General features: G+C 64.1%; 90 protein-coding genes and 5 pseudogenes. 59 read left to right on the top strand and 36 right to left on the bottom strand.

What is annotated here, in order from left to right; genetic code table 11:
- Positions 1–134 (top strand): annotated as a pseudogene (locus AC50YA_RS15745) (triosephosphate isomerase); the annotation flags it as partial.
- Between the two features lie 25 nt (positions 135–159).
- Here the strand turns inward: AC50YA_RS15745 and AC50YA_RS15740 are convergent.
- Positions 160–1,422: a PrsW family intramembrane metalloprotease gene (locus tag AC50YA_RS15740; RefSeq protein WP_494983185.1), complete on the bottom strand. Its 1,263-nt coding sequence runs from the start codon at positions 1,420–1,422 to the stop codon at positions 160–162.
- A gap of 99 nt (positions 1,423–1,521) precedes the next feature.
- Here AC50YA_RS15740 and pyrR point away from each other — a divergent pair, with 99 nt between their 5' ends.
- The 13 genes from pyrR to AC50YA_RS15675 all read left to right on the top strand — a co-directional run bounded on the left by pyrR (position 1,522) and on the right by AC50YA_RS15675 (position 16,576).
- A complete protein-coding gene (gene pyrR, locus AC50YA_RS15735) occupies positions 1,522–2,109 on the top strand; it encodes a bifunctional pyr operon transcriptional regulator/uracil phosphoribosyltransferase PyrR (RefSeq protein WP_459308566.1) in 588 nt (195 codons plus the stop codon).
- Positions 2,106–3,149: an aspartate carbamoyltransferase catalytic subunit gene (locus AC50YA_RS15730; protein ID WP_494983184.1), complete on the top strand. Its 1,044-nt coding sequence runs from the start codon at positions 2,106–2,108 to the stop codon at positions 3,147–3,149. Before pyrR ends, AC50YA_RS15730 begins: the two co-directional genes overlap by 4 nt.
- A complete protein-coding gene (locus AC50YA_RS15725) occupies positions 3,149–4,495 on the top strand; it encodes a dihydroorotase (protein WP_494983183.1) in 1,347 nt (448 codons plus the stop codon). The genes AC50YA_RS15730 and AC50YA_RS15725 overlap by 1 nt, the downstream gene beginning before the upstream one ends.
- On the top strand, positions 4,495–5,016 hold the full coding sequence (locus tag AC50YA_RS15720; protein ID WP_494983182.1) for a PH-like domain-containing protein: 522 nt from the start codon (positions 4,495–4,497) through the stop codon (positions 5,014–5,016). Before AC50YA_RS15725 ends, AC50YA_RS15720 begins: the two co-directional genes overlap by 1 nt.
- A complete protein-coding gene (carA, locus tag AC50YA_RS15715) occupies positions 4,997–6,268 on the top strand; it encodes a glutamine-hydrolyzing carbamoyl-phosphate synthase small subunit (protein WP_494983187.1) in 1,272 nt (423 codons plus the stop codon). Before AC50YA_RS15720 ends, carA begins: the two co-directional genes overlap by 20 nt.
- A complete protein-coding gene (gene carB / locus AC50YA_RS15710) occupies positions 6,268–9,612 on the top strand; it encodes a carbamoyl-phosphate synthase large subunit (protein ID WP_494983181.1) in 3,345 nt (1,114 codons plus the stop codon). The genes carA and carB overlap by 1 nt, the downstream gene beginning before the upstream one ends.
- A complete protein-coding gene (gene pyrF / locus AC50YA_RS15705) occupies positions 9,605–10,477 on the top strand; it encodes an orotidine-5'-phosphate decarboxylase (RefSeq protein ID WP_494983180.1) in 873 nt (290 codons plus the stop codon). The genes carB and pyrF overlap by 8 nt, the downstream gene beginning before the upstream one ends.
- 109 nt (positions 10,478–10,586) lie before the next feature.
- Positions 10,587–10,904: an integration host factor, actinobacterial type gene (gene mihF, locus AC50YA_RS15700; RefSeq protein ID WP_494983179.1), complete on the top strand. Its 318-nt coding sequence runs from the start codon at positions 10,587–10,589 to the stop codon at positions 10,902–10,904.
- A 47-nt stretch (positions 10,905–10,951) separates the two neighbouring features.
- Positions 10,952–11,524, top strand: a complete 573-nt coding sequence (gene gmk / locus AC50YA_RS15695) for a guanylate kinase (RefSeq protein ID WP_494983178.1) — start codon at positions 10,952–10,954, stop codon at positions 11,522–11,524.
- 39 nt (positions 11,525–11,563) lie between these two features.
- Positions 11,564–11,824, top strand: a complete 261-nt coding sequence (gene rpoZ / locus AC50YA_RS15690; protein WP_185260634.1) for a DNA-directed RNA polymerase subunit omega — start codon at positions 11,564–11,566, stop codon at positions 11,822–11,824.
- Between the two features lie 28 nt (positions 11,825–11,852).
- Positions 11,853–13,103: a bifunctional phosphopantothenoylcysteine decarboxylase/phosphopantothenate--cysteine ligase CoaBC gene (gene coaBC, locus AC50YA_RS15685; protein ID WP_494983177.1), complete on the top strand. Its 1,251-nt coding sequence runs from the start codon at positions 11,853–11,855 to the stop codon at positions 13,101–13,103.
- A 78-nt stretch (positions 13,104–13,181) separates the two neighbouring features.
- Positions 13,182–14,417, top strand: a complete 1,236-nt coding sequence (gene metK / locus AC50YA_RS15680) for a methionine adenosyltransferase (RefSeq protein WP_494983176.1) — start codon at positions 13,182–13,184, stop codon at positions 14,415–14,417.
- Positions 14,418–14,428: 11 nt separating this feature from the next.
- Positions 14,429–16,576, top strand: coding sequence for a primosomal protein N' (locus tag AC50YA_RS15675; protein WP_494983175.1), 2,148 nt, complete (start codon positions 14,429–14,431; stop codon positions 16,574–16,576).
- Positions 16,577–16,595: 19 nt separating this feature from the next.
- Here AC50YA_RS15675 and AC50YA_RS15670 read toward each other — a convergent pair whose 3' ends face one another.
- From AC50YA_RS15670 to AC50YA_RS15655, 4 genes are read right to left on the bottom strand one after another with little or no spacing between them, the layout of a single operon-like run.
- A complete protein-coding gene (locus AC50YA_RS15670) occupies positions 16,596–17,672 on the bottom strand; it encodes a glycosyltransferase family 4 protein (RefSeq protein ID WP_494983174.1) in 1,077 nt (358 codons plus the stop codon).
- Positions 17,669–18,598 (bottom strand): alpha/beta fold hydrolase, encoded by a 930-nt coding sequence (locus AC50YA_RS15665; protein WP_494983173.1) that lies wholly within the window; start codon positions 18,596–18,598, stop codon positions 17,669–17,671. The genes AC50YA_RS15670 and AC50YA_RS15665 overlap by 4 nt, the downstream gene beginning before the upstream one ends.
- Positions 18,599–18,609: 11 nt before the next feature.
- Positions 18,610–19,479, bottom strand: coding sequence for an aldo/keto reductase (locus AC50YA_RS15660; RefSeq protein WP_494983172.1), 870 nt, complete (start codon positions 19,477–19,479; stop codon positions 18,610–18,612).
- Between the two features lie 10 nt (positions 19,480–19,489).
- Positions 19,490–20,464 carry a sugar-binding transcriptional regulator gene (locus AC50YA_RS15655; RefSeq protein WP_494983171.1) on the bottom strand — a complete coding sequence of 325 codons (975 nt, stop codon included), beginning with the start codon at positions 20,462–20,464 and terminating at the stop codon, positions 19,490–19,492.
- 124 nt (positions 20,465–20,588) lie between these two features.
- Between AC50YA_RS15655 and AC50YA_RS15650 the strand changes: the two genes are divergently transcribed.
- The 8 genes from AC50YA_RS15650 to holA all read left to right on the top strand — a co-directional run bounded on the left by AC50YA_RS15650 (position 20,589) and on the right by holA (position 32,648).
- Positions 20,589–22,400 carry a glycerol-3-phosphate dehydrogenase/oxidase gene (locus AC50YA_RS15650; RefSeq protein WP_494983170.1) on the top strand — a complete coding sequence of 604 codons (1,812 nt, stop codon included), beginning with the start codon at positions 20,589–20,591 and terminating at the stop codon, positions 22,398–22,400.
- Between the two features lie 93 nt (positions 22,401–22,493).
- Complete coding sequence (locus tag AC50YA_RS15645; protein ID WP_494983169.1) at positions 22,494–23,246, top strand: MIP/aquaporin family protein; 753 nt, start codon at positions 22,494–22,496, stop codon at positions 23,244–23,246.
- 47 nt (positions 23,247–23,293) lie between these two features.
- Positions 23,294–24,808 carry a glycerol kinase GlpK gene (glpK, locus tag AC50YA_RS15640; protein ID WP_494983168.1) on the top strand — a complete coding sequence of 505 codons (1,515 nt, stop codon included), beginning with the start codon at positions 23,294–23,296 and terminating at the stop codon, positions 24,806–24,808.
- A 337-nt stretch (positions 24,809–25,145) separates the two neighbouring features.
- Positions 25,146–27,677: a leucine--tRNA ligase gene (leuS, locus tag AC50YA_RS15635; protein WP_494983167.1), complete on the top strand. Its 2,532-nt coding sequence runs from the start codon at positions 25,146–25,148 to the stop codon at positions 27,675–27,677.
- A 57-nt stretch (positions 27,678–27,734) separates the two neighbouring features.
- Complete coding sequence (locus AC50YA_RS15630; protein WP_494983166.1) at positions 27,735–28,760, top strand: DegV family protein; 1,026 nt, start codon at positions 27,735–27,737, stop codon at positions 28,758–28,760.
- 63 nt (positions 28,761–28,823) lie between these two features.
- Positions 28,824–29,714 (top strand): ComEA family DNA-binding protein, encoded by an 891-nt coding sequence (locus tag AC50YA_RS15625; RefSeq protein WP_494983165.1) that lies wholly within the window; start codon positions 28,824–28,826, stop codon positions 29,712–29,714.
- 1 nt (position 29,715) lies between these two features.
- On the top strand, positions 29,716–31,698 hold the full coding sequence (locus AC50YA_RS15620; protein ID WP_494983164.1) for a ComEC/Rec2 family competence protein: 1,983 nt from the start codon (positions 29,716–29,718) through the stop codon (positions 31,696–31,698).
- Positions 31,632–32,648 carry a DNA polymerase III subunit delta gene (holA, locus tag AC50YA_RS15615; protein WP_494983163.1) on the top strand — a complete coding sequence of 339 codons (1,017 nt, stop codon included), beginning with the start codon at positions 31,632–31,634 and terminating at the stop codon, positions 32,646–32,648. The genes AC50YA_RS15620 and holA overlap by 67 nt, the downstream gene beginning before the upstream one ends.
- Before the next feature lie 120 nt (positions 32,649–32,768).
- Here holA and rpsT read toward each other — a convergent pair whose 3' ends face one another.
- Both rpsT and AC50YA_RS15605 read right to left on the bottom strand, forming a co-directional pair.
- On the bottom strand, positions 32,769–33,029 hold the full coding sequence (gene rpsT / locus AC50YA_RS15610; protein ID WP_160671111.1) for a 30S ribosomal protein S20: 261 nt from the start codon (positions 33,027–33,029) through the stop codon (positions 32,769–32,771).
- A 168-nt stretch (positions 33,030–33,197) separates the two neighbouring features.
- Positions 33,198–33,746 (bottom strand): type II toxin-antitoxin system PemK/MazF family toxin, encoded by a 549-nt coding sequence (locus tag AC50YA_RS15605; RefSeq protein WP_494983162.1) that lies wholly within the window; start codon positions 33,744–33,746, stop codon positions 33,198–33,200.
- A gap of 161 nt (positions 33,747–33,907) precedes the next feature.
- Between AC50YA_RS15605 and lepA the strand changes: the two genes are divergently transcribed.
- The gene (gene lepA, locus AC50YA_RS15600) at positions 33,908–35,764 is read left to right on the top strand and encodes a translation elongation factor 4 (protein ID WP_494983161.1); all 1,857 of its coding nucleotides are present in this window, start codon (positions 33,908–33,910) and stop codon (positions 35,762–35,764) included.
- A 33-nt stretch (positions 35,765–35,797) separates the two neighbouring features.
- Positions 35,798–37,027: a radical SAM family heme chaperone HemW gene (hemW, locus tag AC50YA_RS15595; RefSeq protein WP_494983160.1), complete on the top strand. Its 1,230-nt coding sequence runs from the start codon at positions 35,798–35,800 to the stop codon at positions 37,025–37,027.
- Between the two features lie 131 nt (positions 37,028–37,158).
- Here the strand turns inward: hemW and AC50YA_RS15590 are convergent, their stop codons facing one another.
- Both AC50YA_RS15590 and AC50YA_RS15585 read right to left on the bottom strand, forming a co-directional pair.
- On the bottom strand, positions 37,159–37,578 hold the full coding sequence (locus tag AC50YA_RS15590; RefSeq protein ID WP_160671105.1) for a DUF4870 domain-containing protein: 420 nt from the start codon (positions 37,576–37,578) through the stop codon (positions 37,159–37,161).
- 128 nt (positions 37,579–37,706) lie between these two features.
- Positions 37,707–38,555, bottom strand: coding sequence for a DUF3097 domain-containing protein (locus tag AC50YA_RS15585; protein ID WP_494983159.1), 849 nt, complete (start codon positions 38,553–38,555; stop codon positions 37,707–37,709).
- Between the two features lie 147 nt (positions 38,556–38,702).
- Between AC50YA_RS15585 and hrcA the strand changes: the two genes are divergently transcribed.
- The 3 genes from hrcA to AC50YA_RS15570 all read left to right on the top strand — a co-directional run bounded on the left by hrcA (position 38,703) and on the right by AC50YA_RS15570 (position 41,706).
- Positions 38,703–39,716: a heat-inducible transcriptional repressor HrcA gene (hrcA, locus tag AC50YA_RS15580; protein WP_494983158.1), complete on the top strand. Its 1,014-nt coding sequence runs from the start codon at positions 38,703–38,705 to the stop codon at positions 39,714–39,716.
- 77 nt (positions 39,717–39,793) lie between these two features.
- Positions 39,794–40,921, top strand: a complete 1,128-nt coding sequence (dnaJ, locus tag AC50YA_RS15575; protein ID WP_494983157.1) for a molecular chaperone DnaJ — start codon at positions 39,794–39,796, stop codon at positions 40,919–40,921.
- 2 nt (positions 40,922–40,923) lie between these two features.
- Positions 40,924–41,706 carry a 16S rRNA (uracil(1498)-N(3))-methyltransferase gene (locus AC50YA_RS15570; RefSeq protein WP_494983156.1) on the top strand — a complete coding sequence of 261 codons (783 nt, stop codon included), beginning with the start codon at positions 40,924–40,926 and terminating at the stop codon, positions 41,704–41,706.
- Between the two features lie 9 nt (positions 41,707–41,715).
- On the opposite strand, the gene AC50YA_RS15565 is transcribed toward AC50YA_RS15570, so the two are convergent.
- Positions 41,716–42,672 carry a GerMN domain-containing protein gene (locus tag AC50YA_RS15565; RefSeq protein WP_494983155.1) on the bottom strand — a complete coding sequence of 319 codons (957 nt, stop codon included), beginning with the start codon at positions 42,670–42,672 and terminating at the stop codon, positions 41,716–41,718.
- A gap of 375 nt (positions 42,673–43,047) precedes the next feature.
- Here AC50YA_RS15565 and AC50YA_RS15560 point away from each other — a divergent pair, with 375 nt between their 5' ends.
- The 5 genes from AC50YA_RS15560 to AC50YA_RS15540 all read left to right on the top strand — a co-directional run bounded on the left by AC50YA_RS15560 (position 43,048) and on the right by AC50YA_RS15540 (position 48,563).
- Complete coding sequence (locus AC50YA_RS15560) at positions 43,048–44,133, top strand: PhoH family protein (protein ID WP_485836534.1); 1,086 nt, start codon at positions 43,048–43,050, stop codon at positions 44,131–44,133.
- Entirely contained in the window at positions 44,130–44,603 is a 474-nt protein-coding gene (gene ybeY, locus AC50YA_RS15555) for an rRNA maturation RNase YbeY (protein ID WP_494983154.1), read from the top strand. Before AC50YA_RS15560 ends, ybeY begins: the two co-directional genes overlap by 4 nt.
- Positions 44,600–45,931, top strand: coding sequence for a hemolysin family protein (locus AC50YA_RS15550; RefSeq protein WP_494983153.1), 1,332 nt, complete (start codon positions 44,600–44,602; stop codon positions 45,929–45,931). The genes ybeY and AC50YA_RS15550 overlap by 4 nt, the downstream gene beginning before the upstream one ends.
- The gene (gene era / locus AC50YA_RS15545; protein WP_494983152.1) at positions 45,915–46,889 is read left to right on the top strand and encodes a GTPase Era; all 975 of its coding nucleotides are present in this window, start codon (positions 45,915–45,917) and stop codon (positions 46,887–46,889) included. The genes AC50YA_RS15550 and era overlap by 17 nt, the downstream gene beginning before the upstream one ends.
- A gap of 102 nt (positions 46,890–46,991) precedes the next feature.
- Positions 46,992–48,563, top strand: coding sequence for an LCP family protein (locus tag AC50YA_RS15540; RefSeq protein ID WP_494983151.1), 1,572 nt, complete (start codon positions 46,992–46,994; stop codon positions 48,561–48,563).
- Between the two features lie 87 nt (positions 48,564–48,650).
- Here AC50YA_RS15540 and AC50YA_RS15535 read toward each other — a convergent pair whose 3' ends face one another.
- On the bottom strand, positions 48,651–50,603 hold the full coding sequence (locus AC50YA_RS15535; RefSeq protein ID WP_494983150.1) for a M13 family metallopeptidase: 1,953 nt from the start codon (positions 50,601–50,603) through the stop codon (positions 48,651–48,653).
- A 255-nt stretch (positions 50,604–50,858) separates the two neighbouring features.
- On the opposite strand from AC50YA_RS15535, the gene leuA reads away from it, so the two are divergent.
- The 3 genes from leuA to AC50YA_RS15520 all read left to right on the top strand — a co-directional run bounded on the left by leuA (position 50,859) and on the right by AC50YA_RS15520 (position 54,268).
- The gene (gene leuA, locus AC50YA_RS15530; RefSeq protein ID WP_494983149.1) at positions 50,859–52,598 is read left to right on the top strand and encodes a 2-isopropylmalate synthase; all 1,740 of its coding nucleotides are present in this window, start codon (positions 50,859–50,861) and stop codon (positions 52,596–52,598) included.
- 84 nt (positions 52,599–52,682) lie between these two features.
- Positions 52,683–53,435, top strand: coding sequence for a DNA repair protein RecO (recO, locus tag AC50YA_RS15525; RefSeq protein WP_494983148.1), 753 nt, complete (start codon positions 52,683–52,685; stop codon positions 53,433–53,435).
- A gap of 2 nt (positions 53,436–53,437) precedes the next feature.
- Positions 53,438–54,268 carry an isoprenyl transferase gene (locus tag AC50YA_RS15520; RefSeq protein WP_494983147.1) on the top strand — a complete coding sequence of 277 codons (831 nt, stop codon included), beginning with the start codon at positions 53,438–53,440 and terminating at the stop codon, positions 54,266–54,268.
- Here AC50YA_RS15520 and AC50YA_RS15515 read toward each other — a convergent pair.
- A complete protein-coding gene (locus AC50YA_RS15515) occupies positions 54,223–55,233 on the bottom strand; it encodes an alpha/beta hydrolase (RefSeq protein ID WP_494983146.1) in 1,011 nt (336 codons plus the stop codon). The two genes, AC50YA_RS15520 and AC50YA_RS15515, sit on opposite strands and share 46 nt — an antisense overlap.
- Positions 55,234–55,308: 75 nt before the next feature.
- Between AC50YA_RS15515 and AC50YA_RS15510 the strand changes: the two genes are divergently transcribed.
- Entirely contained in the window at positions 55,309–56,382 is a 1,074-nt protein-coding gene (locus AC50YA_RS15510; protein WP_494983145.1) for a quinone-dependent dihydroorotate dehydrogenase, read from the top strand.
- A gap of 88 nt (positions 56,383–56,470) precedes the next feature.
- Here the strand turns inward: AC50YA_RS15510 and AC50YA_RS15505 are convergent, their stop codons facing one another.
- Entirely contained in the window at positions 56,471–57,073 is a 603-nt protein-coding gene (locus tag AC50YA_RS15505; RefSeq protein WP_160671063.1) for a DUF3043 domain-containing protein, read from the bottom strand.
- A gap of 54 nt (positions 57,074–57,127) precedes the next feature.
- Here AC50YA_RS15505 and AC50YA_RS15500 point away from each other — a divergent pair, with 54 nt between their 5' ends.
- The 5 genes from AC50YA_RS15500 (at position 57,128) to AC50YA_RS15480 (ending at position 62,343) form a co-directional block, all read left to right on the top strand.
- Positions 57,128–58,573, top strand: a complete 1,446-nt coding sequence (locus tag AC50YA_RS15500; protein WP_494983144.1) for a dipeptidase — start codon at positions 57,128–57,130, stop codon at positions 58,571–58,573.
- 184 nt (positions 58,574–58,757) lie between these two features.
- Complete coding sequence (locus tag AC50YA_RS15495; RefSeq protein WP_494983143.1) at positions 58,758–59,147, top strand: HesB/IscA family protein; 390 nt, start codon at positions 58,758–58,760, stop codon at positions 59,145–59,147.
- A gap of 187 nt (positions 59,148–59,334) precedes the next feature.
- Complete coding sequence (gene ctaC, locus AC50YA_RS15490) at positions 59,335–60,207, top strand: aa3-type cytochrome oxidase subunit II (protein ID WP_494983142.1); 873 nt, start codon at positions 59,335–59,337, stop codon at positions 60,205–60,207.
- 10 nt (positions 60,208–60,217) lie between these two features.
- Positions 60,218–61,945, top strand: a complete 1,728-nt coding sequence (ctaD, locus tag AC50YA_RS15485; RefSeq protein WP_494983141.1) for an aa3-type cytochrome oxidase subunit I — start codon at positions 60,218–60,220, stop codon at positions 61,943–61,945.
- Complete coding sequence (locus AC50YA_RS15480) at positions 61,942–62,343, top strand: cytochrome c oxidase subunit 4 (protein WP_494983140.1); 402 nt, start codon at positions 61,942–61,944, stop codon at positions 62,341–62,343. Before ctaD ends, AC50YA_RS15480 begins: the two co-directional genes overlap by 4 nt.
- Before the next feature lie 129 nt (positions 62,344–62,472).
- Here the strand turns inward: AC50YA_RS15480 and AC50YA_RS15475 are convergent, their stop codons facing one another.
- Positions 62,473–62,766, bottom strand: a complete 294-nt coding sequence (locus AC50YA_RS15475; RefSeq protein WP_494983139.1) for an HPr family phosphocarrier protein — start codon at positions 62,764–62,766, stop codon at positions 62,473–62,475.
- A gap of 186 nt (positions 62,767–62,952) precedes the next feature.
- Between AC50YA_RS15475 and AC50YA_RS15470 the strand changes: the two genes are divergently transcribed.
- Positions 62,953–63,744, top strand: a complete 792-nt coding sequence (locus AC50YA_RS15470) for a GntR family transcriptional regulator (RefSeq protein WP_141140648.1) — start codon at positions 62,953–62,955, stop codon at positions 63,742–63,744.
- Between the two features lie 99 nt (positions 63,745–63,843).
- Here AC50YA_RS15470 and qcrB read toward each other — a convergent pair whose 3' ends face one another.
- From qcrB to ctaE, 4 genes are all read right to left on the bottom strand, one after another.
- Complete coding sequence (qcrB, locus tag AC50YA_RS15465; RefSeq protein ID WP_494983138.1) at positions 63,844–65,520, bottom strand: cytochrome bc1 complex cytochrome b subunit; 1,677 nt, start codon at positions 65,518–65,520, stop codon at positions 63,844–63,846.
- Positions 65,498–66,568 carry a cytochrome bc1 complex Rieske iron-sulfur subunit gene (gene qcrA, locus AC50YA_RS15460; protein WP_494983137.1) on the bottom strand — a complete coding sequence of 357 codons (1,071 nt, stop codon included), beginning with the start codon at positions 66,566–66,568 and terminating at the stop codon, positions 65,498–65,500. The genes qcrB and qcrA overlap by 23 nt, the downstream gene beginning before the upstream one ends.
- Positions 66,569–66,667: 99 nt before the next feature.
- Positions 66,668–67,456 (bottom strand): cytochrome bc1 complex diheme cytochrome c subunit, encoded by a 789-nt coding sequence (gene qcrC, locus AC50YA_RS15455; protein WP_494983136.1) that lies wholly within the window; start codon positions 67,454–67,456, stop codon positions 66,668–66,670.
- An 87-nt stretch (positions 67,457–67,543) separates the two neighbouring features.
- Positions 67,544–68,182: an aa3-type cytochrome oxidase subunit III gene (gene ctaE, locus AC50YA_RS15450; protein WP_494983135.1), complete on the bottom strand. Its 639-nt coding sequence runs from the start codon at positions 68,180–68,182 to the stop codon at positions 67,544–67,546.
- A 147-nt stretch (positions 68,183–68,329) separates the two neighbouring features.
- Between ctaE and trpD the strand changes: the two genes are divergently transcribed.
- A complete protein-coding gene (gene trpD / locus AC50YA_RS15445) occupies positions 68,330–69,388 on the top strand; it encodes an anthranilate phosphoribosyltransferase (RefSeq protein WP_494983134.1) in 1,059 nt (352 codons plus the stop codon).
- A 68-nt stretch (positions 69,389–69,456) separates the two neighbouring features.
- On the opposite strand, the gene AC50YA_RS15440 is transcribed toward trpD, so the two are convergent.
- On the bottom strand, positions 69,457–69,738 hold the full coding sequence (locus tag AC50YA_RS15440) for an Lrp/AsnC family transcriptional regulator (protein ID WP_056340053.1): 282 nt from the start codon (positions 69,736–69,738) through the stop codon (positions 69,457–69,459).
- A gap of 120 nt (positions 69,739–69,858) precedes the next feature.
- The gene (locus AC50YA_RS15435) at positions 69,859–70,254 is read right to left on the bottom strand and encodes a DUF3054 domain-containing protein (RefSeq protein WP_494983133.1); all 396 of its coding nucleotides are present in this window, start codon (positions 70,252–70,254) and stop codon (positions 69,859–69,861) included.
- Between the two features lie 113 nt (positions 70,255–70,367).
- On the opposite strand from AC50YA_RS15435, the gene AC50YA_RS15430 reads away from it, so the two are divergent.
- Together AC50YA_RS15430 and AC50YA_RS15425 are read left to right on the top strand one after the other, a co-directional pair.
- Positions 70,368–70,763: a VOC family protein gene (locus AC50YA_RS15430; protein WP_494983132.1), complete on the top strand. Its 396-nt coding sequence runs from the start codon at positions 70,368–70,370 to the stop codon at positions 70,761–70,763.
- Positions 70,764–70,850: 87 nt separating this feature from the next.
- Positions 70,851–71,209: pseudogene (locus tag AC50YA_RS15425) on the top strand (VOC family protein).
- 134 nt (positions 71,210–71,343) lie between these two features.
- Here the strand turns inward: AC50YA_RS15425 and AC50YA_RS15420 are convergent.
- Positions 71,344–71,841, bottom strand: coding sequence for a ferritin-like domain-containing protein (locus AC50YA_RS15420; protein WP_494983131.1), 498 nt, complete (start codon positions 71,839–71,841; stop codon positions 71,344–71,346).
- Between the two features lie 516 nt (positions 71,842–72,357).
- Here AC50YA_RS15420 and AC50YA_RS15415 point away from each other — a divergent pair.
- The 4 genes and pseudogenes from AC50YA_RS15415 to AC50YA_RS15400 all read left to right on the top strand — a co-directional run bounded on the left by AC50YA_RS15415 (position 72,358) and on the right by AC50YA_RS15400 (position 75,486).
- On the top strand, positions 72,358–72,819 hold the full coding sequence (locus tag AC50YA_RS15415) for a DUF4383 domain-containing protein (RefSeq protein ID WP_494983186.1): 462 nt from the start codon (positions 72,358–72,360) through the stop codon (positions 72,817–72,819).
- A gap of 474 nt (positions 72,820–73,293) precedes the next feature.
- The gene (locus tag AC50YA_RS15410; protein WP_494983130.1) at positions 73,294–73,884 is read left to right on the top strand and encodes a sigma-70 family RNA polymerase sigma factor; all 591 of its coding nucleotides are present in this window, start codon (positions 73,294–73,296) and stop codon (positions 73,882–73,884) included.
- 140 nt (positions 73,885–74,024) lie between these two features.
- Positions 74,025–74,585, top strand: a pseudogene (locus AC50YA_RS15405) (LysR substrate-binding domain-containing protein); the annotation flags it as partial.
- Between the two features lie 706 nt (positions 74,586–75,291).
- A complete protein-coding gene (locus tag AC50YA_RS15400; protein WP_494983129.1) occupies positions 75,292–75,486 on the top strand; it encodes a hypothetical protein in 195 nt (64 codons plus the stop codon).
- A 234-nt stretch (positions 75,487–75,720) separates the two neighbouring features.
- Here AC50YA_RS15400 and AC50YA_RS15395 read toward each other — a convergent pair whose 3' ends face one another.
- The 6 genes from AC50YA_RS15395 to AC50YA_RS15370 form a co-directional block, all read right to left on the bottom strand.
- Positions 75,721–76,170, bottom strand: coding sequence for a cupredoxin domain-containing protein (locus tag AC50YA_RS15395; RefSeq protein ID WP_494983128.1), 450 nt, complete (start codon positions 76,168–76,170; stop codon positions 75,721–75,723).
- 271 nt (positions 76,171–76,441) lie between these two features.
- Positions 76,442–77,086 (bottom strand): hypothetical protein, encoded by a 645-nt coding sequence (locus tag AC50YA_RS15390; protein ID WP_494983127.1) that lies wholly within the window; start codon positions 77,084–77,086, stop codon positions 76,442–76,444.
- A 59-nt stretch (positions 77,087–77,145) separates the two neighbouring features.
- Positions 77,146–77,847: a sortase domain-containing protein gene (locus AC50YA_RS15385; protein ID WP_494983126.1), complete on the bottom strand. Its 702-nt coding sequence runs from the start codon at positions 77,845–77,847 to the stop codon at positions 77,146–77,148.
- Positions 77,848–77,871: 24 nt separating this feature from the next.
- Entirely contained in the window at positions 77,872–78,642 is a 771-nt protein-coding gene (locus tag AC50YA_RS15380; protein WP_494983125.1) for a hypothetical protein, read from the bottom strand.
- A gap of 180 nt (positions 78,643–78,822) precedes the next feature.
- The gene (locus AC50YA_RS15375; RefSeq protein WP_494983124.1) at positions 78,823–79,296 is read right to left on the bottom strand and encodes a hypothetical protein; all 474 of its coding nucleotides are present in this window, start codon (positions 79,294–79,296) and stop codon (positions 78,823–78,825) included.
- An 8-nt stretch (positions 79,297–79,304) separates the two neighbouring features.
- Positions 79,305–79,700, bottom strand: coding sequence for a cupredoxin domain-containing protein (locus AC50YA_RS15370; protein ID WP_494983123.1), 396 nt, complete (start codon positions 79,698–79,700; stop codon positions 79,305–79,307).
- Positions 79,701–79,867: 167 nt separating this feature from the next.
- On the opposite strand from AC50YA_RS15370, the gene AC50YA_RS15365 reads away from it, so the two are divergent.
- Both AC50YA_RS15365 and AC50YA_RS15360 read left to right on the top strand, forming a co-directional pair.
- Positions 79,868–80,482 (top strand): SDR family NAD(P)-dependent oxidoreductase, encoded by a 615-nt coding sequence (locus tag AC50YA_RS15365; protein ID WP_494983122.1) that lies wholly within the window; start codon positions 79,868–79,870, stop codon positions 80,480–80,482.
- A gap of 201 nt (positions 80,483–80,683) precedes the next feature.
- The gene (locus AC50YA_RS15360; protein ID WP_494983121.1) at positions 80,684–81,520 is read left to right on the top strand and encodes an alpha/beta fold hydrolase; all 837 of its coding nucleotides are present in this window, start codon (positions 80,684–80,686) and stop codon (positions 81,518–81,520) included.
- 429 nt (positions 81,521–81,949) lie between these two features.
- Here AC50YA_RS15360 and AC50YA_RS15355 read toward each other — a convergent pair whose 3' ends face one another.
- Positions 81,950–82,888, bottom strand: coding sequence for a ferritin-like domain-containing protein (locus AC50YA_RS15355; protein WP_494983120.1), 939 nt, complete (start codon positions 82,886–82,888; stop codon positions 81,950–81,952).
- 515 nt (positions 82,889–83,403) lie between these two features.
- On the opposite strand from AC50YA_RS15355, the pseudogene AC50YA_RS15350 reads away from it, so the two are divergent.
- Positions 83,404–84,770: pseudogene (locus tag AC50YA_RS15350) on the top strand (DUF4158 domain-containing protein).
- A pseudogene (locus tag AC50YA_RS15345) lies at positions 84,704–84,979 on the top strand (Tn3 family transposase); the annotation flags it as partial. The pseudogenes AC50YA_RS15350 and AC50YA_RS15345, both read left to right, overlap by 67 nt.
- A 438-nt stretch (positions 84,980–85,417) precedes the next feature.
- Here AC50YA_RS15345 and AC50YA_RS15340 read toward each other — a convergent pair.
- Positions 85,418–86,344: a LysR family transcriptional regulator gene (locus AC50YA_RS15340; RefSeq protein ID WP_494983119.1), complete on the bottom strand. Its 927-nt coding sequence runs from the start codon at positions 86,342–86,344 to the stop codon at positions 85,418–85,420.
- 248 nt (positions 86,345–86,592) lie between these two features.
- On the opposite strand from AC50YA_RS15340, the gene hisD reads away from it, so the two are divergent.
- From hisD to AC50YA_RS15320, 4 genes are all read left to right on the top strand, one after another.
- Positions 86,593–87,912, top strand: coding sequence for a histidinol dehydrogenase (gene hisD / locus AC50YA_RS15335; RefSeq protein ID WP_494983118.1), 1,320 nt, complete (start codon positions 86,593–86,595; stop codon positions 87,910–87,912).
- A 25-nt stretch (positions 87,913–87,937) separates the two neighbouring features.
- Positions 87,938–88,753 carry an ABC transporter substrate-binding protein gene (locus tag AC50YA_RS15330; RefSeq protein WP_494983117.1) on the top strand — a complete coding sequence of 272 codons (816 nt, stop codon included), beginning with the start codon at positions 87,938–87,940 and terminating at the stop codon, positions 88,751–88,753.
- 87 nt (positions 88,754–88,840) lie between these two features.
- A complete protein-coding gene (locus AC50YA_RS15325; RefSeq protein WP_494983116.1) occupies positions 88,841–89,494 on the top strand; it encodes an amino acid ABC transporter permease in 654 nt (217 codons plus the stop codon).
- Positions 89,487–90,329, top strand: coding sequence for an amino acid ABC transporter ATP-binding protein (locus AC50YA_RS15320; protein ID WP_494983115.1), 843 nt, complete (start codon positions 89,487–89,489; stop codon positions 90,327–90,329). The genes AC50YA_RS15325 and AC50YA_RS15320 overlap by 8 nt, the downstream gene beginning before the upstream one ends.
- A gap of 568 nt (positions 90,330–90,897) precedes the next feature.
- Here the strand turns inward: AC50YA_RS15320 and AC50YA_RS15315 are convergent.
- The 6 genes from AC50YA_RS15315 to AC50YA_RS15290 all read right to left on the bottom strand — a co-directional run bounded on the left by AC50YA_RS15315 (position 90,898) and on the right by AC50YA_RS15290 (position 97,665).
- Complete coding sequence (locus AC50YA_RS15315) at positions 90,898–92,376, bottom strand: mannitol dehydrogenase family protein (protein ID WP_494983114.1); 1,479 nt, start codon at positions 92,374–92,376, stop codon at positions 90,898–90,900.
- Between the two features lie 228 nt (positions 92,377–92,604).
- Complete coding sequence (locus AC50YA_RS15310; protein ID WP_494983113.1) at positions 92,605–93,270, bottom strand: nucleoside/nucleotide kinase family protein; 666 nt, start codon at positions 93,268–93,270, stop codon at positions 92,605–92,607.
- Entirely contained in the window at positions 93,270–94,331 is a 1,062-nt protein-coding gene (locus AC50YA_RS15305) for an NAD(P)-dependent alcohol dehydrogenase (protein ID WP_494983112.1), read from the bottom strand. Before AC50YA_RS15305 ends, AC50YA_RS15310 begins: the two co-directional genes overlap by 1 nt.
- Positions 94,332–94,370: 39 nt before the next feature.
- Positions 94,371–95,288: a carbohydrate ABC transporter permease gene (locus AC50YA_RS15300; protein ID WP_252599424.1), complete on the bottom strand. Its 918-nt coding sequence runs from the start codon at positions 95,286–95,288 to the stop codon at positions 94,371–94,373.
- Positions 95,285–96,253: a carbohydrate ABC transporter permease gene (locus AC50YA_RS15295; RefSeq protein ID WP_494983111.1), complete on the bottom strand. Its 969-nt coding sequence runs from the start codon at positions 96,251–96,253 to the stop codon at positions 95,285–95,287. The genes AC50YA_RS15300 and AC50YA_RS15295 overlap by 4 nt, the downstream gene beginning before the upstream one ends.
- A 62-nt stretch (positions 96,254–96,315) precedes the next feature.
- On the bottom strand, positions 96,316–97,665 hold the full coding sequence (locus AC50YA_RS15290; RefSeq protein WP_494983110.1) for an ABC transporter substrate-binding protein: 1,350 nt from the start codon (positions 97,663–97,665) through the stop codon (positions 96,316–96,318).
- 227 nt (positions 97,666–97,892) lie between these two features.
- Here AC50YA_RS15290 and AC50YA_RS15285 point away from each other — a divergent pair, with 227 nt between their 5' ends.
- A complete protein-coding gene (locus AC50YA_RS15285; RefSeq protein WP_494983109.1) occupies positions 97,893–98,843 on the top strand; it encodes a sugar-binding transcriptional regulator in 951 nt (316 codons plus the stop codon).
- Positions 98,840–100,240 (top strand): xylulokinase, encoded by a 1,401-nt coding sequence (xylB, locus tag AC50YA_RS15280; protein ID WP_494983108.1) that lies wholly within the window; start codon positions 98,840–98,842, stop codon positions 100,238–100,240. Before AC50YA_RS15285 ends, xylB begins: the two co-directional genes overlap by 4 nt.
- Positions 100,241–100,297: 57 nt before the next feature.
- Here the strand turns inward: xylB and AC50YA_RS15275 are convergent, their stop codons facing one another.
- Positions 100,298–100,696 (bottom strand): recombinase family protein, encoded by a 399-nt coding sequence (locus tag AC50YA_RS15275; protein ID WP_494983107.1) that lies wholly within the window; start codon positions 100,694–100,696, stop codon positions 100,298–100,300.
- Positions 100,697–100,815: the final 119 nt, after the last annotated feature.

Raw genomic sequence — 100,815 nt, 5'->3', positions numbered from 1 at the left:
GGTCCGCCAAGCCAGGGCTGCTGCCCGCGCTCGACGGCGTCTCCGGACTCTTTTTGGGCCGGTTCGCCCACGATGCGGCGAACTTCGGCAAAGTCCTCGACGAGGCACTGCCGAAAGCCCTCCAAGGAACGTAGCCGGAGGAACCGCGTAGCGCCAAGGTCAGCCCGCGACGGCGCCGCGCAGGGACAGAATCCGCTGCAGCTGCTGCTGTTCCTCCATCTGGTGAAGCCGGACATCGCGGCCACTCAGGATACGCTGCCGGATGAAGGCGAGCTGGGTGGCGGAGTGCAGGAACGCCTTCATCTGCGGCCGGCGGTTGTAGCCGGCAGCCCACTGCAGGGCAGTCCGCCTGCCGCGCGGTGTGGCCAACAGCTCCACCTCGGCGGGGCTGAACCAGCCGGCCGCGGAGTACTCCATCAGCCGTTGGCGCGTCAGCCGGTTTTCAGCGACGCGGAGCAGGATGATCCCCACAACGGCCAGCACAAAGATGGGCACCTGGATCAGGATGTACTCCGCCAGGAACCCCGCGCCCATGCTGTTCCACCGGTTGTGTAGCAGCATGGCCGGGATCAGTCCGATGACAAAGGCCAGCACCGAGGCCCCGGAGTGCCAGCGGCGGGCGGCGAAACCCATGATGAGTCCGGTGGTTCCAGTAAAGATGGCATGCGCGAACGGCGACATCACGCCGCGGAGCAGGAAGACCTGGGCCAGATCCGTACCCGGGCTGGCGGATTCGGCGATGGCCCGCCCAAAGTAGAGGATGTTTTCGGTGAACGCGAAACCGCCGGCGATGGTGAAGGCAAACACCACGCCGTCCACCGGCCCGTCGAAATGTTTGCGCGCCAGCAGCAGGATCAGCAGCAGGCCCAGGGACTTTGCGAACTCCTCCACCACGGGCGCCTGGACGGTGGCCATAAACGTCTGGAAGTCAGCCACGTCGCTGAACTGGAAGGTCAGGGCAAAGAACGGCTGGATCAGCAGCGTGACGGCGATGGACACGGCCGCGCCCCAAGTAAAAGCGAAAAACAGGAGCCGTTTGGGTTCCGGTTCCCACCTATCGATCAGGTAGACAGCCAGGAGCACTGCGGACAGCGGAATCAGTGACAGCACAAAACCCGCCAGGAACCCTCCCACGCCGGTGTTGGCCAGCAGGAACGGGACCACCAGGAACAGGCTCAGGAAGACGAGGGCGGCGCCTCCCACCGTGAGCGCCAGGAGGCCGGTGGACCGCCTGCCCGCGAGACTTGCCGGCGGAGGCCCCAGGGGCGGCAGGGGAGCTGCGTTGGTTCCGGGCGCCGGGCGGTAGTACTCCGGTTCAATCCGGCCCATCCAACTGGGGTTGGCCTGCCTGGGGAAGCGATCCGGTGGGCCGGCTGGCCCACCGGCCTGGCCGGAACCCGGCTGATGAGGGTGCATGGACATACTGGAAGCCTATGATGCCCCTGCCGATGTGGTAATTTTGAAACGCAAATGATCCTTTTTAATTCCGTCCCGTGAGGCGGGGAAAGGGGAGACGAGAGTTTGACTTCTGTCACAAACGCACCGGTTCCAGCCAGGGTTGTCCTCAACCAGGCGGACATCGACCGTGCACTCACTCGAATCGCCCACGAGATCCTTGAGGCCAACAAAGGGTCCCAGGACCTGGTCCTTCTGGGCATCCCGCGCCGCGGCTATCCGCTGGCCGTCCGCCTCGCACACAAGATTGCAGCCGCAGACCCCACCGTGGACGCCACCGCCATTGTCGGGCAGCTGGACGTCACCATGTTCCGCGATGACCTTTCCCACCAGCCCACCAGGCCGCCGTACCCCACCCAGCTCCCGCGCACGGGAATCGATAACAAGGTTGTGGTGCTCATTGATGATGTCCTGTACTCCGGGCGCACCATCCGTGCCGCCCTTGACGCCATCATCGACCTCGGCCGTCCGCGGATCGTCCGGCTCGCTGTGCTGATCGACCGCGGCCACCGTGAGCTGCCCATCAGGGCCGACCACGTGGGCAAGAACCTGCCTACTTCGTCCGCCGAGAAGGTCCGGGTCCGCCTCGAGGAAACCGACACTGCCGCCGACGGTTCCGTAGTCAACGAAGTGGTTATCGAGGGCGGCGCGTGAAACACCTCCTCTCCACTGAAGACCTCAGCCTGGCCAACGCCATCCGCATCCTCGACACCGCCGAAGAAATGGCTGCCGTTGGGGACCGCGAAGTCAAGAAGCTCCCGGCCCTCCGCGGCCGCACCGTGGTGAACCTCTTCTTCGAAGACTCAACCCGCACGCGGATCTCCTTCGAAGCGGCCGCCAAGAGGCTGTCCGCCGATGTCATTAACTTCGCCGCGAAAGGCTCATCCGTCTCCAAGGGCGAATCCCTGAAGGACACAGCCCAGACGCTGGCAGCCATGGGCGCGGACGCCGTCGTGATCCGCCACTGGGCCTCGGGCGCGCCGCACCGGCTCGCCGCGACGGACTGGATCGACGCCGCCGTCATCAATGCCGGCGACGGCACCCACGAACACCCCACGCAGGCCCTCCTGGACGCCTTCACCATGCGCCGGCACTGGTCACAGCTGGCGGGCTCCGCGTCCATCGGGGCAGACCTCAAAGGCATGCGCGTAGCCATCGCCGGGGACGTCCTGCACTCCCGCGTGGCCCGCTCCAACGTCTGGCTGCTCCGCACGCTCGGCGCCGAAGTCACCCTCGTGGCGCCACCCACCCTGCTGCCCATCGGCGTCGAACACTGGCCGTGCAAGGTCAGCTACAACATGGATGACACCCTGGCACAGGGTGTGGACGCCGTGATGATGCTGCGCGTGCAGGGCGAGCGGATGAACGCCTCGTTCTTCCCCTCCACCCGCGAATACTCGCGCCGCTGGGGCTTTGATGACAACCGGCTCCGGGCCCTGGACAGTCTGGGACTGAAGGACACCATCATCATGCATCCCGGACCCATGAACCGTGGCCTGGAGATTTCTTCGGCCGCCGCCGACTCGCCCCGTTCCACCGTGCTTGCACAGGTGCGCAATGGCGTCTCGGTCCGGATGGCCACCCTCTATCTGCTGCTCTCCGGGGATACCCGCGAACCAGCCGCCACAGCGGGCGCAGCCCACACCAATGCAGCGCGTTCAAACGCCGCCCATTCCACCAAGGAGAGCAACTGATGGCAGAGAACAACGGAACCTACCTGATCCGCGGTGCATCGATCCTGGGCACCGGGGCCGAGGACCTGCTCATCAGTGACGGCGTCATCGCCGCCCGGGGCGCAGCCGCTGCCACCCACAAAGACGCGAACGGCGCCACCGTGATCGAAGCCGCCGGCCTGGTGGCACTGCCCGGCATGGTGGACGTGCACACGCACCTGCGCGAACCCGGGCGCGAAGATGCCGAAACCGTAGAGACCGGCACCCGCGCCGCCGCCCTGGGCGGCTTCACTGCGGTCCACGCCATGGCCAACAGCAACCCGGTGGCGGATACCGCCGGTGTGGTGGAGCAGGTCCACAGCCTGGGCCGCGCGGCCGGCTGGGTGGACGTCCGCCCCGTCGGCGCCGTGACCGTCGGCCTTGCCGGAGAACAGCTCGCCGAGCTCGGCGCCATGGCCGATTCCCGCGCCCAGGTGCGCATGTTCTCCGACGACGGCCTCTGCGTCCACGATCCCGTGCTGATGCGCCGCGCCCTGGAGTACGTCAAAGCGTTCGACGGCGTGGTGGCCCAGCACGCGCAGGAACCCCGCCTTACCGCCGGGGCCCAGATGAACGAGGGCGCCGTCTCCGCCGTCCTGGGACTCACCGGCTGGCCGGCGGTCGCCGAGGAGAGCATCATCGCCCGTGACGTCCTGCTGGCGCAGCACGTGAACTCCCGCCTGCATGTATGCCATGTCTCCACCGCCGGCTCCGTGGAGATCATCCGCTGGGCCAAGGAACGCGGCATCAACGTCACCGCCGAAGTCACCCCGCACCACCTTCTGCTCACTGACGACCTGGTCCGCAGCTACAACCCCGTCTACAAGGTCAACCCGCCGCTGCGGACGGATGCAGATGTACAGGCACTGCGCGCCGGCCTGGCGGACGGCACCATCGACGTGGTGGGAACCGACCACGCCCCACACCCAAGCGAGCACAAGGAATGCGAGTGGGCGCAGGCTGCGATGGGCATGACCGGGCTGGAAACCGCTCTGTCCGTGGTCCAGCACAGCATGATCGAAACCGGCCTCATGACCTGGGCCGATTTCGCCCGCGTGACCTCCACCGCGGCGGCGCAGATCGGCCGAATGACGGACCAAGGCCGTCCCCTGGACGCCGGCGAACCCGCCAACATTGTTTTGGTGGACCCGGCTGCCCGTTGGACCGTTGACCCCGCCAAGATGGCAACCATGGGCCGCAACTCGCCCTTCGCCGGCCTGGAGCTGCCGGGCAAGGTGGTGGCCACCTTCTACAAGGGCCACCCCACCGTCCTGGACGGCAAACTCAACACGCCGTACCGGGAACCGTCCGCGGCAGGCGCCTCCTGATGGACACCAAACTACTCACCGGCCTCATCACGACGCTGCTCATCGCCGTCGTCCTGCTGATGATCTGGGCAGGCTGGCGTAACCGCCTCAGGCGGCAGGCCGACGTCGGCCGCTTGCCCGACGTACCCGAGGCGCCCGGGGTGCCGCTCGCCGGCGCCGACGGCCAGTACGTTGCGTCCACCACCGCCGGAGACTGGCTGGACCGGATCGCGGTACACAGCCTCGGCATCCGGACCAATGCCGTTCTCAGCGTGTACCCGCACGGCGTCCTGTTCGACAGAACCGGTGCGCCGGCGCTCTACATCCCGGCCGGAAGCCTCTCCGCCGTCCGGCAGGAAAGCGGAATGGCCGGCAAGTTCGTGGAAAAGGAGGGCCTCCTGGTCCTCACCTGGGACCTCGGAACGCACGAACTCGACACGGGCTTCCGGACCCGCCGGGCCGCCGACAAAGACACCCTCTATGACTCCCTTCAGAAATTGATCGCCGCAGCCCCCCAGGCAGATCCCCAGAGTGGAAAGTAAGACAGTGACAGAAACAGCGACAGCAAAAGCAGAGGCTGCGGCACCAGCAGCCCTTTCCACCACAGTTCCCACACCGGCGGTGCTGGTCCTCGAGGACGGCCGCACGTTCCGCGGCACCAGCTACGGCGCGCAGGGCACCGCCCTGGGCGAGGCCGTGTTCGCCACCGGCATGACCGGCTACCAGGAAACCATCACCGACCCCTCCTACGCCCGCCAGCTGGTGGTGCAGACGGCGCCGCACATCGGCAACACGGGAGTGAACAGCGAGGACGCCGAGTCCCGCCGCATCTGGGTGGCCGGCTACATCGTCCGCGACGCCGCCCGCCGCCCCTCCAACTGGCGCTCCGAACGCTCCCTGGACGAGGAACTCATCGAGCAGGGGATCGTTGGAATCCAGGGTGTGGACACCCGCGCCATCACCCGCCACCTGCGCGAGCACAAGACCATGCGCGCCGGGATCTTCTCGGGTGAGGCCGCCAAGGCCACGGACAAGGAACTCCTTGACTCGGTCCTGGCCAGCGCCCCGATGGAAGGCGCCCGCCTGGCCGAGGAAGTCAGCGTCAGCGAGGCTTACGTGGTGGACCCCCAGGACCACGGCTGGGATGGCGAGCCGCGCTTCAGCATCGCCGCGATCGACCTCGGCATCAAGGCCATGACCCCCATCCGGTTCGCCGAGCGCGGCGTCCGGGTCCATGTCCTGCCGGCAACCTCCACCCTCGAGGACGTCAAGGCCGTCAACCCGGACGGCTTCTTTATGTCCAACGGTCCCGGCGACCCCGCCACAGCCGACGCCCAGGTCAAGCTGCTGCGCTCCGTCCTGGACGAGAAGCTGCCGTACTTCGGCATCTGCTTCGGCAACCAGATCCTGGGACGCGCCCTGGGCTTCGGCACCTACAAGCTCCGCTACGGCCACCGCGGCATCAACCAGCCCGTCCTGGACCGCCGCACCGGCAAGGTGGAGATCACCTCGCAGAACCACGGCTTCGCCGTTGACGCACCGCTCGACGGCGCCACGCAGGCTCCCGAGGAGCGCTACGGCCGTGTCGAGGTCAGCCACATCAGCCTCAACGACGACGTCGTCGAAGGCCTCGCGTGCCTGGACATCCCCGCCTTCTCGGTGCAGTACCACCCGGAAGCCGCAGCCGGACCGCACGACGCCGCGTACCTGTTCGACCGTTTCATCGATCTGATGGCCGTCACCAAAACCGGCACCAAGAACACCACCGATTCCAAGACTGAGGACAAGAAGTAATGCCCAAGAGAACTGACCTTAAGAGCGTCCTGGTCATCGGTTCCGGCCCGATCGTCATCGGCCAGGCCGCGGAGTTCGACTACTCCGGCACCCAGGCACTGCGTGTCCTCAAGGAGGAGGGCCTCCGGGTCATCCTGGTGAACTCGAACCCGGCTACCATCATGACGGACCCCGAGTTCGCCGATGCCACCTACATCGAGCCCATCACCCCCGAGGTGGTGGAGAAGATCATCGCCAAGGAGCGCCCGGACGCGATCCTGCCCACCCTTGGCGGCCAGACCGCGCTGAACACGGCCATCGCGCTGGACAAGAACGGTGTGCTGGCAAAGTACAACGTGGAGCTCATCGGTGCGAACATCGCCGCCATCGAGCTGGGCGAGGACCGTGAAAAGTTCAAGGGCGTGGTGGAACGCTGCGGCGCCGAATCGGCCCGCAGCCACATCATCCACACCATTGACGAGGCCCTGACCGCGGCCGAGGACCTGGGCTACCCGATGGTGGTCCGGCCCTCCTTCACCATGGGTGGCCTCGGCTCCGGCCTGGCGTACAACGAAAATGACCTGCGCCGCATCGTCGGCCAGGGCCTGCAGTACAGCCCCACCAGCGAGGTGCTGCTCGAAGAGAGCATCCTCGGCTGGAAGGAATACGAGCTTGAGATGATGCGCGACAAAAACGACAACGTCGTGGTGGTCTGCTCCATCGAGAACTTCGACCCCGTGGGCGTGCACACCGGCGACTCCATCACCGTGGCACCGGCGCTGACCCTGACCGACCGCGAATACCAGCGCCTGCGCGACATCTCCATCGCCGTCATCCGTGAAGTGGGCGTGGACACCGGCGGCTGCAACATCCAGTTCGCCATCGAGCCGGACACCGGCCGGGTAGTGGTCATCGAGATGAACCCGCGCGTGTCCCGGTCCTCCGCCCTGGCGTCCAAGGCTACGGGCTTCGCCATCGCCAAGATCGCCACCAAGCTTTCCCTCGGCTACACGCTGGACGAGATCCCGAACGACATCACGCAGAAGACCCCGGCGTCCTTCGAACCCACCCTGGACTACGTGGTGGTCAAGGTTCCGCGCTTCGCCTTTGAGAAGTTCCCGGCTGCAGATGACACCCTCACCACCACCATGAAGTCCGTGGGCGAAGCGATGGCCATGGGCCGCAACTTCACTGAAGCGCTGCAGAAGGCCCTCCGCTCCCTGGAGCAGAAGGGCTCGCAGCTGGACTTCACCTCCGTCCCCGAATGGGAAGTCCCGGAGCTGATCGAGAAGGCCAAGCGGCCCACCACGGAACGCCTGCACCAGGTCCAGCGCGCCCTGCTCGGCGGCGCGACCGTGGAACAGCTGTTCGAAGCCACCAAGATCGACCCCTGGTACCTGGACCAGCTCCAGTTGCTCAACGAGATCTCCCACGAGATCCGCAAAGCCGGATCCCTGACCGTGGAGATGCTCAAGCGCGCCAAGCGCCACGGCTTCTCGGACGAGCAGATCGGTTCCCTTACGCACAACTCTGAAGCTGTGGTCCGCGGTGTCCGGCAGGCCCTCGGGATCCGCCCGGTCTACAAGACGGTGGATACCTGCGCCGCCGAGTTCGCCGCCTACACCCCGTACCACTACTCGTCATACGACGAGGAGGACGAGATTGCGCTGCACTCCAAGCCGTCCATCCTCATCCTCGGCTCCGGGCCCAACCGCATCGGCCAGGGCATCGAGTTCGACTACTCCTGCGTCCACGCCTCCATGGCGCTGCGCAAGGCCGGCTACGAGACCGTGATGGTCAACTGCAACCCGGAGACCGTCTCCACCGACTACGACGTCTCCACGCGCCTGTACTTCGAGCCGCTGACCCTTGAGGACGTCCTCGAGGTCATCGCTGCCGAGGAACGTACCGGCGGCGTGATGGGCGTCTTTGTGCAGCTCGGTGGCCAGACCCCGCTGAAGCTGGCACAGCAGCTGGCCGACGCCGGCGTCCCCATCCTGGGCACGTCCCCCGAAGCGATCGACCTCGCTGAGCACCGCGGCGAGTTCTCCCGCGTGCTCGACAACGCCGGGCTGATCGCCCCGAAGAACGGCACCGCGGTGTCCTTCGACGATGCCAAGAAGATCGCCGACGAGATCGGCTACCCCGTCCTGGTCCGCCCGTCCTACGTGCTCGGCGGACGCGGCATGGAAATCGTCTATGACGAGCCGAACCTCTCCCGGTACATCGCCAACGCCACGGAAATCACCCCGGACCACCCGGTGCTGATCGACCGCTTCCTGGAGGACGCCGTCGAAATCGACGTCGACGCGCTCTTCGACGGCACCGACATGTACCTGGGCGGCATTATGGAACACATCGAGGAGGCCGGCATCCACTCCGGCGACTCCGCGTGTGTCCTGCCTCCCATCACCCTGGGCAACAACGTGATCGAACGTGTCCGCACGGCAACCCGCGCCATCGCCGAGGGCGTGGGCGTCCGCGGCCTCATCAACATCCAGTTCGCGCTGGCCTCGGACGTTCTCTACGTGCTCGAAGCGAACCCGCGTGCATCCCGCACCGTGCCGTTCGTCTCCAAGGCCACGGGCGTCCAGATGGCCAAGGCCGCCGCGCTGATCGGCACGGGTGTGACCATCCACCAGCTCCGGACCGCCTACAAGATGCTGCCGGAAACCGGCGACGGCTCCACGCTGCCGCTCGACGCTCCCGTTTCGGTCAAGGAAGCCGTGCTTCCGTTCAGCCGCTTCCGTACCCCCGAAGGCAAGGTCGTGGACTCGCTGCTCGGCCCGGAGATGCGGTCCACCGGCGAAGTCATGGGCATCGACAAGCACTTCGACACCGCCTTCGCCAAGAGCCAGGCAGCCGCCAACAACGCCCTGCCCACTGAAGGCAAGATCTTCGTCTCCGTGGCCAACCGGGACAAGCGTGCGGTCATCATGGCCGTCAAGCGCCTCTCGGACCTCGGCTTTGAGATCGTCTCCACCGGTGGCACCGCCGACGTCCTGCGCCGCAACGGCATCCAGGCCAGCACGGTCCGCAAGGTCGCCGAGGGCAGCAGCGCCGAAGGTGAGGGCACCATCGCAGACCTCGTCATCGCCGGCGAGATCGACATGGTCTTCAACACCCCCTCCGGCGGGGAAGCCCGCAGCGACGGCTACGCCCTGCGTGCCGCCGCGACCTCCATCGGCATCCCCTGCATCACCACGGTGGCAGAGTTCAACGCCGCGGTGCAGGCCATCGAGGCCATGCGCACCTACGAGTGGTCAGTGACCAGCCTGCAGGAGCACGCAGCGGCCCTGGTGGCGTCCCAGAAGGCAGCCGCGGAGAACGCGGCAGCCGAGTCTGCGGTTTCACAGAATGCCTGAGGCCGGTTCAGCCTCTTCAGGCCCCGCCGGCCGGGAGTCTTTCGGCTCCCGGCTCGGGGCGGCCATGGCGTCCCGCGGGCCGCTGTGCGTGGGCATTGACCCGCACCCGGCACTCCTGAAGGAGTGGGGACTGGCCGACGACGCCGCTGGGCTGAGGCGGTTCTCGCTGACTGTCCTGGAGGCTGTCGGTTCCCTCGCTGCCGCGGTGAAGCCGCAGGTGGCGCTTTACGAGCGGCACGGCTCGGCCGGGATGGCAGTCCTTGAAGAGGTCCTGGCAGCGGCAGCGCAGGCACAGGTCCTCACCATTGCCGACGCCAAGCGGGGGGACATCGGCTCCACGATGGCTGCCTACGCGGACGCCTGGCTGCGGGACGGGTCGTCCCTGGCAGCCGACTCCGTGACCCTCAGCCCGTACCTGGGGTTTGAGTCGCTCCGCCCGGCCCTTGACCTGGCGGCGGACAACGGCCGTGGTGTATTTGTCCTGGCGCTGACCTCCAATCCGGAGGGGGCTTCCGTGCAGCATGTGGGCGGAGCCGACTCCGTGGCCCGGCGGATCGTCGAGGCGGCAGCGGCAGAGAACAGCCGTTATGCCGGCAGCCTGGGGTCCGTGGGACTCGTCGTCGGCGCCACCGTGGGGTCAGCGTTGACTGACCTGCACCTGGACCTGCCGGCGGTGCACGGACCGATCCTCGCCCCGGGACTGGGCGCCCAGGGGGCCACCCCTGCGGACCTCCGCAGGACCTTCGGGGCCGCGTACCCGCAGGTCCTGGGGACGTCCAGCCGGGATATCCTGGCTGCCGGTCCAGGGGTTCAGGGCCTCCGTAATGCTGCGTTGCGGACGCTTGTTGGGCTCCTCGGCGAATAGGTGCCTAATGGTGGCATCCATTGATTCACCGCCCGCCAAGGGGTAGGTTTCAGGACAAGTCCAATGGCGGTCGCCTTGGACTCAGCCGATGAATCCGGGGGTGTCCTCCATGAGCCTGCGACCCTTATCCGCTTCGGAACGCGCGGCCGCCCTGAACAAGGCGGCCGCCGCCCGGGCCGCCCGGGCGGCCGCGAAAGATCGCCTCAAGAACGGCAAGACGTCGGCCGCGGACCTCATTGACGCCGCCGCCGCGGACGACGCCTTGGCCCGGATGCGGGTGGTGGAGCTGTTGGAGGCCCTGCCTGGCATTGGAAAAGTCAGGGCTGCCGCCATTATGGAACAGCTGGGCATCGCTGCGTCCCGCCGGATCCGCGGCCTGGGCATTCACCAGCGCCAGGCGCTGGTAGATTTTATAGACGAGAAATAGGGCGTTCCTAGAGGCGCCCGAACCCAAACTCCGCCGCAAAGGAATACGTGAGCAAGAAACCGGGACTGACAGTCCTCGCTGGTCCGACGGCTGTTGGCAAAGGCACCGTGTCCACCTACATCCGGGATAACTACCCCGAAGTCTGGCTTTCCGTATCGGCCACCACCCGCGCTCCGCGGCCCGGTGAGCAGGATGGCGTCCACTACTTCTTCAAGTCCAAGGAAGAGTTCGAGTCGCTCATTGCGGCCGGCGAGTTCCTGGAGTGGGCAGTAGTCCACGGCCAAAACACCTACGGCACGCTGCGGAGTTCCGTGGACCAGGCCATCGCCGCTGGCAGGTCCGTCCTCCTGGAGATCGATCTCCAGGGTGCACGACAGGTCAAAGAGGCCGTTCCGGACGCCCAGTTTGTGTTCCTGGCACCGCCCACCTGGGAAGAAATGGTCCGCCGGCTGGTGGGTCGCGGCACGGAAACAGCGCAGGAACAGCAGCGCCGTCTGGAAACCGCTAAACTGGAACTTGCCGCTGAGCCGGAGTTCGACCACACCGTCATCAATGATGACGTTCGACGCGCAGCGGACGAGCTTGTTTCACTCATGGGGCTGACCCCGCACCCGCACTAGACGCAGGGTCGGATCGGCCCGTTAGAATTTGGAGAATTCGTGTCCACGAACCTTGAAGGCATCATCAACCCTCCGATCGACGAGCTGCTGAAGGCAGCTGATTCCAAGTACGGCCTGGTGATCTTCGGTGCCAAGCGTGCACGTCAGATCAACGCTTACTACGCCCAGCTGCACGAGGGCCTGTTCGAGTATGTCGGCCCGCTGGTCGACACCAAGCTGAACGAGAAGTCGCTGTCGATCGCCCTGCGCGAAATCAACGAAGGCAAGCTCGTTTCCACGCCGATCGTAGCCGCAGAGTAACTTCAGACTGCCTGTTGACGGAGGTCACGTGCGCATAGTCCTCGGAGTCGGGGGAGGGATTGCGGCCTACAAGGTCGCATCGCTCCTCCGGCTTTTTACTGAAGCCGGCCACAATGTCACGGTGATTCCCACCGAAGCGGCTACCCGCTTTGTGGGTGTCGCCACGTGGGAGGCCCTGTCCGGGAACCCGGTCAGCAACAGCGTCTTCGACGACGTGTACCAGGTCAACCACGTCAGGCTCGGCCATGAGGCGGACCTGATCGTGGTGGCACCTGCGACGGCGGACCTGCTGGCGCGCGCTGCCACCGGACAAGCCAATGACCTCCTCACCAACACGCTGCTGATGGCCAGCGGCCCGGTGCTTTTCGCCCCCGCCATGCACACAGAAATGTGGCAGCACGCCGCCACCCGCGCCAACGTTGAAACGCTGCGAAGCAGGGGAGTGGCGGTCCTTGAACCGGCCAGCGGCCGGCTCACCGGCACGGACTCCGGTCCCGGCCGCCTGCCTGAGCCCGAAGCCATCTTCGACGCCGCCATGGCGCTTGCCCAAGGTCAGTCCGATTACCAGCTTCCGCTGGCCGGCCGGACCGTCACCGTCAGCGCCGGCGGAACCCGGGAACCGCTGGACCCTGTCCGTTTCCTGGGCAACCGGTCCTCCGGAAAGCAAGGCGTGGCGCTGGCTGTTGCTGCCCGCAATGCCGGAGCAACGGTGCGGCTGGTCGCCGCCCATATGGAGGTCCCGACGCCGGCCGGCGTCGACGTGGTGACCGTTGAGACTGCCCTGGAGTTGCGCGAGGCGATGCTGGCAGCCGCGGCGGATTCCGACGTCGTGATTATGGCGGCGGCCGTGGCGGACTTCCGCCCCGCGGAGATCTCCGGCACCAAGATCAAAAAACGTGATGACACCGCTGACCCCGTCATTTCCCTGGTCCGGAACCCGGACATCCTGCAGGAACTGGTTGAGCTCCGGGACCATGCCACTGAAAAACAGGCCACCCGCCGCAGCCAGCTGATTGTGGGCTTCGCGGCCGAAACCGGTGACGGCCAAGGCGATGTCCTCTCCTACGCGGAGGCAAAGCTCAAGCGCAAGGGCTGCGATCTCCTGGTGGTCAATCATGTGGGAGCGGACAAGGTCTTTGGCCAGGACAGCAACTCGGTAGTCATCCTTGCCCGCTCGGGCGCCGAACCACAACTGGCTGCCGGATCCAAAACAGAGGTTTCGGTCGCCGTCATTACGCGGGTCGGCTATGAGCTGAACCACGTTTCGCCACGCGCCTGACCGAAAGCCAAGCAGCGTTTCCTTAGCACGGGGACACATGCCGCCGGACGTCCGATTCCCAACCAGTAAGGTAGTTGAGTGACTTTACCGCTGCACATTCCCCACACCCACGGGGCCACGCCCTCCGCCCTCCGGCTCTTCACGTCCGAGTCGGTCACTGAAGGCCACCCGGACAAGATCTGCGACCAGATCAGTGACGCCATCCTGGATGCACTGCTCGCCGCGGATCCCGAGTCCCGCGTCGCCGTCGAGACCATGGCCACCACCGGCCTGGTCCATGTTGCCGGTGAGGTCACCACCGACGCCTACGTCGAAATCCCGCAGATCGTCCGGGAAACCATCCTCGGCATCGGCTACGACTCCTCAGCCAACGGCTTTGACGGCGCCCGCTGCGGCGTGTCCGTCTCCATCGGCCAGCAGTCCAACGACATCGCCGGCGGTGTGTTCAACTCCCTCGAAGCCCGCGAGGGACGCCAGGAGGACGACTACGATCTCCAGGGCGCCGGCGACCAGGGCCTCATGTTCGGCTACGCCAGCGACGAGACCCCCTCATACATGCCGGTCCCGATCTGGATCGCGCACCGCCTGTCCGAACGCCTCACCGAAGTGCGCAAATCCGGCGAGCTCTCCTACCTCCGCCCCGACGGCAAGACCCAGGTCACCATCGGCTACGACAAGGACGTGCCGGTTTCGGTGGAAACCGTGGTCATCTCCAGCCAGCACGCCGAAGGAACCAGCCTGGACCGTCTGCGCGCGGACCTCGCCTCCTTTGTGATTGAGCCCGTGTTGGCTGCAGCCAACCTGGACATCTCCCGGGCTGCCAACATCCTGAACCCGGCCGGCGAGTTTGTCATCGGCGGGCCAGTCGGTGACGCCGGCCTGACCGGACGCAAGATCATTGTGGACACCTACGGCGGCATGGCCCGCCACGGCGGCGGCGCTTTCTCGGGCAAGGACCCCTCCAAGGTGGACCGTTCCGCTGCCTACGCGATGCGCTGGGTTGCCAAGAACGTCGTGGCGGCCGGCCTGGCAAAGCGTGCCGAGATCCAGATTGCCTACGCCATCGGCCAGGCCCGTCCGGTGGGCACGTACGTGGAAACCTTCGGCACGGAGACGGTGGATCCGGCACGGATCAGCGCAGCTATCGCGGAGATCTTTGACCTCCGCCCGCGTGCCATCATCGATGCCCTGGACCTCAAGCGTCCCATCTATGCAAAGACCGCCGCGCACGGACACTTCGGCCGTGACGATCCCGACTTCACCTGGGAGCGCCTGGACCGTGTGGAGGACCTGAAGGCCTTCTTCAACGCGTAGGCCACTCCGCCATGGCCTCTGATGAGTCTGTCCCTCCCGGCACTGTCCAGTTGTCGCTGCTGCAGGGCTTCCCGGCGAAGGCCAGGCCGTCCGGCCCCCCGCTGGCCGCGCACCTTCCGGTGGCCAGGGTCCTCGTGGAGACGCCGCTGCCGCATCTGGACCGGCCCTTCGACTACAGCGTGCCGGCCGAACTGGACGAGGCCGCACAGGCCGGCGTCCGGGTCAAGGTCAGCTTCAACGGCCAGGACCTGTCCGGGTTCATCATTGAGCGGACCGCAGAATCCGACGCCGGCCACACCCTGGTGCCCCTGCAGAAAGTGATCTCTCCGGTCGTTGTCCTGACGCCGCCTGTCCGGGATTTGGTGTCCGCCGTCGCGGCCCGGTATGCGGGCACGGTCAGTGACGTCCTTCGCGTCGCGGTGCCTCCGCGTATGGCGAGGCTCGAGAAGGAGTTCCTCACGGCCCGCGCAGCGGAGCCTGCACCTCCGGATCCGCTCGCCGACGTTCACGCCGACGTCGCGGCCGTTACTGGCCCGGACGTCACTACCGGGACGGAGACCGACTGGGCCGGGTACCGTAACGGCCCGGCATTTGTCCGCCACCTGCGGGACGGCGGATCTCCACGGGCGGTCTTCAATCCACTCCAGGGATTCGGCCCGGCAGCATGGCCGCACCTGCTGGCAACGGCCGTGGCAGCAGTCCGTGCCTCCGGCCGCGGCGCCGTGGTTGTGCTGCCGGACTACCGGGACCTGGACCAGCTGGAAAAGGCGCTCCTGGCGGTGCTGCCCGCCCATGATATCGCCCGGCTGACGGCCGATGACGGGCCCACCCCCCGCTACCGGAATTTCCTGCGCCTCCTGGCCGGGTCCGCACGCGTAGCCATCGGCACGCGTTCTGCAGCATTTGCTCCGGTTCGGGATCTGGGTCTTGTTGCCTGCTGGGATGACGGCGATGACCTCCACATCGAACAGCGTGCCCCGTACGCCCATAGCCGCGACGTGCTGTTGCTGCGAGCGGACCAGGAAGGCACCGCCTGCCTGATGGCGGGTCATTCCAGGAGCACGGAACTCCAGCGGCTGGTGGAGGCCGGCTGGGCCATGCCCGTTGAAGCCGATCGGGCGTTCGCACGACGGACTGTGCCCCGGGTGCTCAACACGGCGGACAGCTTCGAACAGGAACGCGACCCCCTCGCCCTGGTTGCACGGCTTCCCGGTGCCGCGTGGCGCGCCGCCAAGGACGGACTGGAACGTGGGCCCGTCCTAGTGCAGGTGGCCCGCGCTGGCTACGCCCCGTCGCTCGTCTGTGAGACCTGCCGCGAACCTGCCCGGTGCCAGGCCTGCCAGGGCCCCCTTGCCCTGGCGGGAACCAGCGGCAACTCTGCGGTCCCGCAGTGCCGCTGGTGTTCCACGCCGGCACCCGAGTGGCAGTGTGCCCACTGCGCGGGGCATAAGCTCCGCAAGGGCGCCACCGGAGTCCTGCGGACAGCCGAAGAGCTGGGCCGGGCATTCCCCGGAAAAGCTGTCATTACGTCTTCGGGCGGCAACATCAAAGCCGGCGTTGGCAGCGCCAAAGCCCTGGTGGTGGCCACCGTCGGGGCCGAGCCCGTAGCGGAGGGCGGTTACGCTGCGGCCCTGCTCCTAGACGGCGACTCCCTGCTGCGCCGGGAGAACCTCCGCGCCGGGGAAGACACTGTACGCCGCTGGTTCAACGCCGCAGCTTTGGTGCGCCCGGCGTCCGACGGCGGACTGGTGGTCATCACCGCGACGGAAAGCGTAGCTGTTGGCGCGTTGCTGCGGTGGGACCCGGCCGGGTACGCCCGGCGTGAGCTCGAACTCCGGATGGAACTTCAGCTCCCGCCGGCGGTCAGGATTGCCTCGATCACCGGCCCCCGGGCCGCCGTCGTACATTTTTCCGGGACCGTCGAGAAGGAGCTGGCCACCTCCGGCGTGGCGCTGCGGACTGCAGGTCCGGCCCCGCTGGTACTCACCGGTCCCGCAGCCGCCGCGGGGGCCGGGGACGACGCCCGCACCCTGCTGTTCTTTGCGTACGGGCAGGCAGCCACGGTCACCCGCGTGCTGCGTGCAACAAAGGCTGCGGCCGCCGCCAAGAGGAGCACGGAACGGGTCCAGGTCAGGCTGGACGGAGTGGACGTCCTTTAGCGGACTCTCGCGGCGTCAGCTACCGGCCGCGCCGCGCCATGATGTCGTGGGCCACGTCCACCAATTGCTGGGCGGATTCGTCCCAGCTGAACTCCTGGGCACGCGCCACGGAACGGCGGGACACCTGCTGCCAGTGGGCGTCGTCGCGGAGTTTCTGCACTGCCGCGGCGAAGTCTGCCGGGGAGGCGGGATCAACGTAGGTTGCCGCGTCGCCGCCCACCTCGCGGAAAATCGGGATGTCGCTGGCAATGACCGGCGTGCCAAGGGCCATGGCCTCCACCAGCGGAAGGCCGTATCCTTCGGCGCGGGAGAGGCTCACCAGTGCGGTGGCGCGCTTGAGCAGGAGGGCATATTCGTCATCAGTGACACCGTTGTGGAAGACCACTTTGGCACCCGGCGGCACCATGATCTCCAGCTCGGCCCGGCGTTCCGCGGTGATCCTGCTCAGCAGGTGCAGCGTGAAATCAGGCAGCTCAGACATTCCGGCCACCATCGTTTCGACATTTTTGTAGGGCATAAACGAGCCCATGTACACCAGCGAATGGTCCGCCCCGGCGGCAGGATCGCGCGGTTCCTGCGCGGGCTGCGGGGCGTTGCTGATGATCCGCACCGGCCTATGGGTGAGCCGGTACTTGGCCATCAGCGCTTCCGTGGTCCGGCTGATCGTGGCCACGGTGTCCGCGCGGTTGAGGAGGACGCGCTGCGGCCAGAACGCCTTGTGGTAGAGGCGCCACAGGACACGGACCGGTGCCGGCAGGAATCCCGGGGGAGCGGGGTGCTCGTAGTAAATAAGGTCGTGCAGGGTCAGGACCAGGCCGTACTTGCGCCCCCAGCTGCCCATGGTCTGCATGGGGCACACCACAACGTCGGCCCCCAGCGGGTTGATCCTGCGGGCCACGAACAGCTCCAACAGGGACAGCGGACTGTTGATTAACGTGTACGGAACATCCGGGAGCAGCGCCAGTTGACGCGTGTCGCTGATGAGCATGGAAACGTCGGCAACCTTCGCGGTGGCGGCGATGAGGCTGGCCCCGTAACGGCTGATGCCGTCGTGGTGGTCGGTCCGGGTGAATCGTGCATCGATGACAATCTTCACGCGGGGTGGTCCTTAAGGAAGCTGCGGATGAAGCGGGCGGCTAGGCCGGGCGTTTCGTAGTGGATCAGGTGGCCGACGCCGGGAATGACTTTGAGGACACCGTCGGGGAGGAGCGCGGCCAGGCGGTGCTGGTCGGGCAGGGTGGCAATCTCGTCCTTTTCGCCGGCGACCAGCAGCACGGGCAGGTCCAGCTTCCCGGCAACCTCTGCCACATGGCCGCTGACCGACGCCGTGAACGATTCGAGGAGACTCTCCCGGTTCGCGAACGCACTGAAGTAGGCATGGTGCTGGCCGTGGATGAAACGGCGCAGCTCTTTGTTAGACGTCTTGGCCATGGCCTCGCTCATGACCCTGACAATCAGCGGACTGCGCAGCAGTGCCAGTCCCAGCGGGCGGGGGAGCCGGGCCGCCAGCCGGTAGTAGAGAACGGCCAGCTTGGTCATGATCCCCTTGGGGCCTTCCAGCGCGGGCGCGGCTATGGGATTGATCAGGATCAGCGGTGTGACGGTGCCCGGGTGGGTCGCGACAAAATGGGAGGCGACGATCGAGCCGAAGGAGTGCCCCAGCAGCACAGTGTCCGGACCAAGGCCCAGCGCCGCCATAAACGCGGCGACAAATGTGCCGTACTGTTCCACTGAATGTTTCCCGGAGGCGAACGCGGCGGAGCTGCCGAACCCTGGCAGGTCCGGCATGATGATGCGCATTTCCGGCAACTGGTCTGCCACCCGGAGCAGGCCGTGGTGATCACCGCGGAAGCCGTGGATGACCAGGATGGTGCGGGTATCAGGTGTCGCCTGGACGGGTTCGTAGGTCCAGTACGCCACGGCCCTGCCGTTGATTACTATGTCGGCGACCCTGGTGCGGGCCGCCAGCCCGGCGCTGAAGAAGGAGGGCACGGGGGATGGCTGTTGATCGGCGGTTTTCATGACCCTCGGTCCTAGTTGACGTTGTCGGGGTGGGAACCGGTGCGCTGCCCGCGGTCAAGCTCAGCCAAGGCTGCCATGTCGCGGTCTGAAAGTTCAAAGCCGAAGACGTCCAGGTTTTCCCTGATCCGGGACTCGGAGCTTGCCTTCGGGATGGCGATGTTCCGCAGCTGGATATGCCACCGAAGAATGATCTGGGCCGCTGTCCGGCCGTGTTCGGCCGCCAGGGCCAGGACCACGGGATCCGACAGCACGTGTCCGCGCCCCAGGGGGCTCCAGGCTTCGGTCCGGATGCCCAGGGTGTGGTGCTTCTCCCTGAGCTCCGCCTGCTGAAGCCACGGGTGCAGCTCAATCTGGTTCACGGCGGGCACCACTTCGGCACTCTCGAGCAGGCGGTCCAGGTGCGCCGGCTGGAAGTTGCAGACACCGATGGCCCGGACCTTCCCTTCGCGGTACAGCGTTTCGAGGGCGCGGTACGTGTCGGTGAACAGATCCCGCTTGGCGCAGGGCCAGTGGATCAGGTACAGGTCCACGTAGTCCAGGCCGAGGTTGACCATGGAGGTATCGAAGGCGCGCAGGGTCGGGTCGTACCCCTGGTCATCGTTCCACACCTTCGTGGTGACAAATACGTCCTCGCGCCGCAGGCCAGGCGAGGATTCCCCGGAGCCGCCGCTTCTGCCTTCGGAATCCATGGCGGGGCCGAGTCCGCGCGCCACGCCGGTTTCGTTGCCGTACATGGCTGCCGTATCAAAGTGGCGGTATCCGGTGCCCAGGGCCGTGGCCACCAGGCCGGAGGCTTCTGCTGCCGGAACTTTGTACAGCCCGAATCCCAACTGGTCGATCAGCACACCGTTGTTGAGGCTGAGCCGGGGTGAGGTTTTCATAGCATTGACTTTACCCATTGGGCCAGGCGACACCGCCAAACCCCACCAGTCGGCGCGCGGTGGCTTCATCCACGATCAGGTCGGTGGCGAGGCCGGCGGACAGGGCGCCCCGCAGGCCATTGATCTTCGATGCCCCGGAGACCACGCAGATCCGGCGCCGGACCTGGCGCAGTTGGGAAAGCGCCGGACCCGTGGAGCGTTCGTTCAGGACGATGCCGTCAGAGGATCCGTCACGCCGGAAAAAGACCGTGGCGACGTCACCCACAACATCAGAATGGGCAAGCACCTTGAGGTCGCTTTCGTCGAGGTAGCCACCCGCGTAGACGTGGCTGGGGTAGTCGGCGTGCACGGATCCAACGCCGAAGATGGCGATGCTCATCCGGGCCTGCAGGTCCAGGATGCGTTGCACGCTGCGCTCATTCCACATGGCGGTTTTGGTGGCTGCATGGTCAAAGAATGCGGGAACAGGGAACTGCTCCACGCGGGCGCCGTAGGCACTTCCGAAGCGGCGCATGATGTCACTCGCGTACGTGATGCCGGTGGTGTGCATGTTGCCGGCACCGTTCAGCTGGACCACCACGGTATCGTGCGTGATCTTGCGGGTGAGGTGCCTGCTGACGGCGCTGAGCGTTGATCCCCACGCGACGCCGATAATCGCATTGGAATCCACCAGGGGGCCGATGGTGCGTGCCGCCTGAATGGCCACCCGGTCCAGGGTTTCCGCTTCGTTCAGGGACTCCACTACCGGAACCACGTGCACGTCAACGCTGTACTCGCGCCGGATCATGCTTTCGAGTTCGGGGCCGGTATCCAGCGGGTTGCGGATCTGGATCTGGACCAGACCCGTGTCCCTGGCGGCCGAAAGAAGCCTGGAAACGGTGGACCGGGACGTCCGCAGTTCCCGGGCTATCGCGTCCATGGTCAGGTCCTGAAGGTAATACATCTGTGCAGCCCTGAGCGCATCTGAGTTCCGGGAGGGCGTCATTCGGACTCCATTCTGCACGTTTGTGCATAGTGCTTGACTCCATTTTCCATTACTCCAAACAATAGTTGAAGAACGACGGAGCGTCCGGCGGATGCCCGCACGCCAACAAACCCAAGGAGCAGTTTTGGGACTCAAAGATTCATTCAGCCACAGCGGAGCCACGCCCGCCCACAGCCCGGTGCCGCGCGCGTCGGTGCAGGGTCTGCGGAATCGTCCGCACGCCAAGGTATTGATCATCGGCGGTGGCATCAACGGCGTGGGAACTTTCCGGGACCTCGCCCTGCAGGGAGTGGACGTGGCCCTGGTGGAGCGTGGCGACTACTGCCAGGGTGCCAGCGGTGCGTCCTCGCACATGATTCATGGCGGTATCCGTTACCTGGAAAATGGGGAATTCCGCCTCGTCCGGGAATCCGTGGTGGAACGCAACCGCCTCCTGCGGATCGCACCGCACTATGTGAAGCCACTCCAGACCACCATCCCGATTTTCAGCACCTTTTCCGGGGTCATGTCCGCACCCTTGCGGTTCCTCACGCACAAGCAGCAGGGCAAGCCCAAGGAACGAGGCGCCTTCCTGATCAAACTGGGACTGAGCATGTATGACTCGTTTTCCCGCGACGGCGGCGCCGTGCCGCGCCACCAGTTCCGCGGACGGAAGCGGGCCCTCGCCGAGCTGCCGCAGCTGCACCCCGGCATCAAATACGCTGCCACTTACTTCGACGCCTCTGTACATAACCCCGAGCGGCTCACGCTCGATGTGCTCCAGGACGGCGAAAAGGCAGGCAAGGGCACCGGCGGACCGGAAAGCTCAACAGCCCGGGCGAGCAACTACCTCGCACTTCATTCTCTCGGCGGGGCTGCCACACAGTCCGGCACCACGGTCCAGCTCCGCGACGAACTGACTGGCGAGCTGTTCGATTTCACTGCCGACGTCATCGTCAACACCACCGGCGCCTGGGTGGACCTGACCAACGAAGCCATGGGGGCGGCGTCGGCCTTTATGGGCGGCACAAAGGGATCGCACATTGTGCTGGACCACCCGGTCCTGCTCGAGGCCTGCAAAGGCCGGGAGATCTTCTTTGAACACACGGACGGCCGGATCGTCCTCATCTATCCCATGGGCGACCGGGTCCTGGTGGGAACCACTGATATCAACGCGGACATGACGCAGGACGCGGTGTGCACGGATGAGGAGATCGAGTACTTCTTCAACCTGATCGGCCACGTCTTCCCGGACATCAGCGTGCAGCGTGACCAGATCGTCTACACGTTCTCCGGCGTTCGCCCGCTGCCACGCCACGACGCCACGCAGCCCGGGTTTGTCTCGCGCGACTACCGGATTGAACGGCGCACCCCGGCTGCCGGGGCACCCGGCGCAGGAACCGCCGTCGTACTCAGCCTGGTGGGCGGCAAGTGGACCACTTTCCGGGCATTGGCCGAGCACATGGCAAATGATGTGCTTGCCGAGCTGGGAATGGAACGGAAGGTCTCGACGGCGAAGCTCGCCATCGGAGGCGGGGCCGGCTTCCCCGAGGATGAGGCCGGAATCCAGAAATGGATCAAGGCACACATGGGCACCGGCCGGGACGCTGACCGCTCCGCCGTCCTGCTGACGCGCTACGGCACGAGGGCTGACGACGTGATCAGCTACCTTGATGCCGGCCCGGACAGGCTGCTTCGTTCCACCCGCGAACTCAGCGTCCGTGAGCTGGAGTTCATGGCCCGGAATGAGCAGATCGGGCACCTCATCGATGTCCTGGTCCGGCGTACGTCGCTTGCCTTCCGGGGGCTGGTGACCGGTGAACTCCTCGTCGAGGTGGCCGATGTCCTTTCCGGTCCGCTCGGCTGGGATGCGGCAGCCAAGGTTGACGAGATCCATCGAGCGCGGGAGGTGCTGGAACGCTTCCACGGCGTGCAGATCCACAGTCTGGTGGCCTAGGCAGGCCAGGCTGCAGCCGGGGCGTCAAAGCGCTCCGGTTCAACGGTCCTTCAACCCGCGAAGGACCGAAAACAGAAAATAGAGGAGTCAATGATGTCTCTTGGAATTGTTTTTCTTTCCGAAGTCTTCGGAACGGCGATGCTCACCCTGCTGGGTTGCGGTGTCGTGGCCAACGTTGCCCTGAAGAGCACAAAAGGCAACAGCGGCGGGTTCCTGATGGTGACCTGGGGGTGGGGGATCGCCGTCTTCGCGGGTGTTTTTGTTGCCGCCAAATCCGGCGCCCACCTCAATCCCGCCGTCACGCTGGGCCTACTGGTTAAGGGCGGCAAGGAGTATGCTCCGGACGTCCCGGTAGATGTCGCGTCCACGTTCACCTACTTCGGTGGCGAACTGCTTGGCGCTTTCCTGGGCGCGGTCATTTGCTGGGCCGCGTACAAACAGCACTACGATGCCGAGCCCGTGGCAGCCAACAAGCTCGCAACCTTCTCCACCGGTCCGGCCATCCGCTCCACGACCTGGAACCTCGTCACGGAGATCATCGGCACATTCGTCCTGGTCTTCGTCATCCTGACATTTGGCGGGACGCCCTCAGGCCTGGGGCCGCTGGCGGTCGCCCTGCTCGTGGTGGGCATCGGTGTATCACTGGGCGGACCGACGGGCTATGCCATCAATCCGGCCCGTGACCTTGGGCCGCGCATCGCACACGCACTCCTGCCCATCAAGGGCAAGGGTTCAAGTGACTGGGCTTACTCCTGGATCCCCGTGGTGGGGCCGCTGGTTGGCGGGACGCTTGCCGGTCTGGTCGCCCTCTGGGTTCCCATGATCATGCCTGCCCTCGCCGGCTAGTAACTGCTTCAAAAACACACACAAAAAATACAGACAAGGACGTCACCATGAACCAATACGTAATCGCCATCGATCAGGGCACCACCAGCTCCCGCGCCATCATTTTTGACCACAGCGGCAGTATCGTGTCCTCGGGCCAGATGGAGCACGAGCAGATCTTCCCGCAGGCGGGCTGGGTAGAGCACAACCCTGCAGAGATCTGGAACAACACCCGCGAGGTGATCGCTTCCGCACTCTCCAAGGCGAACCTGACCCGGCACGATATCGCCGCCGTCGGAATTACCAATCAGCGCGAGACCGCCGTCGTCTGGGACAAAACCACGGGCGAGGCCGTCTATAACGCGATTGTCTGGCAGGACACCCGGACCCAGGACATCGTGGATGAGCTGGCCAAGGACGGCGGGCCGGAGCGGTTCAAGCAGAAGGTGGGCCTGCCCCTGGCCACGTATTTCTCCGGGACAAAGATCAAGTGGATCCTGGACAACGTCGACGGCGCCCGGGCCAAGGCGGACGCCGGTGACCTGGTCTTCGGAAACACCGATTCCTGGGTCCTCTGGAACCTGACTGGCGGAGTTGACGGCGGCGTGCACGCCACGGACGTCACCAACGCCTCCCGCACCCTGTTCATGGACCTCGAAACGCTGAGCTGGGATGAGGAGATCCTGGGCATCTTCGGTGTACCGCTGAGCATGATGCCGGCCATTAAGTCCTCCTCGGAGGTCTACGGCAGCGTGCACACCTCCCAGTTGCTGCGCGAAGTTCCTGTTGCCGGCATCCTCGGTGACCAGCAGGCGGCCACGTTCGGCCAGGCGGCATTCGAGGCCGGTGAAGCCAAAAACACATACGGCACCGGGTGCTTCCTGATCTTCAACACCGGCGAGGAGATCATTCACTCCAAGAACGGACTGCTCACCACCGTCGGGTACAAGCTCGGCGACGCCCCAACGCACTATGCCCTGGAAGGCTCCATCGCCGTCACCGGTTCCCTGATCCAGTGGCTCCGGGACAATCTCGGCTTGATCAGCAGCGCGCCGGAAGTCGAAACGCTGGCGGCGGCCGTGCCGGACAACGGCGGCGTCTACATTGTTCCGGCGTTCTCGGGACTCTTTGCCCCGTACTGGCGTTCGGATGCCCGCGGCGCCATTGTCGGCCTGACCCGGTTCGTCAACAAGAACCACATCGCCCGGGCGGCGCTGGAGGCCACAGCCTTCCAGACCCGCGAGGTACTGGACGCAGTCAACGCTGACTCCGGCGTTCCGCTCACTGAGCTGAAGGTCGACGGCGGCATGGTCGCCAACGACGCGCTGATGCAGTTCCAGGCGGACATCCTGGGCGTTCCGGTGATCCGGCCGAAGGTAGTGGAAACCACCGCACTGGGCGCCGCCTACGCAGCCGGCCTCGCCGTCGGCTTCTGGAAGGACCTTGGCGAGCTCTCGTCCAACTGGTCCGAAGACAAGCGGTGGGAACCCAAGCTGGACAAGGCGGAGCAGGACCGGCAGATGCGCCTCTGGAAGAAGGCGGTCACGAAGTCCATGGATTGGGTCGACGAGGACGTGAAATAGCCTGAGTCCGTCGTTGACGGAAGCCGCACCTGCCCCGCCCGCTTCGCGGTGCCCACCACACCCGGGCGAGGTGCGGCTTCCGTCAACGTCATCTACTGTGAGCCGCTCGTGGCGACTTACGTTTAGTGGGTGGTACGCGTGCGCTAAAGTAGTCCTATGCGTGCGATCCTTCTGCTTAGCTAGCCGCCCGGTGTCCGGAAACAACCGGAATGCCGCGCGGCTGCCCCTCCATGGAGAGGGGCTTTTGTGTGTCCGGGCAAGTTTGCCGGGCCGGCAGCAGAAGGGATCAGACCGTTGGGGCAGCACCGATGCCACAACAGAACAGAAGAGGGCAGTAGTGAGCGTTCAGCCGGAGACAGAGACCGGAACAGCAGCAGTGGCGGCGGAAACACCCGAAGAGGGTGCCTACAGCTTCGCGGCAATGGAGGCCAAGTGGCCGCAGGTGTGGGAAGACCTTAAGGTTTTCACCCCGGTGGATGATGGTTCCCGCGAGCGCCGCTACGTGCTGGACATGTTCCCGTACCCCTCGGGTGACCTGCACATGGGCCACGCCGAGGCCTTTGCCATGGGCGATGTTGTTGCCCGGTACCTGCGGCAAAAGGGCTTCGACGTCCTGCACCCCATCGGCTGGGACTCCTTCGGCTTGCCAGCGGAAAACGCCGCCATCAAGCGCAATGCCCACCCGAGCGAGTGGACTTACGCCAACATCGACACCCAGGCGGCGTCGTTCAAGCGTTACGCGATCTCGGCGGACTGGTCCCGGCGGGTGCACACCTCGGACCCCGAGTACTACCGCTGGACCCAGTGGCTGTTCAAGCGCTTCTACGAGCGGGGCCTGGCGTACCGCAAGGACTCCCCGGTCAACTGGTGCCCCAAGGACCAGACCGTCCTGGCCAATGAACAGGTGGTCAACGGTGCCTGCGAACGCTGCGGCACTCCGGTCACCAAGAAGTCCCTGAACCAGTGGTACTTCAAGATCACCGAGTACGCTGACCGGCTGCTCGATGACATGGACGAACTGCGCGGCCACTGGCCTGAGCGTGTGCTGGCGATGCAGAAGAACTGGATCGGCCGCTCCGAAGGTGCGCACGTCAACTTTGTGATCGAAGCCGACGGCGGCAAGCCCGCCAAGGACGTCACCGTCTTCACCACCCGCCCGGACACCCTGTACGGCGCCACGTTCTTTGTTGTCGCAGCCGACGCGCCGATCGCCGTCGAACTCGTCACGGAAGAGCACGCCGCCGCCCTGGACGCCTACCGCGAACAGGTCAAGGCACTGACGGAAATCGAACGCCAGTCCACCGAGCGCGAAAAAACGGGCGTCTTCACCGGCCGCTATGCCGTCAACCCGCTGAACGGCGAAAAACTGCCGGTCTGGGCGGCTGACTACGTCCTGGCCGACTACGGCACCGGCGCCATCATGGCCGTCCCGGCGCACGACCAGCGCGACCTCGACTTTGCCAAGACGTTCGACCTGCCCGTCCGAGCAGTGCTGGATACCGGTGAAGAGGACCCCACTGTGTCCGGCAAGGCCACCTCGGGCGCGGGCACCCTGATCAACTCAGGCAGCCTCGATGGGTTGCCGAAGGCAGAGGCCATCCCGGCTGCCATTGACATCCTCGAAAAGCAGGGCACCGGCGAGAAGTTCGTCAACTTCCGCCTGCGTGATTGGCTGCTGAGCCGCCAGCGGTTCTGGGGGACGCCCATCCCGATCATCCACTGCCCTGCCTGCGGCGAGGTTCCTGTTCCCGACGAGCAGTTGCCTGTCAGGCTGCCGGCGGACCTGCGCGGCGAGGACCTGTCCCCGAAGGGCACGTCACCGCTGGCTGCCGCCGAAGCATGGGTAAACGTTGACTGCCCCAACTGCCACGGGCCGGCCAGGCGCGATACCGACACCATGGACACCTTTGTGGACTCGTCCTGGTACTTCCTGCGGTTCGTCTCGCCGCAGTACACCGAGGGCCCGTTCGATCCGGCGAAGATCAACGAGTGGATGCCCGTGGGGCAGTATGTGGGCGGCGTGGAGCACGCCATCCTGCACCTGCTGTACGCCCGGTTCTTTACCAAGGTCATCCACGACCTCGGCATGATCGACGCCGACGAACCGTTCAGTGCGCTGCTGAACCAGGGCCAGGTCCTCAACGGGGGCAAAGCCATGAGCAAGTCGCTGGGCAACGGCGTTGACCTCAGTGAGCAGCTGGACAAGTACGGCGTGGACGCCGTGCGCCTGACCATGATCTTCGCCTCCCCGCCGGAGGACGACGTCGACTGGGCGGACGTTTCGCCGTCGGGCTCCGCAAAGTTCCTGGCCCGCGCCTGGCGCCTGGCGCAGGACGTCACGAGTGAGCCTGGTGCCGATGTGACCGCCGGTGACCGGGCCCTGCGCTCCGTCACGCACCGCACCATCGCCGACGCCGCCGCGCTGCTGGACACCAACAAGTTCAACGTGGTGGTGGCCAAGCTGATGGAGCTGGTCAACGCAACACGCAAAACTATAGATGCAGCCACCGGCGCCGGCGGGGCGGATCCCGCCGTCCGGGAGGCGGCGGAAGCCGTTGCCGTCATCCTGAGCCTGTTCGCGCCGTACACCGCGGAGGACATGTGGAACGTCCTGGGTCACCCGGCGTCCGTGGCGAACGCCGGCTGGCCGGTGCACGACGACGCGCTGCTGGTCCAGGAGACCGTCACCGCCGTAGTCCAGGTCCAGGGCAAGGTCCGTGACCGCCTCGAAGTCTCGCCCGGGATCGGCGAAGACGAACTGCGCGAAGTGGCGCTGGCCAGCGAAAACGTCCAGCGCGCGCTTGACGGCCGCGGCATCCGCACGGTGATCGTGCGAGCGCCTAAACTGGTCAACATCGTCCCGGCCTAGCCCGGGGCACCGGCCGCCGGGCCCAACCGGCGGCCGGCCCTAAACCAGGAGGCGCTCTTGCCCGACCGTGACGCCGCCGCATGGCTCTGGCTTCGGGAGCGTCTGGCTGCCCTCCGTCCCGCGCCGCGCCAGGGCAGGCCACCGTCGCCAGTCCCGGCGGCGCCCGCCGTCGTCGTCCGTACCGCAGTGGTGACCGACTCTGCCTCCGCACTGCCGGCCGACTGGGTGCATTCGTGTGCCTGTGACGGACGCCTGACTGTCATCCCGATGCCCGTTATGGTGGGCGCGGAAATCTACGGCGAGGGCGAAGACGACATCACCGAAACCATTGCGCTGGCACTCGCCAGCGGCACATCGGTTAAGACGTCCCGGCCGTCACCCGGACAGTTTGAACAGGTCTTCCTGGCCGCCGAACGCCTGGGCTACGAAAGCGTGGTCTCCATCCACATTTCCGGTGGCTTGTCCGGGACCGCGGATGCGGCCCGGCTGGCGGCCAGCCGGGTGACCATCCCTGTGGAAATCCTCGACTCCGGCACTGTGGGCATGGCCCTGGGCATGGGTGTGCAGGCCGCGGTGGCAGCAGCCGCGGCAGGGCGTGACGCCACAGCAGTAGCCGCCGCGGCGGCGGAGCACTTCGCGCGAACCAAGGTCTACTTCTACGTGCCCAGCCTGGAACAGCTCCGTCGGGGCGGGCGGATCGGCGCGGCCGCGTCGCTGCTGGGGACCATGTTCGCCATCAAACCCATCCTTGCCGTCGACGACGGAAAGATCGTGCCGCTGGAAAAGGTCAGATCAGCGGCCAAGGCTATCGCCCGGCTCGAGGAGCTAGCCGCCGCCGACGCCGCGTCGCGCCCTCACGGCCAGGCCCGCCTCGCCGTCCACCACTTCGGGAATCCGGCCGAGGCAGAAGCTTTGGCAGCCAGGCTGTCCGCAGCCCTTCCAGGCTGTCCGCCAGCCCAGATCAGCTCCCTGCCTGCCGTCCTGGCAGCCCACGCCGGACTTGGCGTACTCGCGGTGATCGTGGGGGAGAACGGCCCAACTGTGCGGAGCCCGGAGCCGGAGCTCCCCGCAGTTTCCACGTAGCCGTTTCCACATAGGTATAGCCGGGACTGTCACCGGCGGCCATGCGTCCCTAGGGTTGGGGGCATGTCACGCCGGGACGCTGGAGCAGCAGCACGCCAGGGGGCCCGGCATGCCCGGGACCGGCTGCGGTCCACGCTGGGAGCCGGCCCAGGGCTTCTGCTGACCGACGGCGAAAAGGTCTTTGAGTACGACGGCGGTGCTCACGTTCCCGCTGACGCCTCCGCTTCGGGGGCTGCTGATGGGTCCCCTCCCGGTACGGGTAGGACGGGACCGGCCCTGAGGTGGCGGGTGGGCCTGCGGGTCGCCCTGCTCATCGCCGCACTTGCGGTGCTGGGCGGCGCCTGGTTCTGGTCACAGGTTGCTGCCGGTCAGCCCGAAGTCGTACCACTGGGTGACATGGCCGCGCAGGGCAGCCTGCCCGCGGGGGAAGGAAGCCAAGGCAAGGAGCCCCGCGGGGCAGGGCCTCCTGAACCGCCATCGGAAAGTCCACAGGCCGGCACGGTCATTGTCCATGTGGCCGGGGCAATCGCTGTGCCCGGGATTGTGCAGTTGCCCGCCGGCAGCCGGGTTCACGAAGCAGTCGCCGCGGCGGGCGGAGGCACGCCCACAGCAGACCTGAACCGCCTCAACCTTGCTGCCGTGCTGACCGACGGACAAAAGCTCTACGTTCCCCAGTCCGGCGAGGAAGTCCCCGCCGGTTCGTCCGGCTCACCCGGGGAAGCGGGGGAGAGGACTGGCGGCGGCGGGACCGCGTCAGCAGGAGGAAAGGTCAACCTCAACACAGCAGGCGTGGAAGAACTCGACGCCCTGCCGAAGGTTGGACCGGTGCTGGCGCAGCGGATCCTGGACTGGCGCAAGGAACACGGCCCCTTCAAGTCGGTCGAGGAGCTCGACGCCGTGGACGGCGTGGGTCCCAAGATGCTCGAAACACTCCTTCCCCTGGTGGGCGTCTGAGATGGCCAGGCGCAGCCCGTGGAGCCGCTTTGTTGACTCGGCCGTGCAGGGCCAGGGGGTTCCCGCGGCTCCGCCGGCTCCCGTGGACAAGCCCGCCGGGGTCCGGGCCCGTGGGCTGACGGTCCGCAGGCTGGGTGAACGCGTCGGAGCGAAACTCCGGGGCCAGGAGCCAGCGACCTCGCCAACGGATGCGCCGCGCCGGCGCACTGACGTCAGGCTGGCAGTGCCCGCCTGCCTCGTCTGGGGTGCAGTCGTGGCCGGCGTCTGGCTTACACCTATGGCGCTGGTGGGGCTGTGCTGCGCTTTGGTGCTGGTGGCTGCGCTCCTGCTAGACAGGGCCATCCGCGGCACGGGGCTGGTCGCAGGCCGGCGGAGCTTTCTCTTGACCACCGCTGTTGCTTTGACGCTGGCCGCAACCGCCGCTGCCCACTCGGCCGTCGCCTCGTCGCAACGCCACGATGGGCCGTTCGCCGAAGCCGTCACTGCGGGCAACTCCGTGGTCGCCATCCTGGAAGTCACCGGATCCCCGCGTGCCATGACCCTCCCGGGAAGCGCGGGGCCGCCCGCGCGGTGGTCGGTAACGGCACAGACGGAGGAGGTCACCGTCAGCGGCCGGGTCATCCGTACCCGTGCCCCGGTGGTGGTCATGGGCGGCAAAGGCTGGGGAGACCTGGTGCCCGGCCAGATGATTAGGACCGCCGGCAAGCTGAAGCCACCGGACGCAGGCCAGCAGGAAGCCGCTGTCCTGTCGGCCTCCTTGCCACCCCGTGCCGGCTCCGGAACCGGCAGCGGTGCCGGAGTGGATGATGCCGACGCCCCGGGCTGGCAGCTCGTAGCGAAGGACCTGCGCGTCCGGTACGTTTCCGCTGCGTCCTTCCTTGCCGCCGATCCGGCCGGTCTCCTACCGGGTATGGTCACCGGAGATACCAGCGCCCTGGACGAAGGGCTCAATGCGGCGATGAAAACGGTGGGCATGACCCACCTGACCGCGGTCAGCGGAGCCAACTGCAGCCTGGTCCTGGGCGCACTGCTGATCGCCGCCCGCAGCCTTCGCCTGCCGCGGCTCCCCGCGGCGGGACTGGCGCTGACCGGCCTGGCAATGTTTGTGGTGCTGGTGGGCCCGGATGCCAGTGTCCTGCGCGCTGCGCTGATGGGTTCCATAGCAGTCGCATCGCTGGCAGGGGGGCGGACGGGCCGTGGCCTCAGTTTCTTCTGCCTCGCAGTGATGGGCCTGCTCCTGATGGACCCCGGCCTCGGTACCAGCTTTGGCTTCCTGTTGTCAGTACTCGCAACCCTGGGCATCATCGTCCTGGGCCGCCGGATGATGGACTGGACCCCAGCAGTTATTCCACGCTGGGCAGCCGCGGCCTGGGCCGTCCCGCTCTCCGCACAGTTGCTGTGCGGCCCGGTGATTGTGCTCCTGCAGCCCCAGTTCTCGACGTACTCGCTGCTCGCTAACCTGATGGCAGCCCCGCTGGTAGCACCCGTGACGTTGCTGGGTACGGCAGCGGTCCCGCTGGTGGTCTCCGCACCGTGGCTGGCCACCGTCCTGATCGCAGTGGCAGGCACTTTCAGCGCCGGAGTGGCAGTAACCGCACGGATCACGGCCGGATTGCCGGGGGCTGCACTGCCCTGGCCCGAGGGCCCGTTCGGCCTCCTGACCATGGTGCTGCTCTCCATCCTGACCTTTGCCGGTGTTTGGCTGGCCGTCCGGCCGCGTCAGGTGTTCCGGTGGGTCCTGACACTGCACGCCCGGACGGAATCGGTGTTGGAACTCGCGGAACGGCACCTGCGGACCGCGTTGGCGCGGTCCGGGCCGGACCAACGCGGCCCGGACCGACGTCGCCCCGGCTTGGTGGCGGCCGCGCACCGTGGCAGGCTTAGACACTGCACCAGAATTTCCGGGAGGAATCCACCATGGCCGCAGCGCAGACCACACGAACCAGGACTCCGGCGTCCAACACGGCCACCTGGCGGGACGTGACGCCTGCCGAAATCGTCCTGGTGGGCGGACCGGAGGAATACCTCGGCATCCGTGCCATGGACCATATCCGCGCCCAGGCGCGAGCGGCGTTCCCCGACGTCGAAGTCAGCCGCCTCACGGGCGGGACCTATGAAGCCGGGACCCTGGCCATGAACGTCAGCCCCTCACTTTTCGGTGAGCGCAAACTGATCGAGGTCGAAGGCGTTGAAGGCATGAACGATGCCTTCCTGGCTGACGCACTCACCTACCTGGCCCACCCGGAACCGGACGCTGTGCTCGTCCTGCGCCACGCCGGGGGAGTCCGCGGAAAGAAGCTCCTCGATGCCGTCAAGAACGGCGGTTGGCCCGTGGTGGACTGCCAGCCCCTGAAGAAGGACGCGGACAAGGCCGCCTTCGTGGCAACTGAATTCAGGGCCGCCGGACGGAAGATCAGCTCGGACGCCGTGCTGACACTGATCAATGCCGTCGGCGCCAACCTTTCGGAACTCGCTGCAGCGTGCAACCAACTGATCGCTGATGCCACGGGAACAGTGACCCCGGAGCTGGTGGACCGCTACTACGGCGGCCGGATCGAAGCCACGGCCTTCAAGGTCGCGGACGCCGCCATGGCCGGAAACGGGCCATTGGCACTCTCCACCCTTCGCCACGCGCTGGCCACCGGAGCCGATCCCGTTCCGCTGGTGGCGGCGCTGGCAGCCAAGCTGCGGACGGTGGCCAAAGTTGCCGGCGCCCAGGGGTCCCCGGCGCAGATCGCCCGGGATCTGGGCATGCAGCCCTGGCTTGTGGAGCAGGCCCAGCGCGATGTGCGCCGTTGGACCCCGGAGGGCCTGGTCCGCTCCATCCAGGCCACCGCCGAGGCCGATGCCCAGGTCAAGGGCCTTTCGCGTGATCCCGTCTATGCCGTTGAACACGCGGTGACCGTCATTGCAACCTCTGTGCGCGGGCACTGACTCCAGCTGGCTCCGGCTGTGGTTGGTGGCTGTGACGGAGAGGCCCTGACGGCTTAAAGATGTGTGGCCGGCACCCCTCGGGTGCCGGCCACAATCATCAGTTCAAGTGAACTGGAAACCTTACAGCGCGTTGACCTTCTTGGAGATGGCCGACTTGCGGTTTGCTGCGTTGTTCTTGTGCAGAACACCCTTGCTGACAGCCTTGTCCAGCTTGCGGCCGGCAACAAGCAGGGCAGCGGAAGCTGCATCCTTGTCGGTGGACTCAACGGCGGTGTTGACGGCGCGGATGGCCGTCTTCAGCTCAGACTTGACTGCGTTGTTGCGCAGGCGGGCCTTCTCGTTGGTAAGGATGCGCTTCTTCTGGGACTTGATATTAGCCACGTGTGAACTCTCTTTTTAATGCGGAAATGGTCTAGAGGGCTTTCAGATTGGCCATTGACTGAGCGGCGTGGGGATACCTATGGCGGCCAACCATCAGTGGCCGTCGACCTGCACGGACACACAGCTATATAGAATAGCAGACCCCCCGGAAGCTGGCCATTTGGCCGGCTATTTCCAGCCGTGTCGCCGCCGGATACCTGCAGCCACCAGATCGAAGCGTTTCCGGTCCAGAACAGCACCTTCGCGCCGGATGGCGTCCGGGCTGATCTGCAGGATCCGCCCGAGGTTCGCCTCGCTGGGCCGCCGCTGGCGGTCCCAACTTCCGGTCCCGATGTCCATGTAGTCTCCAGACCCGTTGCCGGCCTGGTCATGGTCCTTGCTGGTGAGCATCACCCCCAGCAGGTACCTCCCGTTCTTGCCCACCAGCAGAACAGGACGGTCTTTGCCCCGGCTGTGGTCCTCTTCATATGGAACCCACGCCCACACAATCTCGCCGGGGTCGGGACTGCCGTCGGGCTGCGGGGCGTACCGGATGGCTGTTGTGCCGTTGAAGTCGCCAGGATAGGCGCCGGGCGTGGCCGGCCTGGGAGGCGGTGCGTGGCGGGCCGGCGTGGGCGTGGCCGGTCTGGCAGATCCGATTGGGCCTGAACGGAACTTCTGCAGGAACCTGACGGATATCCTGACGGTGTTGGCCAAGGAGCGGAGGTTGATAGGCATGGGGCAAGACTATCGCCGGGCCCTAGTACCGGTTTGACCTGAATGCAATACGATGCGCCCGGACGTGGGAGACTGGAAGTTCCAAATGTGCGGTCCAGCCGCAGGGTGCCTTCGGTGCGTCCTGGCGGTGGCCGCGTGAATGCCAACAGTAAGGACCCTGCGTGTCTCCCATGGCCCGCACCGCCCCGGTGCCCGCCGCGACAGATCCGGCCATCATTCGGAATTTCTGCATCATCGCGCACATTGACCACGGCAAGTCCACCTTGGCCGACCGCATGCTGCAGTACACCGGGGTGGTTAAGTCCCGCGATATGAAGGCCCAGTACTTGGATCGCATGGACATTGAGCGCGAACGCGGCATCACGATTAAGTCCCAGGCGGTCCGTATGCCCTGGGAGCTCGACGGCACCAGCTACGCGCTGAACATGATCGACACGCCCGGCCACGTGGACTTCACCTACGAGGTGTCCCGTTCGCTGGCCGCCTGCGAAGGTGCAGTGCTGCTCGTTGACGCGGCGCAGGGCATCGAGGCCCAGACCCTCGCGAACCTGTACCTGGCGATGGAAAACAACCTCACCATCATCCCGGTACTGAACAAGATCGACCTCCCGGCAGCCCAGCCTGAGAAGTATGCAGCCGAACTCGCCAGCCTGATCGGCGGCGACCCCGACGACGTGCTCCGCGTCTCCGGCAAGACCGGCATGGGCGTCGAGGTCCTGCTGGACAAAATCGTCCGTGACCTGCCGGCCCCCGTGGGTGACCCGAATGCCCCCGCGCGCGCCATGATCTTCGACTCGGTCTACGACACGTACCGCGGTGTGGTCACCTACGTCCGCGTCGTTGACGGCATGCTCCACCCCCGTGAACGCATCCAGATGATGTCCACCCGCGCCACCCACGAACTTCTCGAGATCGGGGTGAGCTCCCCGGAGCCCACCCCTTCTAAAGGCCTCGGCGTGGGCGAAGTGGGCTACCTCATCACCGGTGTGAAGGACGTCCGTCTGTCCAAGGTTGGCGACACCGTCACTAACCTTGCCAAGCCTGCCACGGAGTCCCTTCCCGGCTATGCGGATGCCAAGCCGATGGTTTTCTCCGGCCTGTATCCGCTGGATGGCACGGACTATCCGGTACTTCGTGATGCGCTGGAGAAGCTGATGCTTAACGACGCCGCGCTGGTCTATGAGCCCGAAACGTCAGCCGCGCTCGGCTTCGGCTTCCGCGTCGGCTTCCTCGGCCTGCTCCACCTGGAAATCACCAGGGAGCGGCTCGAGCGCGAATACAATCTTGACCTGATCTCCACTGCCCCCAACGTGGAGTATGAGGTAACGCTGGAGGACAAGAAGGTGGTCCATGTGACCAATCCCAGCGAATATCCTTCCGGCAAGATCGCCGAGGTCCGCGAGCCGATGGTGGCTGCCACTATCCTGGCGCCAAATGAGTTTGTGGGCGCCATCATGGAGCTCTGCCAGAGCCGCCGCGGTGTTATCGGGGGCATGGACTACCTGTCCGAGGACAGGGTGGAAATCCGGTACCGGCTGCCGCTCGCTGAGATCGTGTTCGATTTCTTTGACATCCTCAAATCCAAGACCCGGGGCTACGGCTCGCTGGACTGGAAGGCCGACGGCGAGCAGGTGGCCGACCTGGTCAAGGTGGACATCATGCTCCAGGGCGAACAGGTGGATGCCTTCTCCGCCATCACGCACCGCGAGAAGGCCTACGCCTACGGTGTGATGATGACCGGCAAACTGCGCGAGCTGATTCCCCGCCAGCAGTTCGAAGTGCCCATCCAGGCTGCCATCGGCTCCAGGATCATCGCCCGGGAAAGCATTCGCGCCATCCGCAAGGACGTTCTGGCCAAGTGCTACGGCGGCGATATTTCGCGGAAGCGCAAACTGCTGGAGAAGCAGAAGGAAGGCAAAAAGCGGATGAAGATGGTGGGCCGCGTTGAGGTTCCCCAGGAAGCCTTCATCGCTGCGCTGACCACCGACGAGTCCAAGGACAAGGCGAAGAAGTCGTGATGACAGTGGCCGGCAACACCGGACGCCCCTGCAATGCCTAGCATTCTGCCCCTCGGCGACCCGGCGCCGTCGGACGGCCTGCTGCCCGCCCAGGCAGTGGACGGTGCGGCGGACCGGGCCTTCGGGCTGTACGTTCACATCCCGTTCTGCGCGGTGCGTTGCGGATACTGCGACTTCAACACCTATACGGCCACCGAGCTGGGCGGCGGAGCGTCGCAGGACGCCTACGCCACCACGGCCGTGTCCGAGGTGGATTTTGCGGCCACTGTCCTCCGGGCCTCCAGTCTTCCGGACCGGCGCCTGAGCACAGTCTTCTTCGGCGGCGGCACCCCTACGCTGCTCCCCGCGGAGGACCTCGCACGGATCCTGACGGCCGCCGTCGGGCACTGGGGCCTGGAACCCGGCGCCGAAGTGACCACCGAAGCAAACCCGGACTCGGTTACCCCCGCATCCCTGCAGCTGCTGGCCGATGCCGGTTTCACCCGGGTTTCGTTTGGCATGCAGTCTGCCGTTCCCCACGTCCTGAAGGTCCTTGACCGTACGCACACGCCCAGCCGCGTGCCGCAGGTGGTGCAATGGGCGCGCGATGCCGGACTGGCCGTGAGCCTGGATCTTATTTACGGGACGCCGGGGGAGTCCCTGGATGACTGGCGGTTCTCGCTGGAGACGGCGCTGTCCTACCAGCCGGACCACATCAGTGCCTACGCGCTGATCGTGGAGGACGGTACCAAGCTGGCCGCCCAGATCCGCCGTGGCGAAGTCCCGGGAATTGACGACGACGACCACGCCGATAAGTACGAACTCGCCGACCAGCTGATCGGTGCTGCGGGCCTCAGCTGGTATGAGGTCAGCAACTGGTCCCGGACCCCGGAGCAGGCATGCCGGCACAACCTTGCGTACTGGCGGGGGGACGACTGGTGGGGGATCGGACCGGGTGCACACTCACACGTCGGAGGAGTGCGGTGGTGGAACGTCAAGCACCCTACTGCCTACGCCGGACGGCTCGCGCAGGGGCTGTCACCGGCCGCCGGGCGGGAAACACTCGATGCCGAAACCCGCGACGTGGAGCGTGTGATGCTTGAGGCCCGGCTCGTATCCGGGCTGGCAACGTCAACGCTGGGCGAACACGGCCGTCACGCCGTGGCCGGGCTCATTGCCGACGGCCTAGTGGAGGCCCCGGCCGCCTTCCACGGCAAGCTGGTATTGACCCTTAAAGGCCGCCTGCTGGCCGATGCTGTGGTCCGCAGGGTCCTGCCGGACTGATTGGCCCGTCAAACGTGGGCCCACGCCCGCAGGGCTCCCTGGCCGTGGAGCCCCTCCTGCGAGGGCCCCGGCACGAGCTTGCGAGGGCAGGGAGCCGGTGCGGACTTGCGAGGTTAGGGTGCGGGTGGGGATTACTTGATCCAGCGCAGGTTGTACTGGTAGCGGTGGGGCTGGCCCTTGTTGACATGGATGCCTGCGGAAACGGAGAAGCAGGTCAGGGCAAGCCAAATCAGCGTGGCGATGACGGCGAAGATGTTTCCCACCACCGGAATGAAAACCAGGACGTTGGCCACCAGCGCCGCAATGGTGGGCGGCAGGCTGAAGTTCAGCGCTTCCTTGGATTCCTGGGCGGTAAACGGCCCGCGCTCACGGAAAATCAGGTAGATCAGCAGCGACGGAACACAACCGAGGATCCCGCCAAAGTGTGCCAGCGTGGCCCACTGGCGATCTTCGCTGGCCGTCAGGGGCAGCGCATTTGCCGGAACGCCCTGGTACTCGGAGCGGCCCTGGCCGCCGTGGTCGTCCCGGTGCTCGCGTGCGTTTTGTGCCACGGTTTTCTTCCTTCGAAAGTGCAATGGTGCTGGGTTGGAGTATGCCGGACTGAAGCAACGGCAGCCTCCGCAATACCAAGAATACTGGTTCGGCCACCAAATGCCGCCGCCAGCAGCCGGATTCGGCGCTAGGGGACCGTCAGGAAGTCGATGACTTCCTCCACTCTCCCGAGCAGTGATGCTTCCAGGTCCGCGTAGCTGCGGACAGCACCGAGCAGCTTTTGCCAGCCAAGGCCGATGTCTTCCTTGGTGGCGTGCGGCCAGCCGAACGCTGCCAGGATGCCGGTTTTCCAGTCCTGTCCGCGGGGCACCACCGGCCATTGTTCGATGCCCAGGACAGCGGGACGGATAGCCTGCCATACGTCAACGTAAGGGTGCCCGACGATCAGGACATTCCCGGCCGCGCCGGGGGAGGCCATCACGTTGGCAGCGATGCGCGACTCCTTCGAGTCCGGGACCAGGTGGTCCACCAGGACCCCCAGCCGCCGGCCCGGACCGGGACCGAAGGCTGCCACCGCCCCCGCCAGGTCATCTATGCCGTGCAAAGGCTCGACGACGATGCCCTCGACGCGGAGATCGTCACCCCAGACTTTTTCCACAAGTTCGGCGTCGTGTTTTCCCTCTACCCAGATTCTGCTCGCCTTGGCCACCTGGGCCCGCTGGCCGGCCACACGGACCGAGCCGGACGCCGTCCGGCCGGCGGCCACGGCGGCTGGCTGCCTGGGCGCCGGGGGAACGAGCCGGATGGGCTGTCCCTCCAGGAGGAACCCGAAGCCAAGTCGGAAGGACCGGGACTTTCCGCGCCGGTCTTCGAGGGCTACGACATGCATGCCGCCGGACTTCTCCACCCGGGTCACAGCCCCCACCCAGCCTGACTGGGCGTCTTCGAGAACCATGCCGCGTTCCACGGGAACCTCAGGGAGTTCGCTTCTGACGGGCGCGGTGATCTCCTGCGGACCCCAGTTCTGGTAGTGCATGGATTGATTCCGCCTTGCCGCTAGATCCTGGCCCGGAATTTCGCCCGGAGCGGTACCAATGCTAACAACGGGGTGACTCATATTAGACTGTTAGCACTTAGGCATGTCGAGTGCTAACCCTGCAGTGACCACGGATGGAGGTGGAGTATGAGCGAGCCGCGCAAACTCGAAGTACTGCGCGCCATCGTGGAGGACTATGTGCACTCCCGCGAGCCAGTGGGTTCCAAGGCGCTCGTGGAACGCCATCACCTCGGAGTGTCCAGCGCCACCATCCGCAACGACATGGCGGCCTTGGAAGACGAAGGCCTGATCACGGCCCCGCACACCAGCGCCGGACGGATCCCCACGGACAAAGGCTATCGGCTTTTTGTGGACCAGATTTCAGCGGTAAAGCCGCTGTCCCAGGCGGAACGGCGTGCAATCCAGTCGCTGCTGGAGGGTTCAGACGATCTGGACGACGTCCTGGACAGGACCGTCAGGATGCTGTCACAGCTGACCAACCAAGTCGCCGTGGTCCAGTACCCCCATCTGAGCCGCGCCACCATCCGCCACATCGAATTCGTCCTGCTCGCGCCCCGGCAGGTCCTGGTGGTCCTCATCGCCACCACGGGCAAAGTCGAACAGCGCGTGATCGACGTCGGCCAGGACCTCGGCGACGACGCCATCGCCGCCCTGCGGACACACTTCCTCGGATCGTTGGCGGGCACTTCGCTGAGCCGGCTGACGCCGTCGCTGCCGGGAGTCGTTTCCTCCGTCAGTCCGGGTCAGCGCGCGGCTGCCCAGGCTTTGGCCCAGGGTCTGGAAACGCTCGCCCACAACAGCCGTGAGGAACGCATGGTCATGGCCGGAACGGCGAACCTTGCCCGCTCCAACGTGGATTTTCCGCTCAGTATTGGACCAGTCCTGGAAGCCCTTGAGGAGCAGGTTGTCCTGCTGCGCCTCTTGAGTGATATGGCACAGGATCCCAGGGGCGTGGCAGTCAGTATCGGGCGTGAAAACCCTTACGACGGGCTCGCGGAAGCCTCCGTGGTGGCCACGGGCTACGGACCTGACAGCACCGCCAAGATCGGTGTGCTGGGCCCCACCCGGATGGACTATCCCACCACCATGGCCGCCGTCAGGGCAGTAGCCCGTTACCTTTCAAGAATTCTGGGTCCGTAACAACACCACGGTCCAGGCACGAAGAGCAGTGCCGGCAGCCCGGCTGCCGGCAGTACAACAAGGAAGAGATACGAACTTTGAGCAGCCACTACGACGTCCTCGGAGTCTCGCCGGAAGCCACCGGGGAAGAGATCAAGAAGGCCTACCGCAAGCTGGCCCGCACTCTTCACCCGGACGTCAACCCCGGGGACGATGCATCGGACCGCTTCAAGGCCGTGACCCATGCCTATGAGGTACTTTCGGACCCGCAGAAGCGCCGGATCTATGACACCACCGGCAACGAGAACGGCACCGACAACGGCTCCGGCGGCGGCGGATACTCCGGCCAGGGCTTCGCGTTCCAGGACATCTTCGACACGTTCTTCGGTGCCGGCGGCACCTCCGGCCCCGCGTCCCGGGTCCGCCGCGGCCAGGACGCGCTGATCAGTGTCCGGATCGAACTCCGCGATGCCGTGTTCGGCGTCAACCGGAAACTCGAAGTGGACACCGCTGTCACCTGCCCCACCTGCAACGGCTCATGCTGCCGCGAAGGAAGCCACCCTGTCCGCTGCGATATCTGCGGCGGCAGCGGCCAGGTCCAGCGCGCGGTGCGCTCCATCCTGGGCCAGGTCATGACGGCGGCCCCGTGTGGCAGCTGCGAAGGCTTCGGGACGGTCATCAAGGACCCCTGCAACGAATGCAGCGGCCAGGGCCGCATCCGCAGCCGGCGGTCGCTCACCATCAAGGTGCCGGCCGGTGTTGCCACAGGCACCCGGATCCAGCTTTCCGGGCAGGGCGAAGCGGGCCCGGCCGGAGGACCGTCCGGGGACCTGTACGTGGAACTCCGGGTCAACAACGACGCCACCTACGCCCGTGACGGTGACGACCTGCACGCCACGCTGCACATCCCGATGACTGCCGCCGCACTGGGCACTGAGCTGTCACTGGAAACCTTCGACGGGCTGCAGGAGATCGACGTCAAGGCGGGGACACAGTCCGGGGAGATCATCACGCTCCGTGGACTCGGCGTGACGCACCTGCGCGGTTACGGACGCGGGGAGCTGATGGTCCATCTGCAGGTGGAGACACCGGCGAAGCTGGATGCCGCGCAGGAGGATCTCCTGCGGCAGTTGGCGAAACTGCGGGGCGAGCAATTCACGGAAGGCAAGCTGGCGGCCAGCGGCGGCGTCTTTGCCAAGCTGCGGGACCGGTTCGGTAACCTGTAGCGGTGAGCAATCCCGTATTCTTCACCGGTGCCGGGTCGCTGGACGAGCTCGTGCCCGGTGGTCGCTTTGTCCTTCAAGGGCCGGAGGCCCGCCATGCCGTGACCGTGAAGCGGCTCGCACCCGGAGAAGCGGTGGACATCGCCGACGGCGCCGGAAAGCGGCTGACGGGAACTGTTGTTTCGGCGTCGCCCGCGGAGCTCACCGTGGAATGCTCCGCCCTCGTAGTGGAGCACCAGCCCGATATCCGGCTCGTGCTGGTCCAGGCACTGGCCAAGGGGGACCGCGATGAACTGGCCGTGGAAACGGCAACTGAACTGGGGATCGACGCCGTAGTTCCCTGGCAGTCCGAGCGGTCGATCGTCCGCTGGAAAGGTGAGCGCGCCGCCAAGGCCCACGCAAAATGGCAATCCGTGGTCACTGCCGCCGCCAAACAGGCACGCCGCGCATGGATCCCCGAGGTGCGCGCCGCCGTCGAAACGCCTGGCCTTGTGGCGGCCGTGGCGGCAGCGGATCTGGCTGTAATCCTGCACGAAGACGCGGTCCGGCCGCTCCGTTCTGTCCTGGAATCATGGCAGGCCACCCAGGCTGACGCCGGGCCCCTGGAAATTCTGCTCATCGTTGGCCCGGAGGGCGGAATCAGTCCCCGCGAAGTCACTCGGCTTTGCGACGCCGGTGCCGTGACGGCGCTCCTGGGACACCACGTCCTGAGGTCATCCACGGCCGGACCGGCAGCGGTTGTTCTGGCGAGCGATGTGTTGGGACGCTGGACTGCTCCGGTATTCTGAGGCCGCCTGCTACCGGACGTTGAAGTTCCGCGTATCCACATTCAGCTCCGGGTCGCTGCCGGCCGCATCCACCTGCGAAACGCGGAGCTCGTAACTCCCCGAGGACAGGCTAAGGGCAAGCGTAAACACTCCGGATTGGGCCGCTTCGGCCGCTGCGGTGGTCTCCCCGGTCAGGTAGGGCGTCTTGTTCCCGTTCGCTTCGGCCCGCAGGATCTGCCAGCGGAGCTTACCGCCCGGAACGGTGCTGCGGCCGGTGATCTTGACGCTTCCGCCGGCCAGGTCCGTCCCTTCCTGCGGATCGATGATCCACACGGGCGCGACCATGCCGGCAGCTCGGGACATGGGGTCGCCGAGCTGGACGTGGTCGAAGGCAACGTAATCGGTGTGGCTGTCCACCAGGATCCTGACCTGAATCTGCTGGCCCGAGTCGATCAGGCCGGAACTCGCTGCCGCTGCCGTCGCGGTAAAGACCAGCTGCTGAATGGCGCGACCGGCCATGTCGGCATCGAGATTGCTGTTAAAGGCATCCTCCGAGATGTCGACGGTGATGACGTTCTTGCCCGAGATGGACGAGGCGAGTTTCTCAGGATTCTGCCAGGGCGTGAAGAAGTCCGGGTCCAGCGGCTTCTCGGACATCATGGCCCGCAGGGCGCGGGTCACCGGATTCTCCTGCTCCGGAACGTCCCGGAATTCCCTGTACAGGAACACATTGCTGTTGCTCCGGCCAATCCAGTAGACCGGTGCCTTGTTAGATGACTGCGTGGTTTCCAGGGGCGCGCTGGTGGAAGGTGCCCCGGGGGCTCCCGTGGCGGCCGGGCTGGAGTTTGCCGTCAGGTTGGGTTCAGGGCTGGGGTCCGCGATGCAACCGGTGAGAAGGAGAAATGCTGGCAGGAGACCCAGGAGACGTTGCGGACGGAAACGCGGCGCGGCGCGTTTGGAAGTGAGGGGGGTAGCTGTTTCCGGCACTCTCGTGGCCCTGTCCTTCCTGGCGGTGAAATGGTGAGGCCTGGGCCTCGGGAGCCGGTTCCCCGACGGCCTTGATTTCCAGCATCGCATAGCCAGCCCCGCCAAAAGGACCGAATACGGGCGGGCGGCGCAACTGCAACGGGAACGATATGAGCCCGATATGAAGTTGATACCTAATGACGCCGACCGTCCCGCAGTAGGCCGGTGACGGGAGCCCTTGCCGGAGACCGCCGGGCGCTGCTGGGAGGCGCCTCCTGGCGTAAGATGGAAGGACTCCGCTGGCTCCCGCGTGCTCGGCAACAGCCCCGCCCACGCAGCAGCCGGCGGCATTTAAGTTTCGAACTGGAGGAGACCACGGGCCTGCGGGCCAGCACCATGACTGAATCAGCGAACGGAAAGCGCCGGCTCAATACTGAACGCGCCGCCGGAGAATTCCCCCATTCACTTCCCGGTGTTCGGACGGAGGTGGTTCTCTTCGACAACTCCGATCAGATGGTCCAATCGCTCGGCAGCCATGATGAGGCCTTGCGTTACATCGAAGAGCAGTTCCCATCCGTTAACTTCCACGTCCGTGGAAACGAACTGTCCATGAGCGGCCCTGCCAACGAAGTTCCCCGCATCATGCGGCTGCTGCATGAAGTTCGCGGTCTCGTGGCCCGTGGCACAGTCATCAGCCCCGCGGTGTTGCAGCAGCTCGTCTCGTTGCTCCGCAGCCAGTCATTGCAGAACCCTGTGGACGTCCTCACCCATGACATCCTCTCCAGCCGGGGGAAGACCATTCGGCCCAAGACCCTGAACCAGAAGAACTACGTGGACGCGATTGACGCGAACACGGTGATCTTCGGGATTGGCCCTGCAGGTACGGGCAAGACGTACCTCGCGATGGCCAAGGCTGTCCAGGCGCTGCAGCAAAAGGAAGTCAGCCGTATTATCCTGACCAGGCCCGCCGTCGAGGCCGGCGAACGGCTGGGATTCCTGCCGGGCACCCTGAGCGACAAGATCGATCCCTACCTGCGCCCGTTGTACGACGCGCTGCACGACATGATGGACCCCGAGGCCATCCCGCGCCTGATGGCCGCCGGGACCATCGAAGTGGCGCCGCTGGCTTACATGCGGGGGCGCACGCTCAACGACGCCTTCATCATCCTGGACGAAGCGCAGAACACCACACCGGCACAGATGAAGATGTTTCTTACGCGTTTGGGCTTCGGGTCCAAAATGGTGGTCACCGGAGACGTCACCCAGGTGGACCTTCCCTTCGACACACGCTCAGGTCTGCGGATCGTGGAGGAGATCCTGCAGGGAATCGAGGACGTGAACTTCACCGTTTTGGACTCCACTGACGTGGTCCGCCACCGTCTTGTGGGTGACATCGTGCGTGCCTACAGTCTCTGGGACGATCTCCAGCGGAACAAAGTGAAACACTCGGTAAGCCGGGAAAAGCGGGGGGAAAACGCGTGAGCATTGAGGTTAACAACGAATCCGGCATCCAGGTTGATGAAGCGGAGCTTGTGTCACTGTCCCGGTACGTTTTCGAACAGCTGTATATCCACCCGCAGGCTGAACTCTCCATCCTCCTGGTGGATGAACCAGCCATGGAAAAGCTCCACATCGAGCTTATGGACGAGCCGGGATCCACAGACGTGCTCTCGGTCCCCATGGACGAACTGACCCCCGGTACACCGGACCGGCCCACCCCGCAAGGGATGCTGGGTGACATTGCCGTGTGCCCCCAGGTCGCGCAGGTTCAGGCCGTCAGCGCCGGGCACTCCCTGCAGGATGAAATCTTGCTCCTGACGACGCACGGGATCCTCCACCTGCTCGGCTATGACCATGCAGAGCCCGAGGAAAAGGAAGAGATGTTCGGCCTCCAGCGCCAGCTGCTTTCCGGCTTCACCGGCAAAGAAGCACCCGCCGAGACCACACAGTGACGCCCCTGCTCCTTGTCGGCATGGCCCTGGCGTTCCTCAGCACCGCAGCACTCCTGACCGCAGCCGAGGCCGCGTTCACGTTCCTTCCCCGGCATGACGCCGAAGACGCCCTGCTGAAAAGCCGCGGAAACGCCATGAAGCGCATTCTGGCCCAGCCGGTGGCCCACATCCGGGCTTTGCGGTTCTGGCGGGTCTGGTTTGAGATGGCGTCGGCCGTGGCCGTGGCCGTCCTGCTCCACAGCCTGCTGGACAACGTCTGGCTGGCCGGGCTTGCCGCCACCGGGATTATGGCCCTGCTGGGCTTCGTCATCGTCGGAGTTTCCCCGCGGCAGATCGGCAGGCTCCATTCGGCTGCCGTAGTCCGATACACGGCACCACTGATCAGGTTCCTGACGTGGGTCCTGGGTCCCATCCCCGGATGGCTCGTGGCGCTGGGCAGCGCCGCCGCTCCCGGCGCTCCGGCGGGTGATGACGGGTTTTTCAGCGAACAGGAGTTCCGCGAACTCGTGGACCGCGCTTCTGAATCGGACATGATCGAAGACACCGAAGCGGAAATGATCCAGTCAGTCTTTGACTTCGGCGATACCCTGGTGCGCGCCGTGATGGTGCCCCGGACGGATATCCTCAGCATCGACGCCGGCTCCAGCCTCCGGCGGGCAATGTCGATGTTCCTGCGTTCGGGCTATTCGCGGATCCCCGTGATCCGCGACAACACGGACCAGATCCTTGGAATCGTCTATCTCAAGGACGTCGCGGCGACGCTTCATGAGCTGGGACCCGACGACGAACAGCCCCCGGTCGAAGCACTGGCCCGCGAGGTCCGTTACGTCCCGGAGTCCAAGCCGGTGAGCGACCTGCTGCGGGAACTGCAGAAGGAGTCAACACATGTGGCCATCGTGATCGACGAATACGGCGGCACGGCCGGTCTTGTCACCCTCGAGGACCTCATCGAGGAAATCGTCGGCGAGATCGTGGACGAGTATGACACCGAAAGCGCCGAGGCGGTGGCCCTGGGCGGCGGTTCCTACCGGGTCAGCGCCCGGATGAGCATCGACGACCTCGGAGAACTGTTCAATATCGAGCTCGACGACGACGAGGTTGACACCGTGGGCGGGCTGCTGGCCAAGGCCCTGGGCCGCGTTCCCATTGTGGGCAGCCGCGTGGAGGTTGGCGGCATCTCGCTGCTCGCTGAACGGCTTGAGGGCCGCCGCAACCGCGTCAGCCACATCATTGCCGCAGTAGTACCAAAAGTAGACACTGACCTTGAAGACCTCCTCGACGAGGCGGAAGCAACCCAGCAGGGAGTTCCACGTGAGCAAGAAAAGTAATCGTCCGGCCAACCCGGATTCAGCCGCAAAAGACTTCGGTGGCTACAGGGCAGGCTTTGCGGTCCTCGTCGGGCGGCCGAACGCGGGCAAATCAACCCTGACGAACGCCCTGGTGGGCCAGAAGGTGGCGATCACCTCCGCCAAGCCGCAGACCACTCGGCACACGATCCGGGGGATCGTGCACCGCGATGACGCCCAGCTGATCCTGGTGGATACCCCGGGCCTGCACCGCCCCCGCACGCTGTTGGGAAAGCGGTTGAACGAACTCGTCGCCGACACCCTCGCCGAGGTCGACGCGATCGGCTTCTGCCTTCCCGCCAACGAGAAGATCGGCCCGGGCGACAAGTACATCGCTGCCCAGCTCGCCGCCATCGGCAGCAAACCGGTCATCGCGATCGTCACCAAGGCTGACACTGTGGACCGGCAGGCGCTCACCGAGCAACTGCTCGCCGTCGCAGCCCTGGGCCGGGATGTCATCGGGGAGGACGGTTGGAAGGACATTGTCCCCGTCTCCGCCACCGACGGGTTCCAGGTGGACACTCTCGCCGACGTCCTGATCAGCCACATGCCGGCGTCGCCGCCCCTGTATCCGGACGGGCACCTGACGGACGAACCCGAAGCCGTGATGATCGCCGAACTCATCCGGGAAGCTGCCCTCGAAGGCGTCCGCGACGAATTGCCGCACTCCCTGGCCGTCGTCGTCGATGAGATCGTTCCGCGTGAGGGCCGGCCCGAAGACCGGCCTTTCCTCGACGTCCGGGTAAATCTCTATGTGGAACGTTCGTCACAGAAGGCCATCATCATCGGCAAGGGCGGGGCACGGCTCCGCGAAGTCGGCACCAACGCTCGCAAGGGGATCGAGGCTCTGCTCGGCGCCCGCATCTACCTCGACCTGCATGTGAAGGTGGCCAAGGACTGGCAGCGTGACCCGAAGCAGCTGGTCAAACTGGGCTTCTGACGCAGCACGTTTCGCCTTACCCCGGCCGGTCGTCGGGAAGTTCCCAGACTGGGCAACTAAAATAGGCCGGATTCAATTTTTTTCAAGGAAGGTACACCACACATGGGGCGAGGCCGCGACAATCGCGAGTACGGAGCTGACGCGTCAGCCGGGACCGGTCCGGTCTCCCGACACGCTGATGCCACCGCCGTCGGCGTTGCCCGGCATCTCGGATCCCGGAGCCGGATGCGGGCGTGGCTGAAAGTGACCACTGCAGTGGTCACCATCCTGGTGGTTGGAGGTCTTGGCTTCGCAGGGTACTGGTATTTGCGGTTTCAGTCGAACATCACCACGGCGCCGCTGAACGCCGGTGGCACGGCGAAGGCAGAGGACAAATCGGACCGGATGCAGATCCTGATCCTCGGTTCGGATACCAGGGACGGCGCAAACGCGGAGTACGGCGCTGTGGACGACTCAACAGGTTACGGCAAGTCTGACGTCATGATGCTGATGGACGTATCGGCCGACAACAAGCGTGTCAGCGTCATCAGCTTCCCCAGGGACCTGCTGGTCGATATTCCTGAGTGCACCGACCAGATGACCAAACGGACTTATCCCGCCCGCTCCGGTGTCATGATCAACGAGGCCATGAATGAAGCCGGCATCGGCTGCGCCGTAGACACGGTCAACAAACTGACTGGCCTGGAGATCGATCACTTCATGATGGCGGATTTCACCGCCGTGAAGGAACTCTCCAACACGGTGGGCGGCGTTGACGTGTGCATCAGTGACGCCGTCTACGATCCGGACTCCCGGCTGCGCCTGCCGAAGGGCACATCCTCGGTTCAGGGCGAAATGGCCCTTGCCTTCCTTCGGACCCGGCACGCTTTCGCCGACGGCGGCGATCTCGGCCGGATCAGGGCACAGCAAGGATTCCTGTCCTCCCTCACGCGCAAGATCAAGGACGACGGCACATTGTCCGACCCCTCCAAAATGCTGACCATTGCAGATGTTGTGACCAAAAACCTCACGGTGGATGAGGGGCTGGCCTCCGTGCCGTCGCTCGTGAGTATCGGCAGCCGGCTGAAGGACATCGATATCAGCAAGGTGGCGTTTGTGGCCGTGCCCACCACGCCTGCAGTCACGGACATCAACCGCCTGCAGATTGCGGAGCCTGCAGGGGCCCAGCTGTTTGCGGCCCTCCGCGAGGACGTGGACCTGACGGATCCAACAGCACCCACCACACCATCCCCGGCGCCGACGGAAACGACAGCCCCCCCAACAGCAACAGCCCCGGCTGTGGCACCGTATGACAAGGCGCTGCAACCAGTCATCGTGGCCAACGGCAGCGGCGTCCCGGGGCGCGCCCAGGAAATCGTGCAGGCCCTGATCACCGGCGGCTTCACCCAATCCGGGCAGTTTGAAGCCACTCCGGTGGCGCAGAGCGTTGTCTACTACGGTACTGAATTCGCCGACGTCGCAGCTGACGTGGCTGCACTGCTGGGCATCCCCGCCGCCCAGGTCCAGCTGGCACCTCGCATCGCCGGAGTACAGGTGCACCTCGGAACGGACTTCACCACCGGGGCAACCTACGGCGCCGGCGCCGGCGCCGCACTGCCCGAGGACATCGTTAACCAGACGGCCGGCGACACCGTGTGCCAGCAGGCCAACCCGGTGCTGATCGTCCGGGGCTGACGGCAACACCCAGTAGAAAAAGAGAGGCGGGGCCAAGCGGCCCCGCCTCTCTTTGTCTACTGGAGGTGTGTCTCTGCTGGAGGGTGATTACCAGATGCTGACGCGAGCTTCCTGCGGCATCCACATGCCGTCCTGGTCGGTCACGCTAAAGGCATCGTGGAAGGCGTCCAGGTTCTTGGCGATGGCGTTGGTCCTGAACTCGTTGGGGGAGTGGGGATCCGTGGCGAGCCTCCTGATGGCCTCTTCGGACCGGATGACCTGCCGCCAGCCGGCCGCCCAGGACGCGAAGAACCGCTGCTGCCCCGTCAGCCCGTCCAGCACCTCGGGTTCCCGGCCGTCAAGGCTGAGGAGGTAGGCCTTGTAGGCGATGGTCAGGCCGCCAAGGTCGCCGATGTTTTCCCCGAGCGTCAGCTTGCCGTTGACGTTGTGCCCCGGTGCCGCGTATGGCGACAACGCATCGTACTGTGCCACCAGTTTGGCCGTGAGTTCCTCAAAGGACTTCCGGTCATCCTCGGTCCACCAGTTCCGCAGGGCGCCGCCGCCGTCGAACTGTGACCCCTGGTCATCAAACCCGTGGCCGATCTCGTGGCCGATCACCGCTCCGATGCCGCCGTAGTTGACGGCGTCATCGGCGTCGGCCGTGAAGAACGGCGGCTGCAGGATCGCGGCCGGGAAGACGATCTCGTTCAGCATCGGGTGGTAGTACGCGTTCACCGTCTGCGGTGTCATAAGCCACTTGTTGAGGTCCACCGGTTTGCCCACCTCATCCAGGTGGCGGTCGACGTCGGCATTGTGGGCCCGTTCGACGTTCCCGAGGAGGCCGGTGGGGTCGATTTCCACAGCGGAGTAATCGATCCACTTGTCGGGGTAGCCGATCTTGGCGCGGAATGCCTCCAGTTTCCGGAGGGCCTCAGCCTTGGTTTCCTCGCCCATCCAGGCAAGGCCGGTGATGGACTGCCGGTAGGCCTCGATCAGGTTGGCCACCAGGGTCTGCATGCGGGCTTTGTGGGTTTCGGGGAAGTGCTTCGAGACGTAAATCTGCCCGACGGCCTCACCGAGTGCGGCTTCCACGACGGCGACGGCCCGCTTCCAGCGGTCCTTGTTCCGGGGTGTGCCGCTGATGGTTGTTCCGTAGAAGGCAAAGTTGGCATCCACGAACTCGGCGGACAGGTAGGGCGCGGCGCCGTTCACGACGCGCAGGGCCAACCACTCCTGCCACACGGAGAGCGGTTCGGACTCCAACAGGCCTGCGGCCCCACTGAAGAAGTCCGGGGTGCTCACCACTATCTCGTTGCGCTTGTCGGCGTCGATCCCGGCAGCTTCGAACCAGGTGTTAAGGAGTGGGAACAGCGTGGCTGCTTCCTCAGCGGACTTGAGATTGTAGGTCTTCTGCGGGTCGCGCAGGGTGACATTGTCCCAGTGGTGGGAAGCCAGGCTGGTTTCGAGAGTAACGACGCGCGCGGCCGCAGACTCCGCATCTGCCACTCCCGCCAGGGCGAACATGGTCCGGACATGTTCGCCATAGGCCTTGACCATGGGGGCGAACTTTTCTTCGCGGTAATAGGACTCATCCGGCAGACCAAGGCCACCCTGGCCGGTGTAGAGCAGGATGCGGTCCGGGTTGCCCGCGTCCGGAGCCGGGTATATATAGAAGAGCCCGGAAACGTCCGACCGGAACAGCCGCCCGGCCAGGGCCACGAGGTCGGCAACGGTGGTGGTGGCAAAAACCTCGGCAAGGCGCCCGCGGATGGGCTCCATGCCCTTGGCTTCGACGGTGGCTTCGTCCATGAAACTGTTATAGAGCTCGCCCACCTTCCGTTCTATCCCGCTGGCGGCTTCACCCTTGGCAGCTGCTTCCTCGATGATGTCCCGGACCGCGATCTCCGCTCCGTCGCGCAGTGCGGTAAACGTTCCCTCGAGTGGCCGGTCATCCGGAATTTCCGTGGCCTTGAGCCAGGACCCGTTCACGTGCTGGTACAGGTCATCCTGCGGCCTGACAGTGTGGTCAATGTTGGACAGATCGATCCCCGAGATGGGCACAGATGCTCCTTCGTGTGACGGACCGCGGCCGGCGCTGGCACCAGTGCGGCGTCTGCATGTTGGACGATAAGGACGGTGGTGCTCTCTCATCTTACGCACGCGTGCTAACCTCAAATGGTGCGCGCAGAGCTCCTTCTTCTTAGCTGCCGCGGCGAGGCCTCAGACGCGATCTAGCGCAAGGCCCATCCTCGTCGCGGAGATTGTGTTGCCCGGCCACCCTTTCAGATTTGAACCACAGAAAAGGCCCCGATAGTAATGCGAAACGCACAAAAGCCCTCAGGAATGCCCGTCCACCGCTACGTCCCGTTCCAGGATCAGATCACCGTTGAACTGCCTGACCGCACGTGGCCTGACAAGGTCATCACCAAGGCCCCGCGCTGGTGCGCCGTGGACCTGCGCGACGGCAACCAGGCGCTGATTGACCCGATGAGCCCCGCCCGCAAGTTGAAAATGTTCCAGCTGCTGGTCCGGATGGGCTACAAGGAAATTGAAGTTGGCTTCCCCTCCGCCTCGCAGACCGACTTCGACTTCGTCCGCCAGCTCATCGACGGCAACCACATCCCGGACGACGTCACCATCCAGGTTCTGACCCAGGCCCGCGAGCACCTGATCGAGCGGACGTATGAGTCCCTGGTCGGCGCAAAACAGGCGATTGTCCACCTATACAACTCAACGTCCGTCCTGCAGCGCCGCGTGGTGTTCAACCAGGACCAGGACGGCATCCTGGACATAGCGCTCCAGGGCGCCCGGCTGTGCAAGAAGTACCAGGAAACCCTCGTTGACACGCACATCACCTACGAATACTCCCCGGAGTCGTTCACCGGAACCGAACTGGACTACGCCGTCCGGGTCTGCAACGCCATCGCCGACGTCTTCGAAGCATCCGCAGACAGCCAGGTCATCATCAACCTGCCCGCCACGGTGGAAATGGCCACGCCGAACGTTTACGCCGATTCCATTGAGTGGATGAGCCGGAACCTGCACCCGCGTGAGGGCATCATCCTGTCCCTGCACCCGCACAATGACCGGGGCACCGGCGTGGCCGCCGCCGAGCTGGGGTACCTGGCCGGCGCGGACCGGATTGAAGGCTGCCTGTTCGGCAACGGCGAGCGGACCGGCAACGTGGACCTCGTCACCCTGGGCCTGAACATGTTCGTCCAGGGCATCGACCCCATGATCGACTTCTCCGACATCGACGAGATCCGGCGCACCGTGGAGTACTGCAACCAGTTGCCGGTTGCCGAGCGTTCCCCCTACGGCGGCGACCTCGTGTTCACCGCTTTCTCAGGTTCGCACCAGGACGCCATCAAGAAGGGTTTCGAGGCGCTCGAGAAGGATGCTGCCGCCGCCGGCAAGGACGTTGCGGACTTCACCTGGCAGGTCCCGTACCTGCCGGTTGACCCCAAGGACCTGGGCCGCAGCTATGAGGCCGTCATCCGCGTCAACTCGCAGTCCGGCAAGGGTGGCGTGGCCTACCTGCTCAAGAACGAACACAGCCTGGACCTGCCGCGCCGCGCCCAGATGGAATTCTCCGGCGTCATCCAGAAGAAGACCGATACCGTGGGCGGCGAAGTCAGCGGCGCCCAGTTGTGGCAGCATTTCCAGGACGAGTACCTGCCTTCCAGCGAAACGGACGGCCAGTGGGGCCGCTACTCGCTCGGTTCCGTCAGCACCGAAACCGATGACGACGGCGGGATGACCCTGCACGCCTCGCTCACCGTTGACGGTGTCCAGGTCCGTCGCACCGGCACGGGAAACGGGCCCATCGCCGCGCTGTTGAGCATCCTGCGCGAGGACGGCATGGATGTGCGCGTGCTGGACTACAGCGAGCATGCCCTTTCGGAAGGCGGCAGCGCCATGGCGGCAGCCTACGTTGAGTGTGCCGTGGGGGAGCGGGTCCTGTGGGGCGTCGGTATTGATGCCAACACCAGCATGTCATCGCTCAAGGCCGTCATTTCCGCAGTCAACCGTGCAATCCGGGATTCCCGCGCCTGATTCGGAAGACGTTGCGCGCCGGGACTCCCGGCGCGCAACGCACCGGCATTGCCGGCTTTCCGGAACTCAGTGCGAAGATTAACCGTGGTCCAACAATCCTTTGCTGCCCGGTCCTACCGGGATGACGCCGTGGTGCTCCGTACCCACAAGCTGGGTGAGGCCGACCGCATCATCACACTGCTGACCAAGCACCACGGCCAGATCCGGGCCGTCGCCAAGGGAGTCCGACGGACCAGCAGCAAGTTTGGAGCCCGGCTGGAGCCGTTTATGGTTGCCGACCTGCAGTTGGTCTCCGGAAAAACACTGGACATAGTCACCCAGGCTGTCGCGAAGGGCGCCTACGGCAGCAACATCGCCGCAGACTATGGCCGCTACACCGTTGCCGCTGCCATGACCGAAACTGCGGAAAAACTGACTGACGTGGACGGCGAAGCCGGCACTGCCCAATACAACTTGCTCGTGGGGGCGCTGGCCTCGCTGAGCCGGGCCGAACACGCGCCCGGACTGATCCTCGATTCGTATCTCCTGCGCGCCCTCGCTACCGGCGGCTGGGCGCCGAGTTTTACCGTTTGCGCCCGCTGCGGCCGGCCCGGCCCCCATACGGCGTTTTCGGCTCCGCTCGGCGGCATGGTCTGCGCTGACTGCAGGCCACCCGGTTCGCCTGCGCCGGCGGCGGAGACCGTCCTCCTCCTGGGCGCCCTGCTGACCGGGGACTGGACGACGGCGGACGGTTCGCAGGTGCCGCACCGCCGGGAAGCTGCGGGGCTGGTGGCCGTATACCTGCAATGGCACCTTGAACGTGTCCTGAAATCCCTCAAACATGTGGAGCGTGGCTGACAGTGGCCTTGGGAAAAAAGAAGACTCTTTCGCGGCAGCGGACCGCGCCTGTGGTGGCACCGTATCCCCACCCGTCCGGCGCGGTTGCTCCGTCGATCCCCGCCGAATTCGTCCCCCGCCATGTCGCTATTGTGATGGACGGCAACGGCCGTTGGGCCAACCAGCGGGGCCTGCCGCGGATCGAGGGCCACAAAGCCGGCGAGCCGGCCCTGCTGGACGTGGTGGCGGGCGCTATCGAACTCGGCATCGAATACGTGAGCGTCTATGCTTTTTCCACCGAAAACTGGCGCCGCTCACCCGAAGAAGTCCGCTTCCTGATGGGTTTTAACAAGGACGTGCTACGAAGGCAACGGAACCAGCTGGATGAGTGGGGTGTCCGCGTACGGTGGTCGGGGCGGCGTCCTAGACTGTGGGGCTCGGTGATCCGCGAATTGGAAGAGGCTGAGGAATTTACCGCGGGCAACAGCACCTGCACGTTGACCATGTGTGTTAATTACGGCGGCCGGGCGGAAATAACAGACGCCGTGTCTGCTATCGCCGCAGAGGTTGCCGCAGGCCGGATCAAGCCCGGAGCCATCACCGAGAAAACCATCCAGAAGTTCCTGGACGAGCCGGACCTGCCGGACGTCGACCTGTTCCTGCGGAGCTCGGGGGAGCAACGGCTCTCAAATTTCCTGCTGTGGCAGTCGGCGTACGCTGAGTTCGTTTTTATGGACACGCTGTGGCCCGACGTCGACCGTCGGACCCTGTGGGACGCCGTCGAAATCTATGCCCAGCGGGACCGGCGCTACGGCGGCGCCGTCGACGCCGCGCCCGGTTCGGCCGTACCGTAACCCCGGAGCCAGCGGGCGAGCCGCGTATAGGCGTCGGCCCGCACTTTGGCAGGGGAGAGGAAGACGTCGTGGAGCGCGCCGTCGATCCGTTCGACCGTGACGCTTCGCCCCAGCGTCAGGGCGCGGAGGGCGATGATGTTGACGTCCAGCACGGCGTCGGTGCGCCGCATTTCCTCGGACCAGAACGGCCCGGTGGCACTGCCCCGGGACAGCAACACCAGGATGGGTATGTCGATGCCCAGGCCACGGGCCACCTTGGTGTGCCCGGCCAGGATGGCGCTGAGCCAGCCAACGCGGAGAGGGAATGCCATGGGCGGCCGGAACCTGTCGTCAAGCGGCCATTCGCCTTCGGCTGAGCTGCTGATGGTCCGCCAATAGAATCCCCGCTCGGGCAGGCGCAGGACAGCCTCAGGCCGGAAACGCGCCAAGGGTCCCACCATTGTGGAGGCAGCGCGACGCACCAGGGAGCTGCCGTGCATCTCCAGCCACGGACTGTTCAATACCAGCTGGGAGGCTGCTCCGGGGTGGTTGCTGACCCAGAGGGCGGCCACCAGGCCGCCGGTGGAGTGGCCCATCAGGGTGAGGGGGACCTCGGCTCCCACGTCCGGCGAGTACGTGTCGGCCCGAATGATGGCGACGGCCGCCTCGATCTCAGCGTCATAGTCCGCCAGGTTCGCCACATAGCCGCCCGGCGTTTCCGGGCGCAGGCTGCGGCCGTGGTTGTGCATGTCCAGGGCGTAGAACTCGTAGCCGCTGCGTGTCCAGAACTGAGCGAGATCCACATTGAAGAAGTAGTCGCTCCAACCGTGGAGGAACAGAACCGTCCGCCGCCGGCCGGTGGCCGCCGGGTCCTTCGCCGGACGGAACCGCACCAGCGTGGCGGTGCGCTGGACGCCGTCGTCGCCGGCGGCCTCGAAGGTGCAGGCTTCGAAGCCGTCACCGAGGATATCTGGCTGCCACCTCATGGCTTTATGCTAGCCGGGGCCGCGTCTATGTCCGCCCGGTTTGGTCTGGACCGGCCGAGACGGAAAACTAGAGCCATGCGCGTATATCCGACATTCTTCAGGCTGGCCTTTTCGTGGATGGACGCCGAACGCGCCCACAAGATCGGATTCAAGGGGATCAAGCTCGCCCACACTTCCGGCGCGGGACGGTTGCTGCAACGGTTCACGGCGCCCGCGGCCTCACTGCAGACTTCTGCCTTTGGGTTGACCTTCCCATCCCCGTTCGGCCTTGCCGCCGGATTCGACAAGGCGGGGTTCGGTATCGAGGCCCTCACCGAACTTGGCTTTGGCCATGTCGAGGTAGGGACCATTACCGGGCAGGCACAGCCGGGCAACGAGAAGCCGCGTCTTTTCAGGCTGATCGAGGACCGGGCTGTCATTAACCGGATGGGGTTCAACAACGATGGTGCGGCCGCCGTCGAACCGCGCCTCAAAGCTGCACGCGCCGCCCTTCAGCGCAGGCACCCCAACGTCCGCCCCGTGATCGGAGTGAACATCGGCAAGAGCAAAGTGGTGGAGCTCGACGACGCCGTGGCAGATTACCTTATCAGTGCCCGGAGCCTGGCCCCGGCAGCGGACTACCTGGTGGTCAATGTCAGCTCCCCCAACACGCCCGGGCTGCGCCTTCTGCAGGATATCCAGACACTGCGCCCGCTGCTCACCGCCGTCGGGGCAGAAGCGGACAAGGCTGCCGGCCGGCACGTCCCGCTGCTTGTGAAGATCGCACCGGACCTCAGCGATGAGGACATCGACGACGTCGCCAAGCTGGCACTGGAGCTTAGGCTGGACGGCATTATCGCCACCAACACCACCATCGGGCGTGCGGGGCTGGCGTCGCCGGCCGCGAAGGTCGACGAATGCGGCGCGGGGGGCCTGTCCGGGACACCGCTGAAGCAGCGTTCACTGGAAGTCCTTCGCCGACTTAGGGAGGCCACCGGGGGTGCGATCACGCTGGTGTCCGTCGGCGGAGTCGAGACGGCAAAAGACGTCCAGGACCGCTTGGATGCCGGGGCCACGCTGGTCCAGGGGTACACGGCCTTCCTGTACGAGGGGCCTTTCTGGGCGGTACGGATCAACCGCGACCTGGCGAAAGCCCGACGCAAGAGCTGATTAAGCAACAAAACCCCGGCAGTCTGGCTGCCGGGGTTTTGCTGTCTATTCAGGGGTGAGCGGCCGGGACTTGGTCCGGCCGCGCAGTTCAGGACGGGTATTGCCCGCGCTTCACGAGCGGCTTGGGCAGGCGCAGCTTGCGGAACTGCAGGGAACGCATGGAGCCATACCAGACCGTGCCGCGCTCAACCTCGCCGAACTTCCCGGTCAGCTTCTTGCGGAGCTGCCTGGACAGAATGAAAACATCCACAAAGACGGCCAGGAACATCACCCAGAAACCGCCCAGGACATAAACCATCTGCTCACTGGACGCCGGCACGATCAGGGAAATGATGACAAATACGAGGGCGCCGAACATCAGGTATTCGCCCAGGCTGAAGCGCGCATCCACGTAGTCGCGGGCATAACGCTTCTGCGGACCCTTGTCGCGCAGGGGCAGGAACTTTTCATCACCTGTATCGAGCGCCTGGCGCATTTTGGTCCGCTGGTCCTGGATGGCCTGGCGCTCAGCGGCCTTGGACGCCTTGCGGTCCTCCGGCACCAGGGGCCGTTTGCGGGCAGCCTCCTGGGCTTTGCGCTTGGGCGTGGGCGCACCCTTGCCCAACGCGGCATCCTGCCGGGCTGCCGCTTCAGCGGCCTGCTGGTCTATTGATTGCTGCGCCGTTGGCGCTTCCTTTTTACGTCCGAACACGTGAACAGAATACCTTGCGGCCTGCGGAGATCCGGCGCGGGTATTGTGTTCGCCATGACTCCCACTCCAGCAGCCAACCCGTCCGACGCCAACACCCACGGCTCCGGTCACCCTGCACCGGCCGTCGACGCGGACGGACTCAGGCTGTCCGTCGCAGGTTCCTTCGGCACCACACTGGACCGGCTCAAGGAACTTGTGGCCCTTCCCGGCATCGCGTGGCCGAGTTTCGATCCTGCCCCTTTGGAGGCCAGCGCGCAGGCCGTAGCGGAACTGTTGCGCGCCGCCGGAGTCGAGGATGTCCAAGTCCTGCGCAGTAATAAGGACGACGGCACCCCCGGTGGCCCTGCCGTCGTCGCACGCCGCCTGGCGGCAGAAGGGAAGCCGACCATCCTGCTGTACGCCCACCACGACGTCCAACCGCCCGGGGACCCGGCGCTGTGGGAAACAGAGCCTTTCACCGCCGTCGAACGGGACGGCAGGCTGTACGGCCGCGGCGCAGCTGACGACAAGGCCGGAATCATGGCCCACGTGGCCGCCTATGCTGCAGCGACCGAGGTTGTGGGCACCGAATTTGGTCTTGGTGTGACGTTCTTTTTCGAAGGGGAGGAAGAAGCTGGTTCTCCCACCTTCCGTTCCTTCCTGGAAACGCACCGGGAACTGCTGCGGGCCGATGTGATCGTGGTGGCCGATTCCAGCAACTGGAAGGTGGGCATTCCCGCCCTGACCACCAGCCTGCGCGGCCTTGTGGACGGAACCATTGAAGTTCAGGTATTGGACCATGCCGTCCACTCGGGCATGTTCGGTGGACCCGTACTGGACGGGCCAACCCTGCTGTCCCGGTTGATTGCCACCCTGCACGACGCAGCGGGCAACGTCGCGATTGAAGGCCTGGTGTCGAACGACAACGTCGGAGTGGAACTGACCGAAGCGGAGTACCGTGCCGATTCCTCCGTTCTCGACGGCGTCCGGCTCGCCGGCACGGGCAGCATCGCCGCCCGATTGTGGACCAAGCCAGCCCTGTCCATCATTGGCTTCGACGCACCCGCCGTGGACGTGGCATCAAATACGCTCCTGCCGCGCGCGCGGGCCAAGTTCAGCCTGCGCCTCGCGCCGGGCCAGGATCCAGCGGCAGCGATGGAAGCCGTGGAACGGCACGTCCAGGCCAACGCACCCTTCGGGGCAAAGGTGGTGTTCACTCCCGGGGAAAGCGGAAAGTCGTTCCTCGCTGACACCACGTCCAAGGCCGCGACGTTCGCCATGTGGGCGCTGGGGGAGGCCTGGGGTGTTCCTGCGGTGGAGATGGGAATCGGCGGGTCGATTCCGTTTATCGCCGACCTGATGGACGTCTACCCGGACGTCCAGATCCTGGTGACCGGAGTTGAGGATCCCGATTCCCGCGCCCACAGTGCCAACGAGTCCCTTCATCTCGGTGATTTCAGGAACGCAGTGGTGGCTGAAGCGCTGCTGCTCGCCCGGCTGAACTCCGAAGGCCTGTCCTGACTGGGATGCCCCGCGCATGCCGGCATCCGTCCTCCGTTGGGAACAACCAGCGGACCGGCTTGGTTACGTCAGGAGTTAGAGCTACACGGCTGACCGAAGTAGCATGTAGCTATAGCCCGTACCGTATCCGTAGGGGCAGGCACCGCTGACGCGGGGCCGCCAGGACCGTCCTAAGGTAGGCCAAATGAGCACCGCAACCAACGAGAACATCACCGAGACCGCCAGCGCTGCCAGCGATGAACTGGCCGCGCACGAGGTCAAACTGACCGACGTCGCAGCAGGCAAGGTCCGCAGCCTCCTGGAGCAGGAAGGCCGCACCGATCTCCGCCTCCGCGTTGCCGTCCAGCCCGGCGGCTGCTCCGGCCTCATCTACCAGCTGTACTTCGACGAACGCCTCCTTGACGGAGATGCCGTCCGTGACTATGACGGCGTCGAAGTTGTAGTGGACAAGATGAGCGTTCCGTATCTCAGCGGTGCCAGCATCGACTTCGAGGACACCATCTCCAAGCAGGGCTTCACCATTGACAACCCCAACGCCGGCGGCTCCTGCGCCTGCGGTGATTCGTTCCACTGACCCGGTTCTTTCGCCCGATGCCGGCGCCTGCTTTCCGTCCGCCAAAAACGGCACGGAGACGCGGCGCCGACATGTGGGCGAAACGCCCGGCAGAGCGGTAAGCTCTACACCGAGTAGTAAAACTTTTAGTGTGCCCGGACGGCCCCTTGGGTGGCCGGGCAACAGCAACAAGTAGGAAGGGCCGTCTGTGAGTTCGCAGAACCGAACCGGCAGCCGACGCAAAACGATCACTACGATCTCAGGCTTGGCAGTTGCCGGCGCGTTGGTTTTGACTGGATGTTCGCCAGAGGTAGAGAAGGGGTGGCTGCCCACCGAGCGTGGCACCACCAATCACACTGACCGGATCATGGACCTCTGGGTCAACTCATGGATTGCAGCCCTTGTTGTGGGCATCATCACGTGGGGTTTGATCGTTTGGTGCCTTGTCGCCTACCGCCGCCGCAAAGGCACCACGGGTTTCCCGCGGCAGACCAGCTTTAATCTCCCGCTGGAGGTCTTCTACCTGACCATCCCGCTGTTCATGGTCCTGGTGTTCTTCTACTTCACCGACCGCGACCAGCAGGCCATCGATGACCGCTCCAAGCCGGCCGACGTCGTTGTTGACGTCCGCGGCAAGCAGTGGGCCTGGGACTTCAACTACAAGTCCGGCGACGTCGTCACTGAGGACGTCCACGAAGCAGGCGTGCAGGCACACCTGACGGGCAACACCATCAACAAGGAAGCGCTTCCGACGCTCTACCTGCCGGTTGGAAAGTCAGTTGACCTCGAACTGAACTCCCGCGATGTCATTCACTCTTTCTGGGTTCCCGCCTTCCTGCAGAAGCGCGACATGATCCCCGGCAAGACCAACTACATCAGGTTCACGCCCACTAAAGAGGGAACCTACGACGGCAAGTGCGCCGAACTCTGCGGTGAGTACCACTCCGAAATGCTGTTCCGCGTCAAGGTTGTCTCTGAAGCCGACTTCCAGGCTCACATGGACAAGCTCAAGGCAGATGGCAACACCGGACTCCTCGGCGAAGAGTATGACCGCAACCCGAACCTGAACGAAATTAAGTAAGGGGAGCGACGTGGCTACTTACACCCAAACCGCACCTGCCGGAACCCTTGAGGCTCCCGTAGTTCCTAGGTCCAAGGGACGCATTGTCGTCAACTGGATCACCTCCACAGACCACAAGACCATCGGGTACATGTACCTGATCGCCTCGTTTGTGTTCTTCTGCTTCGGTGGCGTCATGGCGCTGCTCATCCGGGCTGAACTGTTCGAACCCGGCATGCAGATCCTGCAGACCAAGGAGCAGTACAACCAGCTGTTCACGATGCACGGCACCGTGATGCTGCTGATGTTCGCGACGCCGCTGTTCGCCGGCTTCACCAACGTGATCATGCCCCTGCAGATCGGTGCCCCCGACGTCGCGTTCCCGCGGCTGAACGCACTGGCCTTCTGGTTCTTCCTCTTCGGCTCCACGATTGCGGTGTCCGGCTTCATCACCCCGCAGGGTGCGGCGTCGTTCGGCTGGTTCGCTTATGCGCCGCTGTCCAACACGACATTCAGCCCCGGCATCGGCGGTGACCTGTGGGTCTTCGGCCTGGCTCTGTCCGGATTCGGCACCATCCTGGGCGCGGTCAACTTCATCACCACCATCATCTGCATGCGCGCGCCGGGCATGACCATGTGGCGGATGCCCATCTTCACCTGGAACGCCCTCGTGACGTCCATCCTCGTGCTGATGGCCTTCCCGCCGCTGGCTGCCGCACTGTTCGCGCTTGGCGCCGACCGCCGCTTTGGTGCACACATCTTCGATCCGGAGAACGGCGGCGCCGTACTCTGGCAGCACCTGTTCTGGTTCTTCGGACACCCCGAGGTGTACATCATCGCGCTGCCGTTCTTCGGCATTGTGTCCGAGATCTTCCCGGTCTTCAGCCGCAAACCGATCTTCGGCTACAAGGGCCTTGTCTACGCCACCATTGCCATCGCCGCACTTTCGGTGACCGTGTGGGCACACCACATGTACGTCACCGGCTCGGTCCTGCTGCCGTTCTTCGCCTTCATGACCATGCTGATCGCAGTCCCGACCGGGGTGAAGTTCTTCAACTGGATCGGCACCATGTGGCGGGGTTCGTTGACGTTCGAGACTCCCATGCTGTGGAGCCTCGGCTTCTTGATCACGTTCCTTTTCGGTGGCCTGACCGGCATCATCCTGGCCTCGCCTCCGCTGGACTTCCACGTGTCTGACTCCTACTTCGTGGTGGCGCACTTCCACTACGTGGTGTTCGGCACGGTGGTGTTCGCGATGTTCGCAGGCTTCTACTTCTGGTGGCCAAAATTCACCGGCAAGATGCTCAACGAGCGCCTCGGAAAGATCCACTTCTGGCTGCTGTTCCTGGGCTTCCACGGCACGTTCCTGATCCAGCACTGGCTGGGCGTTGAAGGCATGCCCCGCCGTTACGCGGATTACCTCGTGGAGGACAACTTCACGTGGATGAACCAGTTCTCCACCATCGCCTCGTTTGTGCTCGGCGCATCCCTGATTCCCTTCTTCTGGAACGTGTACATCACCTGGCGCAGCTCCGAGCGCGTTGAAGTGGACGATCCGTGGGGCTTCGGGGCGTCGCTGGAGTGGGCCACCTCCTGCCCGCCGCCGCGCCACAACTTCACCTCGCTGCCCCGGATCCGTTCAGAGCGTCCCGCCCTGGACCTCCACCACCCGGAGCTCTCGCAGGTACACACCGTTGAATCGCCTGCAGCCGCAGCAGCGGTGCTTGGTAACGCCGACCAGAAGGACACCGCCAAGTGAAAATCGAATCATGGATATTTGGAGCCGGAGTCTTCTTCTTCGTGCCGGTTTCCCTGGTCTACGGTTTCCTGACCCATTGGAGTGAATGGGTCGGAACCCTCGGAGTCCTCCTGGTGGGCGGACTGTCCGGCATGATCGGCGGCTACCTTGGCTTCACCGGCAAACGCGTCGGGATGCGTCCCGAGGACCGCAACGACGCCGAGATCCACGAGGGCGCCGGTGAGCAGGGGCACTTCAGCCCCTGGAGCTGGTGGCCGCTGGTTCTGGGCCTCGCCTGCGCCGGTGGATTCCTGGGCCTGGCGGTGGGCTTCTGGATTGTGTTCATTGCAGCCGGTCTCGCGGTGGTTGCCCTCGTGGGCTGGGTCTTCGAGTACAGCCGTGGGGACCACGCCCATTAGCAGGCGCTGAGCTTCAGCAAAGTTTTCGCACATTACGACGTCGGGCCCCACCGGAAGGTGGGGCCCGACGTCGTTCTTGTCCGTTCGATGTGGTGAAGGGAACCGCGGCCTAATGCCCCGCGGGAGGGGCTAGCTGGCTCCCTGTGACTCCAGGAGCCGTGCCAGCATCAGCAGGGCCGTCTCGGCGGCGCGGTGACCGGCAGGCCCGCTGAGGGCACTTTCGGGGATGGAAAGCTCTATCTCGCAGCCGAAGGGGAAGTCTGCAGTCATGACTTCCAGCAGGGAGCGGGCGTCGACGCCCTGGATGCCGGCCTTGCGGATGGTCACTGGAAGTCCCGTTTCGGTCACTGCCCTGACGAACACCGCGGCGGGACGGGCATGTAAGCCGACTGACGCTGACACAACGGCCTTATGCACTGGCAAGGGGTCTCCCATTTTCCTGACGGCCCCCAACCGTCATCGATAAAGTTCCTGTCCAATATATCCGGCCGGATGGCTGAGCGACCAAACGCGGAGCGGTGGCCGGTCCATTTGCAGGAACTGGTCTAGTCCAGCGGCGCTGCTTGCCTTAAGCTTGGATAGTGAAAACTGAAGCAAGGGCGCGCCTCCGTGGCTGCTGATGCCCGCGGCGTTGCCGGCGAGATTGACCGCAGCAGCGGGACTGCCATCTATATCCAGCTCAGGGAGATCCTCCGGGCCTACATCAGCGATTCCTGTCCGCCCGGATCAGCCCTGCCCTCCGAACGCGATCTGGCCTTACGGTTCGGCCTGGCCCGTATGACCGTCCGGCAGGCCATCGATGCCCTGGTCGGCGAGGAAGTCCTCGAGCGTGTTGTTGGCCTCGGCACCTTCGTGCGGAAGCCCAAACTCGACCTTCAGGTGAAACTCACCTCGTACAGCGAAGAGATGCAACGCCGCGGGATGGTGCCGGCCGCCAAGGTCCTGAGCTTTGAACAGATCGGCGCCAGCGCATTCCTTGCCCGCGAACTGCAGGTAGAGGAGGGGACGCCACTGGTTCGCTTCCGTCGGCTGCTGCTGGCGGACGGAGAGCCCATGAGCGTGGACGAGAACTTCATCCCTGCGCAGCGGGTCCCGGGTCTCCTGGACGGCGAGCCCCCAACATCGCTATACAACGTGCTGAGTGAGCAGTTCGGCCTCGTGATGGAGTGGGGGGAAGACATGATCGAAGCGACCGCCGCTTCTCCCTCAACGGCGCGCCTGCTCAACGTCGACGTCGGAGCCCCCTTGCTCAAAATCCAGAGGCATGCCTTTGTTGCCCGGGCAATGGTGGACTACTCAGTTTCGTACTACCGGGCCGACCGCTACAAACTATGGGTACCGCTCCAGCGGCCAGGTGCGAGGCCTGCCCGGAATCAATCGCTCGGCTACCGCAACCACTAGCAGCGGGCCGGCGGCTGGCAACAGTGGTGGCTGCCAGCAACAGGAAAGGCCCGGTCCAAATGGACCGGGCCTTTCCTGTTGGAACTTAGATGCTGTGAGCTAGTGGCTGAGGCTCTTGCTTTCCTCGCCGGCCTCTACTGCCGGATGGGCGTGGTGGCCGTGTGCGGCCTCCAGCTCTGCAGGCGTGGCCGGTGCAACACGGTCCTCGAAGAACCACTTGGACAGGAAAGCGCGCTGCTTTTCCTTGCGCGTCACAATGCCGTGGTCGTTGGGGACCGCCGGCAGCGGTGAGGGGGATTCAAATCCAACCAGTTTGTAGCGCTTGTACTCATCCAGCGGAGCATGCACTTCGATGAATTCGCCATGCGGAAGGCGGACAATACGTCCTGTTTCCCGGCCGTGGAGTGCAATTTCCCGGTCCTTGCGCTGGAGGGCGAGGGCTACTCGCTTGGCAACCATAAACGCGATGACCGGACCGATGAAGAACAAGGCGCGGAGCCAGTACGTCACATCGTTCAGGGACACGTGGAAGTGTGTGGCGATGAGGTCCGAACCAGCGGCGGCCCACATCACGCAGTACCAAACAAAGCCAGCGACTCCGATAGCGGTGCGGGTGGGGGCGTTCCGCGGACGGTCCAGGACGTGGTGTTCGCGGGTGTCCTTGGTGACCCAGCTTTCGATCCACGGGTACATGAACATTACCGTGAACAGAATGCCTGCGGGCACCAGGGCCGGAAGCAGGACGTTCAGCGTCAGAGTGTATCCGAAGACGACGTACTCGAAGTGGAAGTCACCGATGACACCGGGCATTAGCCTTAGGGCGCCGTCAACAAATCCGATGTACCAGTCAGGCTGGGTTCCGGCCGAAACGGGTGAGGGGTCGTACGGGCCGTAGTTCCAGATCGGGTTGATCGTGAAGAAGGCTGCCATCAGGGCAATGACACCGAAGACGATGAAGAAGAAGCCGCCTGCCTTGGCTGCGTACACAGGGCCAAGCGGGTAGCCAACAACGTTTCCGTCGTTGCGGCCCGGGCCGGGGTACTGGGTGTGCTTGTGCACAACCACCATAAAGAGGTGCATAACAATCATCAAGAGGATGAGCGCAGGTACGAGCAGGATGTGCAGCATGTAAAGGCGGCCAATAACAGCCGTTCCCGGGAACTCTCCGCCGAAGAAGAAGAAGGAAATGTACGTTCCGACAACCGGGATCGCCTTCATAACACCGTCGATGATCCGCAGGCCGTTGCCGGAGAGCAGGTCATCGGGGAGGGAGTAGCCAGTGAAGCCGGCTGCCATGGCGAGGATCAGCAGGACGCTGCCGACAACCCAGTTCATTTCGCGCGGCTTGCGGAAGGCACCGGTGAAGAAAACGCGCAGCATGTGCACGGCGATCGAGGCAACGAAGAGAAGTGCAGCCCAGTGGTGGACCTGGCGCATAAACAGGCCGCCACGAACGTCGAAGGAAATGTTCAGCGAGGAACTGTACGCCACTGACATCTCGACGTTCTTCAACGGCAGGTAGGAACCGTCGTAGTGGGTCTCCGCCATGGACGGATCAAAGAAGAACGTCAGGAAGGTGCCCGAGAGCAGCAGGATGACGAAGGAATAGAGGGCGACTTCACCGAACATGAATGACCAGTGATCGGGGAACACCTTGCGTCCGAATTCACGCAAGATTCCTGATCCGCCAACCCGGGCGTCAACAAAATCAGTGATGCGTCCGGCTTTAGTCTTGGCGACGAAGGCGGGGGCTTCAGCTCTTGATGCTGCGCTCATGCTCATCACGCTCCCAGTAACTCGGTCCTACAGGTTCGTTGAAGTCGCTGGTTGCGACCAGGTAGCCCTCGGCGTCCACTGCAATCGGCAGTTGGGGGAGGGGCCGGCTGGCCGGGCCAAAGATCACTTTGCACTCATTCGTGAGGTCAAAGGTGGACTGGTGGCACGGGCACAGCAGGTGGTGCGTCTGCTGCTCGTACAGAGCAACGGGGCAACCGACGTGGGTGCAGATCTTGGAGTAGGCAACGATTCCGTTGTAGCTCCAGTCTTCGCGGCCCTCGGAGGGATTCAGCGAGGCGGGATCCAGACGCATCAGCAGGACAACTGCCTTGGCCTTTTCGTTGAGCTTGCCTTCATGCAGTTCGTTCAGGCCCTCAGGAATCACGTGGAAAGCCGAACCGATGGTGACGTCAGAGGCCTTGATAGGCGTGCCGTCGGGGTCGCGGGTGAGGCGCTTGAGCTTGCCCTCCTGCGGTGCCCACATGGTGTGGGACAGCGCCCGGTCGGGGCGGGGGCCGAGGTCACCGAAAACCGCAATTGCGGGAAGCGGGGCCAGTGCCATAGCGCCAAGCAGCGTGTTGCGGATGAGCGGTCGGCGCTTGATGCCGGTCTCTTCCACGATGTCATCCACGATCCGGACTGCCGCCAGGCGGTCTTCTTCGGTGCGGATGGGATGGCGTTCTTCGGAGACTTCGTGGTCCGGCATCAGGGCTTTGGCCCAGTGCACAATACCGGTGCCGATGCCCAGCATCGCAAACGCGGTGCCAAGGCCCAGCAGGGCGTTCTGCAGCCGGATGGTGGCGATGCTTGTGCCATCGCCCAAGTCGATGGCGAAGTACGCCACCAGGAAGATCAGGGTGCCGACAACTGACGCGCCGAATAGTATGGCGACCTGCCGTTCTGCACGCTTTGCGGCCTTCGGGTCCGTGTCGGCCAGGCGCAAACGGTGCGGGGGAATTCCAGGATCCTGGAACTTCTCCACCTCATTCTGACCAGCCGTAGCTACGGTGCCCGAGTGGTTCGGACTGCCGTCACTATGGTTGCCCATAATTCGCCTCATCCTTCTCTCGTCCCGGCGTCTGCCGGGTTAGTTTTCAATTTCAAACTGCTGACTGGGCAGCAGAAGTTCTTAATTTTCCCGTTGCGCCTAAGACGTCCGGGAAGTAAGCCAGATGGTGAACGCGATGATGACACCCAGGCCTGCAATCCACACGAAGAGTCCTTCTGAGACCGGGCCGAGCGCGCCGAGATCAGCGCCACCAGGGGAGCCGTTGGCCTCAATCTGCTTCAGGAAGGTGATGATGTCCCGCTTGCCCTCAGGGGTGACGTTTGCGTCACTGAAAACGGGCATGTTCTGCGGTCCGGTGACCATCGCTTCGTAGATGTGCTTGCCGGTGACATCAGCCAGGGCCGGAGCGAACTTGCCACGGGTGAGGGCACCGCCGGCGGCTGCCGCGTTGTGGCACATCGCGCAGTTCACGCGAAAGAGTTCCCCACCCTTGGCGGCGTCGCCCTGCTCATCAAGCAGGTGCTCTTCAGGAATTGCCGGGCCGGCGCCCAGGGAACCGACGTAGGCTGAAAGCTGGTGAGTCTGCTCATCGTTGAACTGGGCCGGCTTTTTGTAGGCCTGGGGACCGTTCATCTGCATGGGCATCCGGCCCGTACCGACCTGGAAGTCAACCGCTGCAGCACCGACACCAACCAGAGACGGGCCAGCCTGCGTGCCGCTCGCGCCCATGCCGTGGCAGGTGGCGCAGTTGGCTTCAAAGAGCTTTTCGCCCTCGGCGCTGTCGTTGGCGCTGAAGCTGGTGGTGGATGCCTTGGCCTCGTTGACTGTGGTGGCAACGGCGTACAGCCCACCAGTGACGAGGAGTCCCATCAGTAGCAGTGCGATTACTGCGAGTGGGTGACGCCGCTTTTGCGAGAGAGCCTTCACGTGGTGGTTCCTTTATTCGATCGTGCGCCGGCTCCGTGAGCCGCTTCTTGAAATTCTGCCTCTTGTAGAAAAGGAATCAAAGCTTGACTACTTCAGTACGTAGATGACCAGGAAGAGGCCGATCCAGACAACGTCCACAAAGTGCCAGTAATAAGACGTGACGATCGCGGAGGTTGCTTCGAAGTGGCCGAACTTCTTTGCAACAAACGAGCGTCCGATGATGAAGAGGAAGGCTACGAGGCCGCCGATGACGTGCAGGCCGTGGAAGCCGGTGGTCATGTAGAACGCTGAGCCGTAGGCGTTGGAGGAGAGCGAAACGTGCTCTGAAACGAGCATCGCGTATTCCGTTGCCTGGCCGGCGACGAAGAACGCGCCCATGACGAAGGTAAGCGTGAACCATTCGTTCATGCCCCAGCGGGAGAACTGGAACGGGCCGCCTGTTTTTCGAGGCTGCAGCCGTTCGGCGGCGAAGACGCCCATCTGGCAAGCAAAGGAACTGGCCACAAGGACGATCGTGTTGACGAGCGCAAAGGGGAAGTTGAGCTTGGCTGTCTCTTCCGCCCACATCTGTCCGCTCGTGGAGCGCAGCGTGAAGTACATGGCGAAGAGACCGGCGAAGAACATCAACTCACTGGACAGCCAGACTACGGTTCCTACAGAAACCATATTGGGGCGGTTCAGCGTGGGGTGCGTCGGGGTACTGGGGGCATGGGTCGCAGATGTCACATAGACATTATGTCTATAAAAGTCCGTAGTTCCCAACGCGAACCGCCTTTTCCGGGGACTTTTTCTACAAAGACGCGAAATCACCGCGAAAAGTTCCCGAGCGGGTTCACATTGGTCAGGTCCGAGGTGGCTCGATAGCATCAGAAGGTGACTTCTCAGGCAACCGCGCCGGCCGATAGCAACACCTGGCCGCGGCTCATATCGGCTCTTATCAACGGTACTGACCTCACAGCGGACAATACCGCTTGGGCGATGGACAGAATCATGTCCGGGGAGGCGACGCCTTCGCAGATTGCCGGATTCCTGGTTGCCCTCAGCGCCAAGGGTGAAACCGTGGACGAAATTTCGGGCCTGGTGGACGCGATGCTGCGCCATGCAACACCCATCGATATCCCCGGTGAGAAGCTGGACATCGTTGGGACCGGCGGTGACCAGCTCAATACGGTCAACATTTCCACCATGTCCGCCCTCGTCGCTGCGGGCGCTGGAGCGAAAGTCGTTAAGCACGGCAACCGGGCAGCGTCTTCGTCCTCCGGATCGGCCGACGTGCTTGAAGCGCTGGGGGTCCGGCTCGACCTCCCGGTGGCTCAGGTTGCGCGCAACGCGGGGGAGGCTGGAATCACTTTCTGCTTCGCGCAGGTATTTCACCCGTCTTTCCGTCACACCGCCGTGCCCCGCCGGGAACTCGCCATCCCCACCGCTTTTAATTTCCTGGGCCCGCTGACCAACCCTGCCCTGGTGCAGGCCTCAGCCGTGGGAGTGGCGAATGCCCGGATGGCTCCGCTGGTTGCAGGCGTCCTGGCGAAGCGGGGAAGCCGCGGCCTGGTTTTCCGTGGCAATGACGGGCTGGACGAACTGACTACTACGGGCCCTTCCACCGTCTGGGAAATCCGTGACGGAGCTGTCACTGAGCTGAATTTTGAGCCGGCCGAGCTGGGCATCCGGCCCGCGACTGTAGAGGAACTTCGTGGCGGGGACGCCCAGGCGAACGCCGCCGTCGTCCGTGATGTCCTGGCCGGTATGACCGGCGCAGCACGGGATGCCGTGCTGCTTAACGCGGCCGCTGGGCTGGTGGCATTTGATGAATCATCCGATGGCCCATTCCTGGATCGTATGCGTTCGGCATTTGCCCGGGCCGCGGAGTCGATTGATACGGGTGCTGCCGCTGCGGTCCTCGACAGGTGGGTTTCACTGACGCGGCCCTGACCTGTGTACAGGAAAAGGCGCGGGCCCGGCTCTACAGCCGGGCCCGCGCCTTTTTCCGGAAAAGCGGTCTACTGTTCGAAGCCGAGCGCGAATGCCGCGTCGAGATCGTGTTGCGAGTAGGCACGGAACGCAATGTGTGTGGTGGTGTGAACCACCGCGGGCACCTTTGAGAGCTTGTCGGCGATGACGTCGGCCAGGTCCTCGTGCCGGGCGACGCGGGCAACGGCGATGAGGTCCCATTCGCCTGTGACGGAATAGACCTCGCTGATGCCTGGGATCGCAGAAATTTCCTCGGCGGTTTCCGGGATGCGCGCGGCGTCGGTCTTTATCAGAACGAATGCGGTGATCACTGTTCAATCCTTCCGGATCTGTTGGCCGTGGCTGTGCCCGGCAAGACTCTGTGGTGATGCCAGCCTATTACATGGGCGGTGTTCGTCAGGCGTGGCCCGGACGCATGCCCGGCAGCGTTGTCACGACAGTCGAAGCCTGCGTACCAGCGCAAGAGGTGCCCGGTAGCCCACTAGGAACAGCGCCAGGCTCAAGAGTGCAACAACCACGAAGGCCACCACCACGCTCTGTCCCGTCAGCGCCCTCAGGATCATGCCGCCCGCGACGGCCCCAAGCCAGATCACGACGCCGGTTGCCATGGACAGCGGACGCCGCCAGGCCCGCCCGGCGAACCAGGCGATAGCGGCCCCAGCCAGGAACGGCCAGGCGGTGAGGAACACTCCGGTGATGATGTCGCCGCGCTGGTGGGCATCTCTGCCGATCGCCGCGAAAACGAGGATGAGGACGGCGTCGGACAGTGCCGCGGCGGTGATCGCGCGCCTGCCGCCGGATACGGATTGCTGCTGGGTCCAGGTCATGGCTTCGAGCCTAACCCGGCGACGGCGGCGGCCCGGTCAGGATGCTTGCCGGGCTACGGGGGATTATGGAAGATGGGTGGGACAACAGCGGCGCTCATCAAGCGGGAGGCACAGTGCGCCTGATCCAGGTGGCCCAGCAGGCACATGACCTCCAGCGGGCCGCAGAGTTCTATGCACAATTGCTAGGGGTGCAGCCGGCGGCGGTCTACGACCCGCCAGGGCTGCTGTTTTTCGACCTCGACGGCGTCCGGCTCTTGCTGGAGCGCGGCGCGCCGTCGGCGGCCCTCTATTTGGAGGTAGAGGACGTCCGGACGAGCATCAGCGTCCTGCAGGGCCAAGGAGTGGAGGTAGTTGCGATGCCGCATGTGATCTTTCACCATGGCGACGCCGCCCTGGGTCCGGCAGGGACCGATGAGTGGATGGCCTTCATCCGCGACTCGGAAGGGAACACGGTGGGGCTGGTCAGCCGGCATCCTCCGGCCGTTGTGCGGGGAATGGCCCCGGACTAGGCTCTAGCCGGAAGGGAGCAGCCATGCAAAAAGATTTCCACTTGCCTGTGGTTCGAGAACCAGGCCGAAGAGGCCGCCGAGTTCTACGTGTCAGTCTTCGGCGATTCCAGGATTATGGACGTCTCGCGGTTCGGTGAGGTTGGTCCCGGTCAGGCCGGGAAGGTCATCACCGTTGAGTTTGAGATTGAGGCCGAAGGTTCATGGCACTCAACGGGGGAGCGTCGGCCAATTTCACGGAAGCCGTCTCGTTTGTGGTCGACTGTTCTGACCAGGAGGAAGTGGACCGCTACTGGTCGGCGCTGACCGACGGCGGGGCGGAGAGCCAGTGCGGCTGGTTGAAGGACCGCTACGGCGTCTCCTGGCAGATTGTGCCGTCTGTCCTGGGCTCACTGATTGGCGGTCCGGATCCACACCAGCAAGGTCGGCCTGGTTCCTCCGGTCCTTAGATGCCGGCCGCTGCTGACGACCGTGTCGTTTGACGGTTTGCGCAACGACTCAATGCCCACGCGGCCCGAAGCCCGGGAGGCTGCCGCACCCAGGTCACGCACGGGCCCGGCGTAGACCCACTGCTTACTGCAGCTCAGGGGTAGGCGATGCCTTCGGTGGCGATACGCTGACCCATCTGGCCCACCTTGTCCCGTGCGCCCTCTTCCTGGGCGAAATTCTGGCGGAGCAGGGCCGCGACCTCGGCCGCGCCGCGCGCTTCAGCGTTCACGACCAGGGTCTGATAGACGGCGATTTCGTGGTGCTCGGTCTCCAGGGCACCGGCAAGGATCACAACATCAACCAGGGAGTTATCGGTCTTGCCGAGCATCGAGTTCCCTTCCTTGGCCATCGCTGTGGTGACCGGAGAAGGCGAATCGCTGACCTTCTCGCCCAACAACTCAAAGGAACGCTCAATATTGGCGATCTGCTGTTTCGTCTCCTCGGCGTGCTCCTTCAGCAGCGCCTTCAGTTCCGGCCGGCGCGCTGCTTTCTCAAGCTCTCCGAGCATGGCCAAGGTGTCACGCTCCATGGTCAGCGCAGAACCAAGTTTGTAGCTGAAAATCTCTTCCGGGGTCTTAAAATTTTCAAACACAGTCTCTCCTTCGATGACGGTCCGTTCCCTACGAGCAGCCAGATTCAAGGAACGGTAAACGATCAGTCTGCCGGCGGCTCTGGTTCAACCATCATTCCCCTGCAGCAGGACAAACTGAACCCCCCCGATCAAACCTCAGCCTCAAGCAGCCATATCAAGACCTGGAGGTGAGATTCCATGAGTCCGGCGCAGACCATGAGAACTACCGCCCCTGGGACTTCCCTGCACGCTCAGCCCTTGCTATAGGCGAGGACATCTTTTAGTCACAGCTTGCCTCTGGCCATCGTTAGCTCTCTGAAAACTGGCATAACCTGCAACCGCCGCCCGTGCCGTCAACCACGTCGCTCCGCAGAGGATTTCAATTGCAACGCATCCGGCCACGCGGAGGTTTCTTTGAGTCAACGCGGCTATGTTCAAATGATGCTAAGTGAACTTAGTATGACTTTAATTGCCAGCGGATTTCTGGAGAGACAGCCGTTTCCGATCGGCAGCGGCCAGCGAGATATGGAGTGCGAAATGACTGCAGCATCACATGGCCCGGTTGGCAACGACATGAGCCGGACCAATATCCAGAAAGCCGCGCTGGTGACCGGTGCGGTGTTTTTACTGTTCGGTGTTTTGGGCTTCATCCCTGGCGCGACGACGAACTACGGTCAGCTGGGTTTTGCCGGGCCTGGTTCGGAGGCCTTGTTACTGGGCCTGTTCCAGGTCTCGATCCTGCATAACATCGTTCATTTTCTCTTCGGTGTGGCCGGTGTGCTGATGGCCCGGAGCGCCTCCGGCGCGCGGAACTTCCTGATCGGGGGAGGGGCGGTCTACCTGGTCCTTTGGATCTATGGCCTGGTCATCGGCCATGAAACCGCTGCCAACTTCGTCCCGTTTAACCATGCCGACAACTGGCTGCATCTGTTCCTGGCCGTTGGCATGATCGGTGTCGGTCTCCTTCTTGCCCGGGGCGCAGTGCCGCGTCGTCGATAGCGCGCCTCTAGAGTCGCAAAGGCTTTCGGGTATAGGCGCGGAGATGGACCGTCGTTCGTTTGCCTGCCGGAAACGTGGGCATCGTCCGGACACCGCGCCATTCATGATCGAACAGGACGAGGTGGACCTCTGGGAGCTATGGCCTGGGGTACTTGGCCAACGGCGGAAGATGGCTTCGTCCACCGCGGCGTTGTTTCGTTCCCCGGGGTTTCAAACCTATCGGCCGGCCCGGTGCTGTGGTGGTGGGAGCGGTTCAGATTGGTTTCTGCTTTATGGTTGACAAATTCTTACATTTCTTTGTCATCCGTGGACTGGTTCGTTGACTTTTTTGTGGTTTTTGCGGGGTTCCCGGGATACGTTCAGAGGAATGTGAAGTGCTTTCCCTGAACAGTACGGAGCTGGAAACGTGAGTGTTCCCGAATTTGTAGTGCATTTCCTTGTCAGTCCGGGCGGATCAGCGGCCCGGTGTTGTAGGTGAGCGCGGAAGTGGCCGGGAACAAAGGCAGGAACTTGCGTGGCCCGGATCCGCTGGAGTCGCTTACGGGCAGGATCGCCGAAGGCGATGAGGAGGCTTTCGAGGAATTGTATTCCCGCACCGTACGGCGGCTGTTCGGCTTGGCATTGAAAATTGTCCGGAGGCCGGAGTTGGCTGAGGAGATCGTGCAGGACGTCTACGTCCAGGTGTGGTCATCGGCAGGCAGCTGCGATCCTTCCCGGGGTGCGCCCCTGGCGTGGTTGTTCACGCTGACGCACCGACGCGCGGTGGATGTTGTCCGGCGGGAGCAAAGCTGCCGTGAGCGCGATTCCCGGCATCACCGTGAGACATCAGCGATGGGACAGGATTCCACCGAAGAGTTGGTCCTGCGCAGGTTGAAAGATGAGAAGGTCCTGAAGAGCCTGTCTACAATCAGCGCCCCGCAGTCGGAAGCGATTGTCCTGGCATACTTTGGCGGGCAGACGTATGCGGAAGTTGCCCGGACCCTTAACCTGAGCGTCCCGGCCGTGAAGTCCCGTATCCGTGACGGTTTCAGCAACCTACGTCAGTCATTGGGTCCTGCCGGCTAGGGCTGACACGGTTCGGGCCATGCGCCAGGCAAATCACGCGAAGTGTCATTTNTCTTTGAACTCCTGGGTGAAACGCCGGCGTGCTGCAGTCATGCTGATCTCTACTTTCAGTAGACCCCCATTTTAAGAGGGCCCACTGTCCGAGAACTCCGCGGCAGCTCACAGCGCACGAGCCGGACGAAGCACTCGCGCTGCTGGCAGCAGGGGAGGTAGACCTTGCCCTCACCTACGACTACAACCTGGCCCCCGCCAATGCTGACAGGGCTCTCGACTCCCTCCCGCTGTGGTCCACCCCCTGGAGTCTGGCAGTTCAAACATGCGACGGGCAGAACTCCTACCGGGACGCCCTGGCGGTCTTCAACAACTTTCGCGACTACGACTGGATCGGAAACTCCCGCAACCCTGCCGACGAGGACGTAGTACGCCTCATCGGATCCATGGCCGGATACGAACCCCTTGTAAGGCACCAAGCAGACAACCTCGACCTTGTCGAGGACCTCATTCTCGCCGGAATGGGCATCGGACTGCTGCCGGCAGACCGCCAAACCCAAGCCGGCGTCACCCTCCTGCCGCTCACAAAACCCGACGTACGATTACGGGCGTACGCCCGTACCCGCCGCGGCCGCGGTACCTGGCCGCCGCTGGAATTGGTCCTGACACGGCTCTCGCGCGCCGACAACACCAGCTACGCTTCCCAGTAGTGCAGAAGACTTCGGACATTCCAGCGTCGAAGATACTGCGCAGACGCTCACGCCAGTCCACCCTGAGAATAGTCGTCGACGAGTCTCTGGTAGCTATACCCGAGGCAAAGAGGCTCTGCGATTTATCACAGTTGCTATGAACCGAGCTCCCAATGTCCGGCTGGGGTATGCCCTAAGTGGACGGCCGTGCGGTCGACTTTGAACATTCCGTGCAAACGACTTCGATACATGACACTGGATCCGTGGGGAGTGTCGCCCCAACGGTGTCCCGTTTCCTTGGAAGTGGGACACACGCTCGTGACCTAGGCTCGAAGCAAAACGATCAACAGCAATGAAAGCGCTGGAACAGCTGCAGGAAGGGTGTGTTTGTTGGCTGAAGCATTGGGACGTGAGGCCCGCGCCATTCGCGATTACGTTTTTCACCTCACGGGACGAAGCCATGCAGTGGCTTCTCCAAAGTCCTAATCCCTGACGCTCCGCTTTGGCTAACAGTCACGGCGCCCAGAAGTTGTGATGTTTCCAGAGTTGGTGAAGGGACACTGTTCTTCTTTTGACGTCAGACGTACTCTTAGCGGAATCCCAGGCCCGGATGGAGGGTTTCTGGGGAAACGGAAAAGGGTGAATATACGAGATGACACTCAGAGACGAGTGGGACCAACTTGATTCAGAGACGCGCCAGTGGCTCCTGGATAATCCGGGATGCGTGATGGTGCCGCGCACCGTCACCGCCATGATCAAGCAAAATTCCGCGGGGCACGTCGACGTCGACGGGCACGGCCAGATGCTGCTTTCCCGTGAGGATCTGGATTTTATCCGCGAGAAAGAAACGGGCGTGGGTGCGGGCCAAAACAGCGAGGAATTGCTGTTCTTCGATGCAACGCAGCCCGGAAAGCGCGGATAAGCCCTGGGGTTTGTAGGACCACCTGGGGATACCGTTGGGCATGCCCGAGACCCGCCCATGTTCCGGTCCCCGCATCGGTGAGTTGCCGTGTGGAAGGCAACCGGGCCAGGGAAACCTCGATCCGGGAAGACGAGCGCAGACCCTTCGGGACGCACGTGCCGGTAACGAAGAAACGAATATCTCCGTTCCAGACCCCACTTCGTTCCCGGTGTACTGCGTCCTTCTGCCGGGGTGTTATTCCACGGTGAGGGTGCCTTTCATGTTGCCGTGGAAGTTGCAGTGGTAGGGGTAGGTCCCGGGTTCGGTCGGGGCGGTGAAGGTGCCGGTGCCGACTTTGATGTTGGCGTCGAACGCGTCACCGGTGTCAGCGGTGATGGTGTGCGCTTCGGTGTCTTCGTTGGTGACACTGACCGTCGCTCCGGGGCTCACGGTTTCCGTTCCCTGGTATTTGAAGCCCTTGATCAGTATTTTCGCCGGGGCCGCCGCGGGTGTTGAGCCCGGGCCGGAGGTTGAGGGAGCAGGTTCTGCGGTGGCGGCAGGAGCTGAGGGGAATTGTTCCGCCTGTGTGGGGGCGGCTGTTGTGGCGGACCCGGAGGTGCCGGGGGTCCCGCAGCCGGACAGGGCCAGCACGGCTGCTGCTGCCGCGAGTCCGAGCGCGCTACCGGTTCTGGTGTTTGCTTTCATGGGTGAACCTTTCATGGGTACCGTCGGTTGGTGCCTTTGTTCGCGCATAAGCGGGTCAGGGGTGTTCGACCCAGCAGGCCCGCTCCCGCTAAGGATTTGCGGCCGCTTTTCAGGCTGTGCGTTGTCAGGCTTTGAGTGTGGCGTAGATGACGTAGTTGTCGTCGAAGAGCCCGGTGGCGGGGTCGNCGCGCTACCGGTTCTGGTGTTTGCTTTCATGGGTGAACCTTTCATGGGTACCGTCGGTTGGTGCCTTTGTTCGCGCATAAGCGGGTCAGGGGTGTTCGACCCAGCAGGCCAGGATGGTGGTGGAGAGCTGGTAGGCCAGGGCGTTCCTGGTGATGTTCTCCGGTCCCAGGGTGGCGGGCAGGTCGGTGGCGTCCACGTGCAGGACGAAGCTGTCTTTTTGGAACACCGCTGACCCGTCGGCGGTTTCGTAAGCCGGGAAACCGAGGTTCGCGAGGCCTTCGATGGGTGTGGCGTCTTTGGCCAGGGCCTGCATCGCGTTGAAGTAGGTTAGGGCGGACGCCTTGTCGACGGCTTCCTGGACGGAGATTTTCAGGGCACCTTCGTTCAGGTGGTAGGTGCAGGTGAAGGTGTTGTTGGCCCAGTCGTTGATGGTGTGTGGGTCCTCCTTCAGGTCCAGGATGGAGGTGAGCCTGTCCATCGGTTGTTTCCCGCAGACCATCAGGGCAGCGTCGCTGGGACCGTCGGCCTTGGGTGTGTCGGGGGATGATGAGCCGTCACTGTGGTGCCCGCTGCCGTGGCTGTCGGTGTGCCCCGCCTCGGGTGAAGCAGCCGAGGGGGCCAGCGTCGAGACGTCCGACGGTGCGGTTACGGATCCGGCCGCTGTTGCACAGCCGGAGAGCAACAGGGACGAGAGTACCAACGAGGCCAGCAGGGGAGTACGGTTTTTCATGACTTCCGTCCTGGCCGCTCCCGCTAAGGATTTGCGGCCGCTTTTCAGGCTGTGCGTTGTCAGGCTTTGAGTGTGGCGTAGATGACGTAGTTGTCGTCGAAGAGCCCGGTGGCGGGGTCGTAGCCGTCGCAGGTGACCAGCCGGAGCTCGGCACCTGGGGTGTTGCCGTAGACCTCGAGGGTGGGGAATTCGTTCTTGCTGTAGAGGGTGCCGCGGTCAACGGTGAACACGGCGATGCTGCCGTCGGTTCGGGACACGTTGATTTCGTCGCCGTTTTTGAGCTTCTGGAGGTCCGCGAACACCCCGGTGTTCCCGCCGAGGGCGTTGACGTGACCGAGGATCACGGAGGGTCCCCGTTCACCGGGTGTGGGGGAGCCGTTGTACCAGCTGGCGGGTGCGCCGTTACCGGTGTCTTCCGGGACTTCCAGGGAGCCGTTCTCCCGCAGTCCCAGGTGGAGAAGGTCCGTCCGGACCCCGATCGAGGAAATGCTGAGGGTGACGGGAGCCGACGCGCCCATCACCGGCGGAAGCTGCTGTGCGGGCGGGGCCGCCACGGGGGCAACGGGCGGCGGGGTGGCTGTAGCCGGTGTCGGAGCCGCGGTCGTGCCGGGTGTTACCGGAGATGAGGCGGAAGGTGGGGAGCCGGCGTCGGGCGTTCCGTTGTTTCCTGCGCCGCAGCCGGCCAGGGTGAGCAGGAGCAGAACCCCGGCCACCGCAGAGGCCAGGGGGCCTCTGCGGTGGCCGGGATTCATGAGTGTCACAGTGATGGTCCAGTCAGCCCTTGCTTAGGCTGCTGATCCGGCGCTGCGGCGGCGGACAACGTAGGCTCCGCCGGCGAGGGCGATCAGGGCCAAACCGCCGCCGATAGCGAGGGCTCCGGTGTCGGTGCCGGTTTCGGCGGTGACGCCGGTGTCAGCGCCGCCTGCGGGCATCTTCATCTGGCCGGCCTTCAAGGTCCCGCACAGGGCGGGGGAAGTGGCGGCGAGCGGAAGGGTCGGTGCAAGGTCGCTCTTGGCGGCCTGGCCTGCCGCGCTGAGCGTGGCGGGGTCAAGGCCGTGGACGACGACCACGGCGGTGCCGGCTTTCAGGGCTGCCTTGGTTTCGGCGTTCAGTTCGAACGTGCGGTCAACGGTGTAGGCAGCGCCCTGGCCGCCGACCTTGAGATCAAGGCCCGCTGCCGGGCTCGTGTCGCCGCTGGTGGACAAGGTGGTCACGATGGGGCCGTAGAACGGATCGCCCTCGGTGGTGGAAATGACCTTGTCCCCGTCCTTATCGGCAGACGGGTCCGGGCAGGTGCCCTGCTTGCCGCCGTGGATGTGCTGGACGTGCGGGTACGGGGCATCCATGAACGTCGCCGGCATACCCGAAACTTTCAGGACAACGTGGGCCTGGTTGCCCGTGACATCAACTGTGATGGTGCCGGCGCCTGCGCTGCCGTTGAGCTGGCCCAGGGTCGACTGGTAAGACTGGTCCGCGGCCATCGCGGGGGAACCGGAAAGGGCCAGGGCGGCCAAAGCGAGGGTGGGAACTGCCATAAAGCGAAGTGACTTATTCATTGGAACAATCTCCTCATACACGCGCGTGTGATGTTGGCGCCCCAAGGAAGGGGATACCAGTACTTCGGAGCGGCACACAAAAAGGATGGGCCAAATTGTGGCCAGGTTCACAAACGTTTTGGGTAGGGCTCCGCCGGGCAGGTATCCAGCGAATTTTTCGAAGGTGATGATCCGGCTGGTTCAAGTAGCCGAAGCGCCGCGGCGGCGGCCCCTTGACGTCAACCGTGAGCCTGGCCGGGTCTTGTGCAGCAGGGCGTAACCGGCCACCGCCAGGGCCCCGGCGACCGCTTCGGCCAGCGCTGTAACAACTTTGGCCGCGTACCAAACCGGTTCATACATCGACGGCAGCGGCCCGATAGCAGGGACCTGGACATACCGGTACAGGATGACCGCGGCCAGGGACGACAGGCCCACTGCTGCGGCCGCCGCGAAAGCGGGCCGTGAGCCCGTGACCAGTACGAACACCGCGGCCAGGACCGCCGCTCCGGCCTGGACAAGGAACAGGGTCCCTTGCCCGAGACCGCCCGGCGCTGCCTGCTGGTAGCCCGGGGCGAGCTGGACATGGATCACGGCACTGACCACCAGGCCCGCCGCGACACCGACACGCAGCACCCACAGAGACCGTGAATGCGGTTTCAGTTCCGACCGACTCATTTCTCGGTTCATTTCACGACCAGCGTCCCGGTCATCTGCGGATGAAAGCTGCAGATGATCCCGTATTCACCCGGGGCATCCGGGGCCTGGAAGATCACCGTCGCGCCGGCCGGGACTTCAATGTCGAACCCGCCCTGGTCCTTGGCCGTGAGGGTATGGGGAGCGCTGTCCGCGTTCGTCACCGTCACCGTCGCCCCTGGCTTCACCGAGGCCGGGACCTCATACGCGAAATCCCGAATGGTGATAACCGCCTCGGCCGCCTGTGTCGACCCATCAGCTGATGGGGCAGCGGAACTGGACGCGGCCGGCGGGGCGGAAGAGTCCCCGCCCTGTCCGGCGCACCCGGTAAGGGCCGCCAAGGACACGGCCGCAGCTACGGTCAGAATACGGTTGATCGTTCTCATGACATTCCCCTTCGAAAGAGATGTTGTCCTCCACACGCCGGACGGCGCGCCCATCAGGAAACTACCCCACGCACATTATTCGTCACCCCCGCCCTCACGGACTGCCGATCAGCAGTAGCCTGTCTTGCAGATTCCACGGCAGGTGACCTTGCGGTGGCAAATGACCTATGCGTTTCAGGGGCCGCGCGCGGCCAGTTGATGCTTACGATGTAATCCCAGAACAGCTGCCCCTTGGGGCGGCGGGTCAACGCAGGGAGTGCGGCATGGAAGACGGTAAGTCCTTGAGCGGGCGCGTAGCGGTCGTAACCGGAGGCAGCAGCGGACTTGGTAAAGCCGTGGCGCTTGCCTTGGCCGCAGTGGGAGCGGACGTCGCGGTCATTGCCAGATCTCGTGATGACCTGGAAGCGACCATCGCCCAGATCAATACCAGTTCCCAAAACGGTCAGCGGGCGATCGGTGTGGCCGCCGATCTGGCCGACGCGGACGCGGTCAACCGTGTCATGGAGGATATCCGGTGGGACCTCGGACCGCCCACCATCCTCGTCAACGCCGCCGGAACGGATGCCCCCGGCACTGTTGAGGAGCTCGATACCGCTGCCTGGGACAGGGTCATGAACGTCAACCTCCGCGCTGTCTTCCTCCTGGCCAAGGCCGTGTTCCCCGGAATGCGCGAGGCCGGAGGCGGCACCATCATCAATATCGGTTCGGTAGCCGGACGCCGCGGATGGGCAAACGCCGGAGCCTNGCGGAAGAGTCCCCGCCCTGTCCGGCGCACCCGGTAAGGGCCGCCAAGGACACGGCCGCAGCTACGGTCAGAATACGGTTGATCGTTCTCATGACATTCCCCTTCGAAAGGGATGTTGTCCTCCACACGCCGGACGGCGCGCCCATCAGGAAACTACCCCACGCACATTATTCGTCACCCCCGCCCTCACGGACTGCCCGACCGGGACTGGCGGAATAACCAACCCGAAGGGTGAGTCATGACCGAAATCACTGCACATCACGGATTGTTCAAGGACACCAACCTGCACGTGGATGACACCGGCGGCCAGGGTCGGCCGGTGGTCATGATTCACGGCTGGCCGCTGTCCGGGGAAGCATTCCAGGCCCAGATACCGGCCCTGCAGGGAGCAGGATACCGGGTCATCACCTATGACCGGCGCGGCTTCGGGCGCAGCGACAAACCAGTGTCCGGCTACAAGTACGACACCCTGACCGAGGACCTGCACGCCCTGCTGGAGCAGCTTGACCTGAACGACGTCACCCTGGTCGGTTTTTCCATGGGCGGCGGAGAAGTCGCCCGCTACTTCAGCCGCTACGGGGCCGAACGGCTGCGCAGCGTGGTGTTCGCCTCCGCGGTCCCGCCGTACATGATGCAGGGTGATGACAACCCTGAAGGTCCCTTGACCAAGGAGGCGGCCGCAAAGATGACCGCTGACCTGACCAAGGACGAGGACGAGTTCTACGACGGATTCACCCGCGACTTCTTTTCCGTCAACGGAGAACTCAAAGTCAGCGAACAACAGCGCCAGGACGCCGTCGCGTTGTGCAAGCAGGCGGACAAGAAAGCAGCCCTCGCGTGCTTGGCCGCTTTCGGCGGTACCGACTTCCGGGAGGACCTGCCCAAAGTAACCGTGCCCGTACTCGTGCTCCACGGAGATGGCGACGCTACCGTACCCTTCGAAGGATCCGGCCAGCGCACCCACGCCGCCCTTCCCGGCAGCGAACTGCGCGTCATCACCGGAGCCCCCCACGGGTGCAACGTCAGCCACCCCGACGAATGGAACCAAGCCCTTATCCAGTTCCTGGCGAAGTAGCCTCAACACATCCGAACCGCCTTCACCCGCTGCCGGGTGGGGCTGCCCTGGCACAGGAGGTGCCCGGGCGGCACGCCTTCACCCGGCAGGCTGACGCGTTCGGAGGCCGGAGCTGAGGTTGACTGTTCCAGGGCTCACTGTTGCGAACATAAGGACGTCGAGCGCCACGGAAGGGGCGGCTGCGATCAGGGCCGCAACGATCAGGCCCGCCCAACAGACTTCACCCTGGCGCCGGCGGGGTGAAGACCGCGATCACGCTCTGGGCCGATCATCGAGCCGAGACAGATGACGGACGCATCATATATGCCCAGCCGACGCCGTCCATACGGAAAAGGACTCAGCGACCCATGCTCAGCTGCCCGACTGACGACATGCGCTGCCCGCCCCGTGGACCTCCGCGGCGGCTTATCGTCTCAGGATGAATGCGCCTCAGCTGCCGCCGCTCCTGTTGAGCTTTCCGTTGACACCGGCGGGGAAGAACCCGCCGGATTTGACCGATTCCGCGGTCAGATAGGCGATGTTCAGGACCTGCGCGGGGGTACGGCTGAACGCTAGAGCGTTGGCGTCGGCGGGCACGAGGTTGGCTACCTTTGCGGTTCCGATGCCCTGATCGAGGTCCGTTGTGCCGTCCAGGCTGTCGCGGGCGTCCGAGATGGCCTTTGCAGGTGCCTGCAGGTCCCGTGCGTACATGGTGGTTCTGATGATGCCCGCGTGGTAGGCCTCCACGGCAAGGATGCCGGCGGCCGCCTCGAGATAGGTCTTGTTATCGATAAACGGGGCAGCACCCTTGTACGCGGTGACGCCTACGTCTTCAAAAATGAACGCCCCGAGCAGGAAACTGGTTTCGTCCGTGAACGGGCTGAAGGTCTGGCCCGCCGTGATGAGTCCGGCGGCGAGGGCGGCGGCGGTGAAACTTGCATCAAGGTCGATCTGCGGGCGGGCCACCGCGGCCCTGCCCAGGGCGCTGCGCAGGAACCGGACATGCGCCTCTTCATCGGCTGCGATCTCCACGGCGTACTTCTTGATGAGGCCTCCGTCAGTGAACGGGACCTTACTGCCGCCCGTTACTCCGCCTTTCTTGCCCTTGCCGTCCGTGAGGCTGTCGGCCAGACCGACGCCTGTCACTGCACGCAGATAGAATTCGGCCTCAAGGTATTCCAGGTTCAGCGCGAAGTTCAGGATTGCAGAGTCACTGGGTCCATCGCGATCATCATCATGATCATTATCGGCGGCTGCTGACGTGGCGGACAGCAGCGCCACCGCACCGCCGATCCCTGCTGCGCCGGCGGCCCTGAACAGCCTGCGGCGATCAAGGCTGTCTTCCGCGCTCCGGGCCATTGCGTTGGTAATGAACTTCTGGTCAAACATTCTGTTCTCCTGCCATTCAAATGAAATGGCGGGGGCAGGACTTACTCCCTTAGCGCAACCCCAGCGCTGCGACACCCTCGTCGCCACGGCCAGACCGGCCATGATAACTGTCAGAGTACTCCCCCCGACTACGGCGAGGAAAGAGACCGAGCGAACTCCTGGAAAGAACTGAAGTCCACTATTCCCTCAGCGGATTAGCTTACTGAGGTATGTCGCGTTTACGACCGATATCTCTAGTCCTCCAGCTGCTGTCCGCCACGTAGTCCACTGGGGTTTGGTGCTCTGGTTGCTTCGTTGTGGAAGGGATAGCGTCTTGTCCGTCTACAAGGCAGATGACGGGAGCGGCGATGCGGGTATTGAAGGTGTTGGATCCGGGAAGCAACGCTGTGTCGTTCACGCTGATCGGCGTGACCGGCGTGGTGGAACCGGCGGAGCGGTATCTGGGGGTTGAGTAGTATTCGTGCAGCCAGTAACGCTAAGGCCGTTCTTTGAATTTGTGGGGTTAGGATCGGTTTATGGCCCTGGACTTCCTGACTGATGCCCAGGTTTCTGGGTATTGCAGGTACCAGGGTGTTCCATTGCGCTCTGATCTTGAGCGGTTTTTTCTAGATGATGTTGACCGGTTGTCGGTGGATCGGCGCCGTGGTGAGCATAACCGGCTCGGGTTCGCTCTTCAGTTGGCGACGGTACGGTATCTCGCGCTTTCCTGGAAGATCCTTTGGATGTGCCCTGGGCGGTGGTGCAGTATCTCGCTGATCAGATCGGTGTGGGCGACCCCTCGATTATCAAGAACTACATGCGACGTCGAACGACGCGATTTGAACATGCATGGGAAATCCAGAAGGCCTACGGGTTTCGTTCGGTTGAAGATTCCGAAGTGGAGCGGAAATTCGGAGAATTCCTGAGGGATCGTGCATGGGTCCATACAGAGGGTCCGGCAGCATTTTTCAATCAGGCAGTCGGGTGGTTGCGACGCAATGTGATCCTGCTTCCAGGCGTCACTGTCTTGGATCGCCTGGTTTCGAAGGCCAGATCCGAGGCTGCAGAGCGAGTATTTGAACTTCTTGCAACCGCTGCTCGGGACGTTGACCCGATGCTTCCCGGGCGTTTGCGTCAGTCGTTGAGGGTACCTGCCGGGTCTCGTTTCTCGGAGCTGGAGTCATGGAAACAGTTTCCGACACGAGTCTCGGGCCCGGCGATGGTCTCAGCTTTGGATTGGGCTCTGGAGTTGGAATCGCTGAGGGTGCGAGACGCGGATTGTTCAGTGGTGCCGGCGAGCCGGGTTGCTGCCCTGGGGCGATACGGGATGGCGAGCAAGGCCGCGACGCTGGTTTCGTTGGTTGAGCCGCGGCGCACGGGGACGCTTCTGGCGTTGGTGCGGCACTTGGACGCGGTAGCGGTCGATGATGTCCTTGATCTCTTCGCGCTGTTGATGTCTACCCGGTTGATCAACCAGGCGAGGTCGGCTTCAAATACTGATCGGCTGGCGTCATTACCTCGGTTGGAGAAGGCCTCGCGGATTTTGGCTTTGGTAAATCGGCAGTTGATCGCCGTCCTTGATGCTTCAGCATCTGAGGACAGCGTTTTGGATGCGGCCTCGTTGTGGAGATCGTTGGAGGAACTGGTCCCGAAAGATCAGATCGTGGCTGCTGTCGAGACGGTGACCGAGCTGGTTCCTGACGACGATGGCAGCGCGGAGGTTGCGACACGCGTCGCGTTGGCCGAGCGCTACCGGACAGTGAGGCCTTTCCTGGCTTTGCTGGCCGAAACGAGTTCACTGGCGGCCTCCCCTGCAGGGGAGGCCGTGTTGATTGCGGTCAAGGCTACCAAAAATACCGGGAAGGCCAGGAAGACCAGCTCGGTGCCCTTGGCCTGGTCGTGAACGCGATCACGCTCTGGAACACCCGCTACCTCGACGCAGCAGTCACCGAGCTGCGCGCGCAGGGGCGGGACATTCGCGACGAAGACATCGCCCGGCTCTCGCCCCTCGGACACACCCACTTGAACGAACTCGGCCGGTACACCTTCTCAACCACCAACATGCCCGAGTCCCTCCGGCCTCTCAGAAACCCCGCGACAGAGGCGAACTGAAGTGCAGAAGCACGAATTCTCGTTGCCCGGGCCGGGTCTATCGCAAACGGGAGTTTGGCATAGACCCCCACTCAGGCCTGCTTGGACACCGACTTTCCGGAGGTTAGGGCCATCAAAACCAGTAACAGAATCAAACTAACCAAACATCGCAGCCCGATGGGTTGTGGTGGACTGCGGGGGAGCTTGATAGGCGAAAATCCCCCGGGACAACAACGGTTTTGATCCACTAGCGCCAATGGCGGAACGGATCCTGCTCAACCCCCGAATAGCTCTCTCCGAGAACGCAGGAATATTGGCAGCGGTGAAGCAGATCCCCTCGGATGCGTGCACTCGTTCGGGAGGCCTCGCGTTGAGCGGGGAAGCGACGGCTCAAGAGGAGGCACGGCCAATGGTTCCCCAGTTACCGGGGTCGGTCGCCAAACACGCAGGGAGGCTTGCTCAGTGTGTCGGATCTAGCTTTTGCTCGGGGGCGACTTTGGCGAGCAGGGTTCGTTCGGCTAGTTCGGCGATCTTCCGGGTCGCGGGTGAGAGGTAGGAGGATTCGCGTTGAACCAGGGCGAGGGTGTCATAGAGCGGTTCCGCGAAGGGGACTGTCTTGATGTTCCGGGGGAACGTAGGGCCTTCGGCTATTGTCCGGCAGACGATTGTGTCGCCGGCACCGCTGGCAACGAGGCTGAGTGCTGTTTCGACGTGCTCGACTTCAATGTCGGGATCGATTTTGAGCCCACGCAACTGGGCCCGTTCCTGGATTTGCTTGCGCGTGGGATCGTTCCATCCGGCGTAGGCGTCATAGAGGACCAGTTTTGATTCGGCCATTTCTTCGATGGTCATTGGGCCCCTGCGGGTGCTGCGGTTGGCGGAGGCATAGATGACCTCATCGCGGAAAAGCGGTTTGACCACGAGTCCGCGTTCGAGGACGGGCAGGACCACGAGCCCGGCTTCGATTTCTCCGTTGGCCACGGATTCGGCGACGAGGGAGGAGTTGAGTCCGACCAGCCGGACCTTGACCTTGGGGTAACGCTTGTGGAACCTCTGGACGAGATCCGACAGGTCGTAGTACCCGGCATTGCGCAGGACACCGAAGGTGCAGACACCGCCCTCGAGAGAGGAAATCGACTGCAGTGCCTGGATCCCGTTGTCAAAGGACGTGACCGACTGCTGTGCGTGATCACGAAGTTCGACAGCTGCGTTGGTGGGAATGAGGCGGCGGCGGCCCCTGGTGAACAGGCTGAGTCCGATTTCCTGTTCCAGCCTGCCGATGAGCTCGGAAACCGAAGCCTGGGTTGTTTGGAGCTGTGCCGCTGCGGCGGTGAAAGAGCCGAGGTCATATGCTGCCAGGAAGGCCCTGAGCTGGGTAAGAGTCATAGGGAAAGCCTATGACTTGATCGCTGTTTTGAGGATGGCACCCAAATATTTCACGAAATATTCTCCTCAAAAGACCCATTTTTGGCTTGCATGGTCTGGGTGCGCCATCACGGAAAGTTCCCCTAGATCTCAGGGATCCCGGGTCTTTGATGAATCTAATTGATAGCTCTCATATGGGGATAGTCCGATGGTAATGATCGTGACTCATAGGGTTGCGCGATACCCTTTCCGTACCTACCGTTTTCCACATGCAGATCAACGAAGCCGACAAGGCATTCATCAACGGAAACTTCGAAACCCTCAAGGAACCGGCCGTTGGAGGCGTGCCGGCACAGCGGCTTCCGGCAGTCATCGAGACTGTCTCGACGATGCTCAGTGACATCGAAAAGAACGGCATCGATGCCGTCATCAAGTATTCGCAGAAGCTTGACGGCTGGGCCGGCACCGACGTCGAAATCAGCCAGGCAGAGCTTGCCAAGACCGGCGACAAGCTCAGCCCCGAGCTGCGCGAAGCGCTGGCCGCAGGCGCCGAGCGCACCCGCCTCTTCGCCATCGAACAGCGCGAACACCTCACCGACTTCGAAACCGAAATCCTGCCCGGTGTCTTCGCCGGCCAGCGTTACACGCCGGTTCCCCGCGTCGGCGCTTACTTGCCGGCCGGGCAGTTCCCGATCCTTGCCAGCGCCTTCATGACCGTCGGCGTCGCCAAGGCCGCCGGTGTCCCGACGGTCATCGCCTGCACGCCTCCGGCCAGCCCGACCGGTGGCCACCCCGCTGTTCTCCACGCCGCCTACCTCTCCGGAGTGGACCGTGCGTTTGCCGTCGGCGGTGTCCAGGGCCTGGCCGCCATGGCCTTCGGCCTGCTGGGCGAGCAGCCTGCCGACATCCTTGTCGGGGCAGGCAACGCCTACGTCACCGAAGCCAAGCGCCAACTGTTCGGCCGCGTCGGCATCGACCTTCTTGCCGGTCCCTCGGAAGTTGCTGTGATCGCCGATGAAAAAGCCGACCCCGAACTCGTCGCCGCGGACCTGCTCGGCCAGGCCGAACACGGTGTCCTGTCCCCGGCCTCATTGGTGACGACTTCCCGCGCCTTCGGCGAGGACGTCATCCGCCACATCGAAAAGCAGCTCGAAACCCTCGCCACCCGCAACATCGCCGGTCCGGCATGGCGCGACTACGGCACCGTGTACGTGGCCGAAGACCGCGAGACCGCTGTCGAGATCATGGACATGCTGGCTCCGGAGCACCTGGAAATCCAGACCGCCGACGACAGCTACTACCACGACAACCTGCAGAACTACGGCTCCATCTTCCTCGGAACCTGGTCCACCGTCGCCTACTCCGACAAGGGCATCTCCGGCACCAACCACGTCCTGCCGACCGGCCGCGGAGCCAAGTCTTCAGCCGGACTGTCCGTTTCCCGCTTTCTCAAGCCGCTGACCTTCCAGCGGGTTGAGAAGGCAGCCACCCCTCGCCTGGCGAACTACGTGGCAACCATCTCCGAGTTCGAAGGCATGGAGGCTCACAAGTCCACTGCTACCCTGCGGCTCGACCGCTTCAACCGATAGAAACCATCACTAACGAAAGGACTTCATGATGAACAAAAATATGCTCCGCAAGCGGTTTGCTGCATTGGTGCCTATGGGCGTAGCTGTCGCCCTTGCGATGGCCGCTTGCGGCTCAGGGGGCAGCGGCGGGTCCAGCACCGGCGGAGCCGAACAGAAGACCATCACCATCGCCACCTCCAACGACGCCCCCTTCTCCTTCACCGACCAGGCAACCGGTGAACTGAAAGGCATCGACGGGGAAATGATCAACGCCATCGCCGAGGCGAAAGGCTGGAAGGTCAAAGTCTTCACCACCGAGTTCGCCACGCTGATTGCGGCGCTCAGTGCAAAGAAGGCCGACGTCATCGTGGATGCGATGTACATCACGGACGATCGCAAGAAGCAGATCAACTTTACCGAGCCCTGGTACACCGAGGGGGAGGCCATGGTGGTTCCGGCGGATTCCACTTTGGCCTCGCGCGACGACGTCAAGGGCAAGGTGCTCGGCGCTCAGACCGGCACGGTGTTCAAGGAGCTCGTGGACAGCCTCGGTGGAAGCCAGGTGAAGCTCTTCGACTCGCAGGCGGCACTGCTCGCAGCGGTTGAAAACAAACAGGTGGACGCCGTGTTCACGGACAGCGCCGTCGTTGGTTACAGCCTCGTCCAGAAACCGAACCCCAAGCTCAAACTCATCGACCCCTACAAGCCCTACTACCCAGGCATCATCGGAGCCGGAGTGCGCAAGGACGACCAGCAGCTGCTGGACGATCTGAATTCCGGCCTGGCAGAGCTCAAGAAATCGCCCAAGTACCTGGAAATCCTCAAGAAATACGGCCTCGGCGAAGCCAACATGGTCAAGTAGATCCCAACTCACGCAGGACCGGCAGGCGTCCCGGCTCATTGCCGTGGCGCCGCTGGCCCTCCCCGACCCTGACCTAGGGACTCCTTCATGGACTTCATTACCAACACGTTCGCCGTGTTTCCTGCGCTCCTGGTTGCCGTGCCCGTCGTCGTCCAGCTTGCCCTCGGCGCCATGGCGCTGGCACTGGTCCTCGGCCTCCTGATTGCGCTGGCGCGTATCTCCGACATCAAAATCCTCCGCGGCATAGCCACCGTCTACCTCGAAGTGATCCGCGGAACCCCGCTGCTGGTGCAGTTGGTCTACATCTTCTTCGTGCTACCCAGCATCGGGGTGGCCATCGAACCAGTTCCGGCCGGCATCCTCGGCCTGGGGTTGAACTACGCCGCCTATCTCTCGGAAGTTTTCCGCTCCGCAATCCTGTCCGTGGAACACGGCCAGACCGAGGCCGCCCTCTCGCTCGGATACACGCCCACCAAAACCCTCTGGAAAGTGGTCATTCCGCAGTCATTCGTCGTTTCCATGGGGCCGATCGGCAACTACTTCATCGCGATGATCAAGGACACCGCGCTGACCTCGGTGATCGCCGTGACCGAAATCCTGAAAACAGCCAACATCCTGAACAGCCAGACCTTCCAGACCACGGCCATCTACACCGCCGCGGCCATTCTCTATCTGATTATCAGCCTGCCGCTTTCGCGCATCGTGGTAGTGCTTGAACGAAAGGCTCGGGCCAATGGCTGACGACACCATCATCGAGGTCCGCGACGTCCACAAAACTTTTGTCTCCGAAACAAAGCGGACGCTATGGAGCCGACTGACGGGCCGCCCCCACGTGGAAAAACGGGTGGAAGTGCTCAAGGGAGTGGACCTTGTGGTCCACCGCGGCGAAACCATCGCGATCCTGGGCTCCAGCGGATCCGGTAAAAGCACCCTGCTGCGCTGTATCAACAAACTGGAAACCATCGAAGCCGGGCGGATCTACGTCAACGGGCACCTGATTGGCTACGACGAACGCGACGGCGAACTGATCGCCGAGAAAGCCTCGATTACCGCCCAAAAGCGCACCGACATCGGCTTCGTCTTCCAACACTTCAACCTGTTCCTCAACAAAACGGCCCTGGGCAACGTCATGGCGCCGTTGCGGGATGTGAAGAAACTCTCTGCCTCCGAGGCCCGGAATATAGCCGTCCCCAACCTCGAAATGGTGGGACTGGGCGACAAGATGGAGAACTACCCCAGCAAGCTCTCCGGCGGCCAAAAGCAGCGCGTTGCGATCGCCCGTGCCCTCGCCATGGAACCCAGCGTCATGCTCTTCGACGAACCGACATCAGCACTGGACCCGGAACTGGTGGGCGAAGTCCTCTCCGTCATCAAAAAGATCGCCCAGCAGGGCACCACGATGGTGATCGTGACGCACGAAATGCAGTTCGCTCGGGAAATCGCGGACCGGATCGTCGTCATGGACCAGGGCGTCATTGTGGAGCAGGGCCCTCCGCAAACGATCTTCACCAATCCGCAGCACCCCAAGACCAGGGCCCTGCTCAGCCGCTCCGGCATCATCCCTCCGAACGACTAAGCAAAAGGAAGAGGAGGACGGGATGAAACGAAGAATGGTGAACGAGCAAGTCGGCGGCCCTGCTCGACGGACGGGGGACCATTGCCCGGCGTCCGGGTGGTGGACGGATGCCCGGTCCGGCCATAGCCGCTTCGTTCCTGAAGGCGGTCTCATGCCTGCCGTCGAGGGGCAGCCCGTCCTCTGGGCCCTCGCTGCCGCCGGACGGCCGCAATCGGGCCGGCCCCTCAACGGCGCTGGTGCGGGGCGGGGGTTCCGATGAGCCCAAGGTCGCTCGCTGAATTGCCACCGCTTTCATCTCCGCTGAACCCGGACTGCGAGGACGACTGCTATTTCTGCGCGATCCCGACCACCGCGACAGCAACGAGGAGTAAGAAGAGCCCGAGAGGCAACGGAACGAAACCGGGCATGAAGGGGTGTCGGAAAACGATCATCTACCGACACCCTGACACTGCCGGCGTGTGATTGTTAGCCGAGAAAGGCGGTTAATTCGCGGGATGAGTTGCCGGTTCGGCGTCGCTCATGCGGAAACTTGAACGGGCGCTCAAGGGACTAGACTTTCGGGTGGAGTCTAGAGCCCCGGCTTTAGGGATCGAAGGGTATCTTTGGCGCCATGGTCATGGAGGCCCGTCAGGGCGTCGGAGTAGGCCATGACAAACCGTTCATCATCGATGAGGGCGCCGAAGACTTCGCGGTCCGAGATGAAGGACAGCGGGTCCTGGCGCTGCCGGGCGGCGGCGGCCATCAGGGTGTCTTTCAGGCGGTCAACCACTTCGATGGGGTAGCCCTGCTCGTCGGTGCCTTCGTCGTACCGCGCCCAGCTGGCCACGATGGCTGCAGAGCGATGGATTTCGCCGTTGTTTGCCAGATTGATGAGGATCACCGGCAGGAGCCACTTGGGAATACGGTCTGAGCTCTCGGCGCACAGCCTGGCCAGGGTGTCGCGGACGTATTCATTGGAGAAGCGCTCGATGAGAGTGTGCTTGTAGGCGTCGAGGTCGATGCCCGGAACGGGCTGCAGGGTCGGCGTGGCTTCCTTGTCCATGTAGTCGAGCAGGAACTGGGAGAACAACGGGTCCTGGCAGACTTCATGCGCGTAGCGGTAGCCGGCGAGGTAGCCAAAATAGCACATGCCTTGGTGGCTGGCGTTGAGCAGGCGCAGCTTCATGAGCTCATAGGGTTCCACGTCTTCCACCAGCTGGACCCCGACGTCTTCGAAGGGCGGACGGCCGAGGCTGAAATGGTCTTCGAGCACCCATTGTTCGAAGGGCTCACAGACCACGGGCCATGCGTCTTTCACCCCGAATTCCTCCTCAATAACGCCTCGGTCCTCGTCCGTGGTCACTGGGGTGATTCTGTCCACCATGCTGTTGGGGAAAGGCACGTTTTCCTCGATCCACCCGCCAAGCTCGGCATCTTTGAGAGATGCGAAGGCGGTAAACATTTTCCGTGCGACGTCGCCGTTGCCCTGAATGTTGTCACAGGACATCACCGTGAATGGCTCCAAACCCCGTTTGCGGCGCCGGGCAAGGGCCTCGGTGACCAGCCCGAAGGTTGTCCGCGGTGCGGCTCCGGGCTGGAGATCGTGGATGACGTCCGGGTTCTCGGTGTTGAATTCCCCGGTGACGTGGTGGAAGTTGTAGCCGCCCTCCGTCACGGTGAGCGAGACGATGCGGACGGCGTCCGAGGCCATCTTTTCGATAACAGCATCCGGGTCGTCGGGGGCGAAAAGGTATTCAATGATGGAGCCGATGACCCGCGCCTCCCGGGTGCCGTCCGGGTTTTTCACCACGAGGGTGTAGAGGCAGTCCTGGCTGTCCATTACCTGCTTCATGCGGGCGTCGCCGGGCAGGACCCCAACGCCGCAGATCGCCCAGTCAAGTGCGTGGCCGGTGTTCATCAAGCGGTCCAGATACATGGCCTGGTGTGCGCGGTGGAAGCCGCCGACGCCGAAATGGACAATTCCCGCCGTCAAAGCAGAGCGGTCATAAGAGGGTTTGCCCACAGCAGCGGGCAGTTCCGGGAGAGTTGAGCTGGTGAGTGAATGCATGTGTTTAGCCTTTCGGAATGTGCTGGTCGATCGGCATGGAGCCCGGTTCCCGGGCCCATGGCGGGCTGGCCTCTTCCCGGAAACAGCCAATGATCCCTTGCCTTGCCGGGAAGGACAGAAAGTGCGTTGAACGTGTCCGGGATAAAGCCGCGCCTGCCGTTTTCGGCTGAACGCCCGGTGGAAGAGCTTCAGGTGGTGGCATTTACGGCCTCCTTGCTTGTGCAGGGGTCAGGACCACGGGATGATCCTGTCTGCCGCATGGCGGGTGGCTTCGATCAGCTGGGCGTTGGTTTCGTCGGATCCGGCCGCCCACGCTTGCGCTGCGGGGCGGTCTTTGCCGAAGAGGATGTGCCTGTCCACGAGCCGGGAAAGGCGCAGGTGCCGGGGTGTATCCAGGAACCACACCTCGTCCAGCTGCGCCCGGACCTGCTGCCACGGGGGCAGTTCCGCGAGGAGGTAGTTCCCCTCGGTGATGACGAGCGGTACGGCTGCGGGTACTTCAATGGACGCGGCCACCGGCTCGTCGATGGTGCGGCGAAAATCGGGCGCATAGACCACGTGCTCGTCCCGCCGTGCGAGGCGCTGCAACAGGGAAAGGTATCCGCCGACATCGAACGTGTCGATGGCGCCTTTGCGTTCCCTGAGCGGTGTGCCGTCGATGATCTTGTTTCCCAAGTGGAAGCCGTCCATCGGCACCACGACGGCGGATTCGGCTCCGAGAAGTTTCTGCAGGCAGGCGGAGAAGGTGGACTTACCCGATCCGGGGGCTCCCACAATACCGAGCAGCATTCTGTTCCCGTCGGCGAGGCGAAGCCGGAGATCCGCCACGGCCCGTTCCGCCTCCGGTGACCGGGGCCCCCGGGTCCCCGGCAGTCCGGTGTCAGCGAGGTCCATCAGCGGCCCGGGTAGACGACGGCTTTGAGCTTGCCGGGCTGCTTGCCCGCTTTGAGCGCTTCCTCGGATTCGGCGAGGGCGAACTTGCCGGTGACCAGGACGTCCAGATCCACCTTGCCGTCGGCTATCAGCTGGATGGCCAAAGGCCACGTGTTGGTGTAGCGGAAGACACCGGAGAGCCAGATCTCCCGGTTCTGGATAAACGAAACAGGGAGTTCGACGTCGTCCGCCCCCAACCCCACCAGGATGACCCTGCCCGCAGGACCCACCGCCTTAATCCCGGAACGGACAGCCTGCGGTGCGCCGGAGGCGTCAATGAACGCATCGACGTCCAGGCCCTCCACGCTGTCGGTCTTGGCGTTGAGCGCGTGGGTCGCGCCGTGTTCCAGGGCGAAAGCCAACCGGTCTTCTGCGATGTCGGTGATGTAGATTTCGGTGGCGCCGAAGGCGCGTGCGGCTTGGGCGGCGATGATGCCGATCGGGCCGGCGCCGGCGATCAGCACACGGCTGCCGGGCCTGATCTCGGCGCGTTCGCAGGCCCAGAGCCCGACGGAGAGCGGCTCGATCAGGGCGGCTGCCTCGTCGCTGACGCTCTCCGGGATGTCGTAGGCGAAGTCGCTCTGGATGCTGACGTATTCGACGAAGGCACCGTCGATCGGCGGGGTGGCGTAGAACTCGATGTCCGGGCACAGGTTGTAGCGGCCGGCCTTGCACTGCTTGCAGCTGCGGCAGGGTCGCTGGGGCTCGACGGCGACCCGGTTGCCGATGCGGGACGGGTCAACGGCGCTTCCGACGGCGGCGATCCGGCCGGAGAGTTCATGGCCGAGGATCAGCGGGTGGTCCACCACGTAGTCGCCGATCCGGCCGTGCTCGTAGTAGTGCACGTCGCTGCCGCAGACGCCGACGGCCGCGACCTTGACCAGAACTTGATCGGCGTCGAGCTGCGGCAGGGGCAGGGTTTCCAGGGCCATGTCGCCCTGGCGTTTCAGGACGGAGGCGCGCATGGTGGCCGGCAGTTCGGGGTGCGCCAGGGTGCGGGACTGGACGGTCGGTGTTGTCATTGGAGTACTCCTCTAAGAATCGAAAGTGGGGATGGCCGGCTACTTGACGGCGCCGAGCGAGAGGCCCTGGACGAGTTTGTCCTGGGCGGCGAAGCCGGCGAACAGCACCGGGAGGGAGATCACGACGGCGGCCGCGCAGACCTTTGCGAGGAAGAGGCCCTGGCTGGAGACGAAGCCGGTCAGGAAGACCGGGGCGGTTCCCGCCATCACGCCAGTGAGGACGCGGGCCAGGAGGAGTTCGTTCCAGCTGAAGATGAAGCAGATCAGGGCGGTGGCGGCGATGCCGGGCATCGCCACGGGAGCGACGACCTTACGGAGGGTGAGGAGCAGGCCGGCGCCGTCGATCTGGGCGGCTTCGAGCATTTCCACGGGCACTTCGGCGAGGAAGGAGCGCATCATCCACACGGCGATGGGCAGGTTCATCGAGGTGTACATCAGGACCAGGAACCAGATGTTGTCCAAAGCGCCGACGTTTTTGGCGAAGAGGTAGAGCGGCAGGATCGCTGCGACCACGGGCATCATCTTCGTGGAGAGGAAAAAGAACATCACGTCGGTCCACTTTTTCACCGGCCGGATCGACAGCGCATAGGCGGCCGGGATGGCCAGGACCAGGACCAGGACGGTCGAGAGGATCGAGGCAGTGGCCGAGTTGATCAGCGGCGGCCAGGGGCTGACTCCCGAGCTCGCCCCGAAGAACTCCTTGTAGGCGTCGAGGGTGAGGTTGGCAGCGAGGGACGGCGGATTGGTCGCGGCGTCAGTTTCGGAGTGGAACGAGGTGAGGATCATCCACAGGACAGGCGTCGCGAAGAGCAGGGCCAGCAGCCATGCCGCGATCCCGGCGGCCGTATTGTTGCGGGTGGGGTCCATGCGGGACTTGCCGCGGCGACGCGAACCGGTGTTGAGGGCGGTCGGTCCGGGGACGGATTTCCGGGGTGCGGCCGGGGTGAGGGTGCTCATCGTGCTGCCTCCTTCTTGAAGAGCGAGAATACGGTGCGGAGCGCGAAGGTCGCCACGATGATGGTCCCGATGACCACCACGACGCCGGCGGCGGACGCCAGGCCGTATTCGTTGGCGAAGTAGAACGTCTGGTAGATGGCGTACGGCAGGTTGGCTGTTCCCAGGCCGCCCGAGGTGAGGGTGAAGACGGCATCGAAGTTCTGCACGATGTAGATGGCCCCGAGCAGGCCACCGAGTTCCAGGTACTGGCGCAGGTGCGGCAGGGTGAGGTGGCGGAAGATGCCCCAGGGGCTCGCGCCGTCCATCTGGGCCGCTTCGACGGTGTCCATGGGACGCGACTGCAAACCTGCCAGCAGGATGAGCATCATGAACGGCGTCCACTGCCAGACCAGCGACACGATGACGGCCGCCAGCGGCGCCTGGGAGAGCAGGTCCGGCTGGGGCGCGTTATCGCTGCCGAACAGGGACCAGATCCAGGTCAGGATGCCGTTGATCAGCCCGTAGGTGGGGTTGAGGAGTGCATGCTTCCAGATGAGAGCGGCGGCCACCGGAACCACGAGGAACGGTGCGATCAGCAGGGTACGGGCCAGTCCGCGGCCGATGAACTTCTTGTCCAGGAGCAGTGCCAGTCCCAGGCCGATGACCAGGCTGGCCAGGACCACCGAGACCGTGAGGACGATGGTGGTGAAGATGGCCTGGCGCAGGTCGGCGTTGGTGAGGACCTGAACGTAGTTCTCGAACCCGGCGAACCCGGTCTGGTCCGGGCGTAGGCTGTTCCAGTTCAGGAACGAAATGATCAGCGTCACCACGAACGGCAGCTGGGTGACGATGATGAGGAAGATCAGGGCCGGCAGCAGCGGCGCACGCCGTGCCCAGGCCAGGGCGCGTTCACGCGACCTGGCGTTCTTGGAAGGTTTGGGTGCGCTGTGTCCGGGACCGGGGATGCGCGCTGTTGCTGTAGTCATGATGTTCTCCTGCGGTGCTGCGGCCCGCCCGGGGGCGGGCCACAGCACCGATCGGTGGGTTATTACTTCTTGTACTTGTCGCCGATTTTTTGGGCGGCTTCCTGGCCCTTGGCCAGTGCATCCGCTACGGAGCCCTGGCCTGCGATGGCGGAGCTCACACCCTGCGAGACGGTCGTGCCAAGGTCCGCGAATTCCGGAATACCAACGAACTGAACACCGATGGCAGGACGCGGCTGGACACCGGGGTTCTTGGGGTCTGCGTTTTCAATGGCGGTCCGTTCGGCCTTGAAGAACGGGGCGGACTTCTGGAACTCGGCGTTCTCATAGGTGGAGATGCGTTTGCCGGAGGGGACCTTGGCCCAGCCGAGCTTGGAGGCGACGAGTTCCTCGTACTTCTTCGAGCTCGCCCAGGCGATGAACTTGCCGGCGGCATCCTGCTTCTTGGACGCGGCCTGCACACCCCAGGACCAGGTCCACAGCCAACCGGCGGATTTGGTCACCTTCACCGGCGCCTGGGCGTAGCCGATCTTGCCCTTCACCGGGGACGCGTCTGCCTCCAACGCGCCGGCCGCGGACGTGGCGTCGTACCACATGGCCACCTTGCTCTGGCTCATGTTGGTCAGGCACTCGGTGAACCCGGCCTGCGCGGCACCCGCTTCACCGTGCTCGCGCACCAGCTTGGTGTAGAACTCGGTCGCTGCGGTGAATTCCGGGGCGTTGACCTTCGCGTTCCAGTCCTTGTCGAACCAGGTACCGCCGTAGGTATTCACCACGGTGGTCAGCGGGGCGAAGACCTGACCCCAGCCGGGCTGGCCGCGCAGGCAGATGCCCTTCATGCCCGGAGCCGCACCGTCGGCCTTGGCTGCAAGGTCGGCCACCTCGTCCCAGGTGGGCTTCTCCGGCATGGTCAGGCCCTTGGCGTCCAGAATGTCCTTGCGGTACATCAGGAACGAGGACTCTCCGTAGAACGGTTCACCGTAGAGCTTGCCGTCCTTACCGGTCAGGGATGCCGTGTAGGCCGGAAGGATGTCCGCCTGGTTGAACTCCGCGTCCTTCGCTACATTGTCGAGCGGTGCCAGCCAGCCGTTGGCTGAATAAAACGGGATTTCGTAGTTGGACAGCGACGCAACGTCGTACTGGCCGGCCTGGCTGGAGAACTCCTGGCTGATCTTGGCCCGGACATCGTTCTCCGGCAGCACCGTGTAGTTGACCTTGATGCCGGTGTCCTTGGTGAAGTTATCTGCAGTCAGCCTTTGCAGGTCCTCCATCTGGGGGTTGTTGACCATCAGGACGTTGAGGCTGTTCTGATCGCCTGCCGCCGAGCCCCCACCGGCGCCGGAACAGGCCGACAGGGCGAGGGCAAAAGTAATAGTGCCGGCCGCGACTGCGGCCAAACGGGACTTGGGTCGCATTAGGACTCCTTTGTTCTTATGAGGTCGGGATACCGCTGTCTGAGCCGTCTGCAGGCTTCTGCGTGGATTCCAGGACCCAGATGTCGGGGCATCCCCGCCCCGTTCAAAACACTATGTGCACATCTGAGCGACCCGGAACCGCTCATGTGTTAAGTGACTCTAGTCATATATACTCATTTGAGCAATAGCCCGGACTCAAACGTTAAGTCGGTGGAAAGAGCAACGACATGCCCGAACAATCTCATGAGGAGCTTCTGGCGCGCATCGGAAGGGAGTACTACCTGGAGAACCGCCCCAAAGTGGAAATTGCGGCCAACTACGACCTCTCCCGGTTTCAGGTCGCACGGCTGCTGACCGATGCCCGCGAGAGGGGAATCGTGGAGATCAAGGTTCATTTTCCGTCCCACCTCTCGAGCGTGGACGTGTGGCGAATTGAGACTTCCCTGAACGTGCGCCAGGTCATCGTCGTGGACGCGGTGGGTGAAGAAATCCAGGCCCGCGGGATCCTGGCAAAGGCCGCGGCGGCGGAAATCTCACGTCAGGCGCCCTCCGGCGGGACCCTCGGTATTTCCTGGTCCCGCACCCTGGACGTTGCCTCCCGGCTGCTCGGAGAACTTCCCCGGTGCGACATCGTCCAGCTCGCGGGTGCCCTCCCGGCCGAAGCAGACAGCAATCCGCTTGAGCTCATCCAGCGGCTGTCACATTTGAGCGGCGGACTGGCCTGGCCCCTGTGGTCACCTCTGGTGGTTGAGGATCCGGCGACGGCATCGGGTCTGCTGCGTCAGCCGGAGATTGCCGGGGCGCTGGCCAAGGCGGATTCCCTTGACCTGGCTGTGGTGGCAATCGGCGCCTGGAAGCCCGGCTGCTCCACGGTCTGGGAACGGGCGGATCCTGCGGTGCGCGAGGAAGCGGTGCTGGCCGGCGCCGTAGCGGAATGTTCAGGGCGGCTGCTGAACTCAGCGGGAGTTCCGGTCGAATCCGGACTGGACGAGCGCATCATAGCCGTCACCATCAAGCAGCTACAGCGGACCCCGAAGGTCATTGCCGTGGCGCAGGGGAAGGCACGGGCAGACGCAGTGCGCGCCGTGGCCAGGGCCGGCTTTGTCACCACCTTGATCGTTGATGAGCCGCTGGCCAAAGCCCTGAATGACCAGATCGATGAGGAAAATAGTCAATGAGCGTTGTCATCGGAGTGGATTCCTCCACCCAGTCCTGCAAAGTCCTCGCCGTGGACGCCCAGAGCGGGGACGTCATTTCTTCAGGGGCGGCCCCGCACCCGGACCGCACATCGGTGAACCCCGAAATCTGGACGTCCGCCCTGCGTGAAGCATGGCAGGCAGCCGGCGCGGACCGCCTGGGTGGCTCCGTCGCCGCCGTCAGCGTTGCCGCCCAGCAGCATGGAATGGTCGCCCTCGACAGTTCCCGAAAACCCGTGTATGACGCGCTGCTGTGGAACGACACCCGCAGTGCAGCGGATGCGGCGCGCCTGCGGGATGAACTGGGACCCGAGGGGTGGGTCGACGCCGTCAACCTTGTCCCGGTCGCTTCGTTCACCATCACCAAACTGGCATGGCTGGCACGGAACGAACCGGACGCCGCGAACCGGATCGCACAGGTGGTGCTGCCTCATGACTGGCTGAACGGCGCCCTGGCCGGCGAGTTCACCACCGACCGAAGCGACGCTTCGGGCACCGGCTATTATTCCGCCGTGACCAACAGCTACCGCACCGACCTGCTGGAACGCTTCTTCGGACGCGTTCCTCAGCTTCCCCGAGTAGTGCCCTCTGACGAACCGGCCGGAAGCGTGCAAAGCGGTTGGGGAATTGACGGGGCGCTCCTGGGGCCAGGTGCCGGTGACAACGCCGCAGCAGCCCTGGGTCTGGGCGTCCGCCCCGGCGAAATCGTCGTCTCGATCGGCACCTCCGGAACCGTATTCACCACAACGCCGTCCGCTGTCCCCGATCCGACCGGGGCTGTCGCCGGTTTCGCGGACGCCACCGGCAACCATTTGCCTCTGCTGGCCATGCTCAATTCCGCCCGGGTCATGGCCGCCACCGCCTCAATGCTTGACATCGACCTGTCGGCACTCGATTCGCTGGCGCTGGCCGCCGACCGGGAAGCGGGAGGGCTGACATTCCTTCCGTATCTGGACGGGGAGCGGAGCCCCAACCTTCCCCACGCGACTGGATCCCTGACCGGACTCAGCAGAAGCAACATGACCCCGCAGAACCTTGCCCGCGCCTCAGTGCTGGGTGTACTCAATTCACTGGCCGACGCCGTCGACATTCTTAAACAGTCCGGCGTAGCCCCGGATAAAGTGCTGCTGATCGGTGGAGGATCGAAGTCCAGGGCACTTCGCCAGGCCGCAGCCAGCATTTTCGGGATGCCCGTCGAGATCCCGACAACGAAAGAATATGTGGCGCTAGGGGCCGCTAGACAAGCGGCATGGTCAGCCTCCGGAAGCCTTCCCGACTGGCAACGAAGCGTTGAAGCCGCCTACGAACCGGAAGGACACTGGGGCGCCGAGGTGCGGGGACGCTACATCGACGCCCGAAAAAACATCTACGGAGTCTGAGCTAATTGTGACGGACGCCCACTGGGCAGGCTCGAACACAAGGGTTCCTTGTGTTCCCTATATGAGGTACCGGTAGACGGTGGCGCGGGAGACCCCGAGCATCTTGCCGATGTCACGGGCGTTGATTCCTTTGTCCTTGAGTTCCCTGGCTCTGGCAGCGGCAGCGTCATCTAATTTTCGGGGCCTTCCGCCGTGGCGGTTGTTGGCCGCGGCTGCGGCCAGTCCTGCTCTGGTGCGTTCGATCATCGTGTCGCGCTCCAGCTGCCCGAACGCCGCCATGATTGTCAGCATGGCGGTGCCCATCGGGCCGGTGGTGTCCAGGCCCTCGGTCAGGGAGCGGAAACCCACTCCCCGTTCCCGGAGATTCTCGATAACGTCCAGGACACGCCGGGTGTTGCGTCCCAACCGGTCGAGCTTCCAGACGGTGAGCACGTCACCGGCCTCCAGCCGTTCCATTGCCTTGGAGTGTCAACTGCAACTTTGAACTGACCAGTGGCTGCAGTTTGTGTTGACCGGTGGCTGCAATGGACTGACCGGTGGCGGCAAGTAGTTTTGAACACTGGTCAGGCGCCTGG

It is taken from the genome of Pseudarthrobacter sp. RHLT3-21, assembly GCF_059383495.1.
The sequence above is the reverse complement of the archived record's forward strand: the minus strand, read 5'-3'. Positions and strand labels throughout refer to the sequence as shown.

Bases quoted from the DNA above. Each gene is read 5' to 3' on its own strand.
- AC50YA_RS15740 (WP_494983185.1), bottom strand. From the start codon at position 1,422: ATGTCCATGCACCCTCATCAGCCGGGTTCCGGCCAGGCCGGTGGGCCA.
- AC50YA_RS15725 (WP_494983183.1), top strand. From the start codon at position 3,149: ATGGCAGAGAACAACGGAACCTACCTGATCCGCGGTGCATCGATCCTG.
- AC50YA_RS15720 (WP_494983182.1), top strand. From the start codon at position 4,495: ATGGACACCAAACTACTCACCGGCCTCATCACGACGCTGCTCATCGCC.
- carB (WP_494983181.1), top strand. From the start codon at position 6,268: ATGCCCAAGAGAACTGACCTTAAGAGCGTCCTGGTCATCGGTTCCGGC.
- pyrF (WP_494983180.1), top strand. From the start codon at position 9,605: ATGCCTGAGGCCGGTTCAGCCTCTTCAGGCCCCGCCGGCCGGGAGTCT.
- mihF (WP_494983179.1), top strand. From the start codon at position 10,587: ATGAGCCTGCGACCCTTATCCGCTTCGGAACGCGCGGCCGCCCTGAAC.
- AC50YA_RS15675 (WP_494983175.1), top strand. From the start codon at position 14,429: ATGGCCTCTGATGAGTCTGTCCCTCCCGGCACTGTCCAGTTGTCGCTG.
- AC50YA_RS15665 (WP_494983173.1), bottom strand. From the start codon at position 18,598: ATGAAAACCGCCGATCAACAGCCATCCCCCGTGCCCTCCTTCTTCAGC.
- AC50YA_RS15660 (WP_494983172.1), bottom strand. From the start codon at position 19,479: ATGAAAACCTCACCCCGGCTCAGCCTCAACAACGGTGTGCTGATCGAC.
- AC50YA_RS15655 (WP_494983171.1), bottom strand. From the start codon at position 20,464: ATGACGCCCTCCCGGAACTCAGATGCGCTCAGGGCTGCACAGATGTAT.
- AC50YA_RS15645 (WP_494983169.1), top strand. From the start codon at position 22,494: ATGTCTCTTGGAATTGTTTTTCTTTCCGAAGTCTTCGGAACGGCGATG.
- glpK (WP_494983168.1), top strand. From the start codon at position 23,294: ATGAACCAATACGTAATCGCCATCGATCAGGGCACCACCAGCTCCCGC.
- AC50YA_RS15625 (WP_494983165.1), top strand. From the start codon at position 28,824: ATGTCACGCCGGGACGCTGGAGCAGCAGCACGCCAGGGGGCCCGGCAT.
- AC50YA_RS15620 (WP_494983164.1), top strand. From the start codon at position 29,716: ATGGCCAGGCGCAGCCCGTGGAGCCGCTTTGTTGACTCGGCCGTGCAG.
- holA (WP_494983163.1), top strand. From the start codon at position 31,632: ATGGCCGCAGCGCAGACCACACGAACCAGGACTCCGGCGTCCAACACG.
- AC50YA_RS15605 (WP_494983162.1), bottom strand. From the start codon at position 33,746: ATGCCTATCAACCTCCGCTCCTTGGCCAACACCGTCAGGATATCCGTC.
- hemW (WP_494983160.1), top strand. From the start codon at position 35,798: ATGCCTAGCATTCTGCCCCTCGGCGACCCGGCGCCGTCGGACGGCCTG.
- AC50YA_RS15585 (WP_494983159.1), bottom strand. From the start codon at position 38,555: ATGCACTACCAGAACTGGGGTCCGCAGGAGATCACCGCGCCCGTCAGA.
- hrcA (WP_494983158.1), top strand. From the start codon at position 38,703: ATGAGCGAGCCGCGCAAACTCGAAGTACTGCGCGCCATCGTGGAGGAC.
- AC50YA_RS15560 (WP_485836534.1), top strand. From the start codon at position 43,048: ATGACTGAATCAGCGAACGGAAAGCGCCGGCTCAATACTGAACGCGCC.
- AC50YA_RS15540 (WP_494983151.1), top strand. From the start codon at position 46,992: ATGGGGCGAGGCCGCGACAATCGCGAGTACGGAGCTGACGCGTCAGCC.
- leuA (WP_494983149.1), top strand. From the start codon at position 50,859: ATGCGAAACGCACAAAAGCCCTCAGGAATGCCCGTCCACCGCTACGTC.
- AC50YA_RS15515 (WP_494983146.1), bottom strand. From the start codon at position 55,233: ATGAGGTGGCAGCCAGATATCCTCGGTGACGGCTTCGAAGCCTGCACC.
- AC50YA_RS15510 (WP_494983145.1), top strand. From the start codon at position 55,309: ATGCGCGTATATCCGACATTCTTCAGGCTGGCCTTTTCGTGGATGGAC.
- AC50YA_RS15500 (WP_494983144.1), top strand. From the start codon at position 57,128: ATGACTCCCACTCCAGCAGCCAACCCGTCCGACGCCAACACCCACGGC.
- AC50YA_RS15495 (WP_494983143.1), top strand. From the start codon at position 58,758: ATGAGCACCGCAACCAACGAGAACATCACCGAGACCGCCAGCGCTGCC.
- qcrB (WP_494983138.1), bottom strand. From the start codon at position 65,520: ATGAGCGCAGCATCAAGAGCTGAAGCCCCCGCCTTCGTCGCCAAGACT.
- qcrA (WP_494983137.1), bottom strand. From the start codon at position 66,568: ATGGGCAACCATAGTGACGGCAGTCCGAACCACTCGGGCACCGTAGCT.
- AC50YA_RS15435 (WP_494983133.1), bottom strand. From the start codon at position 70,254: ATGACCTGGACCCAGCAGCAATCCGTATCCGGCGGCAGGCGCGCGATC.
- AC50YA_RS15415 (WP_494983186.1), top strand. From the start codon at position 72,358: ATGACTGCAGCATCACATGGCCCGGTTGGCAACGACATGAGCCGGACC.
- AC50YA_RS15400 (WP_494983129.1), top strand. From the start codon at position 75,292: ATGGTGCCGCGCACCGTCACCGCCATGATCAAGCAAAATTCCGCGGGG.
- AC50YA_RS15395 (WP_494983128.1), bottom strand. From the start codon at position 76,170: ATGAAAGCAAACACCAGAACCGGTAGCGCGCTCGGACTCGCGGCAGCA.
- AC50YA_RS15390 (WP_494983127.1), bottom strand. From the start codon at position 77,086: ATGAAAAACCGTACTCCCCTGCTGGCCTCGTTGGTACTCTCGTCCCTG.
- AC50YA_RS15380 (WP_494983125.1), bottom strand. From the start codon at position 78,642: ATGAATAAGTCACTTCGCTTTATGGCAGTTCCCACCCTCGCTTTGGCC.
- AC50YA_RS15375 (WP_494983124.1), bottom strand. From the start codon at position 79,296: ATGAGTCGGTCGGAACTGAAACCGCATTCACGGTCTCTGTGGGTGCTG.
- AC50YA_RS15370 (WP_494983123.1), bottom strand. From the start codon at position 79,700: ATGAGAACGATCAACCGTATTCTGACCGTAGCTGCGGCCGTGTCCTTG.
- AC50YA_RS15360 (WP_494983121.1), top strand. From the start codon at position 80,684: ATGACCGAAATCACTGCACATCACGGATTGTTCAAGGACACCAACCTG.
- AC50YA_RS15355 (WP_494983120.1), bottom strand. From the start codon at position 82,888: ATGTTTGACCAGAAGTTCATTACCAACGCAATGGCCCGGAGCGCGGAA.
- AC50YA_RS15340 (WP_494983119.1), bottom strand. From the start codon at position 86,344: ATGACTCTTACCCAGCTCAGGGCCTTCCTGGCAGCATATGACCTCGGC.
- hisD (WP_494983118.1), top strand. From the start codon at position 86,593: ATGCAGATCAACGAAGCCGACAAGGCATTCATCAACGGAAACTTCGAA.
- AC50YA_RS15330 (WP_494983117.1), top strand. From the start codon at position 87,938: ATGATGAACAAAAATATGCTCCGCAAGCGGTTTGCTGCATTGGTGCCT.
- AC50YA_RS15325 (WP_494983116.1), top strand. From the start codon at position 88,841: ATGGACTTCATTACCAACACGTTCGCCGTGTTTCCTGCGCTCCTGGTT.
- AC50YA_RS15320 (WP_494983115.1), top strand. From the start codon at position 89,487: ATGGCTGACGACACCATCATCGAGGTCCGCGACGTCCACAAAACTTTT.
- AC50YA_RS15315 (WP_494983114.1), bottom strand. From the start codon at position 92,376: ATGCATTCACTCACCAGCTCAACTCTCCCGGAACTGCCCGCTGCTGTG.
- AC50YA_RS15310 (WP_494983113.1), bottom strand. From the start codon at position 93,270: ATGGACCTCGCTGACACCGGACTGCCGGGGACCCGGGGGCCCCGGTCA.
- AC50YA_RS15305 (WP_494983112.1), bottom strand. From the start codon at position 94,331: ATGACAACACCGACCGTCCAGTCCCGCACCCTGGCGCACCCCGAACTG.
- AC50YA_RS15300 (WP_252599424.1), bottom strand. From the start codon at position 95,288: ATGAGCACCCTCACCCCGGCCGCACCCCGGAAATCCGTCCCCGGACCG.
- AC50YA_RS15295 (WP_494983111.1), bottom strand. From the start codon at position 96,253: ATGACTACAGCAACAGCGCGCATCCCCGGTCCCGGACACAGCGCACCC.
- AC50YA_RS15290 (WP_494983110.1), bottom strand. From the start codon at position 97,665: ATGCGACCCAAGTCCCGTTTGGCCGCAGTCGCGGCCGGCACTATTACT.
- AC50YA_RS15285 (WP_494983109.1), top strand. From the start codon at position 97,893: ATGCCCGAACAATCTCATGAGGAGCTTCTGGCGCGCATCGGAAGGGAG.
- xylB (WP_494983108.1), top strand. From the start codon at position 98,840: ATGAGCGTTGTCATCGGAGTGGATTCCTCCACCCAGTCCTGCAAAGTC.
- AC50YA_RS15275 (WP_494983107.1), bottom strand. From the start codon at position 100,696: ATGGAACGGCTGGAGGCCGGTGACGTGCTCACCGTCTGGAAGCTCGAC.